The sequence below is a fragment of the Cellulomonas soli genome, from assembly GCF_052036975.1.
GTDB classification, from domain to species: domain Bacteria; phylum Actinomycetota; class Actinomycetes; order Actinomycetales; family Cellulomonadaceae; genus Cellulomonas; species Cellulomonas soli_A.
The window spans coordinates 55673-171015 of the sequence record NZ_JBQIAR010000007.1; the positions used below are offsets into that span (position 1 = coordinate 55673).

At 71.9% G+C, this 115343-nt stretch carries 101 protein-coding genes and 1 other RNA gene (1 of these 102 cut by a window edge); 44 read left to right on the top strand and 58 right to left on the bottom strand.

The features are described 5' to 3' along the window. Window positions 1-39: 39 nt before the first annotated feature. From ACTHAM_RS09185 to ACTHAM_RS09200, 4 genes are all read right to left on the bottom strand, one after another. The gene (locus tag ACTHAM_RS09185; RefSeq protein ID WP_440686609.1) at window positions 40-1362 is read right to left on the bottom strand and encodes an extracellular solute-binding protein; all 1323 of its coding nucleotides are present in this window, start codon (window positions 1360-1362) and stop codon (window positions 40-42) included. An 85-nt stretch (window positions 1363-1447) separates the two neighbouring features. Then, window positions 1448-2626, bottom strand: coding sequence for an ROK family protein (locus ACTHAM_RS09190; RefSeq protein ID WP_440686611.1), 1179 nt, complete (start codon window positions 2624-2626; stop codon window positions 1448-1450). An 87-nt stretch (window positions 2627-2713) separates the two neighbouring features. Then, window positions 2714-3688 carry a PfkB family carbohydrate kinase gene (locus ACTHAM_RS09195; RefSeq protein WP_440686613.1) on the bottom strand — a complete coding sequence of 325 codons (975 nt, stop codon included), beginning with the start codon at window positions 3686-3688 and terminating at the stop codon, window positions 2714-2716. Window positions 3689-3736: 48 nt separating this feature from the next. Continuing rightward, window positions 3737-4249: a hypothetical protein gene (locus tag ACTHAM_RS09200; protein WP_440686615.1), complete on the bottom strand. Its 513-nt coding sequence runs from the start codon at window positions 4247-4249 to the stop codon at window positions 3737-3739. Between the two features lie 245 nt (window positions 4250-4494). On the opposite strand from ACTHAM_RS09200, the gene ACTHAM_RS09205 reads away from it, so the two are divergent. Next, entirely contained in the window at window positions 4495-5787 is a 1293-nt protein-coding gene (locus ACTHAM_RS09205) for a pectate lyase (RefSeq protein WP_440686617.1), read from the top strand. 150 nt (window positions 5788-5937) lie between these two features. Beyond that, a complete protein-coding gene (gene pgi, locus ACTHAM_RS09210) occupies window positions 5938-7620 on the top strand; it encodes a glucose-6-phosphate isomerase (protein WP_440686619.1) in 1683 nt (560 codons plus the stop codon). Between the two features lie 69 nt (window positions 7621-7689). Here pgi and ACTHAM_RS09215 read toward each other — a convergent pair whose 3' ends face one another. The 3 genes from ACTHAM_RS09215 to ACTHAM_RS09225 all read right to left on the bottom strand — a co-directional run bounded on the left by ACTHAM_RS09215 (window position 7690) and on the right by ACTHAM_RS09225 (window position 12800). Continuing rightward, a complete protein-coding gene (locus tag ACTHAM_RS09215) occupies window positions 7690-8946 on the bottom strand; it encodes an amidohydrolase (protein WP_440686621.1) in 1257 nt (418 codons plus the stop codon). 69 nt (window positions 8947-9015) lie between these two features. Beyond that, a complete protein-coding gene (locus ACTHAM_RS09220; RefSeq protein ID WP_440686623.1) occupies window positions 9016-11715 on the bottom strand; it encodes a multicopper oxidase domain-containing protein in 2700 nt (899 codons plus the stop codon). Continuing rightward, entirely contained in the window at window positions 11712-12800 is a 1089-nt protein-coding gene (locus ACTHAM_RS09225; RefSeq protein ID WP_440686873.1) for a hypothetical protein, read from the bottom strand. The genes ACTHAM_RS09220 and ACTHAM_RS09225 overlap by 4 nt, the downstream gene beginning before the upstream one ends. Before the next feature lie 163 nt (window positions 12801-12963). Here ACTHAM_RS09225 and ACTHAM_RS09230 point away from each other — a divergent pair, with 163 nt between their 5' ends. The 9 genes from ACTHAM_RS09230 (at window position 12964) to ACTHAM_RS09270 (ending at window position 25122) form a co-directional block, all read left to right on the top strand. Next, a complete protein-coding gene (locus ACTHAM_RS09230) occupies window positions 12964-13764 on the top strand; it encodes a helix-turn-helix transcriptional regulator (protein WP_440686625.1) in 801 nt (266 codons plus the stop codon). Between the two features lie 123 nt (window positions 13765-13887). Then, on the top strand, window positions 13888-15195 hold the full coding sequence (locus ACTHAM_RS09235; protein WP_440686627.1) for an MFS transporter: 1308 nt from the start codon (window positions 13888-13890) through the stop codon (window positions 15193-15195). Window positions 15196-15251: 56 nt separating this feature from the next. Continuing rightward, window positions 15252-19004 carry a nitrate reductase subunit alpha gene (locus ACTHAM_RS09240; RefSeq protein WP_440686629.1) on the top strand — a complete coding sequence of 1251 codons (3753 nt, stop codon included), beginning with the start codon at window positions 15252-15254 and terminating at the stop codon, window positions 19002-19004. Beyond that, complete coding sequence (narH, locus tag ACTHAM_RS09245) at window positions 19004-20698, top strand: nitrate reductase subunit beta (RefSeq protein WP_440686631.1); 1695 nt, start codon at window positions 19004-19006, stop codon at window positions 20696-20698. The genes ACTHAM_RS09240 and narH overlap by 1 nt, the downstream gene beginning before the upstream one ends. Then, window positions 20698-21369, top strand: coding sequence for a nitrate reductase molybdenum cofactor assembly chaperone (gene narJ / locus ACTHAM_RS09250; RefSeq protein WP_440686633.1), 672 nt, complete (start codon window positions 20698-20700; stop codon window positions 21367-21369). Before narH ends, narJ begins: the two co-directional genes overlap by 1 nt. Next, window positions 21366-22121 (top strand): respiratory nitrate reductase subunit gamma, encoded by a 756-nt coding sequence (gene narI, locus ACTHAM_RS09255; RefSeq protein WP_440686635.1) that lies wholly within the window; start codon window positions 21366-21368, stop codon window positions 22119-22121. The genes narJ and narI overlap by 4 nt, the downstream gene beginning before the upstream one ends. Before the next feature lie 81 nt (window positions 22122-22202). Continuing rightward, complete coding sequence (locus tag ACTHAM_RS09260; RefSeq protein WP_440686637.1) at window positions 22203-22514, top strand: DUF2249 domain-containing protein; 312 nt, start codon at window positions 22203-22205, stop codon at window positions 22512-22514. Between the two features lie 113 nt (window positions 22515-22627). Beyond that, complete coding sequence (locus ACTHAM_RS09265; RefSeq protein ID WP_440686639.1) at window positions 22628-24139, top strand: MFS transporter; 1512 nt, start codon at window positions 22628-22630, stop codon at window positions 24137-24139. Window positions 24140-24141: 2 nt separating this feature from the next. After that, on the top strand, window positions 24142-25122 hold the full coding sequence (locus tag ACTHAM_RS09270) for an alpha/beta hydrolase (RefSeq protein WP_440686641.1): 981 nt from the start codon (window positions 24142-24144) through the stop codon (window positions 25120-25122). A 30-nt stretch (window positions 25123-25152) separates the two neighbouring features. On the opposite strand, the gene ACTHAM_RS09275 is transcribed toward ACTHAM_RS09270, so the two are convergent. The 5 genes from ACTHAM_RS09275 to ACTHAM_RS09295 form a co-directional block, all read right to left on the bottom strand. Then, on the bottom strand, window positions 25153-25500 hold the full coding sequence (locus tag ACTHAM_RS09275) for a hypothetical protein (RefSeq protein ID WP_440686643.1): 348 nt from the start codon (window positions 25498-25500) through the stop codon (window positions 25153-25155). A gap of 79 nt (window positions 25501-25579) precedes the next feature. Continuing rightward, a complete protein-coding gene (locus ACTHAM_RS09280; RefSeq protein WP_440686645.1) occupies window positions 25580-25879 on the bottom strand; it encodes a hypothetical protein in 300 nt (99 codons plus the stop codon). 136 nt (window positions 25880-26015) lie between these two features. Next, the gene (locus ACTHAM_RS09285; protein ID WP_440686647.1) at window positions 26016-26315 is read right to left on the bottom strand and encodes a hypothetical protein; all 300 of its coding nucleotides are present in this window, start codon (window positions 26313-26315) and stop codon (window positions 26016-26018) included. Between the two features lie 128 nt (window positions 26316-26443). Next, the gene (locus ACTHAM_RS09290) at window positions 26444-28903 is read right to left on the bottom strand and encodes a hypothetical protein (protein WP_440686649.1); all 2460 of its coding nucleotides are present in this window, start codon (window positions 28901-28903) and stop codon (window positions 26444-26446) included. Further along, window positions 28788-30221, bottom strand: coding sequence for a hypothetical protein (locus tag ACTHAM_RS09295; protein ID WP_440686650.1), 1434 nt, complete (start codon window positions 30219-30221; stop codon window positions 28788-28790). Before ACTHAM_RS09295 ends, ACTHAM_RS09290 begins: the two co-directional genes overlap by 116 nt. 260 nt (window positions 30222-30481) lie before the next feature. On the opposite strand from ACTHAM_RS09295, the gene ACTHAM_RS09300 reads away from it, so the two are divergent. From ACTHAM_RS09300 to mtnN, 4 genes are all read left to right on the top strand, one after another. Continuing rightward, on the top strand, window positions 30482-30853 hold the full coding sequence (locus ACTHAM_RS09300) for an RNA-binding S4 domain-containing protein (RefSeq protein WP_440686652.1): 372 nt from the start codon (window positions 30482-30484) through the stop codon (window positions 30851-30853). Then, window positions 30843-31670: a pentapeptide repeat-containing protein gene (locus tag ACTHAM_RS09305; protein WP_440686654.1), complete on the top strand. Its 828-nt coding sequence runs from the start codon at window positions 30843-30845 to the stop codon at window positions 31668-31670. Before ACTHAM_RS09300 ends, ACTHAM_RS09305 begins: the two co-directional genes overlap by 11 nt. Before the next feature lie 80 nt (window positions 31671-31750). After that, entirely contained in the window at window positions 31751-32227 is a 477-nt protein-coding gene (locus ACTHAM_RS09310; protein ID WP_440686656.1) for an S-ribosylhomocysteine lyase, read from the top strand. Continuing rightward, window positions 32224-32931, top strand: coding sequence for a 5'-methylthioadenosine/S-adenosylhomocysteine nucleosidase (mtnN, locus tag ACTHAM_RS09315; RefSeq protein WP_440686658.1), 708 nt, complete (start codon window positions 32224-32226; stop codon window positions 32929-32931). Before ACTHAM_RS09310 ends, mtnN begins: the two co-directional genes overlap by 4 nt. A 118-nt stretch (window positions 32932-33049) precedes the next feature. Here the strand turns inward: mtnN and ACTHAM_RS09320 are convergent, their stop codons facing one another. From ACTHAM_RS09320 to ACTHAM_RS09335, 4 genes are all read right to left on the bottom strand, one after another. Next, window positions 33050-33589 (bottom strand): HdeD family acid-resistance protein, encoded by a 540-nt coding sequence (locus tag ACTHAM_RS09320; protein ID WP_440686660.1) that lies wholly within the window; start codon window positions 33587-33589, stop codon window positions 33050-33052. A gap of 134 nt (window positions 33590-33723) precedes the next feature. Continuing rightward, on the bottom strand, window positions 33724-34491 hold the full coding sequence (locus ACTHAM_RS09325) for an esterase/lipase family protein (RefSeq protein WP_440686662.1): 768 nt from the start codon (window positions 34489-34491) through the stop codon (window positions 33724-33726). Next, a complete protein-coding gene (locus ACTHAM_RS09330) occupies window positions 34488-35309 on the bottom strand; it encodes an alpha/beta fold hydrolase (protein ID WP_440686664.1) in 822 nt (273 codons plus the stop codon). Before ACTHAM_RS09330 ends, ACTHAM_RS09325 begins: the two co-directional genes overlap by 4 nt. A gap of 76 nt (window positions 35310-35385) precedes the next feature. Next, a complete protein-coding gene (locus ACTHAM_RS09335) occupies window positions 35386-36390 on the bottom strand; it encodes a GGDEF domain-containing protein (RefSeq protein WP_440686666.1) in 1005 nt (334 codons plus the stop codon). 211 nt (window positions 36391-36601) lie between these two features. Between ACTHAM_RS09335 and ACTHAM_RS09340 the strand changes: the two genes are divergently transcribed. Then, window positions 36602-37018, top strand: coding sequence for a VOC family protein (locus ACTHAM_RS09340; RefSeq protein WP_440686668.1), 417 nt, complete (start codon window positions 36602-36604; stop codon window positions 37016-37018). A 1-nt stretch (window position 37019) separates the two neighbouring features. On the opposite strand, the gene ACTHAM_RS09345 is transcribed toward ACTHAM_RS09340, so the two are convergent. Continuing rightward, window positions 37020-38300, bottom strand: coding sequence for a methyl-accepting chemotaxis protein (locus tag ACTHAM_RS09345; RefSeq protein ID WP_440686670.1), 1281 nt, complete (start codon window positions 38298-38300; stop codon window positions 37020-37022). 171 nt (window positions 38301-38471) lie between these two features. Here ACTHAM_RS09345 and ACTHAM_RS09350 point away from each other — a divergent pair, with 171 nt between their 5' ends. After that, window positions 38472-39359, top strand: a complete 888-nt coding sequence (locus ACTHAM_RS09350) for an HAD-IIB family hydrolase (protein ID WP_440686672.1) — start codon at window positions 38472-38474, stop codon at window positions 39357-39359. A 6-nt stretch (window positions 39360-39365) separates the two neighbouring features. Here the strand turns inward: ACTHAM_RS09350 and gtfA are convergent, their stop codons facing one another. Further along, window positions 39366-40850 (bottom strand): sucrose phosphorylase, encoded by a 1485-nt coding sequence (gene gtfA, locus ACTHAM_RS09355; RefSeq protein ID WP_440686674.1) that lies wholly within the window; start codon window positions 40848-40850, stop codon window positions 39366-39368. A gap of 209 nt (window positions 40851-41059) precedes the next feature. On the opposite strand from gtfA, the gene ACTHAM_RS09360 reads away from it, so the two are divergent. Beyond that, window positions 41060-41629, top strand: a complete 570-nt coding sequence (locus ACTHAM_RS09360; protein ID WP_440686676.1) for a hypothetical protein — start codon at window positions 41060-41062, stop codon at window positions 41627-41629. A gap of 61 nt (window positions 41630-41690) precedes the next feature. Then, window positions 41691-42659 (top strand): 2-hydroxyacid dehydrogenase, encoded by a 969-nt coding sequence (locus ACTHAM_RS09365; RefSeq protein WP_440686678.1) that lies wholly within the window; start codon window positions 41691-41693, stop codon window positions 42657-42659. Between the two features lie 22 nt (window positions 42660-42681). On the opposite strand, the gene ACTHAM_RS09370 is transcribed toward ACTHAM_RS09365, so the two are convergent. Further along, entirely contained in the window at window positions 42682-43959 is a 1278-nt protein-coding gene (locus ACTHAM_RS09370; protein ID WP_440686680.1) for a wax ester/triacylglycerol synthase domain-containing protein, read from the bottom strand. Window positions 43960-43990: 31 nt separating this feature from the next. Between ACTHAM_RS09370 and ACTHAM_RS09375 the strand changes: the two genes are divergently transcribed. Then, the gene (locus ACTHAM_RS09375; RefSeq protein ID WP_440686682.1) at window positions 43991-44383 is read left to right on the top strand and encodes a hypothetical protein; all 393 of its coding nucleotides are present in this window, start codon (window positions 43991-43993) and stop codon (window positions 44381-44383) included. 510 nt (window positions 44384-44893) lie between these two features. Beyond that, window positions 44894-45754 carry a hypothetical protein gene (locus ACTHAM_RS09380; RefSeq protein ID WP_440686684.1) on the top strand — a complete coding sequence of 287 codons (861 nt, stop codon included), beginning with the start codon at window positions 44894-44896 and terminating at the stop codon, window positions 45752-45754. A 55-nt stretch (window positions 45755-45809) separates the two neighbouring features. Here the strand turns inward: ACTHAM_RS09380 and ACTHAM_RS09385 are convergent, their stop codons facing one another. Both ACTHAM_RS09385 and ACTHAM_RS09390 read right to left on the bottom strand, forming a co-directional pair. Continuing rightward, the gene (locus ACTHAM_RS09385) at window positions 45810-47243 is read right to left on the bottom strand and encodes an ATP-binding protein (RefSeq protein WP_440686686.1); all 1434 of its coding nucleotides are present in this window, start codon (window positions 47241-47243) and stop codon (window positions 45810-45812) included. Further along, a complete protein-coding gene (locus ACTHAM_RS09390) occupies window positions 47240-47893 on the bottom strand; it encodes a response regulator transcription factor (protein ID WP_440686688.1) in 654 nt (217 codons plus the stop codon). The genes ACTHAM_RS09385 and ACTHAM_RS09390 overlap by 4 nt, the downstream gene beginning before the upstream one ends. A gap of 96 nt (window positions 47894-47989) precedes the next feature. Here ACTHAM_RS09390 and ACTHAM_RS09395 point away from each other — a divergent pair, with 96 nt between their 5' ends. From ACTHAM_RS09395 to ACTHAM_RS09405, 3 genes are read left to right on the top strand one after another with little or no spacing between them, the layout of a single operon-like run. Further along, window positions 47990-49243 carry a LolA family protein gene (locus tag ACTHAM_RS09395; protein ID WP_440686690.1) on the top strand — a complete coding sequence of 418 codons (1254 nt, stop codon included), beginning with the start codon at window positions 47990-47992 and terminating at the stop codon, window positions 49241-49243. Then, window positions 49243-50187, top strand: a complete 945-nt coding sequence (locus ACTHAM_RS09400) for an ATP-binding cassette domain-containing protein (protein WP_440686692.1) — start codon at window positions 49243-49245, stop codon at window positions 50185-50187. Before ACTHAM_RS09395 ends, ACTHAM_RS09400 begins: the two co-directional genes overlap by 1 nt. 49 nt (window positions 50188-50236) lie before the next feature. Continuing rightward, on the top strand, window positions 50237-51070 hold the full coding sequence (locus tag ACTHAM_RS09405) for an ABC transporter permease (RefSeq protein ID WP_440686694.1): 834 nt from the start codon (window positions 50237-50239) through the stop codon (window positions 51068-51070). A gap of 36 nt (window positions 51071-51106) precedes the next feature. Here the strand turns inward: ACTHAM_RS09405 and ACTHAM_RS09410 are convergent, their stop codons facing one another. The 4 genes from ACTHAM_RS09410 to ACTHAM_RS09425 form a co-directional block, all read right to left on the bottom strand. Then, window positions 51107-52105, bottom strand: coding sequence for a methyl-accepting chemotaxis protein (locus ACTHAM_RS09410; protein ID WP_440686696.1), 999 nt, complete (start codon window positions 52103-52105; stop codon window positions 51107-51109). Window positions 52106-52192: 87 nt separating this feature from the next. Then, window positions 52193-52774: a hypothetical protein gene (locus ACTHAM_RS09415; protein WP_440686698.1), complete on the bottom strand. Its 582-nt coding sequence runs from the start codon at window positions 52772-52774 to the stop codon at window positions 52193-52195. Window positions 52775-52818: 44 nt separating this feature from the next. Next, the gene (gene rlmC / locus ACTHAM_RS09420) at window positions 52819-53964 is read right to left on the bottom strand and encodes a 23S rRNA (uracil(747)-C(5))-methyltransferase RlmC (RefSeq protein ID WP_440686700.1); all 1146 of its coding nucleotides are present in this window, start codon (window positions 53962-53964) and stop codon (window positions 52819-52821) included. A gap of 21 nt (window positions 53965-53985) precedes the next feature. After that, window positions 53986-54786 (bottom strand): TetR family transcriptional regulator, encoded by an 801-nt coding sequence (locus ACTHAM_RS09425; protein ID WP_440686702.1) that lies wholly within the window; start codon window positions 54784-54786, stop codon window positions 53986-53988. A gap of 111 nt (window positions 54787-54897) precedes the next feature. Here ACTHAM_RS09425 and ACTHAM_RS09430 point away from each other — a divergent pair, with 111 nt between their 5' ends. Next, window positions 54898-55920 carry an ABC transporter ATP-binding protein gene (locus ACTHAM_RS09430; RefSeq protein WP_440686704.1) on the top strand — a complete coding sequence of 341 codons (1023 nt, stop codon included), beginning with the start codon at window positions 54898-54900 and terminating at the stop codon, window positions 55918-55920. Beyond that, on the top strand, window positions 55917-56651 hold the full coding sequence (locus ACTHAM_RS09435; protein WP_440686706.1) for an ABC transporter permease: 735 nt from the start codon (window positions 55917-55919) through the stop codon (window positions 56649-56651). Before ACTHAM_RS09430 ends, ACTHAM_RS09435 begins: the two co-directional genes overlap by 4 nt. Before the next feature lie 60 nt (window positions 56652-56711). Here the strand turns inward: ACTHAM_RS09435 and ACTHAM_RS09440 are convergent, their stop codons facing one another. Continuing rightward, window positions 56712-57377 (bottom strand): HAD family hydrolase, encoded by a 666-nt coding sequence (locus ACTHAM_RS09440; RefSeq protein ID WP_440686708.1) that lies wholly within the window; start codon window positions 57375-57377, stop codon window positions 56712-56714. 208 nt (window positions 57378-57585) lie between these two features. Here ACTHAM_RS09440 and ACTHAM_RS09445 point away from each other — a divergent pair, with 208 nt between their 5' ends. Both ACTHAM_RS09445 and ACTHAM_RS09450 read left to right on the top strand, forming a co-directional pair. Next, window positions 57586-59301 (top strand): SulP family inorganic anion transporter, encoded by a 1716-nt coding sequence (locus tag ACTHAM_RS09445; RefSeq protein WP_440686710.1) that lies wholly within the window; start codon window positions 57586-57588, stop codon window positions 59299-59301. Between the two features lie 131 nt (window positions 59302-59432). Next, window positions 59433-60275 carry a class II glutamine amidotransferase gene (locus ACTHAM_RS09450; RefSeq protein WP_440686712.1) on the top strand — a complete coding sequence of 281 codons (843 nt, stop codon included), beginning with the start codon at window positions 59433-59435 and terminating at the stop codon, window positions 60273-60275. 4 nt (window positions 60276-60279) lie between these two features. Here ACTHAM_RS09450 and ACTHAM_RS09455 read toward each other — a convergent pair whose 3' ends face one another. Continuing rightward, entirely contained in the window at window positions 60280-60978 is a 699-nt protein-coding gene (locus ACTHAM_RS09455; RefSeq protein WP_440686714.1) for an alpha/beta fold hydrolase, read from the bottom strand. A gap of 113 nt (window positions 60979-61091) precedes the next feature. On the opposite strand from ACTHAM_RS09455, the gene ACTHAM_RS09460 reads away from it, so the two are divergent. Beyond that, window positions 61092-61640, top strand: coding sequence for a hypothetical protein (locus tag ACTHAM_RS09460; RefSeq protein ID WP_440686716.1), 549 nt, complete (start codon window positions 61092-61094; stop codon window positions 61638-61640). A 15-nt stretch (window positions 61641-61655) separates the two neighbouring features. Here the strand turns inward: ACTHAM_RS09460 and ACTHAM_RS09465 are convergent, their stop codons facing one another. Next, window positions 61656-62162 (bottom strand): MarR family winged helix-turn-helix transcriptional regulator, encoded by a 507-nt coding sequence (locus ACTHAM_RS09465; protein WP_440686718.1) that lies wholly within the window; start codon window positions 62160-62162, stop codon window positions 61656-61658. A 113-nt stretch (window positions 62163-62275) separates the two neighbouring features. Here ACTHAM_RS09465 and ACTHAM_RS09470 point away from each other — a divergent pair, with 113 nt between their 5' ends. From ACTHAM_RS09470 to poxB, 4 genes are all read left to right on the top strand, one after another. After that, window positions 62276-63178 (top strand): NADP-dependent oxidoreductase, encoded by a 903-nt coding sequence (locus ACTHAM_RS09470; RefSeq protein ID WP_440686720.1) that lies wholly within the window; start codon window positions 62276-62278, stop codon window positions 63176-63178. A gap of 91 nt (window positions 63179-63269) precedes the next feature. Continuing rightward, entirely contained in the window at window positions 63270-65084 is a 1815-nt protein-coding gene (locus ACTHAM_RS09475) for an NAD-binding protein (protein WP_440686722.1), read from the top strand. Window positions 65085-65131: 47 nt separating this feature from the next. Continuing rightward, a complete protein-coding gene (locus ACTHAM_RS09480) occupies window positions 65132-65725 on the top strand; it encodes a TetR/AcrR family transcriptional regulator C-terminal ligand-binding domain-containing protein (RefSeq protein WP_440686724.1) in 594 nt (197 codons plus the stop codon). A 58-nt stretch (window positions 65726-65783) separates the two neighbouring features. Next, a complete protein-coding gene (gene poxB, locus ACTHAM_RS09485) occupies window positions 65784-67505 on the top strand; it encodes a ubiquinone-dependent pyruvate dehydrogenase (protein WP_440686726.1) in 1722 nt (573 codons plus the stop codon). A 43-nt stretch (window positions 67506-67548) separates the two neighbouring features. On the opposite strand, the gene ACTHAM_RS09490 is transcribed toward poxB, so the two are convergent. Both ACTHAM_RS09490 and ACTHAM_RS09495 read right to left on the bottom strand, forming a co-directional pair. Then, entirely contained in the window at window positions 67549-68331 is a 783-nt protein-coding gene (locus tag ACTHAM_RS09490) for a VOC family protein (RefSeq protein WP_440686729.1), read from the bottom strand. Window positions 68332-68353: 22 nt separating this feature from the next. After that, a complete protein-coding gene (locus tag ACTHAM_RS09495) occupies window positions 68354-69865 on the bottom strand; it encodes a hypothetical protein (protein WP_440686730.1) in 1512 nt (503 codons plus the stop codon). Window positions 69866-70123: 258 nt separating this feature from the next. Here ACTHAM_RS09495 and ACTHAM_RS09500 point away from each other — a divergent pair, with 258 nt between their 5' ends. After that, entirely contained in the window at window positions 70124-71173 is a 1050-nt protein-coding gene (locus ACTHAM_RS09500) for a glycoside hydrolase family 43 protein (RefSeq protein WP_440686732.1), read from the top strand. 67 nt (window positions 71174-71240) lie between these two features. Here the strand turns inward: ACTHAM_RS09500 and ACTHAM_RS09505 are convergent, their stop codons facing one another. Then, complete coding sequence (locus ACTHAM_RS09505; protein ID WP_440686734.1) at window positions 71241-71618, bottom strand: YciI family protein; 378 nt, start codon at window positions 71616-71618, stop codon at window positions 71241-71243. Window positions 71619-71940: 322 nt separating this feature from the next. Between ACTHAM_RS09505 and ACTHAM_RS09510 the strand changes: the two genes are divergently transcribed. Beyond that, entirely contained in the window at window positions 71941-73053 is a 1113-nt protein-coding gene (locus ACTHAM_RS09510; RefSeq protein WP_440686736.1) for a diguanylate cyclase, read from the top strand. A gap of 82 nt (window positions 73054-73135) precedes the next feature. On the opposite strand, the gene ACTHAM_RS09515 is transcribed toward ACTHAM_RS09510, so the two are convergent. Then, complete coding sequence (locus ACTHAM_RS09515) at window positions 73136-73729, bottom strand: type IV toxin-antitoxin system AbiEi family antitoxin (protein WP_440686738.1); 594 nt, start codon at window positions 73727-73729, stop codon at window positions 73136-73138. Window positions 73730-74147: 418 nt separating this feature from the next. On the opposite strand from ACTHAM_RS09515, the gene ACTHAM_RS09520 reads away from it, so the two are divergent. Together ACTHAM_RS09520 and ACTHAM_RS09525 are read left to right on the top strand one after the other, a co-directional pair. Then, a complete protein-coding gene (locus ACTHAM_RS09520; RefSeq protein ID WP_440686740.1) occupies window positions 74148-74711 on the top strand; it encodes a dihydrofolate reductase family protein in 564 nt (187 codons plus the stop codon). A 308-nt stretch (window positions 74712-75019) separates the two neighbouring features. Beyond that, complete coding sequence (locus ACTHAM_RS09525) at window positions 75020-75856, top strand: hypothetical protein (protein ID WP_440686742.1); 837 nt, start codon at window positions 75020-75022, stop codon at window positions 75854-75856. Between the two features lie 133 nt (window positions 75857-75989). Here ACTHAM_RS09525 and ACTHAM_RS09530 read toward each other — a convergent pair whose 3' ends face one another. Continuing rightward, window positions 75990-77105 carry a DNA cytosine methyltransferase gene (locus tag ACTHAM_RS09530; protein WP_440686744.1) on the bottom strand — a complete coding sequence of 372 codons (1116 nt, stop codon included), beginning with the start codon at window positions 77103-77105 and terminating at the stop codon, window positions 75990-75992. A gap of 151 nt (window positions 77106-77256) precedes the next feature. Between ACTHAM_RS09530 and ACTHAM_RS09535 the strand changes: the two genes are divergently transcribed. Further along, complete coding sequence (locus ACTHAM_RS09535; RefSeq protein WP_440686875.1) at window positions 77257-77643, top strand: very short patch repair endonuclease; 387 nt, start codon at window positions 77257-77259, stop codon at window positions 77641-77643. Between the two features lie 10 nt (window positions 77644-77653). Here the strand turns inward: ACTHAM_RS09535 and ACTHAM_RS09540 are convergent, their stop codons facing one another. From ACTHAM_RS09540 to ACTHAM_RS09645, 22 genes are all read right to left on the bottom strand, one after another. Continuing rightward, the gene (locus tag ACTHAM_RS09540; RefSeq protein WP_440686746.1) at window positions 77654-78418 is read right to left on the bottom strand and encodes a DUF6339 family protein; all 765 of its coding nucleotides are present in this window, start codon (window positions 78416-78418) and stop codon (window positions 77654-77656) included. Further along, window positions 78415-79242 carry a hypothetical protein gene (locus ACTHAM_RS09545; RefSeq protein ID WP_440686748.1) on the bottom strand — a complete coding sequence of 276 codons (828 nt, stop codon included), beginning with the start codon at window positions 79240-79242 and terminating at the stop codon, window positions 78415-78417. The genes ACTHAM_RS09540 and ACTHAM_RS09545 overlap by 4 nt, the downstream gene beginning before the upstream one ends. Window positions 79243-79310: 68 nt before the next feature. Then, a complete protein-coding gene (locus tag ACTHAM_RS09550) occupies window positions 79311-80933 on the bottom strand; it encodes a hypothetical protein (protein ID WP_440686750.1) in 1623 nt (540 codons plus the stop codon). A gap of 251 nt (window positions 80934-81184) precedes the next feature. Next, window positions 81185-82198: a PD-(D/E)XK motif protein gene (locus ACTHAM_RS09555; RefSeq protein WP_440686752.1), complete on the bottom strand. Its 1014-nt coding sequence runs from the start codon at window positions 82196-82198 to the stop codon at window positions 81185-81187. After that, complete coding sequence (locus ACTHAM_RS09560; RefSeq protein ID WP_440686753.1) at window positions 82195-84825, bottom strand: Z1 domain-containing protein; 2631 nt, start codon at window positions 84823-84825, stop codon at window positions 82195-82197. The genes ACTHAM_RS09555 and ACTHAM_RS09560 overlap by 4 nt, the downstream gene beginning before the upstream one ends. 311 nt (window positions 84826-85136) lie before the next feature. Continuing rightward, window positions 85137-86876 (bottom strand): ATP-dependent nuclease, encoded by a 1740-nt coding sequence (locus tag ACTHAM_RS09565; protein WP_440686877.1) that lies wholly within the window; start codon window positions 86874-86876, stop codon window positions 85137-85139. Window positions 86877-87368: 492 nt separating this feature from the next. Beyond that, window positions 87369-87736, bottom strand: a transfer-messenger RNA (tmRNA) gene (ssrA, locus tag ACTHAM_RS09570). Window positions 87737-87821: 85 nt separating this feature from the next. After that, on the bottom strand, window positions 87822-89477 hold the full coding sequence (locus ACTHAM_RS09575; RefSeq protein WP_440686755.1) for a methyl-accepting chemotaxis protein: 1656 nt from the start codon (window positions 89475-89477) through the stop codon (window positions 87822-87824). Window positions 89478-89605: 128 nt separating this feature from the next. Then, window positions 89606-90661 carry an ATP-dependent DNA ligase gene (locus ACTHAM_RS09580; RefSeq protein WP_440686757.1) on the bottom strand — a complete coding sequence of 352 codons (1056 nt, stop codon included), beginning with the start codon at window positions 90659-90661 and terminating at the stop codon, window positions 89606-89608. Between the two features lie 80 nt (window positions 90662-90741). Further along, window positions 90742-92682 carry a DUF2207 domain-containing protein gene (locus tag ACTHAM_RS09585; RefSeq protein ID WP_440686759.1) on the bottom strand — a complete coding sequence of 647 codons (1941 nt, stop codon included), beginning with the start codon at window positions 92680-92682 and terminating at the stop codon, window positions 90742-90744. Beyond that, the gene (gene smpB / locus ACTHAM_RS09590; protein WP_440686761.1) at window positions 92679-93149 is read right to left on the bottom strand and encodes an SsrA-binding protein SmpB; all 471 of its coding nucleotides are present in this window, start codon (window positions 93147-93149) and stop codon (window positions 92679-92681) included. Before smpB ends, ACTHAM_RS09585 begins: the two co-directional genes overlap by 4 nt. A gap of 142 nt (window positions 93150-93291) precedes the next feature. After that, window positions 93292-94587 carry a peptidoglycan DD-metalloendopeptidase family protein gene (locus ACTHAM_RS09595; protein WP_440686763.1) on the bottom strand — a complete coding sequence of 432 codons (1296 nt, stop codon included), beginning with the start codon at window positions 94585-94587 and terminating at the stop codon, window positions 93292-93294. A gap of 1 nt (window position 94588) precedes the next feature. Continuing rightward, window positions 94589-95503, bottom strand: a complete 915-nt coding sequence (ftsX, locus tag ACTHAM_RS09600; RefSeq protein ID WP_440686765.1) for a permease-like cell division protein FtsX — start codon at window positions 95501-95503, stop codon at window positions 94589-94591. A gap of 12 nt (window positions 95504-95515) precedes the next feature. Further along, window positions 95516-96205 carry a cell division ATP-binding protein FtsE gene (gene ftsE / locus ACTHAM_RS09605; RefSeq protein ID WP_440686767.1) on the bottom strand — a complete coding sequence of 230 codons (690 nt, stop codon included), beginning with the start codon at window positions 96203-96205 and terminating at the stop codon, window positions 95516-95518. 188 nt (window positions 96206-96393) lie between these two features. After that, complete coding sequence (gene prfB, locus ACTHAM_RS09610) at window positions 96394-97512, bottom strand: peptide chain release factor 2 (RefSeq protein WP_440686769.1); 1119 nt, start codon at window positions 97510-97512, stop codon at window positions 96394-96396. Window positions 97513-97589: 77 nt separating this feature from the next. After that, entirely contained in the window at window positions 97590-98069 is a 480-nt protein-coding gene (locus tag ACTHAM_RS09615) for a pilus assembly protein TadG-related protein (protein ID WP_440686771.1), read from the bottom strand. After that, window positions 98066-98548 (bottom strand): pilus assembly protein, encoded by a 483-nt coding sequence (locus tag ACTHAM_RS09620; RefSeq protein WP_440686773.1) that lies wholly within the window; start codon window positions 98546-98548, stop codon window positions 98066-98068. The genes ACTHAM_RS09615 and ACTHAM_RS09620 overlap by 4 nt, the downstream gene beginning before the upstream one ends. After that, the gene (locus ACTHAM_RS09625; RefSeq protein ID WP_440686879.1) at window positions 98545-98919 is read right to left on the bottom strand and encodes a TadE family protein; all 375 of its coding nucleotides are present in this window, start codon (window positions 98917-98919) and stop codon (window positions 98545-98547) included. Before ACTHAM_RS09625 ends, ACTHAM_RS09620 begins: the two co-directional genes overlap by 4 nt. 17 nt (window positions 98920-98936) lie before the next feature. After that, window positions 98937-99158 (bottom strand): hypothetical protein, encoded by a 222-nt coding sequence (locus ACTHAM_RS09630; RefSeq protein WP_440686775.1) that lies wholly within the window; start codon window positions 99156-99158, stop codon window positions 98937-98939. Window positions 99159-99224: 66 nt separating this feature from the next. Continuing rightward, a complete protein-coding gene (locus tag ACTHAM_RS09635) occupies window positions 99225-100157 on the bottom strand; it encodes a type II secretion system F family protein (RefSeq protein WP_440686777.1) in 933 nt (310 codons plus the stop codon). Next, the gene (locus tag ACTHAM_RS09640; protein ID WP_440686779.1) at window positions 100154-101014 is read right to left on the bottom strand and encodes a type II secretion system F family protein; all 861 of its coding nucleotides are present in this window, start codon (window positions 101012-101014) and stop codon (window positions 100154-100156) included. Before ACTHAM_RS09640 ends, ACTHAM_RS09635 begins: the two co-directional genes overlap by 4 nt. 2 nt (window positions 101015-101016) lie before the next feature. After that, on the bottom strand, window positions 101017-102243 hold the full coding sequence (locus ACTHAM_RS09645) for a CpaF family protein (RefSeq protein WP_440686781.1): 1227 nt from the start codon (window positions 102241-102243) through the stop codon (window positions 101017-101019). A 406-nt stretch (window positions 102244-102649) separates the two neighbouring features. On the opposite strand from ACTHAM_RS09645, the gene ACTHAM_RS09650 reads away from it, so the two are divergent. Then, window positions 102650-104128 carry an aldose epimerase family protein gene (locus ACTHAM_RS09650; RefSeq protein ID WP_440686783.1) on the top strand — a complete coding sequence of 493 codons (1479 nt, stop codon included), beginning with the start codon at window positions 102650-102652 and terminating at the stop codon, window positions 104126-104128. Window positions 104129-104260: 132 nt separating this feature from the next. Here the strand turns inward: ACTHAM_RS09650 and ACTHAM_RS09655 are convergent, their stop codons facing one another. The 3 genes from ACTHAM_RS09655 to ACTHAM_RS09665 all read right to left on the bottom strand — a co-directional run bounded on the left by ACTHAM_RS09655 (window position 104261) and on the right by ACTHAM_RS09665 (window position 108018). Continuing rightward, entirely contained in the window at window positions 104261-105307 is a 1047-nt protein-coding gene (locus ACTHAM_RS09655; RefSeq protein WP_440686785.1) for a D-alanyl-D-alanine carboxypeptidase family protein, read from the bottom strand. 288 nt (window positions 105308-105595) lie between these two features. Then, window positions 105596-106639 (bottom strand): hemolysin family protein, encoded by a 1044-nt coding sequence (locus ACTHAM_RS09660; protein ID WP_440686787.1) that lies wholly within the window; start codon window positions 106637-106639, stop codon window positions 105596-105598. Continuing rightward, window positions 106636-108018 (bottom strand): hemolysin family protein, encoded by a 1383-nt coding sequence (locus tag ACTHAM_RS09665; RefSeq protein ID WP_440686789.1) that lies wholly within the window; start codon window positions 108016-108018, stop codon window positions 106636-106638. Before ACTHAM_RS09665 ends, ACTHAM_RS09660 begins: the two co-directional genes overlap by 4 nt. A gap of 213 nt (window positions 108019-108231) precedes the next feature. On the opposite strand from ACTHAM_RS09665, the gene ACTHAM_RS09670 reads away from it, so the two are divergent. The 5 genes from ACTHAM_RS09670 to ACTHAM_RS09690 form a co-directional block, all read left to right on the top strand. Continuing rightward, window positions 108232-108999, top strand: coding sequence for a response regulator transcription factor (locus ACTHAM_RS09670; RefSeq protein ID WP_440686791.1), 768 nt, complete (start codon window positions 108232-108234; stop codon window positions 108997-108999). Continuing rightward, window positions 108996-110060, top strand: a complete 1065-nt coding sequence (locus ACTHAM_RS09675; protein ID WP_440686793.1) for a HAMP domain-containing sensor histidine kinase — start codon at window positions 108996-108998, stop codon at window positions 110058-110060. The genes ACTHAM_RS09670 and ACTHAM_RS09675 overlap by 4 nt, the downstream gene beginning before the upstream one ends. Before the next feature lie 46 nt (window positions 110061-110106). After that, window positions 110107-111129: an ABC transporter ATP-binding protein gene (locus tag ACTHAM_RS09680; protein ID WP_440686795.1), complete on the top strand. Its 1023-nt coding sequence runs from the start codon at window positions 110107-110109 to the stop codon at window positions 111127-111129. After that, window positions 111129-111944: an ABC transporter permease gene (locus ACTHAM_RS09685; protein WP_440686797.1), complete on the top strand. Its 816-nt coding sequence runs from the start codon at window positions 111129-111131 to the stop codon at window positions 111942-111944. Before ACTHAM_RS09680 ends, ACTHAM_RS09685 begins: the two co-directional genes overlap by 1 nt. A gap of 226 nt (window positions 111945-112170) precedes the next feature. Next, window positions 112171-115343, top strand: the 5' portion of a protein-coding gene (locus ACTHAM_RS09690; protein WP_440686799.1) for a multifunctional oxoglutarate decarboxylase/oxoglutarate dehydrogenase thiamine pyrophosphate-binding subunit/dihydrolipoyllysine-residue succinyltransferase subunit. It continues 664 nt past the right edge of the window; only the first 3173 of its 3837 coding nucleotides appear in the window; the start codon lies at window positions 112171-112173; its stop codon lies beyond the right edge, outside the window.

Here is a 115343-nt window from a genome sequence, read left to right on the forward strand (position 1 = left end):
GCGGACGGTCCGGGCCTGCCGGCGGTCAGGGTGGGGTCGTCAGCCCTGGCCGTTGAGCATCGGCGTGAGCTTCTCGTCGTACTCCTTGGCGAGCGCGGTCACGTCACCGCCGTCGGCGATCTTCTGGAACAGCTCCTCGTAGACGTACGCACCCTCGACGGCGGCCCAGCCCGGTGCGGCCGGGGTGAGCTTGGAGGCCGCGGCCGTCTCGATCATCGTCTGGGCGAACTTGTCGTCGCCCAGCGAGGAGACGTACTGGGAGTTGGCCGGGCCGAGCCCGTTCTTGCCGAGCATCGTCTGGTACTCCTCGGAGTAGATGATGCGCAGCAGGTTCTCGGCGAGCTCGGGGTGCTGGCTCGTGGCCGAGACGGCCAGGTTCGAGCCACCCGCGAACACCGGGGCGATACCGCCGTCGACGCCCGGCAGGGCGAAGATGTCGAACTTGGTCGCGTCGGCCATGCCGTCGCGGACCTCTTCGCCCTCGTCGTTCGTGGTCAGGTCACCGATCGACCAACGGGCCCAGCCCGGAGCCATGATGGTCGCCGCGGCGGGCGCGGAGCCGTCCGTGCCGTCGTTGATGAAGTCCCAGTAGGCGACGTCACGCTCCGTCGAGGGCAGGTTCGAGGCCCCGATGTAGATGTCCTGCCACTGCTGCAGACCCTTGATGGTGTTCGGGTCGGACAGGGTCGAGGTCCACTCGCCGCCGTCCTCGGTGGCCAGCTCGCCACCGTTGGCGAACACCCAGGAGATGCCGTTGCGCCAGTCCTGGCCGCCCATGGCGAACCCGGACGTCGCGTCGGTGCGCAGGGCCTTGACCGACGTGGAGAACTCCTCGAGGGTCGTCGGCACCGCCAGACCGGCGGCCGACCACAGGTCCGCGCGGTAGAACATGTAGCGCGAGCCGAAGTAGTAGGGCAGCGCGTAGTTCTTGCCGTCGGCCTTGCCGACCTCGACGAAGGACTGCAGCAGGTCGTCGCCGCCCAGCTCCTCGTACAGCGGGGTCAGGTCGCGGAACGCCCCGATGGTGGTGAACGTCGGCGACTGGGTGTTGCCGATCTCGACGACGTCGGGGGTGTTCTCGGCGTCGGGCAGCGCGGTGGTCAGCTTGGTGACCAGGTCGCCCCAGGACTGCTCCTCGATCACGAGCGTCGAGCCCGGGTTCTCCTCGGCGAACGTGTCCACGAGGTAGTCCCGCAGCTCCTGCGGGGTGTCTGCGCCGGCCACCCACAGGGTGATCTCGGCGGCGCCGTCGTCGGTGCCGCCCGTGCTGCCGGCGGTGGCGTCGTCGGAGGTGTCGGACGAGCACGCGGTCAGCGCGAGCGTCGCCGCCACGCCGAGGGCGGCGAAACGTAGGATCTTCACGTTGGGGTTCCTCCCATGAGCGAGGTGACGTCGGCTGACGTCGCCGGGTGGTGCTACCGACCTGCAAGCGGTCGGCTCGGGGTCCTCACGAGACCCCGAGCTGACCGGCCAGGACGAGCACGGAGGCGCCCGCGAGCGCACCGTCCTCGTCGAGGGATGCCATCCGGACCTGCAGTCCCTGCCCGATCGCGGGCATCGTCCTGCGCCGGACGGTGTCGAGCGTCGCTTCCCGCAGCGGTCCGTCGAGCAGCTCGGGCGGACCCGAGAGCACGATCTCCGCGAGGTTCAGCGCACTGCTGACGGGTGCCAGGACCAGGCCCAGCATCCGTCCGACCGACGCCAGTGCGGCATCGGTGGCGTGGGGGTCGAGCCCGGCGACGCGGCGGCGCAGGGCCGGCACGCTGAGCACGGTCTCGAGGCAGCCGGTGCGTCCGCAGGCGCACGGCTGGGGGTCCTCGCCGAGGGTGGTCTCGTCGACGACGGTGACGTGCCCGATCTCGCCGGCGGCGTGGCGTCGGCCGCGCACGAGCACGCCGTCCACGACGATGCCGGCGCCGACGCCCTGCCCGACGGTGACGACCATGGTGCCGTCGCCGGTCGCGGCGCCGTAGGTGAACTCGGCCAGCGCGCGGGTGTTGGCGTCGTTGGCCACGTGCACGGGGACGCCGAGGGTGGCGGACAGGTCGGCGGCGAGGGGGATGTCGTACCAGCCACGGTTGGGGGCTTCGAGCACGTGGCCGTCGGCGTCGATGACGCCCGGTGAGGCGATGCCGATGCCGATGACGGGCCGGGTGGCGGCTGCCAGCATCTCGCGCAGCAGGTGCTCCAGGGTGGCCACGGCGTCGGCGCCGGTGCGGCCCTCGAGGTGGGCGCTCCCCCGGGCGACGACGTCGCCGACGAGGGTGCGCACGGCGGCGCGCAGGTTCTCGTCGTCGGTGAGGTCGGCGGCGACGATCTGGAAGTCGTCGGTGCGCATGCCGACGAGGGTGGCGGGCTTGCCGACCTTGCCCTCGTTGCGGATGCCGAGCTCTTCGACGAGGCCTTCGGCGAGCAGCACGGCGACGAGGTCGGAGACGGTGACGCGGGTGAGCCCGGTGCTGCGGGCGATGTCGGCGCGCGAGGACGGCCCGTAGTGGAACAGGTGCTGCAGGACGAGCGAGCGGTTGTGCGCGCGGGCGTGCTCGGGGAGCACCTTGGCCGTGGGGCGCAGGGCCCTGCCGATGCCTCGGCCGGCGGCCGGGAGCGGCTTCGTCGTCGCAGTCACATTTGTTAGTAGACCTTCCTTACTAACAACTGTCAACCGCGCAGAGTGAGCGTGATCACATCGTGACCTCGCGTTCACACCGCCGAATCACAGCGGCCCGCGCGCCTCCCGCACCCACCCGAGCGCACCCTCGTGGCGCACCGAGACCGTGGCCCGGCGCACCCCCTCGGCCAACGCCGCAGGCAGGTCCAGGCCGCGGGCCAGCCCCGCCCCCGTCGCCCCGTGCAGCACGTCGCCGGCTCCCAGGGTGTCCACGACGTCCTGCGGCGCGACCACCTCCGGCACGAGCGCACGCCATGACCCGGACACCGCGCCCTGCACGAGCATCCGGACCGGACCGGACCCGGACGACCGCGCGACGGTGCGCGGCCCCCGCGCGGCCACCGCGGCCAGCTGGGCGTCGTCGCGCGTCAGGGTCGCACCGCCCGCCGACGCCCACTCGGCCGGCAGCCGGAAGTCGGCCGAGAGCACCGCGTGGTCGACCCACGGCAGCAGGTCCTGCAGCCCGGCCTTCCAGCTGCCGCCGTCGAGCAGCACCGGCACACCCCGGCGGCGCGCCACCCGGGCCAGCACCTGCGCCGCACCCAGGTGGTGCCCGTCGACCAGCAGGGCCCCGGCGCCGTCGAGCGCCGCGCCGACGACCACCTCGGCCTCGGCGCGCAGGTCACGCACCGCCGTGCCGTTCGTCGAGACGACCGCGCGCTGGCCCGTGCCGGCCGTCACCAGCACGCTCGAGACCGCCGGTGCACCCGGCTCCCCGGCGAGCAGGTCCACGACCTGCACACCGGCCGCCGTCAGACCCGCACGCACCAGGTCGGCCGTCGGCCCGGACCCCAGCGCCGTCACGAGGCGCGCCCGCACGCCCAACGCGACAGCCGTGGCCGCCGCATTGGCCGCCGGACCACCGAACGCCACGTCGACGGACGAGGCCACGACCTTCTCGTCGGGCCCCGGCAGACGCTCGACGACCTGGCGCACGTCGAGTGTCACCAGCCCGCAGCACATCAGCAGCGGCGAGGCGGGCCCGGGCGGAACCGGCCAGGGGTTCGGGTCAGGCTGCACGCCCCCATCATGCCCGCAGCGGCGGACGTCGACGGGCGAGCGGGACGGTCAGTCGCGGCGCTCCACCAGGTACGTCGTGCCGTCCGGGCCGACCTCGCGCACCAGGGTCGTGCGCAGCTCCTCCTCGCGCGCCCGCTCGTCCGCCGTGGCCGCACGCGCCGGACGACGAGGGTCGCCGATCTGCGCCGGACCGACGTACGTGAGCAGCCACTCGGTGGCTCTCCGCCCCCAGCCGGGCCGACCCGCCGGCTGCGCCACCCGGCGACGTCCACCGATCAGCAGGGCCGTCGACGCCCCGAGCGCGGCCGAGCACAGCAGCACCGACGGCCACGCCCCCACCCGGTCGGCCAGCACGTGCGAGGCCACGAAGCACACCGCCCCGACGACCACCACGACAGCCAGCCGCCACCACGGGGTCGCCCGCACCTCGCGGGCCAGGCACCAGCCGACGCCGGCCAGCAGCACCACCGCACCGAGGGCGCGCACCCCGGTCACGCGGGCGAGCGCGAACCCGATCACCAACGTGAGGCAGGCCAGGAGCCAGGTAGGCGTGCGCGACATGACAGCAGCCTACGGAACCGACCCTGTGACCTCGCTGACCTGCATGACCATGCCGCGCACCATGAGAGTCCTGCCATGTCGGGCACATTCGATTGCGACAAATCGGACGGCTGGTTAGGTTCGTCGGCGCCTGCTCCCCTGCCGACCGGTCGGGGGTCCGGGCCCCTCCGGCGGCACCCGCCGCACTCCCCCCGCCCACCTGGACGGGGACCGGTCCGAGAGAGGATGTGAACGTGCACAGTCCGATGCACAGCCCCACCCGACGTGGGCTCCGCGCGGCCGTGGCCGCGACGCTCATCACCGCACTCACCGCACTCGGTGGCCTGGCCGCCGCCACCTCCGCGACGGCCGCGACGCCGTCCGTCGACTCCACCGCCACCTACCAGCTGACCAGCTGGCGCAGCAAGAAGGCGCTCGACACCGACTCGACGTCCGCGGGCACCGCGCTGATCCAGTCGACCGCCTCGTCGACCGACACCGGTCAGCAGTTCCAGCTCGTCGCCGTCACCGGCGGCTACTACCAGCTCGTGTCGAAGTCGTCCGGTCTGGCCGTCTCGATCGGCAGCGCGGCGACCGCGACCGCCACGCTGCAGAAGTCGTCGTCCACCGCGACCACCCAGCAGTTCTCGCTGGCCGCCGGCTCCTCCGGGCGCATCAAGCTCGTCAACCGGGGCACCGGCAAGGCGCTGACCGTGAAGGACGCCTCGAAGGCCGACGGCGCACTGATCACGCAGGCCACCGACACCAACGCCACCGAGCAGCAGTTCACGCTCACCAAGGTGACCGGCTCGACCACGACGCCCACCGCGGCGCCGACAGCCACCCCCACCACTGCCCCGACGACCGCGCCCGCAGGCACGTTCCCCGCCTGGCCCACCGCCACCGGCGAGAAGAAGGTCACCGCGACGATCAAGGTCACCGGCACGTTCGACGGCAAGCTCCTGCGCTACTACGGCATCAGCGACGGCTCGCAGGACGAGTCCCAGCCGCCCATGTTCCAGCTCGCCGACGGCGCCACCATCAAGAACGTGATCCTCGGCGAGGGCGCCGGCGACGGCATCCACTGCCTGGGCACCTGCACGATCGAGAACGTGTGGTGGGAGAACGTCGGCGAGGACGCCGCCACGCAGAAGGGCAAGATCACCGGGCAGGTCATGACGGTCAACGGCGGCGGTGCGCGCAGCGCCTCCGACAAGGTGTTCCAGCACAACGGTCCGGGCACCATGGTGATCAAGAACTTCCAGGCGTCCGACATCGGCAAGCTGGTGCGCTCCTGCGGCAACTGCTCCACGCAGTACGCCCGCACCATCAAGGTCGAGAACGTGCAGATCACCGCACCGGCCAAGTCGCTGGTCGGCATCAACCCGAACCTGGGCGACAAGGCGACCCTGACGGGCGTGACGATCATCGGCGACCCGTCGAAGAAGGTCGCCATCTGCCAGGAGTTCAAGGGCGTGACCTCGGGCGAGCCGACGCTCGTCCGCAGCGGCCCGAGCGCCGCCTGCGGGTACACGGCCTCGGCGGTCCTCTACAAGTAGCCGATCACCTGCGCGGGCGTGCCGCCTCGGGAACCGTCCCGGGGCGGCACGCCCGTGTCCGCACCGCCGCCGGACCGACGTCCCGTGCACCGTGACGCCCCGGGGCAATACGGTGGACGTTCCGCGACCCACGTCCCGAAAGAGACCCACGTGCCCACGCAGCCGATCGACCCGACCACGACCAGCGCCTGGCAGGCCCTGCAGGAGCACCACGCCGCGCTGACCCCGGACCTGCGCGGCTGGTTCGCCGCCGACGCCGAGCGCGCGCAGCGCCTGTCGCTCCCGCTGGCCGACCTGCACGTCGACCTGTCGAAGAACCTCGTGACCGACGAGACGCTCGCGCTGCTGGTCCAGCTCGGCGAGCAGGTCGGCCTCACCGACCGCCTGCAGGCCATGCTGCGTGGCGAGCACATCAACGTCACCGAGGACCGCGCCGTGCTGCACACCGCGCTGCGCCGCCCGGCCGGCGCCACCCCCGCCCTGGTCGTCGACGGCCAGGACGTGGACGGCGACGTGCAGGCCGAGCTGGCCAAGGTCGCCGCGTTCGCCGACAAGGTCCGCTCCGGCGAGTGGACCGGCGTGACCGGTCAGCGCGTCAAGACCGTCGTCAACATCGGCATCGGCGGCTCCGACCTGGGCCCCGTCATGGCGTACGAGGCGCTCAAGCCGTACGTGCTCGAGGGCCTCGAGGTGCGGTTCGTCTCGAACATCGACCCGACCGACCTGGCGCAGAAGGTCGAGGGCCTGGACCCCACGACCACGCTGTTCATCGTCGCGTCCAAGACGTTCGGCACCCTGGAGACCCTGACCAACGCCCGCCTGGCCCGCACGTGGCTGTGGGAGCAGCTGGCCGCGGCCGGTGCGATCGAGGACACCGACGAGGCCCGCACCGCCGCCGTCGCGCAGCACTTCGTGGCCGTGTCGACCGCGCTGGACAAGGTCGCCGCGTTCGGCATCGACCCCGCCAACGCGTTCGGCTTCTGGGACTGGGTCGGTGGGCGCTACTCGGTCGACTCGGCCATCGGCACCTCGCTGGCCATCGCCATCGGCCCCGACGGGTTCCGTGACTTCCTCGCCGGCTTCCACGCCGTCGACGAGCACGTGGCCACCACGCCGTTCGCGCAGAACGTGCCCGTGCTCATGGGCCTGCTGAACATCTGGTACGTGAACTTCCTCGGCGCGCACACCCACGCGGTGCTGCCCTACGCCCAGTCGCTGCACCGCTTCGCGGCGTACCTGCAGCAGCTGACCATGGAGTCGAACGGCAAGTCGGTCCGCTGGGACGGCACGCCGGTCACGACCGACACCGGCGAGGTCTTCTGGGGCGAGCCGGGCACCAACGGCCAGCACGCGTTCTACCAGCTGATCCACCAGGGCACACGCCTGATCCCGGCCGACTTCATCGCGGTGGCCACCCCGGCGCACCCGCTGAAGGACGGCGAGACCGACGTGCACGCCCTGTTCCTGGCGAACTTCTTCGCGCAGACCAAGGCGCTGGCGTTCGGCAAGACCGCCGACGAGGTCCGCGCCGAGGGCACCGCCGAGGAGATCGTGCCCGCGCGCGTGTTCTCCGGGAACCGCCCGACCACGTCGATCCTGGCGCCCTCGCTGACGCCGTCGGTGCTCGGCCAGCTCATCGCGCTGTACGAGCACATCACGTTCGTGCAGGGCGTCGTGTGGGGCATCGACTCGTTCGACCAGTGGGGTGTCGAGCTCGGCAAGAAGCTCGCCATGGAGATCGCCCCGGCGGTCGAGGGCGACGCCGCGGCGCTGGACGCGCAGGACCCGTCCACGCGGGCGCTCATCGCGAAGTACCTCGAGCTGCGCGGCTGACCGGCCGCACCGTTCGACACGCAGGGCCCCGGACGTCGCGTCCGGGGCCCTGCGTCGTCTCGGCGCGTGTCAGCCGGCGAAGCGCTCGGCCCGCTCGACCACGCGGCCGCGGCGCTCGGCGGCGTCCCACGTGTAGACGGTGCGCCCCTCGATGAGCACGTGCTCGACGCGCGCGTCGGTGGTCAGCGGGTCGTCCGACCAGATCACCACGTCGCCGTCGCGGCCCGGGGTCAGCGCACCGATGCGCTCGTCGAGCCCGAGGAACGAGGCCGGGTTGATGGTCAACGCCTCCAGGGCGGTCTGCCGGGGCAACCCGTCGCGGACGGCGAGCACGGCCTGCAGCACCAGCAGGTTGATCGGCACCACGGGGTGGTCGGTGGTGATCGCGACGCGCACCCCGGCGGCGGCCAGCGTCGCCAGGTTGACGATCGCGCGGTCGCGCAGCTCGACCTTGGACCGGCTGGTCAGCATGGGGCCGAAGATCACCGGGATCTGCTTCTCGGCCAGCACGTCGGCGATCTTGTGCGCCTCGGTGCCGTGGTTGACCACGAGCCGGTAGCCGAACTCCTCCGACAGGCGCACCGCCGTGGCGATGTCGTCGTGCCGGTGCGTGTGCTGGTCCCAGACCAGCTCGCCGTCGAGCACGCGGGCCAGCGTGTCGAGCGTGAGGTCGACGGCGAAGGGCTCGCCCTTCGCCTCGGCCGCCGCCCGCGCGGCCCGGTAGTGCTGCGCCTTCGTGAACGCCTCGCGGATCACGTACGCGACGCCGAGCCGGGTCGAGGGCGTCTGCTTGCGGTCGCCGTACACGCGCTTGGGGTTCTCACCGAGCGCCGACTTCACCGAGACGGCGTCACTGATGACCTGCTCGTCGATGGTGCGCCCACCCCACGACTTCAGGGCGACCGACTGCCCGCCGATCGGGTTGCCCGACCCGGGCTTGACCACCACGGACGTGACACCGCCGGCCAGCGCGTCCCGGAAGCCCTCGTCGTCGATGTTCACCGCGTCGACCGCGCGCACCCCGGCCGTGTTCGGGGAGGTCATCTCGTTCGTGTCGTCACCGGCCCAGCCCTGCGCCTCCTCGTCGATCCCGACGTGACCGTGCGCCTCGACGAACCCGGGCAGCACCCACCGGCCGGTCGCGTCGACCACCCGCGCGCCCTCGGGCACGACGACGTCGGCGCCGACCTGCGTGATGCGGCCGTCGACGACCAGGACGGTGCCGGCCTCGATCGGGTCACCGACGACGGGAACGACGCGGCCCCCGGTGATGGCGACGACGGCGGGACGGGCGGCGGACGGGGCGGAGGAGGAGCGAGCAGTCATGCGTCCACCGTACGTCCGCGCGCCGGGCCTCCTGGACGACCAGCCGACACGACCGTGCTGGTCAGCGGGCTAGGGGTCGGTGACGACGAGGCTGCCCGCCCCGCCCTTCTCGGCGTCGCCCATGATGTGCGAGACGACCGAGTAGGTGCCCGCCTCGGGGAAGGTCAGCTCGACGAAGCCGCCCTCGGCGGGCTGCAGCGCGAGCACCTGCGACCCACCGGTGCCCGTCGACCCACCGTCGCGCAGCACCCAGTCGCCCTCGCGGTAGACGGTGTCGAACTGGCCGCCGACGACGTGGAAGGCACTGGGACGGTTGGGCCCGGCGTCGAGGATCCAGATGCGCACCCGCTCCCCCGTGCGCGCCACGAGCGGCTCGTGCCGGTACTGCCACGCGTAGCCGTTGAACGTCACCAGGTCGGGCACCTGCGTGGCCAACCGGGTCAGGTCGACCTCGCCGCCCTGTGGGCCCAGGTAGTACTCGGACTGCACCAGCAGGTACTCGCGGTCGACGGTGGGCAGGCCGGGCGGGTCGATGACGACGGCCCCGGCCATGCCGTTGGCGATGTGCGCGCTCATCGGCATCGTCGAGCAGTGGTACATCCAGATGCCGCTGCGCGTGGCCGTGAACGTGTACGTCAGCCGCTCGCCGGGCGCGATGGTGCGCATGACGTCGTCGGGTGCCAGCGCCCCGGCGTGGAAGTCGACGGAGTGCCCGATGGAGCCGTCGTTGACGAGCGTGATGACGAACGTGTCGCCCACCGCACCGTGCAGCACGGGCCCGGGGGCCCGACCGCCGAACGTCCACAGCCGCTGCGTGATGCCGGGCGCGACCTCGCGTCCGACCTCCTGCACGGTGAGGGTGACGTGGTGCGTGGTCGGGCCGTCGCCGTCGGACTCGGCGGGAGCCAGCGTGGCGTCGTGCGACTGGAAGCCGTCCGCCGGTGCGGCGGACATGTCGATGTCGGCCGCGGCCGAGGTCGCACCGTCGGTCGCGGTCGCGCCGTCGGAGCCCGTCATGTCGCCGTGCATGCCCGCGTGGTCGGTCGCCGTGGCCTGGACGCCGTCGCCCGACGCGCCGCCCTCGGCCACCTCGCCCGTACCGGTGCCGAGCACGACCACCGTGAGCGTCATACCCATGAGCCGGTGTCCCGCCACGGAGCACCACCCGTCCTGGTCGGCGGCCACCACCCCCAGCTCGACGTCGGCGGACTCCCCCGGCGCCAGCCGCCCCGACGAGGCGCCCGAAGCCATGACCAGGTCGTGCACGGTGGTGTCGGTGTTGGTGACCACGAGGACCAGGCGGTTGCCGGCGGGCACCTCGATCCGGTCGGGCGTGAACCGCATGTCCCCCGCCTCGACGGCGACGGTGGTCGTCAGGCCGGTCTCCGTCGGGGCGTCGACGGACGAGCCCGTCCCGGCGGCGAGGGAGAGCCCGGCCGCGGCCGGGTCCACGGCGACGCCCCCGACCACGGTGAGCGCGAGGACGGCGACGGCGACGGCAGCAGCCCCCGCCCGCGAGGCAGCCATGCCGTGGGCATCGCCGGCATCGGGCGCAGGAACCGTGGCAGCGGCGCCCGACCCGGCACGGGCCGCCAGGACCGCACGCGCCGCGAGCACCAGGAACGCGGCGAGCGCGCCCAGCACCACCATCGAGGCGAGCACCCGCACGGCGCTGGGAACGGGCGCGACGAACAGCGCCAGGGCCCCGTTGACCAGCAGCACCCGCACGAGCGCACCACGGTCCAGCTCCGCGGCGGTGCGCCGCGACACGGCCGGTCCGCCCCCGAGCACCACGGGCATCAGGTACGACAACGAGCCGAGCAGCACCTGCGCGACGAACCCGATCGCGAACGGGGCGACGAGCACCCGCACGTCGTCCGCGGCGGCCGTCCACGACGGCGCCACCACGATCAGCACGCCGAAGGCGACCACGTCGCCGAGGAACCAGGCGGTGGCGGCCCCCACGCTCCATCCGGCGTACGTGCGCGGGGCGGCGGTGCGGGCCTGGCGGACCATCATCACCACGACGAGCAGCACCGCGGCGGCCACCGCCGCCAGCCCGACACCTACCAGCGGGCGCAGGCCGGTCACCGCGGCGGCGGCGACCACCCCGAGGCCGGCCAGGGCCAGCGGCAGCGCGCGCGTGCCGACGGTGGCGTCCTGCGGCTCGATCCGTGCGTGCAGGACGGTGGGCCACAGCACCAGCAGGGTGCCGAGCACGGTGAGCCCGACCCAGCCGAGCAGCGTGAACGTCAGGTGCGCCACGTACAGGCGGCCGTGCAGCTCGTCGCCGGCGGTGCCGCGCGCCATGAGCACGCCCGCGGTGACGCCGACGGGCAGCATGGCGCCGGCGGCGACGTAGTAGCGCACGAGCGCCCCGAACCGGGAGGGCAGCGCATCCCGGCCCTGGCGGACGATCACCATGACCTGCAGCAGCGCGGCGCAGGCCACGAGCACCCCACCGACGACGGTCAGCGGCCACCGCACACCCACCACACCGGCCACGACGAGCAGTGCCCCGCAGGTGTGGGCGCCGAGCCGGACCACCTGCCCGCGACGCCCGCCGGGTGCGGGTCGGCGCAGCAGCGTGTCGGCGAAGTGCTGGCTCCACACGAGGATCGCGGTGCTGGCGGCGCCGAGCAGCAGCAGGTGCACCATGAGCCACCCGGACACGGCGACCTGCCGGTGCACCAGGGTGGCCACCACGGCGGCCACGAGCCAGGCGGCAACGGGGAGGTGGGCACGCAGGTGCCACGACGCGCGGGTCATGCGCTCGCCTGCGTCCGCAGCGTGCCGTGCACCGCGAGTCCGAGGAACCCGAGTACGGCCAGGATGTTGCCGACGCCGCCGCCCTGCACGGCCGCCGTGCTGCCGTGCGCGTCACCGACCAGGACGCGCAGCACGAGGGTGGCGTGCAGGGCGGCCAGCGGCACCAGCATCGCCGGGCGGTACGGCAGGGGCCGCCGCAGCACCGCGGGCAGGATCACCGGGGCGTGGGCCATGACCATGGAGAGCACGAACCCGAGGAACACGGCGTGCAGCACCGCGTCGTACCCGCGGCCTGCGGGGACGCGCCCGACCGCGAGCCAGATCGACCCGGCCACCGCCAGCCAGCCGTAGCCGGTGAGCATGGCCAGGGCGCTGAACCGGGGCAGTCCGCTCGCGCGCACCATGCGCCGTGCCACGTCGTAGCGGACCAGGGCGACCACGAGGGCGAGCAGGCACGCGCCGAACGCGGGGTACCCGGCCCTGGGCCACAGCAGCGCGGCGGGAACGGCGCAGGCCAGGGCGAGCGAGGCGCCGACCACGACCGGTTCGGCATGCGGCGGCGGGAAGCCGACGCGCAGCAGCTCGAGGCGTTCGCCGGCGATGGTCAGCACGAGGAACCCGACGAGGAACGGCGCGAGGTCGGGCACGGCCACGCCGGCGAGCCACAGACCGCTCGCGCCGACGGCCAGCACCGCACCCAGTGCCTGCACGGCGACGGGAGCGGCCTGCTGGCGCCGCCAGATCGCCACGTACAGCCCGCCGTAGGCGAGCGTCCCGGCCAGCTGAGCCCCCTGCCCGACGGCGACGGGCAGGGGGGCCAGCAGCAGCAGACCGCCGGCGCCGAGCAGCGCGGGAGCGGCGAACGCGGGGCGGCGACCCAGCGCGACGGCACGTTCCAGGGCGATGAGGGTGCCGACGAAGCCGAGCACCATGAGCGGGCCGTGCACCTGGGGCAGCCGGTCGGTCTGCACGGGGGCTGGCAGACCGAGCAGCAGCAACGCGCCGTCCAGGCCGGCCACGAGGGCGAGTCCGGCAGGGACGAGCAGCACGAGCCGTCGGGAGCCGACGGGGGCGCGCTGAGTCATTTCCACGGGTTGAACCGTAGGTATCCGGGGTCTGGGTGACCCGGGACGTCGGTCCCTGGTCGCGACGAACGGCCACCCGCGGCCCGGGTGACTCCCGACCGCGCCCGTGCGTCAGGGACCCCGGTCCCACATACCCCGGGTTTTCCCCGTCGATACTCGACACATGTCGGCCCGTCGCACCCCCGCAGCGCGCACGCTCGCGTCGGGCAGCCGCGTGGACCTGCTCGACCTCCTCCAGCGCGGCGGCCCGCAGACCGTGGGTGAGCTCGCCACGCTCACCGGCCTGCACCAGAACACCACGCGCGAGCACCTGCAGCGACTGGTCAGCGACGGGTACGTGCTGCGTGAGCCCGAGATCCGCACCGTGCGCGGTCGCCCCCGCATGATCTACCGCGTCGCCCAGGCCGAGGACGTGCGCACCGACCCCGTCGCCGCCGTCCGGCTCGAGGAGTCGATCGCGCGTGCCGCGCTCACCCGTGTGCTGCTCGACGGCTACGGCAAGCAGCTGGACTCGCCCCGCCGGTCCGCCGAGGAGGCCGGGCGCTCGCTCGCACTGCGGCACGCCCGCCGCAAGCCCGGCCAGTGCCGACCGGGCTGCCCGGACGCCGAGCACGACACCGGCTCCCTGAGCCCCGACGAGCTCGTGCAGCGCCAGGTGGACGCGGTCGACGCGCACCTCGACCGCCTGGGCTTCGACCCCACGCTCGACCTCGAGCAGAACAGCATGGATTTTCACCTGTGGCGGTGCCCGTTCCTCGACCTGGCACGCGAGCGCTCCGAGGTCGTGTGCAGCGTCCACCTGGGACTGGTGCGCGGGGTGCTCGAGGCCACCGGCGGCCCCGTCGTGGCCACTGACCTGCAGCCCTTCGTCGGTCCGCACCACTGCGTGCTGCGCCTGCGGCGGGAGAACGCGGCCACCACCGAAGCCGCAGAGCTCCAGGACGCCGTCGGCGCCTCCGCCTGACCCGCCCGGCAGCCGTCGATTATTCACGGCATTCTGCGTGGCGGGACGGAGACGCCCGGGCCATGCTGCCGATGACGGCCCCACCGACGGGGTCGGCACCGCCGCCGTCCCCGGAGGGCCCCGATGACGTCTCCCACCCTGCTGCGCCCCGACCTGTCCAACTGGGACCCGGAGAACGAGGCGACCTGGGACAGCCGGATCGCCTGGCGCACGCTGTGGATCACCACGTACAACCTGATGCTGGCGTTCTGCGTCTGGTACCTGGTCAGCGCCATCGCGCCGCGGCTGAACCTCATCGGCTTCGACCTGACCAAGGGGCAGCTCTACTGGCTGGTCGCGCTGCCCGGTCTGGCCGGTGGGCTGTTCCGGATGATCTACATGTTCCTGCCGCCGATCACGGGTACCCGCACGCTGGTGGGCGGTTCCGCGACGCTGCTGCTGCTGCCGATGATCGGCTGGACGCTGGCCGTGCGGGACACCTCGACGCCGTACTCGGTGCTGCTGCTGCTCGCCGTCGCGTGCGGGGTCGGTGGCGGCGCGTTCTCCGGGTTCATGCCCTCCACCAGCTACTTCTTCCCCAAGCGGATGGCCGGCACGGCCCTGGGCCTGCAGGCCGGAATCGGCAACTTCGGCGTCAGCCTGATCCAGTTCCTGGTGCCGTGGGTCGTGGGCTTCGGCCTGCTGGGCGCCACGGCCCTCACGCCGCAGCAGACCACGGACGGCGAGAACATCTGGCTGCACAACGCGGGACTCGTGCTGATCCCCTGGGTGGTGCTGGGCATGGTCCTGGCCGCCGTGTACCTGCGCCGCGTGCCGGTGACCGCCAACTTCCGTGAGCAGCTGGACATCTTCCGGGAGAAGCACACCTGGTACATGACGGCCATCTACACGATGACCTTCGGTGCGTTCTCCGGGTTCGCCGCCCAGCTCGGCCTGATGATCCTCAACCTGTACGGCGGGTTCGAGGACGCACCCGACCCGCTGAAGTTCGCGTTCCTGGGCCCGCTGCTCGGCTCGTTGACCCGCGCGGCCTGGGGACCGCTGTGCGACCGGTTCGGCGGCGCGGTGTGGACCCTCGTCTCCGGCATCGGCATGACGGTCAGCACCGTGTTCACCGCGTTCTTCCTCACACCCGCCGCCGTGGGCGAGTTCACCTGGTTCCTGGTCGGCATGCTCGCCATCTTCACGTTCGCCGGCATCGGCAACGCCGGCACGTTCAAGCAGATGCCGATGATCTTCGACCGCCGGCGCGCCGGGGGCGTCATCGGGTTCACCGCGTCGGTCGCGGCGTTCGGCCCGTTCCTGGTCGGCATGGCCCTGTCGGTGTGGTCGCCGCTGGCGTTCTTCATCGGCTGCGCCGTGTACTTCGCCGGCTGCACCGCGCTGACCTGGGTGCAGTACGCCCGACCGGGCGCACCCAAGCCCAGCTGATCGCCCCCCGCCTGCCCCGTTCTCGTCCGTCCGATCGTGCAGACCCGGAGGTCCCCATGGCATCGACCGGCACGTCCCCCGCAGGGACCGACAACCGCGCGGTCGACGCGCTGCTGCGCCTGGGCTCGCACCTGCGCCGCGGCGAGGTGTCCGACGACCTGCGCTCGCTGTTCCTGCAGGGCGGACGCGAGGGCGATGCGTTCTACCGGGACCGCTGGTCGCACGACAAGGTCGTCCGCTCCACGCACGGCGTGAACTGCACGGGCTCGTGCTCGTGGAAGGTGTATGTCAAGGACGGCATCATCACGTGGGAGACGCAGCAGACCGACTACCCGTCGGTCGGCCCGGACTCCCCCGAGTACGAGCCGCGCGGGTGCCCCCGGGGCGCCGCGTTCAGCTGGTACACGTACTCCCCGACCCGGATCCGGTACCCGTACGTGCGCGGAGCCCTGCTGCGCGCGTACCGCGAGGCCAAGGCCCGCACCGGGGACCCCGTGACGGCCTGGGCGCAGCTGACCGCCGATCCCGAGGTGGCCCGCTCGTACAAGTCGGCGCGCGGCAAGGGCGGGCTGGTGCGCGCCTCCTGGGAGGAGGCCGCAGAGATCGTCGCGGCCGCGCACGTGCACACCATCAAGGCCTACGGGCCCGACCGCATCGCCGGGTTCTCCCCGATCCCGGCGATGTCGATGGTGTCGCACGGCGCGGGCGCACGGTTCGTGCAGATGCTCGGCGGCACGATGCTCTCGTTCTACGACTGGTACGCGGACCTGCCGGTCGCCTCGCCGCAGGTGTTCGGCGACCAGACGGACGTGCCGGAGTCGGCCGACTGGTGGAACGCCTCGTACCTGATGATGTGGGGCTCGAACGTGCCGGTGACCCGCACGCCAGACGCGCACTTCATGGCCGAGGCGCGCTACCGCGGGCAGAAGGTCATCACCGTCTCCCCCGACTACGCCGACAACACCAAGTTCGCCGACGAGTGGCTGGCCCCGCACCCCGGCACGGACGGCGCGCTGGCCATGGCCATGGGGCACGTGATCCTGCGCGAGTTCCTGGTGGAGCGGCGCACCGAGCGGTTCGCCGACTACATGACCCGGTACACCGACGCCCCGCACCTGGTGACGCTGCGCCGCCACGACGACGCGTGGGTGCCCGACAAGTTCCTCACCGCCGACGCGATCGACGGGCTCGGCGACGGGCGCGACCGCGCGTTCCAGACCGTCGTGCTCGACGGTGACGGCGTGCCGCACGTGCCCAACGGGACGCTCGGCCACCGGTTCGACCCGGCGAAGGCCGGCACGTGGAACCTCGACCTGGGCGATCTGGCACCCGTGCTGTCGATCGCGGACCTGACGACCGGTGCCGCGGCGGCCCGCGTCGAGGGCGTGGCCGTCGACCTGGCCCGGTTCGACGTGGCCCCGCAGGCCGGCGAGGAGCACACCGGCGGTGCGGGGGTGGTGCGCCGCGGCGTGCCCACCGTGCGTGTCGGGGACCGTGTCGTGACCACCGTGTTCGACCTGATGCTCGCCCAGTACGGGGTCGGCCGCGACGGGCTGCCCGGCACGTGGCCGACCGGCTACGACGACGCGTCCTCCCCCGGCACGCCCGCCTGGCAGGAGGAGATCACCTCGGTGCCCGCCGCCGCGGCCACGCGGATCGGGCGGGAGTTCGCGCAGAACGCCGAGGACTCCGGCGGGCGCTCGATGATCCTCATGGGCGCCGGCACGAACCACTGGTTCCACTCCGACACCATCTACCGCACGTTCCTCGCACTGGTCACCATGACCGGCTGCCAGGGCGTCAACGGCGGGGGCTGGGCGCACTACGTGGGCCAGGAGAAGTGCCGGCCGGTGACGGGCTGGGCGCAGTACGCCGGTGGGCTCGACTGGGCCCGTCCGCCGCGCCAGATGATCGGCACGGCGTTCTGGTACCTGGGCACCGACCAGTGGCGCTACGACGGCCTCGCCGCCGACCAGCTCGCCTCACCCCTGGCCAAGGGCCTGTTCGCCGGGCGCACCACCGCCGACTGCCTCGTGGAGTCCGCCAAGCGCGGCTGGATGCCGTCGTACCCGACGTTCGACCGCAACCCGCTGGACCTGGTCGACGAGGCCCGGGCGGCCGGGGTCGACCCCGCGGCGCACGTCGTCTCCGAGCTGGAGGCGGGCCGGCTGCACTACGCGTGCGAGGACCCGGACGACCCGGCGAACTTCCCGCGCGTGCTGACCGTGTGGCGGGCGAACATCCTGGGCTCGTCGGGCAAGGGCAACGAGTACTTCCTGCGGCACCTGCTGGGCACCGACTCGGCGGTGCGCGCCGAGGAGTCCGGACCGGACCGCCGGCCGGTGTCGATGACCTGGCGGGACGAGGCACCGCGCGGCAAGCTCGACCTGCTGGTCACCAGCGACTTCCGGATGACCTCGACCACGCTGTTCAGCGACGTCGTGCTGCCGGCGGCCACCTGGTACGAGAAGGACGACCTGTCGAGCACGGACATGCACCCGTTCGTGCACGCGTTCAGCCCGGCGATCGCCCCGCCGTGGCAGACCCGCACCGACTTCGACATCTTCGCCGCGCTGGCCCGGTCGGTGACCGACCTGGCCGTCGACCACCTCGGGGCGCGCAGCGACCTGGTCGCCGTGCCCCTGCTGCACGACACCCCCGACGAGCTGGCGACGCCGCACGGCACGGTCGTCGACGGCGCCGCCCAGGTGCCCGGTCTGACGATGCCCAAGCTGGTCGTGGTCGAGCGGGACTACACGACGTTCGCCGACCGGTTCGGCGCGCTCGGCCCGCTGACCGCGAGCGCCGGCATGCTCACCAAGGGTGTGCCGTTCATGCCGGACGTCGAGGTCGCCGAGCTGGCCCGGCTCAACGGTGTGGTCGCGGAGGGTTCGGCGGCCGGTCGGCCGCGGCTGACCACGGCCCGGCACGTGTGCGAGACGATCCTGGCGCTGTCGGGCACCACCAACGGCCGGCTGGCGGTGCAAGGGTTCGAGAAGGTCGAGGAGCGCACGGGCACCGAGCTGGCCTCGCTCGCGCGCGACCACCAGGGCAAGCGGATCACGTTCCCGGACGTGCAGGCGCGGCCCGTGCCGGTGATCACCAGCCCGGAGTGGTCGGGTTCGGAGCACGGTGGGAGGCGGTACTCGGCGTTCACGATCAACGTCGAGCACCTCAAGCCGTGGCACACGCTCACGGGCCGTCAGCACTTCTACCTGGACCACGACTGGATGGGTGAGCTCGGCGAGAACCTGCCGGTGTACCGCCCGCCGCTGGACATGCACCGGCTGTTCGGCGACGCCCGGGTGGGGTCGACCGACCCGACGGGGACGCCCGGGTCCGAGGGTCACGCCGAGGTCGCGGTGCGCTACCTCACGCCGCACTCGAAGTGGTCGATCCACTCCGAGTACCAGGACAACCTGTTCATGCTGTCGCTGTCGCGCGGCGGTCCGACCATCTGGATGTCCCCGCAGGACGCCAGGACGATCGGTGTGCGGGACAACGACTGGATCGAGGCGTACAACCGCAACGGCGTGGTCGTGGCCCGGGCGATCGTCTCGCACCGCATGCCCGCCGGGACGGTGTTCATGTACCACGCGAAGGACCGCACGGTGGACGTGCCCCGGTCGGAGACCTCGGGCCTGCGCGGCGGCATCCACAACTCGTTGACCCGCGTGCTGCTCAAGCCCAGCCACCTGGTCGGCGGGTACGCGCAGCTGTCGTACGCGTTCAACTACCTGGGCCCCACCGGCAACCAGCGCGACGAGGTCACCACGATCCGTCGTCGTGCGCAGGAGGTGACGTACTAGTGCGAGTCATGGCGCAGATGGCGATGGTGATGAACCTCGACAAGTGCATCGGCTGCCACACGTGCTCGGTCACGTGCAAGCAGGCGTGGACGAACCGCACCGGCGTGGAGTACGTCTGGTTCAACAACGTGGAGACGCGCCCCGGCGTGGGCTACCCGCGCACGTACGAGGACCAGGAGCGCTGGGGCGGCGGCTGGGTGCGCAACAAGCGCGGCCGGCTCAAGCTGCGCTCGGGCGGCCGGTTCACCAAGCTGACGCACATCTTCTCCAACCCGACGCTGCCGGAGATCAGCGACTACTACGAGCCGTGGACGTACGACTACGACGTGCTGCTGTCGGCCCCGCAGGGTGAGCACACGCCCGTGGCCCGGCCCAAGTCGCTGCTGACCGGCGACGACATGCAGATCAAGTGGTCCGCCAACTGGGACGACAACCTGGGCGGCTCGGGCGAGACGATGGCCGACGACCCGATCCTGGCGGGGATGAGCCAGAAGGTGCAGGCCGAGTTCGAGCAGGCCTTCATGTTCTACCTGCCGCGCATCTGCGAGCACTGCCTGAACCCGTCGTGCGTGGCCTCGTGCCCGTCGGGTGCCATGTACAAGCGCGCCGAGGACGGCATCGTGCTGGTCGACCAGGACGCGTGCCGGGGTTGGCGCATGTGCGTGTCGGGCTGCCCGTACAAGAAGGTCTACTTCAACCACAAGACCGGCAAGGCCGAGAAGTGCACCATGTGCTACCCGCGCCTGGAGGTCGGGCTGCCGACGGTGTGCTCCGAGACGTGCGTGGGTCGGCTGCGCTACCTGGGCCTGGTGCTGTACGACGCCGACAAGGTGCTCGAGGCTGCCAGCGTCGAGGACCCGACCGAGCTGTTGGATGCTCAGCGCTCGGTGCTGCTCGACCCGAACGACCCGGCCGTGGTCGACGCCGCGACCGCCTCGGGCATCCCGCGCGACTGGGTGACCGCGGCGCAGCGCTCACCGGTGTGGGCGCTGATCTCGACGTACCAGGTTGCCCTGCCGCTGCACCCGGAGTACCGGACGATGCCGATGGTCTGGTACGTGCCGCCGCTGTCCCCCGTGGTCGACGTGGTCACCGGGTCGGGCAACGACGGCGAGGATGCGCGGACGCTGTTCGCCGCGATCGACAAGTTGCGCATCCCGGTGGAGTACCTGGCCGGGCTGTTCACGGCCGGTGACACCGCGCCGGTCACGGGCGTGCTGCAGCGGCTGGCCGCGATGCGCGCGCACATGCGCAACGTGAACCTGGGTGTCGAGCAGGACCCGCGGATCGCCGCGGCTGTCGGCATGGACGGTGCGCAGATCGAGGCCATGTACCGGCTGCTGGCGATCGCCAAGTACGAGGACCGGTACGTGATCCCTGCCGCGCACGCCGAGACGGCCCGGCACCTGGAGGAGATCGCCAGCGGCTGCTCGTTGGACACCGACGGGGGGCCCGGCATGGGTGGCCCCGGACCGTTCGGCTCGTCCGGCGGCCACCCCGAACGGGCGACCGTGGAGACGTTCCACGCGCTGAAGAACCGGCAGACCGCCGACCGCCCGGCCGGTGCGGACACGCCCTCCCGGGTGAACCTGCTCAACTGGGACGGCAACGGGGCACCCCCGGGGCTGTTCCCGCCGCCGCCCGGGCAGCCGGGCTACGGCGCAGGTCCGGACGCACCGGACGGGGGGCACTGATGGCCCGCCGCGAGTCGTTGCCGTTCCTGCACCCCGTGCGCGTCGACACCGGGCAGCGCGCGGTCGCGCACATGGCCGCCGCGCTGCTGCTGGACTACCCCACGTCGGCGACGCACGAGCAGGGTGACCTGCTGCGCACGGCTACCGCCGCGCTGCCCCGACCGGTCGCCGAGGCGTTCGGCCGGTTCCTCGCCGAGCCGTGGTCGTTGGCCGAGCAGCAGGCGCACTACGTGCAAACGTTCGACCTGAAGCGCCGGTGCGCGCTGTACCTGACCTACTACTCCTCGGGTGACACCCGGCGGCGCGGCATGGCGCTGGTGACGTTCGTCGAGGCGTACCGGGCGTGCGGCTGGGAACCGCGCGAGGACGAGCTGCCCGACTACCTGCCCACGGCCCTGGAGCTGTCGGCCCGTGACCCGGGCCCGATCGCCGACGCGCTGCTGGGCACGCACCGGGACGGCATCGAGGTGCTGCGCTCGGCCCTGCACTCGGTGCCCAGCCCGTACGCGCACCTGCTCGACGCGGTGTGCCTGACCCTGCCGGCCGTGAACGACGCCACGGCGGAGCGGTTCAGCGCGCTCGTGCAGGCCGGACCGCCCTCGGAGATGGTCGGGCTGTCCGCGCCGCTGCTGCCCTTCCCGACCGTCCGGGACGCGGAGGTCCCCGCATGAGCACCCTCGACACGCTGCTCTGGGTCGTCCTGCCGTACATCGCGCTGGCCGTCTTCGTCGTCGGGCACCTGTGGCGCTACCGGTACGACCGGTTCGGCTGGACCACCCGCTCGTCGCAGGTCTACGAGTCCCGTCTGCTCCGGGCCGGCTCGCCCATGTTCCACCTCGGCATCCTCATGGTGATCGGCGGGCACGTCGTCGGCCTGCTGATCCCCCGGGGCTGGCTCGAGGCCATCGGCGTGAGCGAGCACGCGTACCACCTGGTCGCGACGTGGGCCGGCTCGATCGCCGCGGTGCTCACGCTGGCCGGGCTGGCGATCCTCGTCTACCGGCGGCGCACGGTCGGCCCGGTGTTCCTGGCCACGACCCGCACCGACAAGCTCATGTACGTGGTGCTGGGCGGCACGCTGCTGCTGGGCACCATCGCCACGGTGCTGTTCCAGGTGTTCGGCGGCGGCTACGACTACCGCGGCTCCATCTCCCCGTGGATCCGCGGCATCCTCACGTTCCGGCCCGACGCCTCGCTCATGGCCGGCGTGCCCGGGTTCTTCCAGGCGCACGTGGTGGCCGCGATGCTGCTGTTCGCCCTGTGGCCGTTCACCCGGCTCGTGCACGTGTTCTCGGCCCCGCTGGGCTACGTCGTGCGGCCGTACATCGTCTACCGCACGCGTGACGAACGCATCGGCTCGCGGGCCGTGCGGCCCGGCTGGGAGCGCGCCGAACGCCCCGGAACGACGAGCGGGCGGCACTGACCCACCACGACCATCGACCCCCGGGTCGCCCCGTGCTCGATGCGCGGGGGACCACCCACCACCCCCTCCAGGAGGAACGCTGTGCCCACCGAACCCGTCGAGATCCTGACCGCCGCCCCGCACGCCGAGCCCGCCGCCCACACGTGCGGCTGCGGCGGCCACGACGAGGCCGACCCGGTCCTCGATGTGCGCACCATCCCGCACGCGATCCGCCACGCCACCGTGTTCGGCGCGTACGGCGCCATCCCGGCGGGCGGCTCACTCGTGCTGGTCGCCCCGCACGCCCCGCTGCCGCTGATCGCCCAGCTCGAGGCCCGGGAGCCCGTCGTGGTGACCTGGCTCGAGGAGGGCCCGGAGGCCTGGACGGTCCGGCTGACCCGTCCCGCGCCCTGACGGTGACGCCCCGGCGGCCCCTCGGGGACCGGCCGGCGAACATCACATGACGTCTTGCCCCAGGGGCTCGTCGCACACCGCGGCGGGCCCCTGGGCGTTCCTAGCCTGACGGGGTGACCATCCCCACGGCCGCCGCCGAGTCTGCGCCCGCCGACGTCGCGCCGTCCGCGCCCCCGACCGTCGACGCCGCGGCAGCGCCGGGCACGACCACCCCCGGCGCGACCTCCGAGGCGCGTCGTCGCCCGGGGCAGATCGCCGCCTGGGCGGCCTGGGACTGGGGTTCGGCGGCGTTCAACGCGGTCATCACCACGTTCGTCTTCACCCGGTGGCTCACCTCCGACGCGTTCGTCGACCCCGCCCTGGTCTCGGCAGCGGGGATCGAGGGTGCCGACGGCGGTCCGTCGACCGACGCGGTCGCCGCGGTCCTGGCGACGCACTCCGCCTGGCTGGGTTGGGGCCTGACCGCCGCGGGGGCGCTCATCGCGCTGGTCGCTCCCGTCGTCGGTGCCCGCGCGGACGCCGCCGGTCGCCACCTGCGCCGGCTCGGTCGCCTGACGGCCGTGACCGTAGTGCTCTGCGCGGCGATGTTCCTGGTGCGCCCCGCACCGGACGCCCTGGCGGCGAACGTGCTGCTCGGCCTGACGCTGCTGGCGCTGGCCAACGTGGCGTTCGAGCTCGCCTCGGTGCACTACAACGCGCTGCTGCCCACGATCGCCTCGGGCCGCACGCTGGGGCGGGTCAGCGGGCTGGGCTGGGGTGCGGGCTACCTCGGTGGGATCGTCCTGCTGCTCGTGCTCTTCGTCGGGTTCATCAACCCCGACGTCGGCTGGTTCGGCGTCACCGGCGAGGACGGGCTCGACGTGCGCGTGTCCGTGCTGGTCGCCGCCGGGTGGTTCGCGCTGTTCGCCACGCCGGTGCTGCTGGCGCTGCCGGACTCCCCCGCCTCGACGACCCCGCGCCCGGGTGTGGTGGCCTCGTACCGGGCCCTGGCCCGTGATGTCACCGGGCTGTGGCGCGAGGCGCGCGGCACCCTGCTGTTCCTGCTGGCCAGCGCCGTGTACCGCGACGGGCTGGCCGGTGTGTTCACGTTCGGTGCCGTGATCGCCTCGGGCACGTTCGGGTTCGACGCCTCGCAGGTGGTGCTGTTCGCCATCGCCGCCAACGTGGTCGCCGGGGTGTCGACCGTGCTGGCCGGGTTCCTCGACGACCGTGTCGGGCCGAAGGCCGTCATCGTGGCGTCCCTGGTCGGCCTGCTGGGCACCGGGGTCGCGCTGTTCGTGCTGCACGACGCGGGTCAGGGCGCGTTCTGGGTGGGCGGGCTGGCCCTGTGCGCGTTCGTCGGCCCGGCGCAGTCCTCCAGCCGGTCGCTGCTGGCGCGCCTGGCCCCGGCGGGGCGCACCAGCGAGATGTTCGGGCTGTACGCCACGACGGGTCGCGCGGCGAGCTTCCTAGCGCCGTTGGCGTTCTCGGTGGCCGTGACCGTGTCGGGATCGCAGCACTGGGGCATCCTGGGAATCATGGTGGTGCTCCTGGCCGGGCTGGTCGCACTGCTGCCGCTGCGCCTGAGTGGACCCGACGCGCCGCCGGCCGCACCGTCGGACCCCACCCAGGACGCACAGCGATGACCATGCCCTCTGCACACACCACCGGTGGCTGGGAGACGGACCGCCTGGTGCCCGACTGGCAGGCCCGCACCCTGACCTTGCGCCCGAGGGACGGGCAGCAGCCCGTGGCCACGCTGGTGCGCCGCACACCGATGGGCCCCGCGACGGCCGTCGCCGCGCTGCACGTTCACGGGTACAACGACTACGTGTTCCAGGCGCACGTCGCCGACGCCCTCACCGCACGCGGTGTCACGTTCTACGGCCTCGACCTGCGCCGCTGCGGCCGCTCAACACGCCCCGGTGACGTGCCGCACTACACCGACGACCTGACCGAGTACCACGAAGATCTCGAGGCGGCGGTGCGCCTGCTGCGCGAGGAGCTCGGGCACGAACGCGTCGTCCTGGTCGGGCACTCCACCGGCGGCCTGTCCGCGAGCCTGTGGGCCGCGACCCCGACCGGCAGCGAGCTCGTCGACGCCCTGGTGCTGAACAGCCCGTGGCTCGACCTGGACGCCAGCTGGTTCGCCCGCGTCATCTCCACCCGCGCCCTGGACTTCTGGGCGCCACGCGACCCGTTGCGTGTGCTGGCCGACGGCCCCTCCGCCTACTCCCACCACCTGCACGTGCAGCACGGCGGACGGTGGGACTACGACCTGGCCCTCAAACCGCCGTCCGGCTTCCCCGTGCGGGCCGGCTGGTTGCGGGCGGTGCGACGCGGGCACGCCGACGTCGGGCGAGGACTCGACCTGCAGGTCCCGGTGCTGGTCTGCTCGGCCGGACGCTCCGGGCCCAACACCCCCGACAACCCCGATCTCGACGCGCAGGACACGATCCTGGACGTGCGGCGGATCGCCGCACGCGCCCCCGGACTCGGGCGCGACGTCACGTACGTGCCGGTGCCCGGCGGCATCCACGACCTGAGCCTGTCGGCGGCGCGTCCCCGCGAGACCTACCTGCGCACGATGCTGTCCTGGGTGGACGCGCAGGTCCCCGTACGGCGCTGAGTCGGTCCGCCGCCCCGCGCACCGTCATGACTAGGACGTCGGCGCAGGCGTCGGGTCGGGGGCCTCGAGCCCGGCGTCATCCCGCGCCTGGTCGAGCTCGACCTGGGTGATCGTCCAGCTGTCCCCGTCGCAGACGCGTGGACCCACCTGTGCCGCCACCACCCCGTCCGCTGTCGTCGCATGCAGCGTCCACTCCGTGCAGTCTCCCGGAATCCCCGGCAGGCCGAATGGGCCTGACTCCCCCGGATAGATCGTGTAGACCGGGGGCCCTGTCTCGACGCTGATGGCCAGCGCCTCGTCGGTGTCGTTGGCTATCGACATGCCCGCCTTCGGCGGGTCCCCGAGTCCGCAGCCGGCCAGGGCCAGCAGGCCGAGCACGGCAGCGGCAGCCGGATGCCTGATCTGCCGTGCGCGGGGCGCCGAAGGGACGGAACTCGGGGAAGTCACCAGGACCCGACTATGGCGAGGTCGGGGTCGCGGACGGCGTAGGGTCGGGCGCCTCGATCCCTGCATCCTCCCGGGCCTGGTCGAGTTCGGCCTGGGAGATCGTCCAACTGTCCCCGTCGCACACCGGAGGGCCGACCCGCGCCGCCACCACCCCGTCCGAGGTCGTGGCGTGCAACGTCCACTCGATGCACTCGCCTGCACCTCCACTCAGCCCGAAGCCCAGCGACTCACCCGAGTCGATCGTGTAGACCGGCGGGTTCGTCTCGACGCTGATGGCCAGAGTCTCGCCGGTGTCGTTGGTGATCGACATCCCCGCCCTCGGAGGGTCCCCGAGGCCGCAGCCGGCCAGTGCCAGCAGGCCGAGCACGGCAGCGGCAGCCGGATACCTGAGCTGCCGTGCGCGGGACGCCGAAGGGACGGAACTCGGGGAAGTCACCAGGACCCCGCTATGGCGAGGTCGGGGTCGCGAACGGCGTAGGGTCGGGCGCCTCGATCCCTGCATCTTCCCTGGCCTGGTCGAGCTCGGCCTGCGTGATCGTCCAGCTGTCCCCGTCGCACACCGGCGGGCCGACCTGCGCCGCCACCACCCCGTCCGCCGTCGTCGCGCGCAACTCCCACTCCGTGCAGTCGCCGGGAAGACCGTTCAAAGAGAAGCTGAGCGACTCCCCCGGGAAGATCGTGTAGATAGGGGGGCTAGTCCGGACACTGACGGCCAACTGCTCATTGGTGTCATTCGTGATCCCCATGCCGGCCTGCGGAGGGTCACCGAGCCCGCAGCCGGTAAGGGCCAGTAGACCGAGGAGCGCAACGCCTGCCGCGGGCGTTGCCCGACGGAATGCCAGAGCCTGTAGTCGTGCCATCGATGTACCGCCGATCATGAGGCGACCGGTCCGGGGTCCGGATCCGGGTCTGGTTCTGGTTCTGGACCTTCCGCGTCAACGCTGCTGACATAGGCGCCGTAGATGTAGAGGCCGTCGCTCACCGGTAGTTCGAAGGTGTTCACGCCGTCGTGCAGCGCACCCGCCGGGAGCAGATAGGTAGTCACCGCGATCGATCGCCACCGGGGCCCGTAGACCCAAAGGACTCGGCCATCGCTGGTCGACGCGGCACGGCCGACGGCAAGTTCCACGGGGGCGCCGTTGACCACGAGAGTGTCACTGGCACGGGCCGTCGAGTCCCAGGACACGATGTGAAGGCCCATGGCTCGGCGCCCCTCGGTGATCGAATTGCCCAGATCGATGCTCACCGTCGCGGTCGGGTCGACCGATGGCGACAGCGTCCGGCGCAGATCTGCCCCGAAGTTCACCCGATGATGCCGCAACGGGTATCCGTACTCGACCACCGTTTCCGTGGTGTTAGCGCGCGTGGCAATCGTGTAATTGAAGCCGACAGCACCCCGCCCGACACCCGCGCTGATGGACTGCGCGTCGTTGTTGGAGATGATCAGCGTCGCCCCGGGGCACGACGGGCTCAGGGTGGTGACCTGCTCGGCGTGCCCAGGCGTCACGGCCAGTTCGCGTCCCGCCCTCGGATAGCACAGGTTCGGGTAGTTCCCGAAGTACACGATCTGTGCGGTCAGGTCCTCCTGCTGCCCGCTGGTCGCGTCGATCGTGACGGAGAACGTGACCCCTTCGGGTGCGTACGTGGGCACGTCGAGGTCCAGGTAGTACGCCCCGCCAGCCTCGACCGATCCCGAGGCCCTGACCAACCGGTCCGGCTGCAGCGTGAGGGAAGCGTGGTCCGGGCGACGGTCGGTCTCCGCCAGACGGTCAGCCCATGCGCTCCGTTGCCGGTCCGTGTAGGTGAGGGTGCCGACGCTGTCGGTAGTGTCGATCGTGTAGTTGGCGCGATGGTAGGCCTGCACGACCGTGGACAGGTCGGTGCCGTACTCGTCCTGCACGACGTGGGCGATGGCGTCGATGGCCCGGGTCGACTCGTCCTCCTGCGCCTTCCAGGTCTCGGCGATGATCTGCGGCCCGTACAGCTGATCGAGATACTCGGCGAACAGGAACGACCCGTACTGCGGCTGCCGTCGGCTTGCGGCGCCGGGAAGGAACCTCGTCAGTGCTTCCGCAGGATGACCAAGGTGGTGCTCGAGCAGCCGCGAGTAGATGCCGGATGCACCCCTGAACCAGCTGGAAGTTGCGGGGCTGCCCTCCGCCCCCACTTCAGCCCGGTGGGCGCCCCACTCGGCCGTGGCCTCCAACCACCAGGCGGTCGTCGTGTTGCTCGCCGAGAGCGAGGCGTAGTCCGCACCGACCTGGACCAAGTTCGCGTACCGGTACTGGTACTGGTGGAACAACTCGTGACGCACCGTGTATACGGAGCTGCGCGTCTTGGTGTCCTTGCTCACGTAGACGAGCCCGACCTTGGGCACGGACAGGGCGGCGGGGATGTCGGCCACCAGCACGTCGACACGGCCGATCGGTTCGAAGCCCAGACTCCTGTAGGTGACGCCAGCCTGGAAGTAGGCAGCGGCGATCGCGTTGATCTCGTCCGGCACCCCGTCCGGACCACCGCCGCTCGCACCGTGGAGCAGGGTCATGTCAACGTCGTCGTCCGGGTCCACACCGTGGGTGGGGTCGCGGTCGCTCGTCGTGTAGTGGAACACCACCTTGGGGGTGACCAGGTGGCAGGGCAACTGCGCAGACGTGCTGGCGGTCAGCACCCGGGGCACGAGCCGCGTGCCCACGTCCTCACTGCACCAGCTGTAGGTCAGTGGTGCGGCGGGATCAGCCAGCACCCCCGTCAGACCGGTCGGCGCTACCGAAGTCAGCCCGCGCCAGACCGTGGCCGGATCGGTCGACGGCTCGGGCCCGGTGGTGGGCGCCGGCTCGGTGGTGGGCTCGGGCTCCGCCACCGGTTCCGGCTCGGGCGTCGGGGCAGGATCATCGCCCTGGTCAAGGCGCATGTCCTGAGCCTCGGCCCAGAACTGCTCGGTGAGCGCCTGGTCCTCCTCGGGTGTGAACGGGACACTCTCCTGTCCGCCCAGCACTGTCGTGAGGTAGTCGTTGAGCTCCTGCGCGACCGCTGGGTCCAGAGTGTCCATCATCGAGATGACGTCTAGCAGGACCACGTTCAGCTCCGGCGCGGCTACTCCCTCGGGCACCTGGTACCGCGCTGGCACTCGATCAGGCTCGAACCACCGATACAGCAGGTAGCGGGCGTAGTCCTCGCGGGAGAGAGCTCCGCTGTTCAGGTCGACCAACAGCCGGTCCTCAGCGGTCTCCAGCGCCCGGAACGACTCGCCTTCGAACCATGCGCTCGGTTCGACTCCAACACCCTCCGCCTGCGCCAGCACCGTGTACGCCTGGGTGCAGGTCTTCGCTGACACGCCACGACCCGTCCACGCAGATCGCATCACCATGCTCGTCAGCCACCAGAGCGAGCGTCCCGCTCTCCAACCGGTGACCGTCGTCGCCCACGACACCCAACCGCATGCTCAGGTCGCTCACGGGCGCCACCCAGGTACCCGCCTCCACGCACACCGACGCACCCACCGTCGGTTCTGGATCCGCGGCAACCTCCAGGCCGTCCTGCACGACCCCGCTGCCGTCCGTCATCGACGCCGACGTCGGTCGCGGCGCGCGCGGTACGTCCCTGACGAACTCCCAGGCCCGTGACCACTCGGACTGCCCGAACTGGTCGGCGACCCTGACCTGCCACCAATGCTCCCCGGGGCTCAGATCGTCGAACGGCACCGCCCAGGACGCCACCCCTTGCTCGTCCACCGTGCCGCGCCCCTCGGCTACCGCCGTCCCGGAGCCGACCGAGGTAACCCTGAAGTCCACGGCAACCGACATCCAAGTCCGGTCCACCTGCACGCTCAGTATCGGTTTCGATGCCTCCAGCACATCCCCCTCGGCCGGGGACGCCAACGCCGCATCGAGCGGGCTGTAAGCGACTTCGACACCGCTGTCCGCGCGGGCGCCGGGCTCGCGGTCGTCGAGGACAAGGCGGGACGTCGCCCAGTACAGGACGCCCGGCTGCAGGGGTTCGTCGACCTGCCAGTCCGTCTCCACGCACAGCTGGCCGTCCGCCGTGACCGGATTCGGGTAGAAGGGGGGACTACTCACCACGTGATCACCGGCGTCCGTCCAACCGCCGACCTCGACCACCATCCCGAGCCGGGCTATCTCACCCTCCACGCTCGCCGCATCCAGGCACGCTCGGGCGCGAACCACCGGCCGCTCCTCTCGCAGGACGAACACACTTCCGTCCTGGCCGACCAGAGGGTGCACCGTGACCGTCTGTGTGGAGGGCTGAGGCGAGAAGAGGGGCACCGTCGCAGTAAGGCATCCCAGCGCGGTGTCCTCACCTTCACCCACGTTCACCGCCGTGGCGCACACCGTGTGCTCGCCCACCGGCAGCGGCATCCGGACCTCCCACTGGTCCCAGTCAGACCCGACCCAGGCGTACTGAACTGTCCCACCGGAACTCACCTCAACCGCCCCTGCCGAATCGCCGAGGTTGATGTCCGTCGCCCAACCACTCACCCGCAGACCGCCCACCACGACGCCGTCGTCGTCGTAGATCTCCGGATCAGCAACCACCGAGGTGATCCTCCCGACCGGCGAGCCGTTCTCGGCCGCTGAGGCAGGCACAGGCACCAAGACTCCCAGCATGGCGAGGCCGACCGTGACAGCGCTCACCCGCTCGCGCCACCCGGCCCTGATCCGCCCAGACGTCAGCCCCGACAACCGACTACGTGCAGCCCCCACAGCGCCCCCTTGGTTCGTCTCCCAGGGCCGACAGTGACAGCCACCCGTGACCCACCGGGCACTCTTGACGACAGAGTCATCCGATCGGCTCAACCCCGGTCCGTCACCTGCGCCGGCCCGCTGCGGCGCGGGCTGGTTCACGCAGTCGGCGGCGGAGCGGCTGCAGGACCGCGACATGAGAAGGTCAAGGCATGGCCGAGGTGACGCATGCGCGCGTGGACGCGTGGTGCTGGGCGGTCCGGCTGTTCGCGACGCGGTCCGCCGCGGGTGCCGCCTGCCGGGCCGGGCACGTGCGGGTCAACGGGGAGCGCGCCAAGCCGGCCACCATGGTCGTGCCCGGTGACGAGGTGCACGTGCGCGGCGGCGAACGCGAGCGGATCGTCGTGGTGCAGCGCACCATCGTCAAGCGGGTGGGCGCACCGGTGGCCGTGACCTGCTACCTGGACCGTTCCCCTGCGCCGGTGCCCCGCGAGCAGGCGGTCGTCGCCGGGGTGCGTGACCGCGGCGCGGGTCGGCCGACCAAGCGCGAACGTCGGCAGATCGAGAAGCTCCGTGGCCACTGAACCCGTCCTCGACCCGCGCGTGCGGCTGCGGGCGGACTGCAGCCGGTGCGCGGCCCTGTGCTGCATCGCCCTGCCGTTCCACCGCTCGTCGGAGTTCGCGTTCGACAAGGCCGGCGGGCAGCCGTGCCGGAACCTGGCCGACGACTTCCGCTGCCGGGTGCATGCCGAGCTGCGACCGCTGGGCATGGCGGGGTGCACGACGTTCGACTGCCTGGGCGCCGGCCAGCACGTCACGCAGGTGGGTTTCGGTGGGCGCACGTGGCGTGAGGACCCCTCGATCGCCGCGACGATGTTCGGGGCGTTCGCGACGGTCCGCCGCCTGCACGAGCTGCTGTGGTACCTCGCGGACGCCGTGGACCGTGAGGCCACCGCCCCGCTGCACGGGGAGCTGCGCGAGGCGTCCGTCGATGTCGAACGGCTGGCCGCGCGCCCACCCGCCGACCTCGTCGAGGTCGACCAGGAGACCGCGGCGCGGGGCCGGGCGAGCGACGCCCTGCTGCGGCAGGCCAGCGTGCTGGTCCGGGCAGGGCACCCCACGGCACCCCGGCGGGCCGGCGCGGACCTGGTCGGGGCACGTCTGCGGGGTGCGGACCTGCGCGGCGCCGACCTGTCCGGTGCGTTGCTGCTCGGGGCGGACCTGCAGGGGGCGGACCTGCGTCTGGCCGACCTGCGGTACGCCGACCTGCGAGGGGCGGACCTGCGAGGCGCGGACCTGTCGGACTCGCTGTACGTGATCGGCCCGCAGCTGGCAGCGGCCCGGGGGGACGACCGGACGGCACTGCCGTCGACGATCGCGCGTCCCCCGCACTGGAGCTGACCGGCACCGACCGCAACCCACCCGGTCACGAACGACCGCGGCATCGTTCGTCTGCTCCCCCGGCGCACCGGCGGGGCACAATGGCCGGTGTGAATCAGCAGCGCATGAACGTGGAGTCGTTCAACCTCGACCACCGGACCGTCCTGGCCCCCTACGTCCGTCTCGCGGACACCAAGGTCCTGCCCGCGGGCGACGTCATCCAGAAGTACGACGTGCGTTTCACGCAGCCCAACAAGGCGCACCTCGAGATGCCCGTGGTGCACTCGCTCGAGCACCTGTTCGCGGAGCACTCGCGCAACCACTCCGACCGGGTGATCGACTTCTCGCCCATGGGCTGCCAGACGGGCTTCTACCTGATCCTGCAGGGCACGTGGGACTACGACGCGGTGCTCGACCTGGTGCAGTCCACGCTCGAGGACGTCACCACGGCCACCGAGGTGCCCGCCGCCAACGAGGTCCAGTGCGGCTGGGGCGCCAACCACACGCTGACCGGTGCCCAGGACGCCGCGCGCACGTTCCTCGCGGCGCGCGACGAGTGGAGCACGGTGACCGCGTGATCGCCGTCGACGCCGTCGTGGTGACGGCGATGGCCGACGAGGCCGCCCCGTTCCTGGAGCGTGCGGACTTCGTGGGGCTGGAGGCCCGCGTCGGGCAGGCCGTGCACCGGGTGGTGGCGTTCGAGGGCCGCGGGGTGCTGCTCGTGCAGTGCGGCATCGGCCTGGTCAACGCGGCGACCGCCGCGGCCGTGGCCATCAACGGCACGCACCCGCGCGCGGTGATCTCCGCGGGCAGCGCCGGCGGTCTGGGGGTGGACGTGCGCGTCGGCGAGGTCGTCGTCGGCACCGACTACGTGTACTCAGGGGCGGACGCACGCGCGTTCGGCTACTCCCTCGGCCAGGTGCCGGGCATGCCCGAGGTCTACGCGGCCGAGAAGGACCTGCTGGCTGCGGCACTGCGGGCCGAGGCGCCGGGGCTGCACGTGCGTGCGGGCACCATGCTCTCGGGCGACAAGTTCATCGACGCCTCGCTCGTCGACGAGGTGCGGACGGCGTTCCCGTCGGCGCTCTCGACGGACATGGAGTCGGCCGCCCTGGCGCACACGTGCCACCTGTACGGCGTGCCGTTCCTGTCGGTGCGGGGCATCTCCGACCTGTGCGGGCCGGTCGCCGGCACGGACTTCCTGACGCACGTCGACGACGCCGCGGACCGCTCGGCGGCCGTGGTGATCGCCGCGTTGCACGCGGCGGCTGCGGGCGTCTGACACCCGTCCGACCACCCGTTCCACCACCCGTTCGACGCCGGCCGGTCCGCGAGTCGCGTGCCGGCCGGCGTCGTCCTGGTCGGACCAGGTCGGACCAGGTCAGGCCACGTGGGGCTCGTCAGGCCGCGTCGGGCTTGGCGACCCGCAACCGGCCGAGCGTGATGAGCGTGAGCCCCTCGATGAGGATCTGCACCCCGAGGAGCACACCGAGCAGCACGAGGGTCGCGGCGGCCGGGTTGATCAGCACGTACACGCCCAGCGCGATCGAGATGATGCCGCTGATGGTGAGGATCACCTTGTGGGTGGGCGACTGGAACGCGGCGACGAGCCGGGCCAGGCCGCCGGCCAGGAACAACGCCCCGGCCAGCAGGGTGAGCGTGACGGCCCCGATCACGGGGTTGCGCAGCATGAACACGCCGAGCACGCTCAGCACCGCACCGCCGATCGCGGCCGACCAGGCGCCGCCGGAGCGGATCCGGAACAGCGAGCCGACGAGCAGCACGATCCCGCTGAACAGGCTGGTCCAGGCGAGGAGCAGGACGGAGACCTTCGTCGCGACGATCACGTCGCCCAGGACGACGAAGCCCGCGATCACGATCAGGATCCCCAGGATGACGTCCCATCCTGTCCGTCGACGTTCGAGCACGGGCAAGGTCATCGGTTCACGTCCGTCCCCTCGAACCGACGCGCGCCGGTCCGACACGTGCGACGCAGGGTGACGTCTGGCGCCCCCTGCCTGGTCAGCGCCACCGTAGCGGCGAAGCGCCCGCACCGCAGGGCGAGGGGGCCACGTCAGGCGGTGGCACCCGCACCCGGGCTGCTGCCCGCATCGGCGTGGGGCGTGAGGTCGGCCAGCGAGTCCAGCACCGCCCTGTGCACCCGCGGGTCGGCGAGCACCCGGAAGTGCCCGTCGACGGGCACCTCGATGTTGGTGGCGCCCGGCAGGTGGCTGCCCGAGGGTACGTGCGGGTCGAACTGGGCGTACACCGACACGACCCGGGGGTGCACGTGGGAGTGGCCGGCCAGCGCCAGCACGTGCGGGTCCCGGGGCGACAGCGCCCGCACCGACCGCGTCGGGAACCACCGCGCGTAGACCGAGCCGGCGAACGGCGTGTTGATCGCGACCAGCCCTGCGACGTGACCGTGGTGCGCCTCGGGCGAGGCCATGACGAGCTTGCCGATCAGACCACCCTTGGAGTGGGCCACGAGCAGCACGTGCGGCAGCCCGAGCGCCTCGATCTGGGCGGTCACCTGCCGTGCGGAGTGCGCCAGGCTGGCGTGGTTCCAGCCGAGGCCGGGGACAGGGTGCACGGGGTGTCCGGCCTCGTGCAGCACGAGGGCCAGCGGCTGCATGACCTCCCACGTCTCGTAGATGCCCGGCAGCAGCAGCACGGGTGCGAGGTGCCCGGTGGCCAGGTCGCCGGGACGCAGCCGACGCAGGACCGCCCGGGCCTGCGCAGCGCCGATCCAGGCGTAGTCGGCGGCCCAGGCCGCACCGCGCCGGGCCACGAGCACCGGGCGGACGGGGCGCAGCAGTCGGGGGGTCGGCCGCTCGTTCATGACCGTGCCGGCTCGGCCCGACTGATGTGGTCGAGGACCAGCGCGGCGACCTGGTCGCTGTGGTCGTAGATCACCGCGTGCGCGGCCCCGGGCACCTGGGCGGTGCGGGCCGACGGGGCGGCGCCGGCCAGGCGCTCGAGCCAGTCGGTGGGCGCGACCGTGTCGTGCTCGCCGCGGATCAGCAGCACCGGCGCGGTGACCTTCGCGATCCGCTCCTCGATCGGGTACGTGAGCATGCGGGGCAGCACGGCGGAGAACCAGTGGGGTCCGCACTGCGCGTACCCGGTCAGAGCGATGCGCCTCGTGCGGGACGACTCGCGCACCGAGCTCTGCGCCAGGCGCAGCGCCTGCCGGGCCGCCGAACGCTCCGCGACGTTGACCGGCGGTCCGATGAGCACGCCGTGCGTGGCCAGGTCAGGTTCGGAGGCCAGCACCTCGGTGACGATCTGCGCACCCATGGAGTGCCCGACGAGCACCGGCGCCGACAGGCCCTCGCGGCGCATCCACCAGGCGACCAGCGCGGCGAAGTCCGCGATCTCCGGCTGGTGGTCCGGCCGGGGCACGCCGGCGAAGCCCGGCAGGTCCAGCAGGTGCACCACGCCGACCTCGGCCAGGCGCACCGCGAGCCGTTCGAAGTACTGCGAGCTGACGCCCAGGCCGTGCACCAGCACGATGTCGTGCCGCCGCTCGCCGGTGACCGCCGCCGAACCGTCGAGCGTCATCCGCCACGCGCGCAGGTGCATGCCGCGGTGCGCGGCACGGTCGAGCCGGATGCTCAGGCCGGTCGGGGCGGCGGAGGCCTTGAGTGCGTGCGGCATGCGACCGGTCCTTCGTCGGGGCGAGGCGTGCACCGATGGTCGCAGAGGCCGGGCGCGCACGCTGCTCGGAGGCCCGTCAGTGCGGTGCGCCCGCGGTCCGGGGTCCGGGCACCTGGAGCCGACGCGCGGACTTGGCACGACGCAGGCGCGCCTCGGCGGCCAGCAGCAGCCGGTCGGGGTCGTCCGCGCCGGCCGCCGAGCACACGACCGCGGCGTGCACCGTGGGCCACGTCGGCACCCCGGCGCCGTCGGGAGCGGTGGCCACGGCCTCGACCAGGGCGTCGCGGAGCGCGGCCGCCAGCCGTGCCGCGTGCTCGTCACCGTCGGCGACGGGCAGGGTCGCCAGGGCTGCGAGCTGGTCGCCCCCGGTGCGGGCCACGTCCACCCCGGGCGGGGCCGCGTCGACCAGCCGTGAGCCCAGCGCGGTGAGCACCGCGTCGCCGGCGGCCGTGCCGAAGTCCTGGTTGACGTGCGCCATGTCCTGCACGTCGAGCAGCACCAGGACGATGCGAGCCGCGGTGCCCTGCGCGGCCGTGCACCGCCGCGCCAGCTCGTGCTGCAGCGTGGGCCTGCTGGCCAGCCCCGTGACGGGGTCGTGCAGGGACCGCACCGCCAGCTGGACCGACAGGGAGCGCACCAGGTCGGCCATGCTGGCCACCCGCCACTGGCGTCCGGCGACCAGCACGTCGTCGTAGCGCCGCTCGTCGGCGCGTTCCATGGCGCGGACCGCGACCTGCGACACCGACTCGGTGCGGTCGACGATCATCGGGCTCCAGTCGGTGAGCTCGCCGGTGACCTTGCGGGCCAGCACGGCCCGCCCGAACCCGAGGCGTCCGGCCATCGCCGCGGTGAAGCGGGGGCGGGTGATCAGGCCGACCCGGTCAGGGTCGGCGGCGTCACGGACTGCGACGGAGGCGACGTGCACCGATCGCAGCACGAGCTCGAGGCGGTTGACAGGCAGCTCGGCGTCGACGACGTCGACAGGGTGCGCCAGGTGGGCGACCGTGGTGGCGGCGGCCGCCTGCCGGCTGCCGGCGGCCTGCGAGAGGCGCTGCGTGAGGACCTGCAGATCATCGGGCACCCGACGAGTATCGGCAGCGACGCCGCAGGTCATCCGCCTGTGCGAGCACTGGTCGACGAGCGTTCGCGACACGTTCACCGGGTGTGCACCACGGACGGCGCACGCCCCGCGCGCGTGTGTCGGTGGGCGGTCGGATACTCGGCTGCGTCAGGACCTGCGGCACGCCCCACGGCCTCCCGCAGCACAACCCCCACGGCACCGAGGAGACATCATGGCGACCCTGCTCAACCCGTACCTGAACTTCCCCAGCGGAGCCAAGGACGCGCTCGAGTTCTACCGCAGCGTGTTCGGCGGCGAGCTGACCACGACGACCTTCGGCGAGGGCGGCATGGCCCAGGACCCCGCCGACCAGGACAAGCTGATGCACGGCCAGCTGGTCACCGACGCAGGCCTGGTGCTGATGGCGTCCGACGCCCCGTCGGGCATGGAGCTGTCCACCGGCTCGAGCCACTCGATCTCGCTCAGCGGCGAGGACGACGCGGAGCTGCGCGGGTACTGGGACGGTCTCAGCGACGGTGCGACGATCGGCGAACCGCTGACGACCGCCCCGTGGGGCGACACGTTCGGCATGCTGACCGACAAGTTCGGCGTGCCGTGGATGGTCAACATCACGGCCACGCAGGGCTGACTCAGGCGGCTCTGCTGCCCGGACCCTCGACGACTGCCGCCCACTCCACGAGTGCGTCGGTGAGGGCCGCGGCCGCCCCCGCGTACCCGTCGCCGGCCGCCATCGCCGCCCGTGCCGCCTCGGCACGGCCGGCGGTGGCCTCGGTGAGCACGCGGGCGGCCGACCGGTGGAACTCGGCGTGCAGTGCCGTGACCGTGCGACAGCGTGCGGCGTCGAGGGCGCGCGCCTCGGTGCCGTGCAGCCACTTGCCGAACGCGCACGCGTCGTCACGGCCCGCGGCAGCCAGGGTGGTGCCTTGCGGCATCCGCCCCGTGTCGATCGAGTCGCGCAGCCGTCGCTTCCACGCCGCGTGGGCCACGAGCGCCGCCCGCAGCGGGTGCACCTCGATCCCCGAGCTCAGGGCGGCGATCTCCTCGCGCTGCTCGCGCACGTTCGTGCTGACCCGCCCGAGCCACTGCATGGCCCGTTCGATGGCCTCGGCGGCGTCGTGCGCCGCCGAGGTCGACGCGCTGGCCGCCTCGTCGAGGTCCCGTGCGGCGTCGGCCGACTCGGTCGCCGACCGTGTGATCGACTCGATGGCCGCGGTCTGCTCCTCGACGGCCGCGGCGATGGTCTGCTGCAGCGCCTCGATCCGTCCGAGCACCTCGTCGATGCGGTCGACGGCGGCGCGCACCCCGTCGCTGTCGGCGGTCAGCTCGGCCAGCTGGTCGCCGATCCGTGTGGTTGCGTCACCGGACTGCGCCGCCAGGTTCTTGACCTCCTCGGCCACCACGGCGAAGCCCTTGCCTGCCTCGCCCGCGCGGGCGGCCTCGATGGTCGCGTTGAGCGCGAGCATGCGGGTGCGGTCGGAGATGCCGGTGACGATGCCGACGACACCTTCGATCTGGGTGGTGGAGGCCGTGAGGCGCTCGACCGAGTTGCGGACGTCGTGGGTCGCCTCGGCGGCCAGGGCGGTGACGCTCGTGGCGGTCGCGGCCGACTGGGCGACCTCGCGCATCGCGGCCGCCATCTGCTGCACGGCGGCGGCGACCTGCCCAGAGCCCGCCTCGACCTGGGCCGTGGCGGCGCTGGCCGTCGTGGCGGACCGCGCGGTCTCGACGGTGGAGGCGTTGACCCGCTCGCACGACTCGGCCAGGTCCTCCACGGCCAGGCCCAGGTCGTCCCCACGGTTCATCAGCCGGCGGACCGTGTCCACGGGGACCGCCACCGACCCGTTCTGCGCAGTCGGGACGGTGGTGCCGGCGGCCGCGGCGGTGCGGTCGTCGCGACGGCTGAGTCGCACGAGGAGCTCCTGATCTCTGTCGGGGGCCGTGACCGACCCTGTGGGCCCGACCATCGGCGCCGGACCGCAGCAAGTGAGCCGTTCACCTGCGAGTTCACCCGTGGCTGCCCGCAGCGCGGGACGCGGTCCGGGCGCACCGGTGGGTCCTGGGAGAATCGAGGGGTGACTCCCGTGCTCGAACCCCCCGTCCTGGACGCCGTGCCCGACGTGCGCCTGATCGCCGTCGACATGGACGGCTCGCTGCTCGACGAGCACGACCGCATCGACGCCTCGCTGTGGCCGCTGCTGGACGAGCTCGACCGTCGGGGCATCGCGTTCTGCCCCGCCAGCGGGCGGCAGTACGCGAACCTGCGCGGTCGGTTCGAGCGTGACGACCTGGTGTACATCGCGGAGAACGGCGCCTACGTGGTGCGCGACGGGCAGCGCGTCAGCTCGGACGGCATCGACCTGGGCACCATGCGTGCGCTCGTCGAGGCCGTCCGCCGGCACGCGGTGCTCGGTGGCGATGTCGGCGTGGTGGTGTGCGGGGCACGCTCGGCGTACGTGGAGCGCACCGACGAGGCGTTCCTCGACCAGGCCTGCACCTACTACGCGCGGTTGGAGACCGTCGAGGACCTGACTCTGGTGGACGACGAGATCCTCAAGGTGGCCGTCTACGACTTCGGTTCGGCGCAGGACGGTGTCGCGCACACCCTGCGACCGTTCGAGGGCGCGCACCGTGTGGTGATCTCCGGTGCCCACTGGGTCGACGTCATGAGCCTGACGGCCGACAAGGGCGCGGCGCTGCGCCAGGTACAGGCCGAGCTGGGCATCGGCCCGGAGCACACGATGGCGTTCGGGGACTACCTCAACGACCTGGGGCTGCTGGCCGCGGCCGACTGGTCGTTCGCGATGGACAACGCCCACCCGCAGGTGCGCGAGCGGGCGCGGTTCGTGGCACCGGCCAACACGGTCAACGGGGTGGTGCGCAGCATCGTCGCCGCGCTGGGGCTGCACGACGTGCTGGGTTCGGACGAGGAGCTGAGCCGCACCACGGCACCGGCGGCCGACACGCACTGAGCCCGGTCACCGCGGCGGGTCGGTCAGCAGGTCCTCGGTACGCCCGTGCGTGACGCCGTCGGTCCACTCCAGCACGCACCCGCCCGTCGGCAGGTCGACGCGCAGGCTCGCGGCACGGTCGTCGGCCGACCAGGCCAGGTGCAGCACGCGGTCGTCGTCGTGCGTGGTGAACGTGAACTGGCCGTCGAACACGTCCAGGGTGCTGCGCAGCCGCATGAGTGCGAGCAGCGATGCGACGACAGGTCTGCGCATCTCCGCGTCGAGCTCCTCACGCCCGTAGTGGTGCCGGTTGATGTCGCGACCCACGCCGGTGTCGTCGAGCAGCTCGAGGTCGTTGCGGCCCGCGAGCGCACCCACGTAGTAGACCTGCGGGATCCCCGGTGTGAAGAACTGCAGCGCCCGGGCGGCCAGGTAGCGGCGGTCGTCGCGCCCCAGCGCGTCGTAGTACGTGCAGTTGACCTGGTAGAGGTCGAGGTTGGAGGCCGCGGCACCCGTGGCCAGGCGTGAGGCGCCCGCGGAGCGGTCGTGGATGCCCTCGACGAGCGCGTCGATCTGCTCGGGGGTGAGCAGGCCGGGTCGGTCGGGGGCGGTCTGGTCGGCACCGACGTCGATGACGCCGATGCCGTCGTGCGTGTCGAGCACGGTGACGGCGTTGGCGGGGCGTTCGCGCATCCAGCGGGCCAGGGGTGCACCGTCGCCGGTGAACAGGGCGTGCAGCACCAGCGGTGGCAGCGCGAAGTCGTAGACGCGGTCGACGACCCGCCCGATCTCGATCTGCCGCTGGTAGTAGGAGTGCACCTCGACCAGCACGTCCAGGCCCAGGCCTCGCGCCTGCGCGGTGAGCTCGTCGATGAACGCGAACGTCTGCGGGGTCATGAAGCACGTGGTGCCGGCGGTCTTGATGGCGTAGCCGACGGCGTCGAGCCGGATCATCGAGACCCCTGCGTCGGCCAGCGTCGTCAGGATGCTGGTGAGGTAGGCGCGTCCGGCGTCGCTGCGCACGTCGATGTCCACCTGCGCCCGGGTGAACGTCGTCCAGACGAGTCGCTTCTCACCGCCCAGCGTCATCGGCGTCAGCGGCAGCCCCGGGCGAGGCCGGTACACGGCGGCCAGGTCGGCCTCGTGGGCACCGTCGGGGAACACCGAGTCGAGCGTGAGGAACAGGGGCGCGTGCTGCGACGCGCGACCGCGGCGCACGACGTCCTGGAACGCCGCGGAGTCCGCCGAGACATGGTTGACGATCACGTCGACGACCACGTCCCGTGTCTGCGCGAGCTCGCGGACGTCGTCCCAGCTACCGAGGCGCGGGTCGACGGCGGTGTGGTCGACCGGGTCGAACCCGGCGTCGGCGCCGTCGTAGGGCGTGAAGAACGGCAGCAGGTGCACGCCGCCGACGCTGTCGCCGAAGACCTCGTGCAGCACGCGGGCCGTGCCGGGGATCGTGCCGCCCAGGCGGTCGGCGTAGGCGATGAGCTGCACCTGGTTGCGCATGACCGGTCCTCCCCTGTGCCTCGCCGTCGAGGGCACGGCACCACCTTGGCATCGTGGCCGTGGCGGCGCAGGTCATCGGGAGGTCTCCCCCGGTGGCGCTACCGCGGTCGCTCTCACAGCGCGCGCATGGGCGGCGCTCGGCGGGGCTCCAGCGCACTCGGCGAGCGTTGTCAGCAACAGTCCGACCCGTCACGCACCTGGAGGCCCCCGTGACCACCACACCCAGCACCCCGCGCCCGGACGAGGAGCCCGCGGACGCGTCGTCGACCCAGCCCCTGGCGGGCACGACGTCGGCTGCCGCACCGGACCCTGCGCCGGCTGCGGCGACACCGCCTGCGACGCCCCCGACCGCGGCACCGACCGCGCCGGCTGCCCCTGTGGCCGCGACGGCGCCCGACCCGCTGCTCGCCATCGACCTCGACGGCACCGACGACGCCGGCGGCGCCCCCGAGCCGGTCGCACCGGTCAGGTCGGGCTCAGGCGTGCTCACCCGTCTGCGGACCGGTGTCGGCGCGCACCCGCTCGTCACCGGCCTCGTAGCCGTCCTGCTGGCGGCGGGCGCCGGGTTCGGCGGCGGCTACGCGGTCGGCCACGCCCGGGGCGACTCCCAGATCAGCTCGGGGTTCCCGGGCGGTGGCGAGCGTCCCGCGTTCGGCGAAGACGGCGCCGGCCGCCTCGGCGCACCGCCGGACGGCGGCCGCCCGGACGACGGCTCGGGCACCGACTCCGGCACGGATTCCGGGACGGACTCGGGCACCACCGACGGCGCCGACACCTGAGCTCCGGCCCGGCGGGCGGGGCGACACCTGCCGGACACGTGGGGTCGCTACGGTCGTGCGCGTGAGCGACCGTCCCCGCATCGTGTGTCCCAGTGGTGAGGGCGGTCTGGCCGCCCTGTTCGACGCCTCGCCGTTGCGCGAGCGACTCGAGGCGGTCGGTGACCTGCACGTGCACCTCGACCTGCCGACCGAGACGCAGGTGCGCGAGCGCCTCGCCGAGGCCGACGCGGGGCTGCTGACGGCGCACCTGTCGGTGGAGACCGTGCGGGCGATCGGCGGGCGTACGCGCCTGCTGGCGTTCACCGGCACGGGCGCCGCCTCGTACGTCGACCTGCCCGCCGCCCGCGAGCACGGCATCACCGTGACGAACGTGACCGGGTACGGCGACCGGGCCGTCGCCGAGCACGCCCTCGCGCTGCTGCTCGGCGCGGCCCGCTCCGTCGCCGTCGGAGACCGGGCGGTGCGCGAGGGCGACTGGACGGGAATGCTCGGCCCCGAGCTGGGCGGGATGCGCCTGGGCATCGTCGGGTTCGGTGGGATCGGCCGGGCGTTCGCCGCCATGGCGGCCGCCCTGGGCATGCACGTGCACGCCTGGGACCGCACGCCCACGCCGGAGCTCACCACGATCGCCGGCCCCGACGCCCGCTGGCTGGAGCTCGACGACCTGCTGGCCACGTGCGACGCCGTGAGCCTGCACCTGCCCCTCACCCCCGGCACGCGCGGCCTGCTGACCGCCGAGCGACTCGACCTGCTGCGCCCCGGCACGATCCTGGTGAACACCGCCCGCGGTGAGTTGATCGCACCCGGCGCCCTGGCCGCCCGCCTGGCCCGCGGCGACCTGCACGCCGCGCTCGACGTCTTCGACCCCGAACCGCTGCCCGCCGACGACCCGCTGCTGAGCGCACCCGGCACCACGTTCACCCCGCACCTGGGCTTCCGCACACCGCAGGCGTTGCGCCGCATGGCCGAGGGCGCGGTCGAGTGCGTGGAGCGCTTCTACGCCGGCGACCCGGTGCGCGTCGTCAACTGACGCGTGCCCGGCGCGCTCCCGTTCAGGTGAGCCCGGGCGCGCCCAACGCCACCGCATCCTTCAGCTCGTCGGCGAGCGCAGCGGTCAGCTCGTCGATCTCGGGCACGGCGTCCGGGTCGACGTCCACGGACACCGTGAGCGTGCCGGCGTACGACAGTGCGGCGAACGCCACCGGCACGTTCCCGGCGCCGACCACCACCGGGACGAGCCGCTCGACCGGCGCCCCCGCGAACGTGAGTGCGCTGGTCGGACCGATCATGTTGGTGAGGAAAATGTTCACGAACCGTTGGTTCTCGATCGCCCAGCGGTAGGTTCCCGTGGCCACGGCCAGACGGAACAGTGGCCGGACCAGCGTCGTCGACGTGCGTCGGGCGTGCCCCTTGCGCCGCCGGGTCTGCCGGGCGACAGCCGCCAACCGGTCCCCCGCAGACCCCCGCAACGGCACCCGCACGGGCATCACCCCGACGTGGTTGCCCAGCCCGTGCGCCGCATCCGGCGCTCTGGTGGCCACCGCGACGGACACGACCAGCGCGTCGAGGTCCTCGCCCCTCGCCCGCAGCAGACGCCCGGCCGCCCCGGCGACCACCACCAGCAGGACGTCGTTCACGGTCGCGCCGCGCGTCCGCCCCGCGGCCTTCACCGCCGCCAGCTCAGCCTCGGCGACGACCGTCACGCGTCGCGGCCCGGTCGGGACGTTCAACGACGTGCGCGGCGCACCGACCCGACGGCGGACCCGCACCGCCGCAGCATCGACCGGCCGGACCACCGGCCTGGGCGCGCCCGACCCCCGCGGGGCTCCGGGCGCCCCCACCACCCCGCTCGCCGGCGCCGGCCCGGACGCGTCGTCGACGAGCCGCGACAGCACCGCCAACCCGCCGAGCCCGTCGGCCAGCACGTGATGCAGCACGAGCACGACGGCCACACCACCGCCCGCGAGCCCGTCCACCACCTCCGCACGCCACAACGGCCCGGTCCGGTCCAGCGGCCGGGTCATCGCCTCGGTCGCCACCGCCAGCAGAGCCTCCTGGTCACCCGGCGCTGGGCACGTGAGTCGACTGACCCGACCAGCGACCGACCCGGCCCCGGCGTCGACCCACTGCGGGCGCCCTCGCCCGAACTGCTCGAGCCGCTGGCGGAACCGCGGCAACTCCCCGAGCCGCTCGACGAGCACCCGCTCGACGTCCATCGCGTCGACGTCGGGACCGCCCAGCACGAGCAGCGCGCCGACCTGCTTGGGCGCGGGACCGACATCCGTCAACCACTCGACCAGGTCCCCCGCACCGATCCGCTCACCTGTCACGCCCTGAGGATGCCAGCCTGGCTGCCGTGCGTTGCCACGCAGCTGGAGTGCCATCGAGGCGTGGGACGAGTTCTTCACCTCGACCGCCAGCTTCACCCAAGTCGCCGCGTGGGCCGCCGCCCACGAGCCGCAGCTGGCTATCCAGACCTCGGTGCGGCACCTGCTGCCGGCCAACTACGCGAACGGCGCCGCCGAGCAGGTGAACGCGCAACTGCGCCGGCTGTTCGAGCAGCAGTCGTTCGCGCTGCGGAACAAGCAGCCCACCAGCCCGCTGTTCGGGCTCGCACGTCTCCACATCGACAGCCGCGATGATGTAGGCACCGACCACCGCATCCTGCGCGAGGCAGCGGAGGCGGGCGCTGGACAGTCGGCAGCAGCGCAGCGCGGCAACCGGGACGGCCGCGGTGCGTCGTCGCTGCGGTGAGCCGAGGAGTCGGGAAGATCGCCAACGTGGCCGATGAGTGGATCCGAAGTCCGCCTGGGACGAACCGGCACACGCCAGCCTCGAAGCGCGGCAGCTCAGGGCTCGTCCCGGCAACCGGCGGCGAAACACCCGGCCTCGTCCACGCCGAGAGGGACACGCTCAATCGACTCCGGACACTCGCCAAGCAGTCGGGGACTCAGAGACCGCTCTCATCACACCGCAATCAGGTTGGGGGGCGTCTCCTGGCAAGCCATTCGTGAGAGCAGGGGATGCGACAAGGGGACGAACCACACCACTGCGGTTCCCCGCAACACAGTCCCACAACTGGGCGAACCACCTCACCCCCAGCGGCCAACGGATCGCCGAGCAGTCGCCGTGACCGCCCGCCTTCGGCGCTGCCCGACGTGACCGCTCGGCCTGCTCCATACTGGTCGTATGCCACGGTATTTTGTCACAGCGCTCATTCTGCGACCGGACCCGTTGTCGCAGTGCGACGCGCACGGATGGTCGATGGTGCCGCGGGCATGGGGCGCTGGGATTACCGACTGGGCCTACTTAGCGACAAGCATTCACCACGAGTTGCGGGTTGAGTACCAATTGGCGGACGTGCTTGCCCGCGGCTGCAATATGGAGTTCTCGGTCGAGGCCGACAGTATCGATGAAGCACGCCAGTTGTTCCGGTGCTTCTATGTGAGCCTGCTCCTGCACAACACCACTCCGTTCTTCGCTCCGTTCATCTCATCCCACAGCATCAATGACTTCTCAGCCATCTCTGCTCCGCCGGAGCCGCTCACGGACTCGCGCGCAGCGCGCAGCAGAGCGCTGCGCAATGGGGACGAGCACGTCCTCCTGGCCTGGAACGAGGCCCACCTGGGATCGCTGCATGCGCCAACCGAGGCGCCCTCCACGATCTCCCACCATGCGTTCGAGCAGGCGGCCGCGTACTCCAGGGATTGGGCTGCATTGGTCAACAACGGGGGCTCGGTGCTGGTGCTTCAGGAGACCCTGATCTCGGCACCACAGATCCCGAGCCACGGTCAGTCCATCATGCCAATCTGGTCGGGGCTGGAGTCGCTGTTCCCGCAAGTCAGCGCCGAGTTGTCGTTTCGACTGGCGCTCTATCTCGCCCAAATGATCCAGCCTGAGGGTGACCGACGTCCAGAGTTCGAGCGCATACGGGCGGCGTACGGCGTCCGCTCCCGAATTGCGCACGGCTCGCGCCGTCGGCCTGGCGCCCGAAGCGAGAGCGAGGAATGGACGGACGCCTGGAACCTCCTGACCTCAGTCGCGCGCGCAGCCGCTGTGCGCGGGGGTGTGCCGAGCGAGGACGCGTTGACGGGGGAACTACTTGGAGGCAACGCGAGCGGGTGAGGGCTGGTTAGCGCGCTGTCGGATTGCCGGCCTTCGTCTACCCGGAGCGGGCACGTCAACCGGGCGGCAGCGTGAGCACGGCGCGCAGGCCGTCGGTCGGCGAACCCGTCAGCCGGATGTCCCCGCCCTGCTCCCGCGCAAGTTCCCGGGCGATCGCCAGGCCCAGCCCAGCGCCGCCGGCACCGCGCTGACGGGAGTCGTCGAGCCGCACGAACCGCTCGAAGACGCGGTCGCGGTCTGGTTCGGCGATGCCCGGGCCGTCGTCGTCGACGACCACACGGCCCTCATCGAGCGTGACCTGCACCGCGCTGGCGGCGTGCCGGGCCGCGTTCTCGACGAGGTTACGGACGGCGCGGGCGAGGGCCCCGGCATCCGCCGTCGCGGCGCCGTCGCCGATGACCTGCACGGTCACGCCGGACGAGCCAGAGGCGCCCGGCACCCCGCCAGCGACCGTCGTCCACGGCGCGCCCGGCGCCGCGAGCACCTGCTCGACCACCTCACGAAGGTCGACCCGGGCCGTGCGCAATGGCCGGGAGCCGACGCGGGCGAGCAGCAGCAGGTCGTCGACGAGCACCTGCATGCGGGCGGTCTCCCCCGCAAGCTCCTCGACGAGTTCGCCGGGTGCGTAGGAATCGGGGTGGGAGCGGGCGACGTCGAGGGTGGCGCGCAGGGCGGCGATGGGTGAGCGCAGCTCGTGGGCGGCGTCGGCGACGAAGCTGCGTTGCCGGGCGGAGGCCTCTTCGAGGCGGTCGAGCATGCGGTTGAGGGTGCGGGCCAGAGCAGCCAGCTCGTCGTCGCCGCGGGGTACGGGCAGGGCGCCGGGGCCGCCGGTGACGGCGACCTGCTCGGCGGCGCGGCGCAGCTGGTCGACGGGGTGCAGGGCTCGGCCGAGGGCGAGCCAGACGGCCAGGGCGAGCAGGGCGGTCAGCACGGGGACGACGCCGATGAGCGAGACGCGCAGCGCCGACAGGAGTCCCTGCACCTCTTGCAGCGGCATGCTCGCCACCACGGTCGCGGGCGCACCGGCGACCTCGACGCCGACGACGGCCACGCGGGCGGAGCCGTCGTACCCGGAGGCGGTCGTCGTGGCGAGGGCGACCTGGTCGGTCGGGGCGTCGCCGGTGAGGCGGGTGACCTCGGCGAGTGGGATCAGGGGCAGGGTGCGGCTGGCGGTGGGTGAGGTGGCCAGCACGCGGCCGTCGGCGTCGAGCACCTGGACGATCTCGCCGGGTTCGGCGACGGGCAGGGCGTCGGGCATGCGGTCCTCGGCGGCGAGGGTGGCCACGGTGGTGGCCCGTGCGCGGACGATGTCGTCGAGGGCGGCGACGCGGCTGCGCGAGAGCACGGCCGTGAGGGCGACGGCCCCGGCGACGAGCGCCAGGCACAGCAGACCGGCGGTCACCAGGGTCAGGCGCAGGCGCAGCGAACGACCCCACCAGCCGCGCACGCCCACGCCCGCAGTCCCGCTCTCTCCCCCGCGGCTGGTCACGCGCCGACCCGGTACCCGGCGCCGCGCACGGTGCGCACCACGTCGCGGCCGAGCTTGCGGCGCAGGTAGCCGACGTAGACCTCGACGACGTTGACGTCCTCGCCGGGGCCGTCCCACACGTGGTCGCGCAGCTCGACCTTGCCGACTACCCGGTCGGCGTGCCGCATGAGGTACTCCAGCAGGGCGGTCTCGCGCGCGGTGAGCTCCACAGGCGCACCGGCCAGCGTGACCTCTCGCGTCGCAGGGTCCAGGGTCACGTCGCCGACCTGCAGCACGGCCGGCCGGGCCTGGGCGGGTCGACGCACCAGCGCGCGCAGACGGGCCACGAGCACGACGAACGAGAACGGTTTGGTCAGGTAGTCGTCGGCGCCGACGTCCAGTCCGTCGGCCACGTCGTGCTCGCCGTCCTTGGCGCTGAGCATCAGCACGGGCGTCCACACCCCGGCGGCCCGCAGGGCGGTGACCACGTCGTAGCCGCTGCGGCGCGGGAGCATCACGTCGAGCACGATCGCGTCGTAGTCGCGGTCCACCGCCAGGTCGAAGCCCGTCGCGCCGTCGTGGGCGACGTCGACCGCGAACCCCTCGGCGGTCAGGCCGCGGTGCAGGGCGCGCACCAGCGTGACCTCGTCGTCGACCACCAGCACGCGCACCCCCGCAGCATCCCACCGGGCGGCGCCCGTCACCGGGGACCGGCGGCGCGAGGTCTCTCAGCGTCCCCTCAGGGTCGCTGGGGCAGGGTGGTACCCATGAGCACACCGTCCGCTCCCTCGTCTCGTCCCCGCACGCTGTCGACCCGCGCCCGCTGGGCCGTCCCTGCCGTCGTCGCCGTGGGGGTGGCGGCCGCGTTCGCCGCACCGCCGCTGCTGGCCACCGCGGACGACGACCTGCAGCCCCCGGCCGACCCGGCCGAGCTAATCGCGACGGTGCTGGCGGCCGAGCCGACGCCGCTGTCCGGCACGGTCGTGTACACGGCGCGGCTGGGGCTGCCCGAGCTGCCGATCAGCGAGATGACCGGCGCCGACCCGATCAACCTGCTGTCGGGCTCCTCGACGCTGCGTCTGTGGACCGACGGTGCGGACCGCTCCCGGGTGTCGTTGCTGGGCACCGCGAGCGAGTACTCGGTGGTGCGTGACGGGCCGGAGGCGTGGACGTACTCCAGCGCGGACGACGAGTCGGTGCACTACTCGCTCGACGCCGCGGGGCTGGCCGCCTACCAGGCGGCGGAGCAGCAGATGACTGACGCGCTCGACCCGACCGTCACCGGCGACCTGCCCACACCGCAGGAGGCTGCGACGCAGATCCTCGAGCGCGCCTCGGAGCACTCCACCGTGACCCTCGGTGAGTCCGTGCGGATCGCCGGGCAGGCCGCCCACCAGCTCGTGATCACCCCCGACGACGCCGGGACGCTCGTGGCGAAGGTCGTCGTGGCGGTCGACGCCCGCACCTCGGTGCCCCTGCGCGTGCAGGCGTGGGGTGTCTCCGATGGCTCGGCGCCGTCGCTCGAACTGGGCTTCACCGACGTCTCGTACGCCGCGCCCGCCGACGCGGTGCTCACCTACTCCGCGCCGGCCGGCGCCACGACCCGTGAGGTCGTCGTCCCGCTGCCCGAGCACACCGACGCCCCCGCGGTCGGCACGACCACCGGCCTGCCCGAGGGTGTGGCCGTCGCCGGCGAGGGCTGGTCCACGATCGTCACGGCCTCCGACGTGGATGTCGCGGGCCTCCTCGCCGGCGACCCGACGTCCAACCCGGCCGGACGCACCCTGGAGAAGTCGTTCGGCTCGGACTCCGCCCAGGACCTCATCGGCGAGTTCATGCCCTCCGACGAGGACGGCGGTCACAGCATGGAGCTGGACACCACGGCCCTGTACGACCAGCTGACCACCGCGGTGCCCGAGGGACGGCTGCTGTCCTCGACGCTGCTGTCGATCCTGGTGACCGACGACGGTCGCGTGCTGGTCGGCTCGGTGCCGGCTGATGCGCTGCGTGCCGCGGCCTGATGGAGGCGATCGTCACCGCCGGGCTGACCAAACGGTTCGGTCGGCCCGGCACCGGCCAGACGGCCGTCGACGGCATCGACCTGCACGTGCCCGCGGGTGCCGTGTACGGGTTCCTCGGCCCGAACGGGTCGGGCAAGACGACGACCATCCGCATGCTCCTCGGGCTGGTGCGACCCACCAGCGGTGAGGCGTGGGTGCTCGGCGGGTCGATGCCGCACGCCGCCGCATCGGTACTGCCGCGCGTGGGTGCCCTGGTCGAAGGCCCAGCGTTCCACCCGTACCTGTCGGGCCGGGCGAACCTGGCCCGCCTGGACGCAGCCGATGCCACGGCGGACCCCCGCACGGCACGCCGACGCACCGACGACGCACTCGACCGAGTGGGTCTGGGTGCCGCCGCCCTCAAGCCGTACCGGCAGTACTCGCTGGGTATGAAGCAGCGGCTCGGGCTGGCCGCCGCGCTGCTGCGCCCGCGAGACCTGATGATCCTGGACGAGCCGACCAACGGCCTGGACCCGCAGGGCACCCGCGAGGTGCGGCACCTGGTGCGCGACCTGGCCGCGGCGGGAACCACCGTGCTGGTCTCCTCGCACCTGCTGGCCGAGATCGAGCAGGTGTGCACGCACGTCGGCATCATGAGCCGTGGGCACCTGCTGCTGCAGGGGCCGCGTGAGCTGCTCATGGAGCACGGCGCCGCGCGGGTGGTCGTCACCACCACGGGATCGCAGACCACCGACGCCGCCCAGGTGCTCACCGGCCTGGGCTGCGAGCAGGTCACCGCCGAGGGCCCGGTGGTCACCGGCACGCTCGGGCCGGTGCTGCCCGCCAAGGCGTCGGCCGCGCTCGTGCACGCCGGCATCGAGCTGGTGGGGTTCGAGGTGCGCACCCCGAGCCTGGAACAGGTGTTCGTCGAGCTGACCGGGGAGGGCTTCGATGTCGCCCGCTGACACTGCCATCGTCCCGGTACCCGCGGCGGACGCGGCTCCCCTGCCCCCCGTGCCCGTCGTGCGCGGCGCGGGGTGGCGGCTGCAGCGCTCCGAGCTGCGGCTCGTGCTGCTGCGCAAGCGCACGCTCGCGCTGCTGGCCGGGCTCTCCCTGGTGCCGCTGCTGCTGGGCCTGGTGCTGTTCTTCACGCAGGACTCCGCCCTCGGCGGACAGGGCCCTGGGTTCGTCGCCCGGGTCACCGGCAACGGGCTGTTCCTCGTGGTCGCCTCGCTGTTCCTGTGCCTGCCGTTCCTGCTGCCGCTGACCGTCGGCATCGTCGCGGGTGACGCGATCGCCGGCGAGGCCTCCGCCGGCACCTTGCGGTACCTGCTGGCCGTGCCGGTGGGCCGCACCAAGCTGCTGGTCGTCAAGGCCGTCACCGCGCTGGCGTTCGCCCTGGCTGCGGTGCTGTCGGTGACGCTCATGGCGCTGCTGACCGGCGCGCTGCTGTTCGGCTGGGACGACGTCACGCTGCTGTCCGGCACCACGGTGCCGCTCGCCGACGGCGTGCTGCGCATGCTCGGCGTCGCCGGGTACGTGGCGTTGTCGTTGACGGGGCTGGTAGCCGTCGGGCTGTTCTTCTCGACGCTGACCGAGGTGCCCGTCGGTGCCATGGCCGCCACGGTCGTCGTGGCGGTGGCCTCGTCCGTGCTCGACTCGTTGCCGCAGCTGGCGGCGATCCAGCCGTGGCTGCTGACCCACCACTGGTTCGACTTCGCCGAGTTCCTGCGCATCGACATCGGCTGGGACGTGCTCGGGCAAGGACTGGCGGTGCAGGCCGCGTGGGTCGCGGTGTTCGGTGCGCTGGCGTGGAGCAGGTTCACCACGGCCGACGTCTCGTCCTGACCGCGCGCCGCGGCGATCAGTGGTGGCGGGGCCGGGTCAGCTCTGGACGAGCACGCCCGACCACCCGAGTCCCGCGTACGTCTCGAACCCCGGCGTGGCCGCGAACCCGACCGTGCGCCCACCCTCGGCGTACGAACCCGACGGGCGCCCCTCGGTGCGCAGGTCGACCCGCTCGTCGAGCACCCCGCGGCGGTCCGAGGCGGCCAGCACCGTGCCGTCACGCCCCACGATGAGCACCCGCGTGCGTTCCCACTCCTCCGGCGAGAGCCGCACACCCTCGACGATGCCCTGCGCCTGCTTGTCCCAGTCGAAGAAGACCCCCAGGGCGCCCAGCACCCGACCGTGCGTCGCACCGCCCTCACGCACCGCCGTGGCGTACGTCGCGACCGTCGAGCCCAGCACCGGGTGGCGCTCGACGTCCATCGCCGCGTAGTCGTCGCCGTGCGCGGTGCCCATCGCCGCCTGGAACCAGGCCGCCCGCGACACGTCCGTGCCGACCACCCCGGCCCCCGGGGCGGCATGCGCCACCACGGTCCCCGACGCGTCGGCCAGCCACAGGTCCAGGTACACGGTGTAGCTGCGCAGGATGACCGCCAGCCGCTCCCCCGCCCGTGCCGCGCACGCCGGGTCACCCAGCGCGTCGACCAGCGCGGAGTCCGTCGCCCACCACCGCACGTCACAGCTGCGCTCGTACAGGTTGCGGTCCATCAGCTCGATGACGTTCAGCGCCAGGTCGGCCAGCCGCTGCCCCCGCACCCGGGCGACCAGCTCCGTGCCCAGCGCCGTCAGGCTCGCGATCCGCGGCTCGAGCTCGTCGGTCAGCGCAGTAGCCAGTCCCCGCGCCTGCTCGGCGACCTGCCCGACCTCACGCGCCACGACCGCGAACCCGCGCCCGTGCTCCCCGGCGTGCGTGGCCTCGATGAGCGCGTTCAGGGCCAGCATCTTGGTGCTGGTGGCCATGCGGTCGATGCCACCCAGCTTGGTGGCGGTGACCGCGCCGATCTCGGCGGCCAGCGAGACGACGCGTTCGGGCACGGGCGTACTCCTCGATGGAGTCGGGGTGGGGCCTTCGTCCCGGACCATCGGCGCAGATCACGCGGTGTTGAGAGAACGCCCGACAGCTCAGAAGACCTCGCGGTACCCGGGCACCAGCGCGGCCAGCACGCCGGGCAGCACCAGCCCGATCAGGAACGCCCACCCACCGGTGAGCCGCTGCGCTCGGGCGGGCGCCGGGGTCCGGCTCCACAGCGGTACCGGCTCGAGCAGCACGAAGACCAACCACAGGGGCGGCACCGACCCGAGCCAGAACCAGGCCCAGCGCGTGGCCAGTCGCGGCGCCCGCCCGAGCACGAGGACCAGGAACGCACCCAGGGCACCCAGCACCAGCACGGTGCGCTCGGTGGGGTGCACGGTCAGCCGGCCCACACGCCACGTGTCGTCGAGCGGTTCCGGCGACTGGCGGGCGAGAGCGGCGACGGCCTGCGTGCCGTCATCGTCGGTCGTCCACGTCACCGTCCCGGCGTCGAGCGCAGCAGACAGGTCGAGGTGGAGCGAGATCGCCTGAACGAGACCGAGCGCGAGAAGCGCGGCGACCACGACTCGCACCACCACGCCGACCACTCCCGAGGGGGCGACCGCGCTCGGGACGGCGACCTCCCCGCTCCACGGGCCGGACCATGCGGACGGCGGCTGGCTCGTACTCACCCCGCGACCGTAGCCGCGCACGATCCGCCGGATGGGTCAAACGGTCAGGCGCGTTCGAGCAGGGTGAGGACCTCGTAGTGGTCGGTCTGCGGGAACATGTCGAGCAGCTGGGCGCGTCGCGGGCGCAGCGACGGCATCGCGGACAGGTCGCGCGCCAGCGAGCCGGCGTGGCAGCTGGAGTACACGACGTGCCGCACGGACGAGGCCTCGAGCCAGCCGCTGAGCTCCGGGCCGATGCCTCGCCGCGGCGGGTTGACGATCACCAGGTCCGGGGCGTGCGTGGCGGCCAGGGCGAACGCGGTGGCGTCACCCGCCTCGAACCGCGCACGGGTCAGCCCCAGCTCGCGGGCGCTCGTCTGCGCACTGGCCACGGCCTCACGGCTGGTCTCGATGCCCACGACATCCCGCTCGACACCGGTTGCCCGGGCCCCGCCGGCGCGGGCGCAGTGCAGCGCGAACCCGCCCACACCGCAGTACAGGTCCCACACCGACCCCGGGTCCAGCTCGTCGACCCACGCCTGCGCCTGCCGGTACAGCGCCGCGGCCACGTCGGTGTTCGTCTGGAAGAAGCTCTGCGGTCGCAGGTGCAGGTCGATGCCGTTGACGGCCATGCGCAGCGTGGAGTCCTCGGTCAGCAGGATCTCCCGCTCGCCCTCGAGCACGGCCTTGTGCTCGGGCAGCAGGTTCACCGACGCCACGCGCAGGGTCGGCAGGGCCTCGCGCAGCCACGGCAGGTGCTTGCGCAGCCGTGCGATCGGTTCCTGCGAGCGGACCACGAACCGCACCATCAGCTCACCGTCGGGCGACTGGGTGACCAGCAGGTGCTTGAGCTCGCCGGCGCGGGTGGCGACGTCGTACGGGGTGAGGGCGGCACGCGTGACGAACGCGGCGAGCACCGGGAACACCGCCTGCAGCGTCGCCGGGTACAGGCCGCACTCGCGCAGGTCGACGCCGTGCAGCTCGGCGTCGAGGATGCCCAGCGTGGGCTGCTCGGTCGTGCCGCCGACGACCATCTTGGCCTTGGTGCGGAACCCCTGCTCAGGGCCGGTCATGGGCGGGAGCCAGTGCAGCCCGGGGGTGTCGATCAGCTCACGGCAGCGGTGCTCCTTGGCGTGCACCTGGTCGGCGTACGGCTGCTCCAGCAGGGTGCAGGAACGGCACCGTCCGGCGTCGTAGTAGTCGCACTGCACCGCTGGAGTCTACGGACCGGGTCAGTGGCCCAGCAGCCGGCGCAGGAGCCGTGCGCCGGTGTCGGCGGCGTCGTCGCGGTCGTGCGCGAGGGTGCCGAACATGACAGCGAGGTTGCTCACGGCGACCACCCCGAGCGCGGTGTCGCGGTCGTCCTGCGTGGGTGGGGTGTCCGTGGGTGCGGGGTCGGGCGACCCGGCGGCGCGGTGCTCGCGGCGGATCCTGTCATCCCGGACCTGCTCGGCCATGAAGTCCCAGGACGCGCTGAGCAGCGGCGCCAGGTCGGGCCGTGATTCGGGGTGTCGGATGCCGTAGGCGATGATCTCGAGGGCGACGAGCGTGACGGGTTCGCCGACGGTGGCCCGCATCGACTCCTCGAGCGTGACCGCCAGGTCGTCGGCCTGCAGGCCGCCGCAGGTCTCCTCGCCGAGGGTCGCCCGGGCGAACTCCAGGAACAGCCCGCTCTTGGAGCCGAAGTGCGCGTAGAGCGCGCCTTTGGTGTACCCGGCCTCGGCGGCGATGTCGCCGACGGAGGCGCCCTCGTACCCGCGGGCGGCGAACACGCGCCCGGCGGCGGCGAGCAGGTCGGCGCGGGTCTGGTCGACCTTGTCCCGTCGGCGCCCGGCACCGCTGCGGTCGACCGACTCGGAGGCCTCGGCCAGGCCCCGTGCGGCCTCGCGCAGCGATCCGGCGACGACGTCGTTGAGCTCGACGGACACGGCGGAGACCTGCTTGCCGAGCAGGCGCGTGAGGGTGGCGGTGGCGTCGGCGAGCGCGCGGGTGGCGGCGCCGATCGAGTCGTCGTCCTGGGCGTTGCGGGCCATGCGTCCGAGCATACCTGCGCTCGTACCGATGAGTATCTGAACGAGCAGTATCTACCAGTCGGCATCTGATACCTTCACGAATGTACCGAACGGTATCTACGAGGAGGACGCATGACTGCCGGGACAGTGCTCACCATCCGTGAGCTGCGCAAGCGCTACCGCGGGGCTTCGGGGGTGCAGGCCAACGACGGCATCGACCTCGACGTCGCCGCCGGCCAGGTCGTCGGCCTGCTGGGGCACAACGGCGCCGGCAAGTCGACCCTGGTCAACCAGGTCGTCGGCCTCGTGCGGCCCGACTCCGGCACCATCACGCTCGACGGCATCGACGCCGTGACCCAACCCCACCTGGCCCGTCGCCGCGCCTCCATCCAGGCCCAGTCGAACGTGCCGATCACCGGACTGACGCCCCGCACCGCCGTCCAGCTCGTGGGCCGCATCCGCGGCGGACACCGCGCCGACGTCGTGCGCCGCACCGCCGACCTGCTCGACGCGCTCGACCTAGGCCCCTGGGCCGACACCCCCGCCGAGAAGATCTCCGGCGGTGTCGCCCGACTCACCGCCTTCGCCATGACCGCCGTCGTGCCCGGCAAGCTCGTCGTGCTCGACGAACCCACCAACGACGTCGACCCCGTGCGCCGCCGCCTGCTGTGGGACCAGATCCGCGCCCTGGCCGACCACGGCGCCGGCGTGCTGCTGGTGACCCACAACGTGCGCGAGGCCGAACGCGTCGTCGACCACCTGGCGATCCTCGATCACGGCACCGTCATCGCTGCCGACACCCCCGCCGGCCTGACTGCACCGCTGCGCGGCGAGCTGACCGTCGAGCTCGACCTCATGCCCGGCTCCGCACCGCAGTGGCCCACCGGGGTCACCCCGGGGCGCCGCACCGGGCTGCGCGTCCAGGGCACCGTCGCCGCCACCGAGGCCGCCGACGTGGTGCGCTGGGCGCAGGCCCGCGTCGAGGAGGGTGCCGTCGAGCGGTACGCGCTCGCCCCCGCCTCGCTCGAGGACGTCTACGTGCAGCTCGTCGGCCCCGGTCACGATGCCGACGGGCAACCCACCGGGCCCGATGGGCCACCGCAGGACGGCGCAGACGCAGCGCAGCGCACCGTCGGGGCGGAGGTGGCCGCATGATCGCCGTCCGTCAGCTCGGCCTGTTCGCGCAGTGGCAGCTGCGCCGTCAAGGGCAGTACCTGCCCCTGCTGATCGTCGTACAGGTGCTGCTCGCCGTTACCACGATCCTCGGCTACGGCCTGCTCATCGGCGAGCCCGACCCGACCACCGCCCTCTACCTGGCCACCGGCGCCCCGACCGTCACGCTCATCACGGTCGGGCTGGTCATGACACCGCAGATGCTCGTCACCGCCAAGACCGAGGGCAGCCTCGACTGGCTGCGCACCCTGCCCGTGCCCCGCGGGGTCTTCCTGGCCGGCGACATGCTGGTCTGGACGCTGCTCGCGCTGCCCGGCACCGTGCTGGGCGTCGTCGCCGGGGCGCTGCGCTTCGACCTCACGCTCTCCGTCGCACCCTGGATCGTGCCGGCCGCACTGCTCGTCTCGCTGACCGCCGCCGCCGTGGGCTACGGGATGGCCAGCGTGCTGCCCTCGCAGGTGGCGATGCTCATGACGCAGGTGCTCATCTTCGTGGTGATGCTGTTCTCCCCCGTCAGCTACCCCGCCGCGCGCATGCCCGAGTGGCTGCAGGACGCCCACCAGTGGCTGCCGGTCGAACCCATGGCGCAGCTCATGCGCGCCGGGCTCGCACAGGACGCCTTCGACATCCCGGGGCGCTCGCTCGTCGTGCTCGGCACCTGGTGCGTGGTCAGCCTCGTCGCCGCCCTGGCTGCGCTGCGCCGTCGGGCCTGAACGACGTCGGTGGGCCGGGGACGACGATCACCGTCCTCGGCCCACCGACGTGCGACCCGCCTACTTCGCCAGGCGCTTGACCGTCGCCAGGAAGTCCTCCAGCTGGGTGGCCCAGTCGTCGACCACCAGCACCGGGCTGAACTTCGCCAGCTTCTTCGCCGACGTGCCCCCCGTGGTGACGGCCACGAACGCGAAGTTGCCGGCGTTGGCAGCCACACCGTCACCGCCGGTGTCACCGACCAGCACACCGTTCGGCACCGCACGCTGCGCCGCACGGGCCAGGGCGGCACGGTCGGGGTAGATCGAGCCGTAGAACGAGTGACCCCAGTCGAAGTCGTCCAGGTCGAACCCCGCACTGGCCAGCTTGACCCGCACCCGCGGCTTGGAGTTGCCCGTGATCAGCGCGTTCACCCAGCCGTGCTCGTGCACCGCGCGGACCGCCTCCTTGACGCCCGCCACCGCCTGGCAGGCGTTCTCCGGTGTGGAGTACCACTCCTGCGACAGCTCCAGGAACCGCTTCGTCAGCGGACCGGCCAGCGAGGCGTCGACCTGGTTCTCCCGGCGCATCTCGTCGAGGATCTGCCAGTCGACCTTGCCCTGCCGGTCGGGGACCACGACGTCGTCGAGCCCGCTGACGTCCTTCAGCGCCTGCCCGAACACGCTCTCGCCCCCCTGCGGGCTGGTGTCCAGCAGCAGCGTCCCGTCCAGGTCCCAGAGCACGATCATCGTCGAACCTCTCCTCGTCCCGGTGACGGATCTGCGTCCGTCACCACCCGGTCACCCCCCAAGGTTGCCCGTGCGGGGTCAGCAGCACCATCCGACCACCGATCGGACCTCCACGACCCGGGACCATGGCCACGGAACGGCCACAGATGTGCACCTGCGCAGGCGCCCCGACCGGCGCCCACCTGGGGCGTCGCCCTAGTCTGGGCAGATGGACCGAGGGCGGTTCGACCGGCTGCTGCCCGGTATCGCCACGGCCCGGGGGTATCGGCGGCAGTGGCTGCGACCCGACCTCGTCGCCGGCCTCTCCCTGATCGCCCTGGCGATCCCCGCCGGCATGGCCTACGCCCAGGCGGCCGGGCTGCCGCCCGTCACCGGGCTGTACGCCACCATCGTCCCGCTGCTCGTGTACGCACTCGTCGGCCCGTCCCGGGTGCTCGTGCTGGGGCCGGACTCCTCGCTCGCCCCGATGATCGCGGCCGCCGTGCTCCCCCTGGCGCTCGGCGACACCGACCGGGCCGTGGCCCTGGCCGGGGTGCTCGCGCTGCTGGTGGGCGCGGTGCTTCTGCTCGGCGGGGTGCTGCGGCTCGGGTTCGTCACCGACCTGCTGTCCACACCCATCCGCGTGGGGTACCTCAACGGGATCGCCCTGGTGGTCATCACCTCCCAGCTGCCGAAGCTGCTCGGGGTGAGCGTGGCCGGCGGGTCCGTGCCGGCCACGCTCGGGCAGACCGTGGCCGCGGTTGCCGACGGTGGCGCCGACGCGGTCGCGGCGGCCCTGGGTCTCGGGTCGCTGGCGGTGATCGTCCTGCTGCGGAGACTGCGACCGTCGGTGCCCGGCATCGCGGTGGCGGTCGTCGCGGCCACCGCCGTCACCGCGGTGCTGCTCGAGGTCGGGGCGGCCGGGCAGGTGCCGACGGTGGGGGCCCTCCCGCAGGGCCTGCCCGCCCCGGCCCTCGGCGGCGTGCGCGCCGAGGACGTGCTGTCCCTCGTGGGCCCCGCGGTCGGGATCGCCCTCATCGCGTTCGCCGACACCGGTGTGCTGTCGCGCACGCTGGCCGGCCGTCGCGGCGAGCGCGTCGACGGCAGCCAGGAGATGGGCGCGCTCGGGCTGGCCAATGCCGCGAGCGGGCTGCTGGGTGGGTTCCCCATCTCCAGCAGCGCCTCGCGCACGCCCGTGGCCGTGCAGGCCGGGGCACGCACCCAGCTGGTCGGGGTGGTCGCGGCGGTCGCGCTGGCCGCGTTCATGCTGCTCGCACCCGGGCTGACCGCGACGCTGCCGACCAGCGCACTGGCCGCCGTGGTCATCGTGGCCGCGTCCTCGTTCGTGGACGTGCGCACCGTGGTGCGCCTGGTCCGGATGAGCCGCACCGAGGCCGCCCTGCTGGTCGCCGCGTTCCTCGGGGTGGCGTTCGTCGGGGTGCTGCAGGGCGTCGTCGTGGCCGTGGCCCTGTCGTTGGCCGCGTTCGTGCGCAACGCGTGGGACCCGTACCGTGCCGAGCTCGGCAGCCTCGACGGCGTGCCCGGGTTCCACGACCTGAGCCGGCACCCCGAGGGTCACCGGATCCCCGGGCTGGTGATCGCCCGGTTCGACGCCCCGCTGTTCTTCGCCAACGGCGACGTGTTCGACACGTGGGTGCGCACGCTCGTCGCGCAGGCGCCCGCACCCGTGCACCAGGTGATCGTCGCCGCCGAACCGCTGACCGGCGTGGACACCACCGCCATCGACGAGCTCGTCGAGCTCGACGACCACCTGGCCCGGCACGGCGTCGACCTGGTGTTCGCCGAGATGAAGGGCCCGGTCAAGGACCGGCTGATCCGGTACGGCGTGGGGGCCCGGTTCGGGCCGGACCACTTCTTCCCCACGGTGCACAGCGCCGTGCGCGAGTACCAGCGGAGGTGGCACCTCGACGGTGACGCGGAGTGAGGGTCCGGCCGGCCACGCGCCCGCTCCGGCGAGGCGCGTCACCCGGCGCGACAGGACGCGCCGCGACTGGTGTGCTGGGGGTGCGGACCGCCCTGCGTCCCGCGGACCGGCCGCGCGGCAAGGAGGCCGACATGTGCCGATGGCTCGCCTACACCGGGTCACCCGTCCTGCTCGAGGACCTGCTGTACAAGCCGGCGAACTCGCTCGTCATGCAGTCCCTGCACAGCCGCCTGGGCGCCGAACCCACCAACGGTGACGGGTTCGGGGTCGGCTGGTACGACGACCACTCCCCCGAGCCCGGCGTGTTCCGCAGCATCGAACCGGCCTGGAACGACCGCAACCTGCACGAGTTGTCCGCGCACGCCCGCGCCCGGGTGGTGCTCGCGCACATCCGCGCGTCCAGCGGCTCCCCCGTGCAGCAGACCAACTGCCACCCGTTCCGGCACGGTGCGTGGCTGTGGATGCACAACGGCGTGCTGGCCGACTTCCCCGTGTACAAGCGCGACCTGGTGCTGGCGGTCGACCCCGCACTGTTCCCGCTGATCGAGGGCTCGACGGACTCCGAGGTGTTCTTCTACCTGGCCCTGACGTTCGGGCTGGAGCAGGACCCTCCCGCGGCGGTGGCGCGAGCCGTCGGGTTCATCGAGCAGGTCGCCCAGGAGCACGGCGTGAGCTTCCCCGTGCAGATGACGGTCTGCACCGCGGACGGCCACCGGCTGTGGGCGTTCCGCTACTCCAGCGAAGGACGGTCGCGGTCGCTGTTCCACAGCACCGACGTGACGGTGCTGCGTGAGCAGTACCCCGACAACCCGACGCTGCACGAGCTCAGCGACGACGCACGGCTGGTCGTCTCCGAGCCGCTGGGTGACCTGCGCGGTGCGTGGCGCGAGGTCCCTGAGAGCACCTGCCTGCTGGTCGACGCCGGCCACGAGACGCTCACCCCGTTCGCCCCAGTGGCGCCCGCCCCGGCCTGACGCGTCACACCAGGGCGTCGACGATCACCGCCCCGAGCTCGGCCGGCCTGGTCAGCTGCGGCCAGTGCCCCGTGGGCAGGCCGACCATCGTCACGTCCGTCACCCGGGCGAGCTCGGGCACGTGCCCACCGGCGACCATCTCGCGCAGCTCCGCGACGGAGAACTCGCACGCGATCACGGTGACGGGCACGTCGTACCGCCGGGGGTCGTGCAGCACCTGGCGGTCGCTGGCGACGCGTGCCGGTTCGGGCACGGCGATCGCACGGAACCGTGCACGCAGAGTGGCGTCGAGGTCGACCAGGTCGGCGTCCTCGAACACCGACCAGTCGGGCAGCGGTATCTCGTCACCCACCACCGGCAGCTCGTCGTTGATGAGACCGCCGTCGCCCAGCGGCCAGGAGTCGACGTAGACGACGCGCCCGACCCGCTCCGGACGGGCGTCGACGGCGGCGTGCGCGATCGCTCCCCCACCGCTGTGCCCGACGAGCACCACAGGCCCCTCGGCCGGGTCGATCGCGTCGATCTGCGCCACCACGGCCGCGACGTGGTCGGCCAGGCCGATGCCCGCGCGGTCCTCCTCGACCGAGCCGAGCCCAGGCAGCGTCAGCGCACGCACGCGATGCCCGGCGGCCTCCAACGCGGGGACGACGCCGTCCCACGAGGCGGCGTCCAGCCAGAAACCGGGGATCAGGATCAGGTGCATACCGGCGACGCTAGCCACGCCCTCCGACATCCGCCGGGCGGCTACCGTGAGCCTCCGACGACGATGAGGCGCTGCGACAGCCGGCGCACGGCGGGAACGGGCGGAGGCCCTGCGTGACGGTGACGGCGCACGCACTGGCGGTAGTGGCGACGGCCACGCCTGTCCCCGGGCCGGATCTGGCCGCGCGACCGGGCCTGTTCCACCCGGGTGCGCTGACCGTCACGCTGCTCGTGATCGGGATCGTGGGCGTCCTCCTGTTCGTGCCGGTCGTCATGACCGCCCACCGTAGGAGGGGCGCTGTCGCGCTCTGGGCGCCGACTCTCGTGTCTGCATCGGTCTTGCTCGGTGGCGCCATCGGCGGTGCGCTGCTCTACCACCGCGACGAGGAGCAGCACCTGGATGACTACGCGGACTGGGTCGCGGCCGTGGACGCCGCACAGCCCGTGCTGCGGGACGCGCTGGAGGCTGCGTACGGCATCACGATCGAGGATTGGGAGCGGATCCCGGTAGAGCCCGGGGCGTTCGACCACCTGACGATCACGCGCGCCGACGGCACGGTCGACGAGTGCTGGTTCACGCTCGAGGGCACCTACGACGTGCGGTGCGGTGAGATCCGCAGTGCGGGCACCGAGCTGCCGCTCGTGCCAGACGCCTCCCGCTGAGGTCGATCGGCGACGCTAGGCACGCACCGTGACGTCCGCCGGGTGGCTGGCGGCGCACTCGGGCCGTAGGTGGCCGACGATCCGCGACCCGATGCGCTCGAGCTGCCCGACCTCCTCGGGGGTGAGCTGGGCGAAGACGTGCTCGCGCACGGCGGCCACGTGCCCGGGGGCGGACTCGACGACCTTCTGCCAGCCGTCCTCGGTGAGGATCGCGAGCGTGTAGCGGCCGTCGCTGGGGTCGGGGGTGCGGCGCACCCAGCCGCGCTGCTCGAGACGCGCGACGATGCGGGACAAGTGGGAGAGCGTGACGTTGGCGGTGTCGGCGAGCTCGCTCATGCGTCGGGTGCGTTCGGGGCTCATCGACAGCCAGGACAGCGCCTGGTACTCGGCGTGGCTGAGGCCGGCGTCGCGCTGCAGCTGGGCGTCGAGGGCGGCGGGCAGCCAGATGACCGTGCCGGCCAGCGCGAGCCAGGCGCGCTGCTCGTCGGGGGTGAGCCAGCGGGGTGCGTCGACGTCTGTCATGTGCGTCACGATACGCCGCGTTGACTTGACGCGGAAAGTCATCCGGTTCAGGATCACTTTCCGTAGCAAGTCATCCGTGCCGCCTCGTGCGAGCACCCAGCGAGGAGGACCCCATGCGCGCAGCGCGCTTCCACCAGTTCGGCGAGCCGCAGGTGCTGACCGTCGAGGACGCCCCCGCGCCCCACGCCGGCCCCGGCGAGGTCCGCATCCGCGTCGCCGCCGCCAGCGTCAACCCCATCGACTGGAAGCTGCGCGCCGGGCACCTCGAGGCCGTCTACCCCGTCGACCTGCCCGCGATCCCCGGCCGCGACGCCGCCGGCACCGTCGACGAGATCGGCGAGGGCGTCACCGACGTGCAGGTCGGCGACGCAGTGTGGGGCCTGGGCGGCCTGGCGGCGACCAGCGCCGAGCTGGCCGTGCTGTCCGCCTACGCGCCCGTCCCCTCCACCTGGTCGCTCGAGCAGGCCGCCGCCGCAGGTCTGGCCACCGCCACGGCCGCGGGCGCGCTCGACGCGCTCGGCGACCTGCAGGGCCGCACGCTGCTCATCGAGGGTGCGGCCGGCGGCGTGGGCAGCGCCGGCGTCGAGCTCGCCGTGGCCCGCGGCGCCACCGTGATCGGCACCGCCAGCGAGCGCAACCACGAGTTCCTGCGCAGCCTGGGCGCCATCCCGACCACGTACGGCGAGGGCCTCAAGGACCGCGTCGCCGCCCTCGCACCGCAGGGCATCGACGCCGTGTTCGACACCGCCGGGTCCGGGTCGCTGGCCGACCTGATCGAGATCGTCGGCGACGCCGGCCAGGTCGTCACGGTCGCCGACTACACGGCCGCGTCGCTGGGTGCCCGGCTGGTCAGCGCCGAGAACGACTCCGCGCGCCTGCGTGCCGCCGCCGAGCTCGGCGAGCAGGGCGCCTACACGCCCCGCGTGGAGCGCACCTTCCCCCTGGCGGAGATCGCCGACGCGCACGTCTACGTGCAGGGCGGCCACACGCAGGGCAAGGTCGTCATCACGCTCTGACCGCACCAGCACCGACGACACCGCCGCGCCACGACACCCCGTGGCGCGGCGGTGTCGCGCACGGCCGGTCGCGGCGCGCCAAGATCGGGGCATGGAGCACCTGCCGGTGGGACCGGGCGGGCATGTGATCGTGCACGGCCTCGAAGGGCTCGGCCTGCGGGTCGTCGAGCACCTCGTGGCCCTCGGGCTGGACGTCGTCGCGGTGGACGACGGTGCCCGGCCGGGGGCCGTCCAGGCGGCGACCGCCCTGGGGGCCGTCGTCGTCCCGCACCACGACGGCGCGGCCGCGGCGCTGAGCGCAGCCGGCCTGCGGGACTCCCGGGCGGTGGTGTGCCTGTCGGCGACCGACCTGGGTGCGCTGGAGACCGCACTGCTCGCACGGCGGCTGCGCCCCGAGCTGACGGTCGTCGCCCAGATCCGCAACCCGGCGGTGGCGCGGGCCGTGCGGGCCGACGCCGACGTGCTCGTGCTGGACGTGGCGACCATCGCCGCACCCGCGATCGTCGAGGCGTGCCTGGGTGAGCAGGGCCACGGGCTGCGGGTGGCCGACGAGGTGGTCCAGGTACGGACGGTCGCCGCACCGCACGACGGCCAGCTGCGCGACCTGTTCGGCGAGGACCTGGTACCCCTGTCGGTCGAGCGCCTGGACGCCCCCGGTGAGCCGGCCGTCTGCCCGGGGCGCGACCTGCTGGTGGCCGCGGGCGACACGGTGGCCTTGCTGGGGCCGGCCGCGGCGTGGGCCGAGATCGCCCGGCAGCCTGCCGCCGAGCACACCCCGGGCAGGTCGACGCCCGTCGGGTCGGCCCCCGGCACCCCGTTGACCGAGCCCCACCGTCACCGCGGGCTACCGGGGGGACGCCTACGGCACTGGGGACAGGCCGTGGCCCGCGCCACCGACGTGCGCCTGCGCCGCGCCCTGGCCGCGCTGGTCGTGCTCGGCGCGCTGTCCGTGGTCGTGCTGCTGGTCGGCTACCAGGAGCCCGACGGCACCCGGATGACCCCGCTGGACGCGCTGTACTTCACCGCCGAGACCATCGGCACCATCGGTTACGGCGACTTCAGCTTCCGTGAGCAGCCCGACTGGTTGCGCGCCTACGCGGTGCTCCTCATGCTCGCCGGGGCCGTGCTGGCCGCCCTGACCTACGCGCTGCTGACGAACCTGCTGGTCTCGCAGCGACTGCAGGAGTCGTTCGGCCACGGCCAGGTGACGGGCTTGCGCGGGCACGTCGTCGTGGTGGGCCTGGGGTCGGTGGGGGTGCGGGTGGTCGAGTCGGTGCTGGCCGCCGGCGCACCCGTGGTGGTCGTCGAGGCCAACGAGGGCAACCGCTACCTGGCGCAGGCCAGGGCCCTGGGGGCCAAGGTCGTGCTGGGTGACGCGACGCTGGCCGGCACGCTCGAGCTGGTGAACCTGGACCGCGCCCGTGCGGTGGCCGTGCTGACCTCCGACGACCTGACCAACCTCGAGGTGGCGTTGGCGGTGCGCGACTGGTTGGGCGGGACGGACCGCGTGACCGTGGCGATGCGGCTGTTCGACCGGCGTCTGGCTGCCACCGTGCGGCAGGCGTTCGGGTTCACGCACGTGCGCTCGACCGACGAGCTGGCAGCACCGTGGTTCGTGGGTGCCGCGCTCGGCCTGGAGGTGCTGGGCACGTTCCTGGCGGGTGACGTGCCGTTGCTGCACGCCCGTGTGCAGGTCACGCCCGGCGGAGGTCTCGACGGCGCGCGCCTGGACGCCCTGACCGGGCGCAGCCGCGTGCTGTCGGTCCGCCACGCGGGTGAGCAGGCCGCGCACCGCGTGGTGCGTCGGTGGACGACGTTGGAGGCCGGCGACGAGGCGTTCGTGGTGGGACCGCACGAGGAGCTGCTGGCCCTGCTGCGTCAGGACGCGGTGACACACCGGGAGTGACGAGCGACACGGCGCCCGTCGGTCGGCGCCGTCATATAGTGAACAGCGTGTCCAGTAACGCGCGACCGGCCCGCCCGGGCCGGCCGCGATCCCAGGAGCGCCGCCTCGCGGTGCTGCACGCCGCCGCCGAGCTCGCGCTCGAAGCCGCCGCAGCGCCGACCATGGACGCGATCGCCACCCGCGCCGGCGTGTCCCGGACCACGCTCTACAAGTGGTGGCCCTCCCCCTCCGCGGTGCTGCTCGAGGGCCTCCTGGAGCACTTCCACGAGAGCATCGAGCTCGACGACGCCCTCCCCGTGCGCGAGGCGCTGACCGGTCAGGTCGACGCCCTCGTGCACCTGCTGCGCGACACCGCCGCCGGCACCCTGCTGCGCGGACTCATGGCCGCTTCGAGCAGCGACCGTGCGGTCGCGCAGTCCATGCTCGACACCTGGCTGCTGCCACGTCGCGAGCACGCCGTGCACCACCTGCGCCGCGGCATCGCCGACGGCAGCCTGCGGCCCGGCACCGACGTCGAGATCGTCACCGACGCGCTCTTCGCCCCCGTCTACCACCGGCTCGTGTGGGGGCACGCCCCGCTCGAGGACGACCTCGCAGCCCGGATCTGCGACCTCGTCTGGTCGGGCATCGCCATCACCTGACCGCCGCCCTCACCTCACTGACCCCCACACCTACCCCCGCACCAGAGAGAAGACCCCGATGGTCACCGTCGCCAAGAACATGGTCGACACCCTCGCCGCCAGCGGCGTGCAGCGCGTCTACGGCATCCCCGGCGACTCGCTCAACGGCTTCACCGACGCGCTGCGCGGCTCGGGCATCGACTGGGTGCACGTCCGGCACGAGGAGGCCGCCGCGTTCGCGGCCGGCGCCGAGGCCGCACTCACCGGCGAGATCGCCGTGTGCGTGGGCAGCTGCGGACCGGGCAACCTGCACCTGATCAACGGCCTCTACGACGCACAACGCTCACGCGTGCCCGTGCTGGCCATCGCCGCGCACATCCCCACCTCGGAGATCGGCAGCAGCTACTTCCAGGAGACCCACCCGCAGGACCTGTTCCGCGAGTGCTCGGTGTACGTGGAGTACGCCGTATCCGCCGACCAGATGCCCCGGATCCTGCGCACCGCCATGCAGGCCGCCGTCGAGCGCAAGGGTGTCGCGGTCGTCGTCATCCCCGGCGACGTCGCCCTCGCCGAGGCCGTGCACACCACGGTCAGCGCGGTGCGCGCCAGCACCCCGCACGTGGTGCCCGCGGACGACGAGCTGGCGCGGGCGGCCGCCCTGCTGGGTGCGGCGAAGAAGGTGACGATCCTGGCCGGTGCGGGTGCGGCCGACGCGCACGACGAGGTCGTCGCGCTGGCCGACCGGCTCGGCGCCCCCGTGGTGCACACGCTGCGCAGCAAGCAGTTCATCGAGCACGACAACCCGTTCGACGTCGGCATGACCGGCCTGCTGGGGTTCGCCTCCGGCTACCGCGCGCTGGAGGCGTGCGACACGCTGCTCATGCTCGGCACCGACTTCCCCTACCGCCCGTTCCTGCCCGAGGGCGCCACCGTGATCCAGGTCGACCTGCGCGGCGAGCACCTGGGTCGGCGGGTGCCGCTCGAGCTCGGGCTGGTCGGCGACGTCAAGGACACGATCGACGCACTGCTGCCCCGGCTCGCCCCGCGCACCGACCGCTCGCACCTCGACGACGCACTGGCCCACTACGCCAGGACGCGCACCAAGCTCGACGACCTGGCCACCCCGCGCAAGGGTGACCAGCCGCTGCACCCGCAGTACGTCGCCAGGCTCGTCGACGAGGTCGCCTCGGACGACGCGGTGTTCATCCCCGACGTCGGCTCCCCCGTGATCTGGGCGGCCCGCTACCTGCGCATGAACGGACGTCGCAAGCTCATCGGCTCGTTCATCCACGGGTCGATGGCCAACGCGCTGCCGCAGGCCGTGGGTGTCGCCTCGGCGTACCCGGGGCGTCAGGTGGTCGCACTGTCCGGTGACGGCGGCATCGAGATGCTGCTCGGCGAGCTGCTGACGCTCACCCAGAACAAGCTGCCGGTGAAGGTCGTCGTGTTCAACAACTCCTCGCTGAACTTCGTCGAGCTGGAGATGAAGGCCGCCGGGTTCGTCACGACGGCCACCGACCTGCACAACCCGAACCTGGCGGCGATCGCCGAGGCGGCCGGGCTCAAGGCGTTCCGCGTCGAGCGGTCCGAAGACCTGCCCGGCGCCCTGGCCGAGGCCTTCGCGTACGACGGGCCGGCGCTGCTCGATGTCGTCACCGAGCGGCAGGAGCTGACGATCCCGCCGTCGATCAAGCTCGACCAGGCCAAGGGATTCGCGCTCTACGCGCTGCGCACGCTGCTGTCGGGGCGGGGCGACGAGCTGCTCGACCTGACCCGGGCGAACCTGCGGCAGGTGTTCTGAGCGACCCGCCTGCGTCCTGAGGGACGGCCGCCGGGGCGGTCCGTCAGGACGCAGGCGCTGGCGCTGGCGCTGGCGCTGGCGCGACGGTGCCGGTGAACGGGTCGCGCGGTGTCAGGCAGTACGGCGAGTCTGCCGGGTCGCGCATCACGGTCCACCACTGCCCCGACCCGACCACCTGGGCGCCCAGTGCGGCGTGCTCGGCCGCCACGACGGCCTGCCGTTCGCCGCAGGCCAGGTCCAGGTGGGCCGTGACCGAGCGGCGCGGCCCGGGGTCGTCGAGCCGCTGCAGCAGGAACCGCAGCGGGATGCCGGCGGGGCGTTCGAGCGCGGCGAACTCCGGCCGGGAGCCGGCGTGCAGCGCCCACCCGGTCAGCGCCGACCAGAACGCACCCTCGACCTCGAACGCGTCCGGCGGCACGTCGAGGCACACCTGGTCCACGATCGACACGGCGCCGAGCGCCCCGGTCACGGGCGCCGGTCGGGTCCGCTCCCCGCGATCACGCACGAGGCAGAACACGAACCCGCCGGGCGAGACGAGCACCACGTGCTCGGCCCGCAGCGCGACCGTGGCACCGAGCCGCTCGGCGAGTGCGGTGTGCGCGTCGACGTCCTCCACGTGCAGGTCGACGTGCACCCGGGGCACGTCACCGATCCGCTGCACGCGCAGGTAGGCGTCGCCCTCGGCGGGCACCAGGGTCGCGAACTGCCCGCCGTCACCGCGCGGCTCCGACAGCGTGGTCGCGGTGACGGCGCGCCAGAACGCGACGCCTGCCGTGTGCTGCGCGGGCGGGAGGTCGAGGAACGCGGTGGTCCAGACGACAGCCATGGCGCGCATGCTACGGCGGGCGTCAGCCCTGGCCGTCGATCGCGGCAGGTCGCGCGGGCTGCCCAGGTGGGCGGGAGGACCGCCGCGCTGCTTGCCGCGCACCGCCGATCCCTGCCGCGAGCACCGCGACGGCGACGACCACCGCCAACACCGTGGGCGTCACGAGCTCGACGACCAGCGCCACACCCAGACCGGTCGCCACGGCCGTCCACCCCGCCGCCGGGTCGCACAGGATCGTCGCGGCGCAGATCGCCAGGACGGCCGAGACCAGGCACAGCGCGCCGACCACCACGTACGGGACCAGCGTGCCCCCGAGGATCAGGTCGACGCCGATCTCCTGACCGTGCACGACGCCCCAGGCGGAGTTCGCTGCGGCGGCCGCGAGCGCGAAGAGACCTCCGAGGACCGCGGCACCGCGGCCTGTCCGTTCGGCGGGCGTGCGGGGCGCCTGGGCGGCACCGGGCCTGCTGAGCACGATCACGGCGAGCATCGCGAGCAGCCCGAGAGGCACACCGGGCGGGAGGGGGTGGTCGATCGCGGTCGACTCACCCGGCAGGGGCACGGCGGCCGCACCGCCCGGCTGGTAGGTGAAGCCGAGGCGTGTCCACTCCCCCTGCTCGTCGCGCACCGCGAGCCCGTCGTCGTTGTCGGCCGCGTACACCCGGAACCCGTCGGCCGTGTGCTGGACGGCGACGGCCGAGGTCCACAGACTCGCCCCGTCCTGCTCGTACCGGCTCTCGAGCGCGGCGAGCTGCTCGCCGACGACCGCCCAGTCGACCTGCCAGGTGCGACCGCCGTCGTCGCTGCGTTCGACGCCCATCCCGACCTCGATCGGCCGGAAGCACGTGCGCAGCGCGCGGGGGACGCAGGCCGGGGTGCCCCAGTCGGCGCGCTCCGCGGGTGGGGTCCCGTCGAAGGGTGACCAGTGGGTCCCGTCGGCGGAGGAGTACCAGGCGTCGTCCTGGACGAGCACGACACCGTCGACGACGGTGACGTCGCGGGTGCCCTCGGGCAGGACCTGGCTGGTCGCGGCGGTGGCGAGCACGGCCACGGGCAGCACGACGAGCCAGCGCATCGTGCTCGGCACGCGGGGCCGCCGGCTGGGCCGTTCGCCGGTCATCGTGGCCCGGGCCACACCCCAGGCCACGGCCAGTGCCGGCACCATCAGCAGGTCTGTCGGGTCGGCCAGGACGAGACTGGGGCCAGCCACCGCGGTCAGCACCGCCGAGGCCGCATCGGCTGCGACCTGCGTGGACTTGACCAGCACGAACACGATCCCGGTGGAGGCCAGGCTCACGGTCGCCCATCCCTGGGAGGCCCGCCGTGGGTCGTCGTGCTGCCGTCGGGCCGCCGCCGCGAGGGCGGTCAGGGCCACGGCCAGCAGGGGTGGGACGACGACCAGCCAGGCGACGTCCGACGCCTTCCCGGTCCACCACGTGCCCACCCGGCCTTTGAGCAGGTGGTCGTTGACGAGCAGCAGCACCAGGGCCACGCAGGTGACCGGGTGGAGCAGCCAGGCGACGGCGCAGCGCACCGCCGAGCGTGGTTCACGCGTTCCATGTCCGTGCACAACCGCCCCCTGGTCGTCGACACGGTCGTATCGGCACCGCAGGTCCGGGACTTGACGACGACGGCCGGGCTGCCGCGGCGCCGGTGGGCGCGGGTGCGCGGGCGGCTCCTTGGCCCGCGCGTCTACAACGTTGTACTGTTGCGTTCGGTGGCACGCCGATGACGTCGTCGTCGGCGGACCGCGGTCCCACCACCCGTCACGATCCTTGCCGGAGGCTTGTCCATGCTGGTCAACCCACTCGTCCTGCAGCGCGCCGACCCGTGGGTGCTGCGCCACGAGGGCCGCTACCTGTTCACCGCCTCGCACCCGCGCTACGACCGCATCGTGCTGCGCGGGGCGGAGCACCTGGAGGACCTGCAGGACGCCCCCGAGCACACGATCTGGAACGCCCACGAGTCCGGTCCCCTGTCGCACCTGATCTGGGCACCCGAGCTGCACCGCGTGAACGGGCACTGGTACGTCTACTTCGCCGCCGCCCCGCACGAGCAGGGCACGGTCGACGCCCCCGGGGCCAACGAGACGTTCGCGCACCGCATCTTCGTGCTCGAGTGCGCCGACGAGGACCCGCTGACCGGCACCTGGGTCGAGCGCGGCCAGCTCGACACCGGCTGGGAGTCGTTCGCGCTCGACGCGACGAGCTTCGTGCTCGACGACGTGCAGTACCTGGTCTGGGCGCAGCAGGACCTGACGGTCCGCGGCCACTCCAACATCTACATCGCCCGCATGGACGACCCCACCACGCTCGGCACGGCCGCCGTGATGCTCTCCAAGCCGGAGTTCGACTGGGAGATCAAGGGCTTCTGGGTCAACGAGGGCCCGGCGGTGCTGGTCCGCGACGGCGTCGTGCACGTCACGTTCTCCGGTGCGGCCACCGGCATCGACTACGCGATGGGCCTGCTGACCGCGCCCGTCGGCGCCGACCTGCTGGACGCCGCCAGCTGGACCAAGCACCCCGACCCGGTGTTCGTCTCCGACCCGTCCGTCGACGTGTACGGCCCCGGCCACAACTCGTTCACCGAGACCGAGGACGGCCAGACCGTGCTCGTCTACCACGCCCGCTCGTACCGGGACACGATCGGCGACCCGCTGTGGGACCCGAACCGGCACGCGCGCGCCCAGGTGCTGCCGTTCGTCGACGGCAAGCCCGTGTGGGGCACGCCGGTGGCCGACGGACGCCCGACGCCGACGACCATCGACGTCCTCACGCCGGACGGCCGGGCGATCGAGCCCGACGCCTCGATCGCCGACGCTGCGCAGGGCGTCGGCGTCTGACCCCTCCGACACCTCCCCGACCGACACGGAGCGGCCGACCCTCACCGGGTCGGCCGCTCCGGGCGTCTCACCCCTCCATGCCGGGGCGCAGCTCGATGACGTCACCCGGGTGGGCGATCCGCTCGGCGATCTCCTCGGCCCGGGCGCGCGTGGCGCAGTCGATCAGGAAGAAGCCGGCCAGCTGCTCCTTCGTCTCGGCGTACGGCCCGTCGGTGGCGACCGGCCCGCCGGACGCCCAGCGGTAGACGGTCGACGCGGCCGGTGCGGCCAGGGCCAGGGCCGTGACCAGCTCGCCGGACTCCTCGAGCTCGGCCATGAGGGCGTCGAACGCGGCCCCGCGCTCGGCGTGCTCGGCCGGGCTCATCGCCCGCCCCTCGGCGGTGAGGTCGCCGGTGGGGTGCCCCCAGGGCTGGGGGTCGGCGTGGATGAGGATGACGTACTTCATGGTGCCCTCCGTGCTCTCGTCATGTCGGGCGCCCCGCGCGCCCTGCACCGGGGACGTCGGAGCCGGGCTGCGGTCCTCGACATCGGCCCCGCCAGGATGGCGGCACCCGCCACCCACGGCGAGCGGGCCGTGCCCGACGCCCCGCGGGGCGACCCCTCGGCCCCGTCGGGCTGCACGGTCTCGCCCGGGTGAACCTTGCTGGTCAGCGGGTCCACGGGCCTGCGCCGATGCCAGACTGGCTCGCCCCGACCGATTTGCCCGTCCCCGGCAGCGACCGGACGGGCCCGCACCACCGGTCATCGCACGGCGGAAGGCGAGGAGCATGGACAGTCGCCCGACGCTCGCCGCGCTCCGACGCGGCCAGGACCTGGCGTGGCTCGCCCGCCGGGTCGTGGCGTTCGGCATCGTGGTGGGCGCCCCCATCATCGCCGCCACGTGGTTCCGCGACGGGCCGCACGACGCCTGGGTGCGCTGGGGTTACCCGCCGCTGGGTGCCGTGCTCCTGGTGTTCGGGTGGATCCTCATCCGCCGGCCCGCGTGGGCCCTGCACGCCGCCATCACGATCCTCGTGACGCTCGAGGTGGGATGGGTGGTCATCGCGGTGGGTCGGATCGAGCAGGCGCCCGATGCGGTCACCGCCTGGACCTCGCTGATCCCCACCCCGCTGCTGGGTGTGGTCGTGTGCCTGATCGTGGGCTTCCTGTTCCAGAGCACCCGCACGGCCCTGCTGCACGGCGCCGCGTACACCGGCCTCATCACCGGGGCGATGGCGGTCGAGTTCTCGCGCCGCCCGGACGGCGGCGAGTTCGTGTGGCAGTCGGTGCGCTACGGCGTGTACCTGGGCGTGTTCCTGGTGCTGCTGCTGGTGCTCTCACGCGCCAAGGAGCACGTCACCTCGGCGGTGGCCGAAGCCGCCCGCGCCGATGCGACCGCGTCCCGCATGCGCGACATGGCCTACCTGGACGAGCTGACGGGCATCGCCAACCGCCGCCGCCTGCTGGAGGAGCTCGGCTACCAGGCGGGGCTGCTCGGCCCCACGCACCCCGTCGGTGTCCTGTACTTCGACCTGGACCACTTCAAGGTGGTCAACGACACGCGCGGTCACGACCTGGGCGACCAGGTGCTGCGGTCCGTCGCCGAGATCACCCGGCGTCACCTGCGGCCCGGCGACCTGCTGGCGCGGCTGGGCGGCGAGGAGTTCGTCGTGGTGGCCCCCGGCACCGACCACGTGCATGCCGTGCGCCTGGCCGAACGGCTGCGCCAAGCCCTGCCCGACGAGCTGGAGGCCGCCCTCGGGTTCCGCGTCACGGCCAGTTTCGGCGTCACCGACCTGCGCGCCGACGACTCTGCCGCCTCGGTGCTGCGCCGCGTCGACGGGTTCATGTACCGCGCGAAGGCCGAGGGCCGCGACAAGGTGAGCGCCGCGAGCGCCTGAACCCCACGAACCCTGGGGCGCGCTGCGAGACTACCGGGGCGCCCGTCAGCCGCCGAGGAACGCCCGCAGCTCGCCGCTTCGCTCAGCTCTCGACCTCGTTCCGGATGCGCCGCAGCACTGGCGCCGTGACAGTGCGACCGCGCTGGTGCTGGACAAGCCGCTCGACGCGATCCCAGTCGGCGGTGCGTCCGAGCGCCCGCATGGCGGCGTCTCGTTCGTCCTCGTTGACCGTGCGGTCGCGCGCAAGGTCGACCAGGGTCTGCTCCGGAGTGGTCACGAGCGTGACCCCCAGCTCGGTGGCGGCCTGCTGGGTGTCGATCGCGTCGATGTCGCGGTGCACGAACCGCACGACGGCATCGCAACGGTCCGTCAGCGTGACGTCTCGATGACGCCGCGGAGCCGCGACCGTGGCGTGGCCGCGCGCCCGTGGAACAACCCCGAGGATGCGGGCCGCCGTCATGCCCATGAGCACCGCTCGCCTGTCGCCGAAGATGGTGGTGGCCACGGCAGCCGCTGCTGCTTCGAGGGCCGGTCGCCAGCGGGCCCGGTCGTAGGCATCATCAGGCACGGCGACGTACGTGCCGTACGCGAGTCTGTGGACGTCGCCCTTGGCCGCCCTGCCACGGAGGACCGCCCGCGGGTTGACGTAGGCCTGCTCGAGATCGGCTGGCCTCACGGCACGCATCGGACGCACGGCGAGGCGCACCTCACCCGGCTGCTTGTCCGGCATCGTCGACCACATCCCCATCTACGTACGAAGTGTAGCCTCGGACACTACAGATCGCGCAGTATTTGACCCCGCCGTGGCTGTCGCCACCGGCTCGCACAGGGCGTGCTCGATCGCACGGCGAGCCTGCCCGGCCTATCGGATGCGACAGCCCACCTGCGACGAAGCTCGGCCAGCTCGACTGTGGTGCCCTCCCCGACGCCCGCACGCGCCCCGGCAAGGCTCGCCGTCAGCTCAGGGCTCAAGAGGATCTCAACAGTCTCGTCCAGAGCCGCCAGGTCGTCCGATGCGGTGGGCAGCGAGGCGAGGCCTTGCCGGTATGGGTGGGGCGTTGCACGCTGGAGCCCTCTTCCGGGCGGAGGGCACCATGGGCAAGTTGATCTACGCGGCCAACATCTCCCTCGACGGCTACCTCGAGGACGAGACCGGCGCGTTCGACTGGTCCGTGCCCAGCGAACAGGTGCACGCCTTCTGGAACGAGCACGAACGGCACATCGGCACCTCGCTCTACGGGCGACGCATGTACGAGACGATGCGCGTCTGGGAAGACGACGACTGGCTGGCGGACGAGCCACCGGTGGTCCGCGAGTACGCCGGCATCTGGCGTGACACCGACAAGATCGTCTACTCCACCTCACTCAACGCGGTGTCGACCGCGCGCACGAGGATCGAGCGCCAGTTCGACCTCGAGGCGGTTCGACGCCTCAAGGAGACGTCCGAGCGGGACCTGAGCATCGGGGGCGCAGGAATCGCGGCCGAGGCCTTCCGGCACGGCCTGGTCGACGAGTGCGTGCTGCTCCTGTGCCCGGTCAGCGTCGGCGGCGGCAAGCCGGCGCTGCCTCGAGGCATGCGGCTGGGCCTCGAACTGCTCGACGAGGACCGCTTCGACAACGGCGTGGTCTACGTCCGCCATGCCGTCTCCCACCGATAGGAACTGGCTGTTGCTCTCCGCGCCTCGGCGCAGAACGCGGCGACTCACACCGATCGCCCATCCTGTCGCACCCTCGCCTGCAGGACGACGATAGCCGCCCCCAAATGGGCCAACTCAGTCGATCAGCTTCGCCGATTGCGGCGAGGCTGTTCCCACGTGGCACAGGCCCCGTATCGCATATGAGTGTCAGAACCCCGGCAGCGCCAGCAAGTAACCGGTCCGCTGGCCGTTCGCGTGCGTCGGCACCGACCGGGTGATACCCCGCCACGCCAGCACCGACCCCTCGGCCACGCCGATAGGATCCGCGCATGGTCGCTACCCGAGATATCGCGCACTCTGGATCGACGTTCTCCGATCTGCTGGACGTAGCAGCGCAACTTCCGGCCGTCCGAATCAACCGGGCGGCGTACCTCCGGTCTGCGCTCAAACGACACTGCAGCGAGGAGCAGATCGAGCAAGCTATCGCAACAACCCCGGCGGCGGCAGGCATCCCGCTCACGACCATCACGGATGTTGCGAACACGTCCATCGCCTACGAGACGAGCAAGGTGACAGGCATCTCCACCGTTGCGGGAATACCCGGCGGACTCGCGATGCTCGGCACAGTGCCCGCCGACATGGCGCAATACGTCGGCCACATGCTCCGCATCGCTCAGAAGCTCGCCTATGTCTACAGCTGGCCCGACCTCTTTGCCGGAGACGGCGATGATCTCGACGAGGCCACGGAGGGAATCCTCACGCTCTTCGTCGGCGTCATGGTCGGGGTCCAGTTCGCTCAGAGCGGTGTCTCCAGGGTATCCGCCATGATCGCCGCGCAGGTCGTGAGGAAACTGCCCCAGCAAGCACTCACCAAGGGCGCGATCTACCCCATCGTCAAGAAGGTCACGGGGCTCCTCGGCGTGCAAATGACGAAGAAGCTTTTCGCAAGCGGAGTTGCCAAGGCCATCCCTGTCATCGGTGCGGTTCTCTCAGGCGGCCTCACCCTTGGTACATTCCTCCCGATGTCCAAGAAGCTGCAGAAGCACCTCGCCAGCCTGGAACTCACGAAGCCCGGGCACAGGGCCGGCGAAGACGAGCTGGTCGAAGTCGTCGCCCAGAACCCGGGGGCCTCTGAGGAGCCCTCTGAGGCGCGGGCCGAGCAATAGGCAGACGAGCCTGCGTCACGCTGGAGTCCAACGCCAACACCCGATCCTTGTTCCGATCAGACTTGCCGGGCTAACCAGCCACACGCACGGGTACGTTGAACGGACTCAACACCCCGGCGTCCATGGAAGCGATTCAGGCGTGCGCCGCCCTCAGCAACTGCCGGCCGATCGCCGCTGCCAAGGGAATTGGGACCGCGTTCCCGATCTGTCGAGCGATGGCAGTCTTGGACCCCATCCAGCGATAGTCTTGAGGAAATCCCTGCAGCAAGGCGGCTTCAAAGTGAGTGATTGCGCGGGGGCGCTCGGGGTGAAGGTATCGACCCTTCTCCGGCTTGAAGAACTCCGTCCGGATCGTCACTGCCGGCTTGTTCCAGTGCAGTCGACCCATGACGTCGCCCGAGCCTGACGTGTGCCCGATCCAGCATCGAGCCTTGAGGTCGTCGGGCAGGTCGAAGCGATTGCCCCCGGCAGGGATCGCATTGAACCTCGCGAGAGAGATCGGTCGATAGTCTCGCCCGACGTGCAGCTCGACCGAACTGAACGGCCCCGGCATCACGCCGCCGCCCGGCGTCGAGGTGGAACGCGCCGGAAGTTCGGTCGTGCGGGGTTCGTTCTCGACTCGTGCGAACGCCTCGGCCACCGTGCGATGCCTGCCGGCATGCGTGGGCTCAGGCCATCCTGGGAAGTCCAGATCAGCGCGGTGGCCGATGAGGAATGCCCTCTTGCGCGCCTGGAACGCGCCGTAGTCCGCGGCGTTGAGAACACGGGCCTCAAATCGGTAGTCCTCGAGCATCCCACCGGGCGCGCAGGCAGCCTCGAACTGGCGGTACTGGGGGGACTTCATGAATGCGGCGACGTTCTCGACGACGAAGTACTTCGGTCGCGCCTTGACGATCGTCTTCGCGTACTCCACCCAGAGCGCGTTGCGCTCATCCTCGACATCCTGCTTTCCAAGTGTCGAGAAGCCTTGGCACGGAGGCCCGCCGACGATCACGTCGACGCTCGGGACACCGTCGTCCCTGATCCAGTCCTGGATCGCCTTGACGTGCACCCGGGCCCCAGGGTGGTTTGCCCTGTAGGTCGCCGCAGCGGCGACGTCGAGCTCCACCGCCGCGACTGTTGCAAAACCACCGACCTCATGGAGACCGGTGGTTATGCCACCGGCACCCGCGAAGAGATCGAGGACAGTCAGCACCTTGGCAGGAGCCTCGGGCAGGACCAGGTTGGCACGATCCTGCATGGCGGTCATCCCGGAAGGATACGTTCGGACCACCGACACGACCGAATGACTCGCCGGCCGGTCTGCGTAGATCGGAGCACGCCACATGGACCACCCCGCCCCGGACCCGGCGCCGAGCCTCGGCCGACTCGCTCCGAGCTCACCGGCTGTGTCCGTACGGATGTCCCGCCAAGCGCGGCGCGACACTGCGCCCGAACTGGCACTCCGTCGCGAACTCCATCGTCGGGGCATGCGGTACAGGGTCGACCATCCGCTACCGGGTATGCCGCGGCGCCGCGCGGATGTCGTCTTCACGACCGCCCGACTGGCGGTGTTCGTGGACGGATGCTTCTGGCACGCGTGTCCTGAGCACGCGACACAGCCGTCGGTCAACGCTTCGTGGTGGAGGGACAAGCTGGCGAGGAACGTGGCGCGGGACCGCGACACCGACGCTCATCTCGCTGGCCTCGGGTGGCTGGTGCTGCGGTTCTGGGAACACTCCGACATGACGGCCGCCGCGCTCGTGGTCGAGACCGAATGGAGGGCGCGCCGCCAAGTCGCGCCGTGACGAACTGGGCTCACAGGAGCAGGTTCGCGATGGACAAGTCGCGCTCGCGGAGCACCAGGGTCTTCAGTTCGGCCTCGTCGAGCCAGTCGAGATCGAGGAAGGCCGTGAGGCGCAGGAGTCGTTTGAGCACGTCCCTCAGCACCTCGCGCCCTCCGGAGTGGCCGGACTCAGCGGCGACCTTCACCACCGTGCGGACCAGGGCTGGAGTGGCCGCGATCGAGCTGCGCCGCGCCATGACCTGGTCGAGATCGGCCTCTCCCAGCACATCGAGCAACCAGTACGGATCGCTCTCCCGCGCTTCGTCGTAGAGCACATGCGCGCGCCACCACAAGCGTGCGAGGGTGTGGCGCGTCAGGTCCGTCCCCTTGAAGCGATCCCCGACAAACGTACCGTCATCGTTGGGCGGAAAGCGCCAGGCGCAGACATCGGGCAGGAGCACGAGGGCGAGGTAGGCCCAGATCTGCCGCTGGGATGCCTCCCCCGGGCTGACGCCCATCCGCGCATGCAGGATCCGGCCGACCTGACGGTCGAACCGATGGCGCGCGTCAAGTCCCGGACGCGCCGGGAAGCCTTGCTCCCGGGCGACCCGCAGCACCTCATGGCGGATGACCGCGAGGTCGTCGCGGCGCGCGCGCATCCCCCCGGAAGCGGCGTAGACCACGCGCGCGGAGCCGGGGACGGCGGCCGGCTCGGCGCCGTGCACCACCTCATGCGAGAGCGCAGCGAACAGTGTCTCGGTCTCCCCAGGAAGAAGTCGGGGATACAGAGTGCTCACGACACCGACCCTGGGAACCGAAGTGTGCTCTGGGCAAGCGCCCGCACGCGCGACGGATCCCGACGCCACTCACCGCGCAGACGAGCCACTGCGTCATGCGCACTCTCACCTGGGTGGCTCAGGAAGGAGCGAATCAGGTTGGTCACGAGCTGCCCCGTCGAGATTTCAGCGTCCTCGGGCTGATCCGGTTCATACTCCTCGTCGTCCAGCGCCCTGCCGACCAGATCGCACACAACGTCCACCATGAGCGTGTCCCAGATCGCTGCGGACGAGGTACTGCCCGCTTCCAGCGCGCGGGTGACTGCGCCATTGTCGACGTTGAGGAGCACGAGAAGGCTGCCCATCGCAGGAGCTGTCCAGTCGGATCCGTCGAGACTCACGTACCAGGCAGCGGCGGCAGGCAGTCCCTGTTCGACGAACCTGACTGGCGCGATGGGCAGCAGCCCCCCGGCGCCCTCGAGCGCGAGTTGCAGCATGTCGCTCCAGAGGACGCTGCCCGCCCGCCTCGCAGTGAAGCCCTCGGAGTCCGACTCATCCACCCGGACGAGCGTCGTCTCGAGCACGAGATCACCAGCGAGCTCCGCACCCTTCACTGGCGCAGCCAGATGGACCTGGGCCCAACCGGTCGTGGCGTCGGGGACGAGACGCTCCATGGTCGCCGACCGGCGCACGAGCGTTCCGGTCGACCAGTAGCGGACGTGGAGTCCGAGCTGCACCTCGGGGTCCAGCCCTGAAGCCCGCGCCGCACCGAGTACGTCGACCCGGACGATCCTCTCGAACTCGTGCAACGACTCGTAGTCCGAACCCGGCAGCACGGTGGTCACGGGCGCTCCGTGGAGCGTCCACGACTCGGCAGACACCGAGTCGGCGGGCACGGGGTACGGCATCGCTCTCACAGCACCACCCACTCCACGCCGATCTCGATCGCTGCATCAGCCACAGGTTGCGCCAAGAGGTCGAGCTCTTCGGCGGCGACGTCCACTTCGAGGCCGGGAACCACGGCGCCGTCCTCTCGGCGCCACCCATACACCTTCGGCTGTTCGGCAGAGGCCGGGGCGGAGGTCTCGGCGCCCTCTCCTGTGACGACACCGACGACTCCGCGGAGGCGACCTGACACCGCAGTCCGGACACGCTGCGCCACGAGCCAGGTACCGTCGAGCAGCTCGAAGCGCGGGTTCCCGACAAGTAGTGGTCGCCGGGGTCGTCCGGGACGCGCACCTCCTCCGTCTCCCCCGCGACCGCCCCCCGGAGCGCCGCCCGCGCCTCGAGGATGATCGGGCGAGTTGCTCCCGCGCCCCGCGCCGCCGTCACCGTCGAGCGGGGCGCCATCGCCGACGCCGGCGAGGAGGAAGCCAAGCCGCTGGGATACCGCGCCGACTGAGGCGCTCTCGACAGCCGCGGGCGTGCCCCTCGGCCCCGCGAGCTCGATGCACCGCTCCGCGAGCCTGCGCCGCGCGACCCGCACAAACGTGGCCTCGTGACCGGCGAGCTGAGCGTCCACCCAAGAATCGTGAGTGGGCGGCTCGGCCCTCGCGAAGGTCGAGTCCAGCGAGTCGTCGACCTTGAAGACCCCCGCGTATCCGACCTCTGGGTGGGGCTTCGCCGGACCCTCGTGGTAGCCGACGACCAGGTCTGGGCGTCGCATCAGCGCTACATGATGTGGCGCGGTGTCGCGGTCGAGCCCGAGCTCCTCAGCAGCCCGACTTCTGACGCGCGCGCCGAGTGTCGATACGGCCGCGAAGGAGCCCAGCAGACGGCGCGGATTGCCGCACCGAATCTCCGCGTCCGGTGCGCGCAAGCTCATCTCGCGGTAAGCATTGGCGAAGTGGGCGAGCGTCGCGTCAGTCGACTCGTCCGGGACCTTGACCGGCTCGCCGTTCACTGCGACCGAGACGTGCATGCGCGGGGAGCGGTCCTCCAGAGTGAGTGGCCACAGGTTCCACGCCATAGCCTCGGCTAGGTACTGGCCTGCGTCGTGCACCGAGAGTTCGGGAGCCGCCGCTTCGTCGTCATGCGACGGGTCGCGAAGATCGGGGTCCAACACGACGACGGTGGTGCCGGTCGCCTCGTCGTCGAACGGCGGCAGGCCCAACCGCTCTGCGACCCTTGTCGCGTGGTCGTCAGTCAACGGCTCACAGTGATCCGCCCTGACGTCGCCCCACCAGTGGCGCCCCGTGAACGGGCGGCGATCGTGGTCGTTGTAGGACTCAAGGAGCGAGGACCCGATAAGGCGCGTCCTGAGGTGTCCCTCCACATCCCGGAACCGCGTATGGATGATGACCGTGCCGACGCGACTGGCCAGGAAGAACGCACCCTTTCCGTAACCGTATGTCCCGCCGCCGCCGTCCGTGTCCTGTCTCTCCCCGGAGTTCAGGACGAATGAGAGCCAGCCGCGGTTGCCTGGGTCCGCATAGTGATCCGACCGTGTCGGCCCCCCGAGACCCGACGTGCCGCGATCGACCACGGCGAGGTAGCGGATCGTGGGGTAACGGAGCACTTCGCCCAGCCCACGCATCGGACCAGACTCACGCGGCGCATCAGGCGTGAGCAGTTCGCGCCAGGCCGGGGCGTGAGCGGGTCCGACATCGCGTAGCTCCAGTGAGAAACGAATCCTGCGGGACGCCTTCGCGTCCCAGGAGTTCTGTGCTGCCTCACGAACCAGCACCGTCAAGACGGACAGCTCGGGGCGACCCAGTTGGTTGCGGAGCCCCTCCGCTGTGATCGCCCCCGCAGGCGAGAACGGCTGCGAGAACCAGGACGGCCGACTCATCGTCGCTCCAGGAATGCGCCGAGAAGTTCCGCCAGCGGGCGCTCGTCAGCAGGGACAACGTCGAGGTCGATCAGGTACTCGACCGCTCCGACACCCGCGGGCACAGCCTGCTCGATGAACCGGCTTGGCCGTATGGACGGGAAGCCATCGTCGACTCGGTACCACCGTCGCTCGACGATCTCGAACCGAGCGCCGACGACCTCCGGTTCGGTCATCGCCGGAAGTCCTACTCTATCCAGGCGGTCGAGAACCCCAGCGGCCCCGCCCTTGGCGAGGCAGCGCTCAATGAGCTCGACCAGGCTGACGCCTACGCCGACGTCGGCGGGACGGAGCCGGAACCAGACGAGGCCCAGCGTGCCGCCGACCGGGGACTCGAGCTGGTCGGTGCCGTGGATCCGGACTAGACGGCCCTCCTTCGTGAGGCTCGCTTTGACCTCGAGTGCGTGGATCGGAGACCTGAAGTCCTGAGCCTCGCCAAGAGGACCGGTCCACCAGGACACCGCACGAGAGTCGAGGTCGAGCAGCTCGTCGAGGATCAGAAGTTCAGCGACAAGGCCGCCGAATCGCTCGGTGGTCCACGCCGCGTGGCCCGCTCCGAGCAGCGCGCGCCAGTCGTCGAGCTGCTGGCTCACTGCTGCACCAGGGTCGTTAGGCCCCGCGAGGAGCGCCAGGCACACGTCCGCGGCGAGTCCTGTGAACACCCCAGTGAGGTCCGGTCGCGCGCACTCGAGGTCCGCGTAGCGAAGACTCGCCTCGTCCGAGGCCAGTGCTCGCGTCGTCAGACGGACCCCACTACTCACGTGGTCTGACACGTCAGGCGCCTCGATTGGCATCGGCACCAGGATGTGCCGGTGCGAATCGGCGTCGACGCCGACACGGACGTACGCCCGCCCGAGCGGAAGTGCAATGTCCACGGATGCGATAGTCGGCCCGGAAGGCACCGGCAACTGGGACCAGTAGTACTCGAGTGTGCGACGGAGTTCCGACTCGACGTGTACCGCGCGGGTCATGAACCGACCGCGGTCGAATCGAGATCCTCGTCCAGCACTGCGACATCGATCTCGTCGTCCGCCACAGCACCCGGGAAGACCTTCGACAGGTCCGCAGCGACGAAGTCGTACTCGACAGCGACGTCATCCCCCGCCGATGGCCGGGGGAACACCAGCGCAGCACCCCACACGACGGTCGCCGGCGCATCGAGCGCTACGCGGTACTTCGCCGATGGCGCCGAGACGGGGTCGATGGGATAGAGCATGAGAAGACCTGTCTCAGGCGCCTGCTGCTCTCGGAGACGGGCATAGGCAGAGCGCCCCGTGCCGTCCCAGTCCGGTGGCACGTGCAGGTCCACGGCCTCGTCACGCGAACCACTCAGCGTCTTGATGTCGGCGTGAGCTAGATCCTTGGTGTTGGCCAGCCGCGAGCGGCGCACCATCCCAATGGCGCGTCCGTCCGGCAGCTGGATCGCCTTCTCCGTCTCCGAAGCCGGTCGACCCATGACCGCGACGTTCCAGCGGCCCAACCCACCCGCGCGGGCGCGCGCCTGCATGTACTGGATGAGGAGCGCTGGATCCGCCTCAACCGACTTCTCGTGGAAGCTGTAGGAGTGAATGAAGGACATGACGACGCTCGAAGGCACGCCGTGCCAAAGAATCCTGCCCGGATCGCCGTCGGGCCCCGCGTGCGGTTCGGCGGAGACCGACCGGTCGCAGGCCTTGACCAGCGCCTCGACAGCGACGGCGTTGGCGGCGAACCAGGCGGAAGCCTTATCACGCGGGGCGACCGGGAAGTACCTGGACTCGATCAGCTGGCCTCCGTAGGCCGCCGCAGCCCTGACCGCGTCGGCCATCTTGCTGGGCGCGGTGATCTTCATCTTCGGGTGGGAGCGGATGCGGACAGCCATCTCGAGTGGTGACTTGTGCTCGACAAGGTAGCGATCGATCTCCTTTCGCATCTCTGCCTCGACAGTCGCGAGATGCATGAACCACTCGCGGACCTCAGTCGGCATCCAGATGCGTGGAAGGTCGGAGTACCCCGGCCGATATCCGAACCATCGTCCCATCTGCAATAGCGTGTCGTAGACGTCGGCCGATCGGACGAAGAAACTCACGACCAATCCCTCGAGCGTCAAACCGCGGGACAGAGTGTTGCCGCCCACGGCGATGACGGTCTGCGGACCGCCGTCGTAGTTCAGACGATCTTGGCTGCGGTAGTGGTCCAGGATCACCTTGGTATCGGTTACCACCGAAGCAAGGACCAGCTCCACCTCGTCGAACCCGATCGGCATCTCACCGAGTTCTACGGCAGGGACCCTCTGCGTCTCCGCCTCCCACAGATGGAGAAACTCTGACCGGAGTTCCGGCGAGCACGAACCGAGTGCCTCAAGAACCGTGGCCCTGAGCCTCCGCAGAGGGGCCGCGAAGGAGTCGTGTACGAGCGTGTCGGAGTGCGCGTGCACAAGCATCGAGGAGTGCCGAACCTCCCCGTCACGAACACGGCGGGCAGCGGTCGCGAGCCAGAACCACATGATCGCCCGGCGCAGAGATGCTGTGATCTCGGGTCGGAAGTCCGGCACCTCCGAACGGCTCCTTGGCCGCAGAGATGCCAGTTCCGTCACTGGGATGTCTCGCACCATGTCCATACCACCCGGGACGTCGGCCGGGTCCTCACCGTCCATGGCGTCCCGACCGAACAGCGTCTCCGGTCCTTGGTAGGCCGCACTCCGCTCGAGGCTCAGGATGAAGTCCCTCGGGTAGAAGTCCTTGGTGTCGCTCGGATCGATCAGCAGATTCGCGAACGGCGTCGCCGTGTAGCCGACATAGCAGGCCTTCGGCAGACTCTCCATGATCCCGGAGATCAGAGGATTGATCGTCTTGGTAGCAACCGTGGCCTGGTCGGCCTCGTCATCGATGATCAGCGTCGGAACATTCGCGAGATGCTCGGAGGCAGTGCGGAGCCAGGCGCGCAATTTGCGCAGCACCACCGCGTTCTTCTTCACAACCAGCAGTAGCGCCTGCTCGTTCCCAGCGAGAAGCGACGCGGCGTATGCGGGTGGCATGAAATCACGCTCCGCACTGGTCAACTGGTGCCACATCGTGGGGTTAGAAGCAACAATGTCGTCCGCGAGACGCGCCTGTGTCTGAGTTCTCAGAGCGTTGTGGATCCCCGACATCACGATGAACATGCGATAACCGCGGTCTGCCGCCTTGCAGATCACCGAGGTGAAGTTGGAGGTCTTCCCTGACTGGACATGCCCGACGACGAGGCCTTTCGAGGAAAACGCGGGCGTCGCAGGGTGGTCAAGCATCGCGACGACCTTGCTCGAAGCAGCGTCGATCTTTGCGGTTGCCTCCGGCCCGACGGTCCTGCCAAGGCGCTTCTCTAGGTAAGGCCAGTTGACATCGCTGGGCCTAGGACCCGTGTACCAGGGAACTCGGCCTTCGCGCGAAATCCCCAGCGGTTCGCGCAACTGAACAATCTCCCGCGCCTCGACATCGTGTCTAGCGAGCAGGACCTCAAGAAGATCCTCGGGGAGACCGATTGCCCTCAAGTTCTGGATCGCCTCGTGCGGCTGAAACCGCTGCGTGAACGTCTGGAACGACTGCCAGGCAGTCTCGCCTGCGGCCCGCTCATCAACCACAATCCCCCCTGTCCGGTGCACTCGCCGCGCCGGCCACGCCCATCTCGCGCAGGACTGGACTCCGCACCGTGCCGGCATGGTCAGCCTAGCTGCCTGACTGTCTCCAGTAGTGGCGATTTGGGCAACCGTCGCTCACCCGTTGCGCCAGTCGAGTGATGTGCGCAAGCGCCCAGGGGGCGTTGCACGGTCGAGCAACGGACAGAACAGGCCTGCGCCGTTTCCCGCGTCCGCGAACGAGAGAATCAATCCGCTCCTCAGGAAATCCGGCTCCCGTGCTGCGCAACGGCCGTCGACGCCACCTGCGGCGCGCGTCATGATCCAACGATCTCGCGTACGAGTCCGACAACTTCCTTCAGGAGAGGGGATTCGTCGGAGACCTTGGCAAGCGCTCGCGTCTGTGTGGCGAGAATCGCGGCGGAGTTGGGGATCTCGGCCGCAGTGAGCCTTAACTCTTCGGCGCATCGCTCCCTCCACACCGCCTTTGCGTCCTCACTCGAGGCGGGCGCTTCCTCGCCCAGCATTTCCAGAAGCAGTGCCTCGGGAACACCTCCTGGAAGAAATCGCAGGCGCTCGAAGCACCAGGCGTACAACGAGCGGTTTCGCGCGTACCACTTGGCCGTTCCGGGCTTCTCATCGCTGTCTCGATGGCGAGATTTGGATATGCCGAAGACCTTGAGTTGCGCGTCCAAGTCTGCGTCCGCGATTTCGCCAGGCGGCAACATCTCCGAACCCGGTGACTTGTCGCCATCCAGTACAACGAACGTCGACTGGCCTGCCGCACTGAGTGCGGGCACAGCATAATTCGATATCGACTCCGCCCCGCCGGGCACCACTCGCACGTCAAGACTCTCCGTCGCGTCCGATCCGATACAGCGCGCCGCTCGGACGAGAATCTCACGCGCCAACTCGTCTTCCACGACCGCGTGCGCCGGATCGACTGTCGCTCCCAGCCTGTTGAACGCCTCCCGGGGCGTCGCACACTGTGCCACCAGTTCGACCGTGCCCGCGGCGCCGATGTCCAGGACCTTGACGGAGCCCAACGGCAGACCGGCTACGAGGGAAGGGGAGTGTGTCGAGAAGACCACCTGCAGCCCCTTGCGAAGTGCAACCTCGGCGACCACACCCATGAGTTTCTCCTGCGCCCGCGGGTGAAGAGATGTCTCCGGCTCATCGAGAAGCACCAGAGCCCCGTTCGGCGCTGCCGAGAGCGCTCGGACGAGAACGATCGCGGCGAACTCGCCACTCCCGGCGAACGCCTCTGAGTAGGCCCGACCACTCTGAGTGATCAGCGCCGTATCACCCTCAATGTCGAAGAAGTCGTGGCGGAGCAGCCTGATCGACTCATACTTGCGTTCAAGTATCGTCGATACCTGCCGAAGCTCGACTGGCGTCAACTCCCTGGCCGGAGTCAGAATGCGATTCCACCCATAGTACTCCTGACGATCAGCCCCCGACGCTATCGCGTCGGAGAGGTGTTGCGACCTTCGACGAACAAGCGCCTTCTTCCGTTCGATCGCATTGTCACGCTTCGCGTGATTCAGCATGAAGTGAATATCGAAGGCGGGGATCGAGTGCCGAAAGTCCAGATACACGACAGGCATCGGGATCGGCCTCCACCGCGTCTCGTTGCGCACATCAGCATCGCGCGGATCTATCTCGGTCGACATCGAGGCCATGCCGTCGGAAGTGCGAGGGGCGCGCGTCTCGAAGTAGTCCTTCCGCCGACCCGCGCGGGCGACTCTCGTTTTGATGACCTCCGCAGCAGCTCCGCTCGGAGCCCTGTACCGGTAGATGTAGCGAGCGGGTTCACTCTCCACCCTGTCGATCCCAGTCTCGAACCAGTGCTCGCCGAGGTCCATACCCCTGGGACAGCCCTGCAGCGCTCGAAGCACGGTCGTCTTGTTGGTGCCGTTGGGGCCGACGAGAGCCGTGATTGGGTGACTGAACTCGATCGCCAGCCCTGGCGCAAGGTTCTTCAGGTTTGGGAAACGAATCCCATCGATGAAGTGGGTGTATCCACCGTTCGACAGTCGCCTCTGGAGTTCCTCCATGCTCACGTACCGATCATGGCACCTCTCGCCTTCGCCGATCGATGGCGCGGCGACGACGCTCCGAGGGCCCTCGCAACTCGTCGACAGTCCGGCTCGCAGCCGCCATCGCCGTTCGCACGGACGCGCGGGCGGCGGCGAGCGCGCGAGGATCCGGACCGCGCGGAATCGCACGGGGTCCGGCGCGGCGCCGTACGAGTGGGCGACTGGCGCCCGCGCTATCTCTGCACGGTGCGGAGCACCTCTTTGCCGTCCCGTGACTGGCTGGTGCGCGGTCGCGTCCAGGGCGCATGTCCTAACCATGCCCGTCCGCCATGACGCGCGGCGTCCGCGATCCGGGCGGGCCCTCGGCTCCCGCGGGCTCGACGAGCGGGGCCACCACGGCGCCACGGCGCCGACGTTCGCGGGTCGAGCCCACACGCCAGAAGGTGGCCACCCGTCGGAGCGGATGACCACCTTCTGGTCGAGACACCCCGCGCACGCGCAGGGTCACAGGGGTGGAGGTGGCGGGAATCGAACCCGCGTCCGATGACGTGGAACCAGGGCTTCTCCGTGTGCAGTCTGCAGCTGAGTTTCTCGGCCCCCGCCATCACGCAGACAAGTGGCGGACGGGCCCAGTCAGCTAAAAGTCCCTGTGGCCCCACTGACGAAGGTCACAAGCAGTGGCTCTCTAGATGACGCCAGTTACTGAGTCGAGAGCGTACTCAGGCTGACGGACTTCGAGGCTCGCTCAGGCGGCGAGGGCGAAGTCGGTGCGCTTGGAATCGGCACCTATAAGTTTGCGCGGATCGTTAACGAGATAACCGTGCGTTCTCGACACGCTTCTCCTGGCTCGACGATCACCGTCGAAACCGATCACCCCCTGTGCAGTTGTCAAGCCACCTGCGCCTCGGTTGCCCGGTGCGTCGGCGGTCTCAGACTACCTGCCCAACACCGGCGCGGTCTCCCTCATTCCCGCCCAGCACCGGTGTGTGCGAGGTCGGCGTCCTTCACCTGGTAGCGGAACTGGCTGACCAGGCCGCGCAGCTCCTCGGCGAGGTCCACCAGGCCTGCGACGGCCTCGCGGGACTGCGCGGCGCCGTCACGGGTGGCGGTGGCGGACGCGGCGACGGTCTCGATGCCGTCGGCGATCTGCGCGGTGCCGGTGGCGGCCTCGCCGATGCCGTGGGTCATGGTGGAGGCGGTGGCGGTCTGCTCCTCGACGGAGGTGGCGATGGTCGACTGGAACTCGTGGATGGAGTCGATGACTCCCCCGATGCTGGCGATGGCGCCCACGGCGATGCCGGTGTCGCGTTGGATGAGCTCGACGCGGTGGCTGACATCCTCGGTGGCGGCGGCTGTCGCGCGGGCCAGCTCCTTGACCTCGGCGGCGACGACGCCGAACCCCTTGCCGGCCTCCCCCGCCCGGGCGGCTTCGATGGTGGCGTTGAGGGCCAGCAGGTTGGTCTGCTCGGCGATCTTGGCGATGGTGCGGGCCACCTCGCCGATGGCGCGGCTGGAGTCGCCGAGCTGGGCGACGGTGTCGTTCGCGTCGGCGGCGGCGGTGACGGCCTCGGAGGCCACGCGGGCGGCTTCGGCGGCGTTGCGGGCGATCTCGGCGATGGAGGCTTCCATCTCCTCGGTGCCGGCCGCGACGCCCTGCGTGCTGCGGGACACCTGCTCGGCGGCCTGCGCGAGTGCGTCGGACTGGGCCTGGGCGTCGACGGCCTGCTGGGCGATGTGCTCGGCGGTCTGCGCCAGGTGCGCCGCTCCCCCGGCCAGCGCCTGCGCGGAGCCGTCGATGGTGGCGACCATGCTGCGCAGCCGCTGCACGGCGGTGTCGATGGCCCCGCCGATGCGTCCGACCTCGTCGGTGGACGTCAGGCCGGCCTCGACGGTCAGGTCGCCGTCGGCGAGCCCGTCGCACACGGCACGGATGCGGCGCAGGGGTCCGATGACGGATCGAGCGGCGGCGATGCCCAGGCCCGCACCGGCCACCAGACCGACCACCAGCAGCGCGACGACGAGCATCCGGCTGGTCGCGGCGTCCTGCGTGGCACCGGTGATCGCCTCGGTGGCGGCGGACTTCTCCAGGTCCACCAGGGTGGCCAACGCCGTGTTCATCTGCACGGTGGGCCCGGTGACCTTGCCGTCGCGCAGGCTGCGCCACACCTCCAGGTCGCCGCGTTCGGCGGCAGGCATGAGGTCCCCGTCGCGGATGCCGCGGTACTCGGTGAGCCCGGCCGCGAAGTCCTGGGCGGCGGCCAGCTGCTCGCCGGCGACACCGTTCTCGTACTCGGCGACGGCCGTGTCGATCTGCGCGTCCAGGTCACCGATCAGCGTGGCGTACCGGCGGAAGTCGTCGGCATCGGAGGCCAACGCGTGACTGGTCACCGCGGAACGCATCTCGACGGTCAGACGGCGGATCGTGGCAGCGCTCTCAACGCCGATGAGGTGCTCGGAGTAGATGTCTTCGGTGGCAGCGTTGGCCGACTGGAGAGCCAGGAGCCCGGCGGCACCGATGGCCACCGACGCCAAGGAGCTGACGACCACCGCTCCGAGGATCCGACCGCGGACACCGACGCGGGGCCGGTTCGGGCGTGCAAAGGCAGGGACCAGCTTCATCGCGGCAACTCCTCTTGCAGGGCGGTGCCTTCCTTGGCTTCCGCTCGTCCTGGATCATCGACCGACCACCACCACGACTTGAGGGGTCGCGGGCTGCCCTTTCGGGTGAGCCGTTACCGCGTGGTCAGTCAGTGACCTGCGAGGACGTCCGTCAGCTCGTACCCCACGGGCTCCTCCAGCTGCGCGTACGTGCACGAGGCCGGGTCACGGTCCGGACGCCACCGGCGCAGCTGCGTGGTGTGCCGGAACCGGTCACCCTCCAGGTGGTCGTAGGCCACCTCGGCCACCAGCTGCGGGTGCAACGGCACGAACGAGAGGTCCTTGCCGCGCGCCCACCGCGACTGCTCCGCCTCGCGCGGGGTGCGACCCAGCGCCTGCTCACCCCACGGGTGGTCGTCGAGCGTCGTCACCATCGGCGCCAGCTCGGTCACCATCGCCCGGCGCACCGCCATCGGGAACGAGGCCGCCACGCCCACCGCCGCCAGCACCCCGTCATCGGTGAACAGCCCCAGCAGCAGCGACCCCACCGCATCCGGGCCCGAGGCGTGCGGGCGGTACCCGGCGACCACGCAGTCCGCGGTGCGCTCATGCTTGATCTTCGCCATCACCCGCTTGCCCGGCTGGTAGGTCGAGGCCGGGTCCTTGGCCACCACACCGTCCAGCCCCGCACCCTCGAACTGCTCGAACCAGCGTTGCGCCTCCGCCAGGTCACCCGTCTGCGGGGTCACGTGCACCGGCCCGCCGGGCAGCACCATGCCCTTGAGCAACGCGCGCCGCTCCGCGAACGGCAACCCCGTGACGTCCTGCCCGCCGGCCGCGAGCACGTCGAACAGCACCAGCAGCGCCGGCGTCTGCTGCGCCAGCAACCGCACCCGGGACTCCGCAGGGTGCACACGGGCCAGCAGCGCCTCGAAGTCCAGCCCGCCCGTGGTCGCCGAGGGCACCACGATCTCGCCGTCGACCACGCACCGCTGCGGCAGGTGGGCCCGCACCGCCTCCACCACCTCCGGGAAGTACCGCTGCATCGGCTTGGTGTTCCGCGAACCGACCTCCACCTCGTCGCCGTCGCGGAACACGACCGCCCGGAACCCGTCCCACTTCGGCTCGTACAACCGGTCGGCGGGGATCGTGGGGACCGCACGGGCCAGCATCGGGTCGACCGGAGGCATCACGGGCAGGTCCATCGCGCCAGTCTGACCGGCCCCCGACGACCCGGCCAGCGCACGCAGGCGCTCGACCAGCCGAGGTGTTCAGCCGGCAGCCGTCACCAGCCGCCGCCACCCCCGCCGCCGACACCCCCGCCGGAGAACCCGCCCGAGAAGCCCGACCCGCCCGACGAACCCGGTGTGGGGGCCGTCAGCGATGTCGTCGCCGTCGTCGTGAAGCGGTCCATCGAGCCGGCGAACGACGTCATCCACAACGGACCCGGGCCCACGTGCGTCCCCGCGTACCAGGTGGGCTGCGGCAGTACCGCCCCACGAGCCGCCAGCTCGGAGAAGATCCGCGCCCACCGGTCCGTCAACCCGAACGCGATCGCGAACGGCAGGTACCGGCTGAAGATGTCGACACCCTCCTCGAACCGGATCTGCTCCGCCTCCGCCGTGGCCAGGTACCGCCGGAACCCCATCGACTGGGCCAGCACGGCCGTGCCCGCCGGGGTGCGCGCCGGGGCCGCCTTCGCGCACACCAGCACAACGACGCCGACCAGAGCCAGCGCCACCGCCGGAAGGACCGCCCCGGGCACCTGCACCGGCACACCGGCGATGACGAAAGTCAGCAGTGCGCCCGGCACCAGGAAGGCCAACGCGCCCGCCAGCCGCCACCGGGTGCGCACCTTGCGCGGATCGGCCGTGAACCAGCCCTTGGCCGTCACATGCTCGTACAGCAGGCCCTGCACCGTGGCCATCGACGAGGCGAACGTGGTGCGCAGGTCCGACAACGTCACGCTCGAGCGCCCCTCGAACACCTCACCCAGCAACCGCGCCTCGAACGGCAGCAGCTCGGGCCCCACCGGACGCAGCTGCACCAGCGTCCAGTCCTTCACCTTCTTGTTCGGGTTCGAACGCGGCACCTCCTCGATGCGCAGGTACCCGCGCACCGCCAGGTCCACCAGCGTCGCCGTCACGTCCACCGGGTCGGCCACCTCGTCGACCAGCGTGCCCACCTCACCTGCGCGCACGTCCGCAGGGGGCGTGAACTGCACGCTCACCGGCTCCCGCGTGTCCCGGTAGCCGGTCGACGCCTGCTGCCCCGGCGCCGGGTGCAGCCCCGGCGTCAGGCCCAGGTACGCCAGGTCACGGCCATGCCGCCGCACCCGCCGCACCACCAGGAACGTGCCCACCGCCAGCACCACCAGCGCGAACCCGCCCAGCGCCGACACCGGCCGCCACGGCATCAGCGGGTCGAACGCAGGCCCCAGGATCGGCTCCGCGTCGAACGTGCCCCCCGGCCAGCCCGTCACCACCGTGAAGGAGTCCCCCGGCGAGACCGTCGCCTGCCAGAAGGCGCCCGCCCCGTCGACCACGTCCGCGTAGTCGCACGGCGTTGTCGACCCCGTCGGCCCCACGAAGCACGCCGCACCCTCGGCGTCCACCGGGCCCACGACCTGCACCGCCACCTCGGACAGCGGGATGTCCCAGTGCCCGATGACATCCCAGTACAGCTCGTCGCCCGAGTGCTTCTCGTTCGCCGGGTTCACCCAGCCGTCCACCGTGTACGACACCCGGTACGACTGCACGCCCTGCACGTCGTCGACGTCCTCGTCGCCCACCCGGATCGTCATGACCCGGTTGTCGTCCGAGACGTCCACGTCGTCCGGCGCACCCGAGGTGCTCGACGCCGTCACGTCAGTCACCTTGTACAGGCGGTCCTGCCCCGTGTCCGTGCCCTGCCGGATCGGCAACGTCAGGTACGGACCGTGACCCGGGTCGTCGCCGAAGTCGAAGTCGAAGTCCAGCGCCACGTGCGCCACACCGTGCGCGTCCAGGTCGACGGTCACGTCGTACCGGGTGATCTCACGGCCGCTGGTCACATCCGGCACCACAGCACCCGGCACCACGGCCGGTCGGGCCGCGGGCGGTGCAGCCGCAGCCGCCGTCGACGCACCCACCAGCACCGCACCGCACACCAGCGCGACAGCACCCGCACCGACCCGGGCACCCAGCACCCGCCGGGCGCGCACGCCCGCCACCGTCACGCGGCTCACCGGTCGCGCCGCTCGCGGATCGCCCGCTGCGCCTCCAGGTTGTCCTGCCGTTCCCGCAGCGCCTGCCGCTTGTCCCAGTCCTTCTTGCCCCGGGCCAACGCGATCTCGACCTTCGCGCGACCGTCAAGGAAGTACAGCTGCAAGGGCACGATCGTCTGGCCCTTCTCGCGCGTCTTGGACTCCAGACGCTCGATCTCCTCCCGGTGCAGCAAAAGCTTGCGCTTGCGGCGCGGCGCGTGGTTGGTCCACGTGCCCTGCGCGTACTCCGCGATGTGCGCACCCATCAGCCACGCCTCACCGCCCTCGACCTCGCACCACGAGTCGATCAGCGACGCACGCCCCGCGCGCAACGCCTTGACCTCCGTGCCGCTGAGCACCAGACCGGCCTCGAACACGTCCTCGATCGTGTAGTCGTGACGGGCCTTGCGGTTCGACGCCACGAGCTTGCGCCCCGCCTCCTTGGCCACGGCTCACGTCCTCCTTCGTCGCGCACCACCCGGCCAGGTGCCGGCGGTGCAGGTGCCTTGGCACCGACCATCGAGCCTACCGGGCACCCGATGACCCACCGAGGGCATTACGCGCACGGCACCACGCCCCGCACCGGCCTGGCTACAACCCGAGCAGCGGCCGCGGGTTCTGCGTCGCGCCGTTCACGTACACCTCGAAGTGCAGGTGGCACGCCGCGGACGTCCCCGTGTTGCCCGAGTAGCCCAGCAGCTGCCCCTCGGACACCGCCTGCCCCGCACCCACCACGAAGCTCGTCATGTGGTTGTAGCTGGTCATCAACGAGTTCCCCTTGTAGAACCCGTGGTCGACCATCACCTGGTTGCCGAACCCGTACCGGTACTTGGCCCACACCACCGTGCCCTCACGCGCCGCGTAGATCGGCGTCCCGCAGTACGTGCGCAGGTCGATCCCGGCGTGCAACCGCACGTACCCCAAGGTCGGGTGCAGGCGCATGCCGTACTCGGAGGTCACGTAGATCGGGTTGATGCTCGTCGGGTTGCCGAACAGCGCCCCGCTGACCGACCCCGTCGGCGCCTGCGGGATCGACGCGTCACGCGCCCGCTGCTCCGCGGCGATCGCACTGATCTCGTTCTGGATCGCGGACCGCTCCGCGTCGATCTTCGCCAGCTGCGCCTCGATGTCGGCCCGCTGGGCCTCCAACGACACCTTCTTGGCGGTCTGCTGCTCGTACAGGTCGTCGATCGCCGCCTTCGCGTCGGCCGCCTCCACCCGAGCCGCATCCGCCTCGGCGACCTTCGCGTCCGCCTCGACCTTCAGCTCGGCGATGCGGTCCTTCACGGCCGCCAGCCGCGCCTGCGCGTTGCGGTTGCCCGACTCGATCGCACTGAGCTCGTCCAGCACCTGCGACTGCGTGCGCAACGCCGTGGACAGCAACCCGTAGCGCTGCACGAAGTCCTCGGTGCTCTGCGCACCCAGCACCACGTCCAGACCCGACGCGTCCGTCCCCGACTTGTACGCCTCGCGCGCCATCTGACCGATCGCGGCCCGGATCTGCGCCGCGCGCTCGTCGTCCTGCGCGATCGAGGCGACGACCTGCGACTCCTCGTCCTGCGCAGCCGCCAGACGGTCCGCGATCAGCGCCTGCTCACGCTGCGCCTTCGCCAAGGCCTCCGCCGCCGCATCCACCCGCGCCTGCGCGGCCGGCAGCTGCGCCTCGATGGCCACCAGCTCGGCCGCGACCTGCTGCGCGACACCGTCGAGCTCCTCCAGCTGGGCCTCGGCTGCCTCCCGCGCGGCCTCGGCCGCATCGGCCCGGGCCTGCGCCGCTTCACGCTTGTCGTCCAGGTCGTCCGCCCACGCCGGGGCGGACAACGCCGCCGACCCGGCGACCAGCAGGACCAGGGCCGCCGACAGCAGGCGCTTGCGCTTGGGCGTCATCTCAGACCTTCGTGTAACGGCTCAGGGTCACCAGCGACGACACGGCTGCCAGGCCTATCGCCACCGCCAGCAGGATCGGCGCGATCGCCCACACGTCGGCGGAGTCCACGTACGGCACCCACGTCAACGAGCTGCCCAACCACTCCTTGACCACGTACTCCACGCCCAGCCACAGGCCACCGACGGCCATCGCCGCACCGATCGTCGCCGCGATCGCGCCCTCCAGCATGAACGGCAGCTGGATGAACAACGTGGAGGCCCCGACCAGGCGCATGATGCCCGTCTCGCGCCGACGGCTCAGCGCCGACAACCGGATCGTCGTCGTGATCAGCAGCACCGCCGCCAGCAGCATCACCGCCGCCAGACCACCGGCCAGCAGCGTCGCGCGGTTGAGCACCAGGAACAGCTGGTCGAACAGCCGCCGCTGGTCCTGCACCTCCTCCACGCCCTGCTTGCCGGCCACCACGTCGGCCACCACCTGGTACTTCTCCGGGTCGGCCAGCTTGATCCGGAACGAGGAGTTCATGTCGTCCGCGGTGGTCGCCGCCGCCCAGAACTGGTCGCCGAACTGCTCCTGGAACGCCGTGAACGCCTCCTCCTTCGACTCGAAGAAGATGTCCTGCACGAACGGGGCGATCTCCGGGGCGTCCAACGCCGCGCGGATGTCGGCCTTCTGCTCCTCGGTCACCTCACCGCCCGCGCACGTCGGCTCGGACGAGTCCCGCGGGCACAGGAAGACCGACACCTCGACCTTGTCGTACCAGTCGTCCTTCATCTTGCCGATCTGCGACTGCAGCAACGCAGCCGACCCGACGAACGTCAACGACACGAAGGTCACCAAGATGACCGAGATGGTCATCGACAAGTTCCGGCGCAGGCCGATGCCGATCTCCGACAGGATGAACTGCAGTCTCACGTCCCGGCCCCCTCAGCGGTCCGAGCCGTACACGCCACGCGACTGGTCGCGCACGAGCTCACCGGTCGACAGCTCGATGACCCGCTTGCGCATCTGGTCGACGATCTCGTCGTCGTGCGTGGCCATCACCACCGTGGTGCCGGTGCGGTTGATCCGGTCGAGCAGGCGCATGATCCCCAGAGAGGTCGTCGGGTCGAGGTTGCCGGTCGGCTCGTCGCACAGCAGGATCGGCGGCCGGTTCACGAACGCCCGCGCGATCGCCACCCGCTGCTGCTCACCACCGGACAGCTCGTGCGGGCGGCGCTTCTCCTTGCCGGCCAGGCCCACCATCTCCAGCACGTCGGGCACGGTCGTCAGGATGTGGTGGCGCGGCTTGCCGATCACCTGCAACGCGAACGCCACGTTCTCGAACACCGTCTTGTTCGGCAGCAGGCGGAAGTCCTGGAACACCGCCCCGATCTGCCGGCGCAGCTGCGGCACCTTCCACCCCGACAACGAGCCCAGCTCCTTGCCCGCCACGAACACCTTGCCCGCCGTGGCCCGCTCCTCACGCAGCACCAGCCGCAGGAACGTCGACTTGCCCGACCCGGACGCACCGACCAGGAAGACGAACTCCCCCCGCTCGATGTCCAGGGACACACGGTCCAGAGCAGGCCGGGCGCCGCGCGCGTAGACCTTGGTGACGTTCTCGAGTCGGATCACTGCACTCTGGGCCAGGTCTCGGGGATCAGGGGCGGGTGCTGCTGCTGGCCTCGACGAGACTAGGCACCCGTTCGGAGCAGTCGGGCCAGGACACGCCGGTCCCCGGCGAGTGCACAGGAACACGTGCCCGGCACCGACCCGCATATCGGGTCACAGCGGGCGGCGCGACCATCCAGCCGCCGCTCCGGTCAGGCGTCCACGCCCTGCTGCCCACGGCGCCAGCGGATACCGGCCTCGAGGAACCCGTCGATGTCACCGTCGAAGACCGCCGAGGTGTTGCCCACCTCGTACTCCGTACGCAGGTCCTTGACCATCTGGTACGGGTGCAGCACGTACGAGCGCATCTGGTCACCCCAGCTGGCCTTGATGTCGCCGGCCATGGCCTTCTTCGCGGCGTTCTCCTCGGCCTGACGCACCAGCAGCAGGCGCGACTGCAGCACGCGCAGCGCCGCCGCACGGTTCTGGATCTGCGACTTCTCGTTCTGCATCGACACGACGATGCCCGTGGGGATGTGCGTCATGCGCACCGCCGAGTCGGTCGTGTTGACCGACTGGCCGCCCGGGCCCGACGAGCGGAACACGTCGACCTTGATCTCCGACTCGGGGATCTCGATGGAGTCCGTCTGCTCGATCAGCGGGATGACCTCGACCGCCGCGAACGACGTCTGCCGGCGGCCCTGGTTGTCGAACGGCGAGATGCGGACCAGCCGGTGCGTGCCGGCCTCGACGGACAGGTGCCCGAACGCGTAAGGCACCTTCACCTCGAACGTGGCCGACTTCAGACCGGCCTCCTCCGCGTACGAGGTGTCCAGCACCGACGTCGGGTAGCCGTGCCGCTCCGCCCAGCGCAGGTACATGCGCAGCAGCATCTCGGCGAAGTCGGCCGCGTCCACGCCACCGGCCCCCGCACGGATGGTGACGACCGCCTCACGCTGGTCGTACTCGCCGGCCAGCAGCGTCCGCACCTCGAGCTCGCCGAGGTCCTTGCGGATCGAGACCAGCTCGGCCTCCGCCTCGGCGAGGGTGTCGGCGTCGCCGCCGTCCTCGGTGGCCATCTCGACGAGGGTCTCCAGGTCGTCGATGCGACCGCGCAGCTTGCTCACGCGGTCCAGCTCCGACTGCGCCGCCGACAGGGCACTGGTGACCTTCTGCGCGGACTCGGGGTCGTCCCACAGGTCCGGCGCGGAGGCCTGCTCGGACAGCTGGGCGATCTTGGCCCGCAGGGCGGTCGGGTCACTCACCGCCTGGATGGAGTCCAGGGTGGTGCGCAGGTCGCGGAGCTCGGCAGGGAAGTCGGTGGTGGCCACGACCGTCCAGGTTACCGGTCCCGCGAGCCCACGCAGGCCCACGCAGGTCCGCGCAGGTCCGCGCCTGCCCGCGAAGGTCAGGAGGCGCGGGCGGAGGACTGCGCCTGCACCGCGATGCCGTCCGACCACGGCGCCATCACCCAGCCCAGCAGCGGCGGGCGCACCACGGCCGCCAACCGCACCGTCACGGTGCGCCCGTCCGGCGTGCCCGCCTCCAGCACGGCGAACTGCGACCAGCGCGCCGTCTCGTCGGCCTCGGCAGCCAGGTAGTCGGCCACCGCCGCCCGCACGTCGGCGTCACGCAACGCGAGACCCTCACCACCCGGTCCCCCGGTGTCCGAGGCGACCGGGGACGCCGCGTCGACCAGGTACTGCTCGGGGCCCAGCGCGTCCGCCGCGTCGAGCGCCGCCAGGTCCGCGAGCGCCACCAGCCGCTTGCGCTCCAGGTGCACCGCGGTGGCCGACACGACGACCGTGACAAGCATCAGGGCCACCGCCATGAAGCCGATGGTCAGCAGGGTGATCTGCCCGTCGTCACCGCGGGCGCGGCCCCTCACGGCGCCGCCCGGTAGGTGTCGACGGCGGCGGTGCGCTCGGCACTGACCGGGACCTCGAGGGGCACCACAGAACGCACGAACGCAGGGACGAACGGCAACGGCACGAGCACGTCCACCCGTGCGGCGACCTCGCTGCCGGGTCGTAGGCACGGTGCCGAGGAGCAGGTGAGCGTCAGCGCCCCGTCCGGGTCGTCGTCGAACCCCTGGTCCTCGAGTGCCAGCCCCACCGAGGCGACCGCCCGCGCCGCGCCCTGCGACGGGGTGTCCGCCACGACGTACGCCCGTGCGGCCGTGCGGGCCGCGCCTTCCGCCGCGAACGTCGCCGCCTGCACCCGGCCCAGCACGAGCACCAGGTACACCAACGGCACGAGCAGCACCACCGACAACGCCAGGAACTCCAGCACCGCCGACCCCGCGTCGCCCGCCGCCTCCGGCCACGACCGGCGAATCCGCTCGAGCAGACGCCGGACGGCCCTCACGGCTCCTCCACCAGCGCGTGCCCGAGCACGTCGAGGCGTCCGCCGGGCCCGATGAGCCCCACGACGGGCAACGGCGCGGACACGGCCACCTCGATGACGTCCAGACCGTCGCGCGTCGTGCGCACGGCGGTGACGTCCTGCGCGTAGGTGTCGCTCAGCGACTGCGTGATGAGCTGCCGGGTCCGTTCGACACCCTCGGCGGGGCTGCGACCGCCGACCGCGGCGTACCGGGCACCCTCCGCGGCGCAGTCGACCAGCGTGTTGCGCACGTGCTGCGCGAGCATCACCTGCAGCACCGCGACGAACAGCACGGTCAGCAGGCCACCGACGAGCGCGAAGTCGACGATCGCCGACCCCGCATCACCCGTCAGGTGCCGGACGGACTGCTTTACGGGCCCTGCACCGACTCGATCGCGTCGGTGAACACGCCCTCCAGGGCAGGCCCGGCGACCAGCCACAGCGCGGTGACCAGCCCGGCGGTCATGAGGGTGACCAGCACCCAGCCGGGCACGTCGCCCCGCTCGGGGTCCGGGCCGGCCGTCCGACGGCGCAGGCGTTCGCCCGTCAGGCGCAGCCGTGCCGGGGTCACCTGCAGCAGGCGCGAGATCATGGGGGTCCTCCTCGGGGCAGTGGCGACGGGTGTCGCCAGGGTCGGGTGCGGGACGCCGGGGTGCGCTCACAGGCCCACCCGCAGCACCACGGCGCTGGGGAACACGGCGAACAGCACGGTCACCGGCAGGATCAGGAAGACGACGGGCACCATCATCTGGACCTCCTTGCGCCCGCCGGCCTCCATGAGGGCTCGACGGCCCTCCTCGCGGACGTCCTGGGCCTGGGCTCGCAGCACGTCCGCCAGCGGTGTGCCGCGGTCGATCGCGACCGAGACGGCCTCCGCGAAGCGGGACAGGGCCGCCAGACCCGTGCGGTCGGCCAGACGGTCCAGCGCCACGGTCAACGGGGCCCCGGCGCGGGTGTCGGCCAACGTGCGACCCAGCTCCGCGCTGAGCTCGCCGTGCGTGCTGCGTACGACCCGTTCGAGGGCACCCGCCGCACCCTCCCCCGCACCGACGGCGAGGGCCAGCAGCTCGGCGACCGTCGGCATCTCGGCGAGCATGCGGGCCTCGCGGGCCTGCACCTGCCGGGTCAGCAGCCAGTCACGGGCCAGGGCGGCACTGACCCCCACCAGCAGCACCAGGACGGCCAGCGCGACCGGTGAGGACCCGCGCGTGGCGGCGAGCAGCAACGCCAGGCCGAGGCCGCCCGCCAGGCCGAGGGCACCCCACACGACCTGCCCGGCGCGGAACTGCTCGACCGACTCCTCGCGACCGGCGCGGGCCAGCCGGGCCCGCAGCTCACCGGTCGGGGAACCGACGCGGGTCACCAGCCGCACCCCGTCGGCCATGACGGGGGCGATGATCCGCTGGAGCGTGGGGAACGGTGTCCGGGCCGAGGGTGAGTGCAGCAACGACGAGGTCGTGCGGCGGGGGCGCAGGTACGGAGCGAGTCGTTGGTCCAACGTGATGCGACGCGAGTGCAGGCTCCACACCACCAGGAGCACTCCCCCGCCGGCCAGCAGCCCCACCAGTGCCCCGAGCGCCGCCGGGCTCACCGCAGCACCCGCGGGTCCTCGGGCAGCCGGGCCACCCGCAGCATCGCGACGTACGCCGCCACGGTGCACGCACCCCCGGCGGCGAGGACCACGAACCCCGCCACCGAGTCGTAGGCGCTCGCCGCCTCGGTCCGGGTCGACAGCAGCGCCAGCACGATCCACGGGGCTGCGACGGCCAGCCGCGCCGCGTACACCGTCCAGCTCTGGCGCGCCTCCAGCTCGCCCCGCGTGCGCAGGTCCTCGCGCAGGAACGTCGACAACGTGCGCAGCAGACGACCCAGGTCCGTGCCGCCCACGTCACGCGTGACCCGCAAGGCCTCCACGATGCGGTCGGCCACCGGGTCCGCGAGCCGGGCCTTGAGCCCGTCGAGGCAGTCGCCGAACCGGCCGGTCGCGCGGTAGTCCTCCGCGAACGCCAGGAACGGCTCCCGCAGCTCCAGCGGACCACGCTCACCGATCTGGGCCACCGCCTCCGGCAAGGACAGCCCCGCCCGGATGCCCGAGCCGAGATGGTCGACCACCTCGGGCCACAACGTGCGCAGCCGCGCGCGCCGCCGACGAGCCCTGCTGCGCACGAGCGAGGGGGCCGCACCCGCCCCGAACGCCGCGAAGCACACCGCGATCGCGAGGGTCCGGGTCAGCGCCAGGGCCAGCACCAGGACGACCAGCGAGACGCCCACGCTGGTCAGCACCAGCCCGCCCGGCGTCGCCCCGGACATCCCTGCCTGCACCAAGGTGTCCTGCGTGCGCTCGTGCCAGGCCGAGACGCGCGCGCCGCCCCGGACAGGCTCCGCCCAGAAGGACCACCAGACGCAGGCCACCCCGGCGCCCAGCAGCAGACCGACCAGCACCCCCACGGTCACACCCTCCGCTGCAGCAGCGCGGGCAGGTCGACACCGATCCGGGCGAAGCGCTCCACGTGCGGCGGATACCCGTCGGCGCGCACCAACCGGCCCTCACGGGTCGCGTACACCTCGGCGGCCTCGACCACGCCCTGCTCCACCCGGCCGGGCACCGCCAGCACCTCGCGCAGCCGCCGGTGGCCCGACACGTCGACGTCGAGGTGCACGACGAGGTCGACGGCCGAGGCCACGGTCGGCACCACGAACCGGTCGGACACGTTCTCGCCCGCCAGCAGCGGCAGCGTGCACAGCTTCGTCAGGGCCTCGCGCGCCGAGTTCGCGTGCAGCGTGCACATGGCCGGCACGCCGGCGTTGAGGGCGATCAGCAGGTCGAGCGCCTCGGCCTCACGCACCTCACCCACGAGCAGACGGCTGGGGCGCATGCGCAGCGCCTCCTTGACCAACCGGCGCAACGGGATCTCCCCCGTGCCCTCCAGGTTGGGCTGCCGGCACTGCATGGCCACCCAGTCACGGTGCTCGAGCCGCAGCTCGAAGACCTCCTCGCACGAGATGACACGCTCGCGCGCGGGGATCGCCCCGCCCAGCGCGTTCAGCATCGTCGTCTTGCCCGCCTGGGTGGCCCCCGAGACGAGGATGTTCAGGCCCGCCCGGACCGCGGAGTTCAGGAACGCCGCCACTGCCGGGGGCATCGACCCCAGCGCGACCAGGTCGTCCAGGGCCTTGGCCCGCACGACGTACTTGCGGATGTTCACCGACCAGTGGCGCCGCGTCACGTCGGGGATCACGGCGTGCAACCGCTCCCCGCCCGGCAGGCTGGCATCCACGAACGGGCTCGACAGGTCCAGCCGCCGGCCCGACACCTTGAGCATCCGCTCGACCAGGTCGCGCACCTGCCCGTCGGTGAGGATGGTCGTGGTCAGCTCGGGCTCACCGCGGCGGGCCACGAAGACCTGCGTCGGGGAGTTGATCCAGATCTCCTCGACCTCGGGGTCGTCGAGGTAGGGCTGCAGGGGTCCGAGCCCGGCGACGGCGTCGACGACGGCCTTGTGCACGGCCATGACGTCCACCAACGGCGGCACGGCCCCGACCACGGACCGCTCGTCGTAGTCGGCGATCGCGTCGGTGACGAGTGCGGCCACCCCGGGGCGGTCACGCACCGGGTCCACACCCCGACGGCGGATCAGCTCGCGCACCTCGTGCTCGAGGATCGCCACCCCGTCCATGTCCGCCCCCGCTCATCCCCGGACGTGGCCTGCCTGGCGGCAGGTGCCACCGGTGGGCACCCCACGCGTCATGTCCGATTTCTCCCGCTTTGCGCTCGCACTCTAGAGCACCCCACTCGGGCCCGTGCGCGCGCCGTCCACAGCCGTAGCCCGACCGGGTGAACACCGGGCGAGCGACCACGGACCCGCAGGCCTGCCGTGAAACTGCAGGCAGGGCAACGCCATCGGCTCCGTGGCCGGCGCGCGCACCGGCGGGCACTCCTGCGACGACACACAGGTGACCGACGTCGCGCACCGGTGGTGACGTGCCCCCGACGCCGTTCCCCGCGGTTGCCGACGGGCCGGGCCGACGTACCGTGAAACCCCGGGGGCGACGGCACCCGGGCATCCCAGCATGGAGCGGTCCATGACCTCGCACAGCACCTCGCGCGACGTCACCGGTGAGCACCTGCACCTGGTGCACGAGCTCGACGCACCACCGGCGGAGGTCTTCCGGCACCTGGTGGAACCGGCACTCCTGGCCCGGTGGTTCGGCCCCCACTCGGTCCGCGTCCCCGAGGAGTCGGTGGTCTGCGAACCGTTCCCGGGCGGCGAGTGGAACCTGGTGATGGTGGACATCGCCACGTCCACGCCCTACCCGGTGATGGCGCGCGTCTCCGAGATCGTGCCGCCACGGCTGCTGGTGTGCCGCGAGATCGACATCGAGGCCGACGACGCCACCTTCAACGGCCTGCGTCTGCGGATCGAGCTGCACGAGCACGACGGGGACCACACGCTGCTCGAGCTGCGGCAGGGCCCGTTCCCCGCCGACACCACGATGGCCGCGGACAGCGCCGAGGGCTGGGTGCAGTCGTTCGAGAAGCTCGACGCGGTCTGCGGGGCGCCGGCGACGCCGGCACCACAGGAGGCAGCCGGTCCTAGGTCGGGCGGCCCAGGACCGAGGCCACCGGGCCAGTACCGTGTGAACGTGAACACCCCCCTCCCCACCGGCACCCAGCACGTCCTCGTGCACGGCACGCAGCGTGCCGTCATCGCCGAGGTCGGCGCCAGCATCCGCACGTACTCCGTCGACGGCCGCGACGTGGTCCTCCCGTTCGACGAGACCACCCTCGCCCCCGCGTTCTCCGGTGCCGTCCTGGCACCGTGGCCGAACCGCCTGCGCGACGGGCTGTACCGCTACGAGGACACCACCTACGAGGTGCCGCTGACCGAGCACGACCGCCAGACGGCCCTGCACGGCCTGGTCGCGTACGCGCGGTTCACCCCGCCGGCCGACATCGCACCGACCTCGACGTCGGTGACGCTCGAGCACGAGCTGGTCCCCACGCCGGGCTACCCGTGGGCGCTGCTCGTGTGCGCCACGTACACGCTCGACGACGCCGGGCTGCGCGTGCACGTCGCCACGACGAACCTGTCGTCGGCGAACGCCCCCTACGGGATCGGGTTCCACCCGTGGCTGTCCCCGGGTGCAGCATCGGTGGACGAGTGCACGCTGCGCGTCGACGCGGTGCGTCACGTCACGGTCGACGAGCGGCTGCTGCCCACGGGCACCGAGCCCGTGGCGGGCCCGTTCGACCTGCGCGAGGCGACGGCGCTGCGCGGCATCGCCCTCGACGACGCCTGGGTCGACGTCACCCGCGACGAGGACGGTCTGTCCTGGATCGTGCTGGCCTCGCCCGACGGGCACGCTGCCGCCCTGTGGTCGGACGCGACGATGGACACCTGGCAGGTGTGCACGGGCGACGGCATCCCGCGCATCGAGCGCCGGGGCGTGGCCGCCGAGCCGATGTCGTGCGTGGCCGACGCGTTCCGCACGGGTGAGCGACTGGTCCACCTGGCCCCGTCCGCCACGCACGAGGTGACGTGGGGCCTAGCGCTCCTCTGACCGCCCCGGGGCACTGCACGAGCCCTCGCTGGACCGCGAGAGCCCGCGCCCTCCGGGGCGCGGGCTTTCCTGTCGTCGAACCGGTGACACCAGAGGGTCGGGCGGCGGGTGTGTCGCGCTCAGACCCGAGGATCAGCCGTAGTACTCGCCGTCCTCCTGGACGCCCTTGAGGTACTCCCAGTGCCAGCGCTCGTACGGGCCGCTGCCGCCGGGCTGCGCCCAGTCCGGGTTCTCCCAGCCGTAGATGGCGGCATTCTCGTTGAGCCAGGTCCACCGGGCGCCGCTCGTCTCGCTCCCGCAGAAGTCGATGGCCAGGCCCCAGCCGTGGTTGCTCAGTCCGGGAGGCGCCGCGAGGCTGCCCTTCTGCGCCTTGACGGCCCGCTGCTCGGCGAGCGTGCGGTACCCCGACGAGAGGCACATGTCGGCGCCGAAGCGGGCCACGTACGCCTCGTTCATCTCGGCGAGGGAGACCGCGGCATCGGCGCGCATCTTCGTCCGGCCGTCCCACAGCGTGCACAGGTCCTCGACAGCCAGCTGACCGTTCGCTCCGGCCGCCTTGACACTGCCGTCGCAGCCGGGCAGCGCCTCACGCAGCTCGGCACGGCTGACGGTCGTGTCGGTGCGCTCGCCGCCGTCGGCGGAGATCAGCGAGGCGGGCGGCTGGGCGGACAGCCCGCTGGCGGTCAGAGCAGCCAGCGTCGTCGGCAGCGTGGCGTCCGCGAGCGCCTCGTTGCCGTAGGCCTCGCCGGCCAGCAGGTCGGAGTGGGTGACAGGGACGATGACCGTCACACCGACCAGGGCGCCGAGCACACCGACCCGGGCGAGCCCCTTGCGGCGCTTCTCGCGACCGTGGGCGGCGGCGCTGCGGCCGGCGCGTACGGCACGGACCGGCTCGGGGCGGACGTCCTCGGGGTGGACCTCGGCGGGGGCCTGCGCGGTCGGGGGAACCTCGGGTGCGCTGACCGTCCGGGCGGGCTGAGGCGTGGCGACCGCGACGGGTTCGAATACGGCCGTGGCGGGGGCGGGGGCCAGCGCGTAGGCGGGAACCCGGCCGGCCCGAGGCGTCGACTCGGCGACGGGCGCGGGTGCCACGGCGGGTGCGGCGCCTGCGCGCTCGGCCTCGCGACGACTGCGTCGGGTGGGGAGGGAGGTCTGCGCGCCGGCCTGCTGCACTGGCACACACCTCCGATCCTGACCCGGTGGCGGGGTGTCCGCCGTCCGTCCGGCATGCGACCCGTCGGCGTCCGCCATGTGACGAGCGAACGACGAGCCGACCTGAACTGTCACGAAACCATAACGGGTGGCGGACGCGCTTCCAAGCCCCTGAACGGGCGTCCAACGTGCGTTTCGGACATACCTGGCGGACGTCAGGACGACACACCGCGCGACACGCCGAAACATCGTGTGACCTGCACCACTACTCACCCGTTCGGGGTGGCCGTCACCGCAGGTCGCGCAGCCGCCACCTCACCGCAGCTGGTCGCGCTGCATCGCGTCGCGCACCTCACCCACGAGCTCCTCGAGGATGTCCTCCAGGAACACCACGCCGACCGTCGCCCCGCGGTCGTCGACCCGCGCCAGGTGGGCGCCCGAGCGCTGCATCGCCGCCAACGCGTCCTCGACCTCGTCGCCGGGCGCGACGACCGCCAGCGACCGCACCCGCCACACCGGCACCGGCTGCTCGCGTGAGTCGTCGTCCGCGTACAGGACGTCCTTCAGGTGCAGGTAGCCGCTGAGCGCGCCCGCCTCGTCGCGCACCGGGAACCGGCTGAAGCCCGTGCGCGCCACCAACCGCTCCAGCTGCGCCGGGGTCACACCGGCCGGCACCGGCACCAGGTCGTCGGTGGCCACCATCACGTCGGCCGCCGTGCGGTCCGAGAACTCGATCGCACCCGTCAGGAGACCCTGCCGGTCCTCGAGCAACCCCTCGGCCTGCGAGCGCTCGACGATCGAGTGCACCTCCTCGGCCGTGAAGGCGGAGGACACCTCGTCCTTGGGCTCCACACCGGCCGCCCGCAACGCGTGGTTGGCGACCCAGTTCAAACCGGTGATCACCGGTCGCAGCACCCGCGCGACCCACACCAGCGGCGGTCCGAACAGCAGGACCGCGCGGTCCGGACCCGACACGGCCAGGTTCTTCGGCACCATCTCGCCGAGCACCACGTGCAGGTACACCACGATCGCCAGCGCCAGGACGAACGAGATCGGATGGGTCAGGTCCTCGCTCACCCCGAGCGCGTGCAGCGGGTCGGCGATGAGGTGCGCGATCGCCGGTTCGGCCACCACGCCCAGGCTCGTGGAGCACACCGTCACGCCCAGCTGCGCCGCCGCGAGCATGAGCGACACGTGCTCCATCGCCCACAGCACGGTGCGCGCCCGCCGGTCGCCCGCGGCCGCCAGCGGCTCGATCGCCGAACGGCGCGCCGAGATGATCGCGAACTCCGCGCCCACGAAGAACGCGTTGGCGGCCAGCAGCAGCACCGCCAGCAGCAGGGCGGCCGTCGAGCTCATGAGGCACCCCCGGCGCGCCGGCCCTCGTCACCGGCGGCGTCCGCGGGCTCACCGCCGGGCCAGTCGCCGTCGTCGTCGGCCGGCTCCTGCGCGCGCACCCGCAGCCGCTCGACCCGGCGACCGGCCATCTGCTCCACGTGCAGCAGCACGCCGTCCACCAGCACCTCGTCACCCGTCGAGGGCACACGGCCCAGCTGAGCCATCACCAGCCCGCCCAAGGTCTCGTACGGACCGTCGTCGGGCACGCGCAGGCCGGTCACCTCCGTCAGCTCGTCCGGGCGCAACGTCCCCGGCAGCAGCCACGAGCCGTCAGCCCGTCGCGCGGTCCGGGTGCGCCGCCGATCGTGCTCGTCGGCGACATCGCCCACGAGCTCCTCGACGACGTCCTCCAACGTGACCACGCCGGACGTGCCGCCGTACTCGTCCACCACGACCGCCATCTGCAGACCCTGCGCGCGCAGCTCCACCAGGAGCGGCCCCAGGCGCACCGTCTCGGGCACGCGGGGCGCGTCGACCATGAGCGCCGCCGCAGGCACCTCCGCGCGGCGTCCGTACGGCACCGCGATCGCCCGGCGCAGGTGCACCAGACCCACGATGTCGTCGCTGGACTGCCCGATCACCGGGAAGCGCGAGTGCCCGCTGCTGCGGGCCAGCGCCATCACGTCGGCGGCCGAGTCGTCCCGGCGCACCACGACGAGCCGCATCCGGTCGGTCATCACGTCGACCGCGGTCAGCTCCGCGAACTCGATGGAGTTGGTGAGCAAGGTCGCGGTCGAGGCCTCCAACGTGCCGACCTCGGCGGAGCGTCGCACCAGCGCGGCCAGCTCCTGCGGTGAACGTCCGCCCGACAGCTCCTCACGGGGTTCGACGCCCACCCGGCGCAGCAAGGCGTTCGCGGAGCCGTTCAGCAGGCCGATGACCGGGCGCAACGCACGGGTGAACGCCCGTTGCGGGGGTGCCACGACCCGCGCCGTGCCCAACGGGCGGCTCAGGGCGAAGTTCTTCGGCACGAGCTCGCCGAAGATCATCGAGAAGCCGTTGACCAGGACCACGGTCAGCAGACCCGCGACCGCACCGCCGACCGCGCGCCCCAGCGCGGAGTCCTCCAGGGGCACGCGCAGCAGGCGCGAGACCGCCGGCTGGGTGGTGTACCCGAGGAGCACCGTGGTCACGGTGATGCCGACCTGCGCGCCCGAGAGCTCGGTCGACAGGCCCCGCAGGGCCTTGAGCACGGACTGACCGCGCTTGTCGTGCGGGTCGGTGTCCTTCTCGACCAGTGCAGGGTCGAGGGTGACGAGGGAGAACTCGCTCGCGACGAAGACGGCCGTGCCCAGGGTGAGCACGATGCCGAGCACGACGAGCAACCATTCGGTCAGCACGTCGGCACCCCCGTCGGGGCAGCGATGATCAGGACAGTGGAGGAGCCGGCAAGGTCGCTGGCGGACGCGTCGGTCCGGGCAGGACGCCGGCAGCTACTTGAGCCGCTCATGATCGGGCCATCCTAAGGGAACCCTGCCCGGCAAGCGGGGCGGGCCCGGCGTGAGGCGCCGCACGTCCAGCGCACGGTCAGGAGCGTGTGCCACCCTGGCCCCATGGCGCTCACCAGCGGGCCGACGCCGGCCACCTCGACGACCGTGCTGGTCGTCGAGGACGAACCGGCCATCGCCCAGGCACTCGTGCACAGGCTGTCCTCCGAGGGGTGGAAGGTCCACGCCGTCGGCGACGGACTCGCGGCGGTCGAGGCGGCCGCGCAGCTGCAGCCCGACGTGGTCGTGCTCGACGTCATGCTCCCGGGCATCGACGGCCTCGAGGTGTGCCGGCGCATCCAGGCCGACCGGCCCGTGCCCGTCCTCATGCTCACCGCACGCGACGACGAGACGGACATGCTCGTCGGGCTCGGCGTCGGCGCCGACGACTACATGACCAAGCCGTTCTCCATGCGCGAGCTGGTCGCCCGCACCAAGGCCCTGCTGCGCCGCACGGAGCGGGCGGCCCGGGCCGCCGAGCTCGCCGCCGCCGAGGTGCCCGACCCCCCGCTCACCCTGGGCGACGTCTCGATCGACCGCGCCCAGCGGCGTGTGGTGCGCGGCGAGGACGAGGTGCACCTGACGCCGACCGAGTTCGACCTGCTCGTGGCCCTGGCCAGCGCGCCCCGCACGGTGCTCACGCGTGAACGTCTGCTCGCCGAGGTCTGGGACTGGGTGGACGCCAGCGGGACCCGCACCGTCGACTCGCACGTCAAGGCGCTGCGCCGCAAGCTCGGCCCCGACCTGATCCGCACCGTGCACGGCGTGGGCTACGCGTTCGAGCCGACGGACGGCGAGGACGGCACGGGCGAGGCGGCCGGGCCGGTCGGGTGAGCACGCCCCGGCACGTGCGGCCCGAGCGCCGCCCCCGGTTGGACGTGCGCCCGCTCGACCGGCTGCGCTCGATCAAGATCAAGCTGGGCGTGCTGGTCGCCGTCACGGTGACGCTGGCCGCCTTCGTCACCTGGATCGGGCTCCACAACCACCTGGGACCACGGTGGACGCTGCCCATCGCGATCGTCGTCTCGCTGATCGGCACCCAGTTCCTCGCCCGCGGGATGACCTCCCCGCTGCGCGAGATGACCTTCGCCGCGCAGGCCATGGCCTCGGGCGACTACAGCCAGCGGGTGCGGTCGACGAGCCGGGACGAGGTCGGGCAGCTGGCCACGGCGTTCAACATGATGGCCGAGGACCTGGAGCACGCCGACGTGCTGCGCCGGGAGCTCGTCGCGAACGTGTCGCACGAGCTGCGCACCCCGGTCACGGCCCTGCAGGCGCAGCTGGAGAACATCGTCGACGGCGTCAGCGAGGCCGACCCCGCCACGATGCAGGCCGCCCTGGCGCAGACCGAACGACTGGGCCGCCTGGTCACCTATCTGCTGGACCTGTCCCGGCTCGAGGCGGGCGACGTGGCCCTGCAGATCGTCGACGTGCCGTTGCAGGACTTCCTCGAGGAGGCCGCCGAGGCAGCCCGGCTCGTGGGTGCCGCCAAGGGGCTCGACTTCCCCGTCAGCGTCACGCCACCGGACCTGACGGTGCCGGCGGACGCCGAACGCCTGCACCAGGTCGTGGCGAACCTGCTGCACAACGCCGTCCGGCACTCGCCCCCGGGCGACGAGGTCCGGCTGGAGGCGTCGCGGCACGGTCGGACCGTGCGCATCGACGTGGTCGACCACGGCCCCGGCATCGCCCCCGACCAGCGCCGCCGGGTGTTCGAGCGGTTCGTGCGCGGCAACTCCCCCGCCCTGACCGGGCAGGGCTCCACGGGTGGCACCGGGCTGGGCCTGGCGATCGTGCGGTGGGCCGTCGACCTGCACGGCGGCACGATCGAGGTCGCCGACGCCCCCGTCGGCTGCACCATGCGCGTCACGCTCCCCGCACGCCGAGCCCTCTGACGCGCTCCGACCTGCGCGAACACGTCCGCGACCCTACGCTCGGGGCATGCCCCGGCCACCGGCCCCGCCGACCCCACCCAGCCCGGACCGCGCCTCCGGCGGCACCCTCGTCATCGACCACCTGAGCAAGCAGTTCGGGACCGTCCGCGCGGTCGACGACCTGTCGTTCACGGTGGAACCGGGCCGGGTGACCGGGTTCCTGGGACCGAACGGCGCGGGCAAGACCACGACGCTGCGCATGCTGCTGGGCCTGGTGCAGCCGACCGCGGGCAGCGCCACGATCGGCGGGCGCACCTACGCGCAGATCCCCCGTCCGGCCCGCACGGTCGGGGCAGCGCTCGAGGCGGCCAGCTTCCATCCCGGCCGCACCGCGCTGGACCACCTGCGCGTCTACGCACCGCAGGTCGGGGTCCCTGACGCGCGCGCCCGCGAGGTCCTGCAGGTGGTCGGGCTGGACGCCGTGGCCAACCGCCGCGTCGGCGGGTTCTCGCTCGGGATGCGCCAACGTCTCGCACTGGCCACGACGCTGCTGGGCGACCCCTCGGTGCTGCTGCTGGACGAGCCCGCCAACGGGCTGGACCCCGAGGGCATCCGATGGCTGCGCGAGCTGCTGCGCGCGCTCGCCGCGCAGGGACGTACCGTCCTCGTCTCGAGCCACGTGCTCTCCGAGGTCGAGCAGACCGTCGACGACGTGGTCATCATCGCCCGTGGCCGCCTGGTGCACGCCTCGTCGTTGACCGACCTGGCCCGCCTGGCACGGCCGGTGGTGCGCGTGGTGTCCCCCGACACCGCCGGGCTCGACGGCCTGGTGGCCCGCGCCGGCTGGCGGCGGGTGCCGGCGCGGGCCACCACGGGCGCACCGCTGCCGCCGGGCACCGTGGAGCTCACCGACGTGCGGGCCGCGCAGGTGGGCGCCGCGGCGTTCGGGGCCGGACTCGAGCTGCACGCCCTGAGCGAGGTGGACGTCGGGCTCGAGGGGCTGTTCCTGGAGCTGGTGGGTGAGCACGACACGGTGCGCGGTGCGGGCCCGGACGCGGTCGTCGGACGCCACCGCGGAGAGGTCGCCTGATGGGCGCCGCCGTACGGACCGAGTACCGCAAGGTCGTCACCACCCGGCTGTGGTGGATCCTGCTGGGGGCGATGGCCGTGTACATGGCGTTCCTCGCCGGCGTCATGGCCTGGGCCCTGGTGGCCGGGAACGCCACCACCACCGGGCCGGACGGGACCGAGCAGGACCTCGTGCTGACCAGCGAGGCGATCGTGCGGACCGTGTACACCATCGCCGTGTCGTTCGGCTACGTGTTCCCCCTGGTCGTCGGGGCGTTGTCGGTCTCGTCGGAGTACCGGCACCAGACGATCACACCGACGTTCCTGGCCGAGCCACGGCGCACGGTCGTGCTGCTGGCCAAGGTGGTGGTGGGTGCGGTGCTCGGCGTGCTGTTCGGTCTGGTCGGCACCGGTGCGGCGGTCGCCGCCGGGGCGGGGGTGCTCGGTGCGCTGGGCGAGCCGACCATGCTCGACCTGGCCTCGACGTGGCGCACCCTGGCGTTGTCCGTGCTGGCACTGGCCGTGTGGTCGCTGCTCGGGGTGGCGTTCGGACTGGTGCTGACCAATCAGGTCGCGGTGGTCGTGGTGCTGCTGGCCTTCACCCAGTTCGTCGAGCCGGTGCTGCGGTTCGTGCTCGCGGTCACCTCGTGGGGAGGGTCGGTGGCCGCGTACCTGCCCGGCGCGGCGGGCGAGGCCATCTCCGGCGGGTCGTTCTACTCCGAGACGGGCCTGAGCGAGCTGCTGCCGTGGTGGCAGGGTCTGCTCGTCCTGCTCGGGTACGCGCTGGTGCTGGCGCTGATCGGCCGGTGGACGACCTTCCGCCGCGACGTCACGTGAGGTTTCCCACGCTCCTGGGCAGCGGACGACCGCCGCTTGACGCGCCACCTGGCCGGCCGTTGCCCGGGGTTGACCTGCCTGCCCACGAGGGGTGAAGAGGGTGTGCGAACACGTCGTCCGCACGGCTACGGAACGGGTTTCCACGGTCCTCAGGCCGTAGTGTTGTCATCAACAGAAACCGGCGACGACGCGGTCACGGACCGCAGCGGAAGTGGGCGATCCCAGCGTGACCCAGAAGGCGGAGCCTGACTCGACCCGTGCCGACTTCGGCGCCAACGAGTGGCTGGTGGACGAGCTCTACGAGCAGTACCTCCAGGACAAGAACGCCGTGGACCCGGCGTGGTGGGACTTCTTCGAGGGCTACCGACCGGAGGACGGTCGCGGTGACGGCCGGGTCGCCGAACCAGCCGCCGGACAGTCCGGCACCGACGCAGGCGCCACCGGGGCAGCGCCTGCCGCACCTGCCTCCGCCGCCCCCGCGTCGCCCTCGCCCGCAGCCGCCCCCGCGTCGTCCGACACCGCGTCGTCCGACACCGTGTCGGCCGACAACGCGTCGGCCGTCCCGCCTGCAGCCGCCGCGGGCGACGTCGAACCTGTCGCCCTCACCGCTCCCGTGGCCACCGCCCAGCCGGCGACCGCGCCCTACGCCGCCGCCGCCATCGCCGAGGTCGTGCGCGACGTGGCCGAGCCGGTCGACGACGTGCAGAAGCTGCGCGGCCCCGCCGCCCGCGTGGTGACCAACATGGAGGCCTCCCTCGAGGTCCCCACCGCGACCTCGGTGCGCGCCGTCCCGGCCAAGCTGATGGTCGACAACCGGATCGTCGTCAACAACCACCTGGCGCGCAGCCGCGGCGGCAAGATCTCGTTCACGCACCTCATCGGGTTCGCGCTCGTCGAGGCGCTCGGCGACATGCCCGCGATGAACGCCTCGTACACGCACGTCGACGGCAAGCCCGGCGTGCTGCAGCCCGCGCACGTCAACCTCGGACTGGCGATCGACCTGGCCAAGCCCGACGGCACCCGGCAGCTGCTGGTCCCCTCGATCAAGAAGGCCGAGACCCTCGACTTCGCGCAGTTCTGGGCCGCCTACGAGGACGTCGTACGGCGCGCACGCGGCGGCAAGCTCGGGGTGGACGACTTCGCCGGCACCACCATCTCGCTCACCAACCCCGGGACCATCGGCACGGTGCACTCCGTGCCGCGCCTCATGCAGGGCCAGGGCGCCATCATCGGGGTCGGCGCCATGGACTACCCGGCCGAGTTCGCCGGCACCTCCGAGGACCAGCTCAACCGCATGGGCATCTCCAAGGTGCTCACGGTGACCTCCACGTACGACCACCGGATCATCCAGGGCGCGCAGTCCGGCGACTTCCTGCGGATCCTGGCGCTGAAGCTGCTCGGCGAGGACGGGTTCTACGACCGCGTGTTCGCCGCGCTGCGCGTGCCCTACGAGCCGGTGCGCTGGGTGCGCGACGCCTCGACCGACCCGGACGCCGAGGCCATCAAGCCCGCCCGGATCGGCGAGCTCATCCACGCCTACCGCTCGCGCGGACACCTGATGGCCGACACCGACCCGCTGGCCTACCGGCAGCGCAAGCACCCCGACCTCGACGTGCAGAACCACGGCCTGACCTTGTGGGACCTGGACCGCACGTTCCCCACCGGCGGGTTCACCGGCAAGAGCCGGGCGACGCTGCGCGACGTGCTGGGCCTGCTGCGCGACTCCTACTGCCGCACCGTCGGCGTGGAGTACATGCACCTGCAGGACCCGCGGCAGCGCCGCTGGCTGCAGGAGCGGCTGGAGTCCGGGTACGCACGCACCCCGCGTGAGGACCAGCTGCGGATCCTGCGTCGCCTGAATGCGGCCGAGGCGTTCGAGACGTTCCTGCAGACCAAGTACGTCGGGCAGAAGAGGTTCTCGCTGGAGGGCGGCGAGTCGGTCATCGCGCTGCTCGACGCGATCCTGTCCAAGGCCGCCGACAACGGCCTCGACGAGGTCGGCATCGGCATGGCGCACCGTGGCCGGCTGAACATCCTGGCGAACATCGCCGGCAAGTCCTACGCGCAGATCTTCAGCGAGTTCGAGGGCAACCAGGACCCCAAGTCCGTCCAGGGCTCGGGCGACGTGAAGTACCACCTGGGCACCGAGGGCACGTTCACCGCGGCCTCGGGCGCCACCACCGCGGTGTACCTGGCGGCCAACCCCTCGCACCTGGAGGCCGTCGACCCGGTGCTCGAGGGCATCGTGCGGGCCAAGCAGGACCGCATCGACCTGGGCGGCGACGGGTTCTCGGTGCTGCCGATCCTCGTGCACGGCGACGCGGCGTTCGCGGGCCAGGGCGTGGTGTTCGAGACGCTCAACCTCGCGCAGCTGCGCGGGTACCGCACGGGCGGCACGATCCACGTCATCATCAACAACCAGGTCGGCTTCACCACCGGCCCGTCCTCGTCGCGGTCCTCGCAGTACGCCACGGACGTGGCCAAGGGCCTGCAGATCCCGATCTTCCACGTCAACGGCGACGACCCGGAGGCGTGCGTGCGGGTCGCCGAGCTGGCGTTCGAGTACCGCGAGCAGTTCGACCGCGACGTCATCATCGACATGGTCTGCTACCGCCGCCGCGGTCACAACGAGGGCGACGACCCCTCGATGACGCAGCCGCTGATGTACAACCTCATCGAGGCCAAGCGTTCGGTGCGCAAGCTGTACACCGAGACCCTCGTGGCCCGCGGCGACATCACGCTCGACGAGGCCGAGCAGGCGCTGCAGGACTACCAGGCCCAGCTGGAGCGCGTGTTCACCGAGACCCGTGAGGACGGCTGGACGCCGCCCCCGGTCGAGCGCGAGACCGTCGCCGGCCTGGAGCGCCCCGAGTCGCAGCACGAGGACGCGGGCGTCATGGTCGGCTGGAAGACCGCCGTGGACGCGAGCCTGCTGGAGCGGATCGGGCGCGCGCACGTGCGGCCGCCCGAGGGCTTCACGGTGCACCCCAAGCTGGCGCAGCTGCTGACCAAGCGTGAGCTGATGTCCCGCGAGGGTGGGATCGACTGGGGCTACGGCGAGCTCCTGGCGTTCGGGTCGCTGCTCGTCGAGGGCACGCCGGTGCGCCTGGCGGGGCAGGACTCGCGGCGCGGCACGTTCGTGCAGCGGCACGCCGTCATGCACGACCGTGAGACGGGTGCCGAGTGGACGCCCCTGCTGTACCTGTCGGCCGACCAGGCCAAGTTCTGGGTGTACGACTCCTCGCTCAGCGAGTACGCGTGCCTGGGCTTCGAGTACGGCTACTCGGTCGAGCGGCCTGACGCGCTGGTGCTGTGGGAGGCGCAGTTCGGCGACTTCGTCAACGGCGCGCAGACCATCATCGACGAGTTCGTCTCGTCGGCCGGGCAGAAGTGGGGCCA

What these genes read in the sequence shown, in the direction of transcription:
- ACTHAM_RS09440 (WP_440686708.1), bottom strand. Translation starts at nt 57,377, where the DNA reads ATGATCGTGCTCTGGGACCTGGACGGGACGCTGCTGCTGGACACCAGC.
- ACTHAM_RS09300 (WP_440686652.1), top strand. Translation starts at nt 30,482, where the DNA reads ATGGCCGAGGTGACGCATGCGCGCGTGGACGCGTGGTGCTGGGCGGTC.
- ACTHAM_RS09685 (WP_440686797.1), top strand. Translation starts at nt 111,129, where the DNA reads ATGGGCGCCGCCGTACGGACCGAGTACCGCAAGGTCGTCACCACCCGG.
- ACTHAM_RS09320 (WP_440686660.1), bottom strand. Translation starts at nt 33,589, where the DNA reads ATGACCTTGCCCGTGCTCGAACGTCGACGGACAGGATGGGACGTCATC.
- ACTHAM_RS09220 (WP_440686623.1), bottom strand. Translation starts at nt 11,715, where the DNA reads ATGACCCGCGCGTCGTGGCACCTGCGTGCCCACCTCCCCGTTGCCGCC.
- ACTHAM_RS09530 (WP_440686744.1), bottom strand. Translation starts at nt 77,105, where the DNA reads ATGACCGCCATGCAGGATCGTGCCAACCTGGTCCTGCCCGAGGCTCCT.
- ACTHAM_RS09670 (WP_440686791.1), top strand. Translation starts at nt 108,232, where the DNA reads ATGGCGCTCACCAGCGGGCCGACGCCGGCCACCTCGACGACCGTGCTG.
- ACTHAM_RS09280 (WP_440686645.1), bottom strand. Translation starts at nt 25,879, where the DNA reads ATGTCGATCACCAACGACACCGGCGAGACTCTGGCCATCAGCGTCGAG.
- ACTHAM_RS09575 (WP_440686755.1), bottom strand. Translation starts at nt 89,477, where the DNA reads ATGAAGCTGGTCCCTGCCTTTGCACGCCCGAACCGGCCCCGCGTCGGT.
- ACTHAM_RS09510 (WP_440686736.1), top strand. Translation starts at nt 71,941, where the DNA reads ATGGACAGTCGCCCGACGCTCGCCGCGCTCCGACGCGGCCAGGACCTG.
- ACTHAM_RS09435 (WP_440686706.1), top strand. Translation starts at nt 55,917, where the DNA reads ATGATCGCCGTCCGTCAGCTCGGCCTGTTCGCGCAGTGGCAGCTGCGC.
- gtfA (WP_440686674.1), bottom strand. Translation starts at nt 40,850, where the DNA reads ATGCGCAACCAGGTGCAGCTCATCGCCTACGCCGACCGCCTGGGCGGC.
- ACTHAM_RS09235 (WP_440686627.1), top strand. Translation starts at nt 13,888, where the DNA reads ATGACGTCTCCCACCCTGCTGCGCCCCGACCTGTCCAACTGGGACCCG.
- ACTHAM_RS09630 (WP_440686775.1), bottom strand. Translation starts at nt 99,158, where the DNA reads ATGATCTCGCGCCTGCTGCAGGTGACCCCGGCACGGCTGCGCCTGACG.
- narJ (WP_440686633.1), top strand. Translation starts at nt 20,698, where the DNA reads ATGGCCCGCCGCGAGTCGTTGCCGTTCCTGCACCCCGTGCGCGTCGAC.
- ACTHAM_RS09200 (WP_440686615.1), bottom strand. Translation starts at nt 4,249, where the DNA reads ATGTCGCGCACGCCTACCTGGCTCCTGGCCTGCCTCACGTTGGTGATC.
- ACTHAM_RS09595 (WP_440686763.1), bottom strand. Translation starts at nt 94,587, where the DNA reads ATGACGCCCAAGCGCAAGCGCCTGCTGTCGGCGGCCCTGGTCCTGCTG.
- ACTHAM_RS09395 (WP_440686690.1), top strand. Translation starts at nt 47,990, where the DNA reads ATGAGCACACCGTCCGCTCCCTCGTCTCGTCCCCGCACGCTGTCGACC.
- ACTHAM_RS09645 (WP_440686781.1), bottom strand. Translation starts at nt 102,243, where the DNA reads ATGGACGGGGTGGCGATCCTCGAGCACGAGGTGCGCGAGCTGATCCGC.
- ACTHAM_RS09505 (WP_440686734.1), bottom strand. Translation starts at nt 71,618, where the DNA reads ATGAAGTACGTCATCCTCATCCACGCCGACCCCCAGCCCTGGGGGCAC.
- ACTHAM_RS09520 (WP_440686740.1), top strand. Translation starts at nt 74,148, where the DNA reads ATGGGCAAGTTGATCTACGCGGCCAACATCTCCCTCGACGGCTACCTC.
- ACTHAM_RS09450 (WP_440686712.1), top strand. Translation starts at nt 59,433, where the DNA reads ATGTGCCGATGGCTCGCCTACACCGGGTCACCCGTCCTGCTCGAGGAC.
- ACTHAM_RS09240 (WP_440686629.1), top strand. Translation starts at nt 15,252, where the DNA reads ATGGCATCGACCGGCACGTCCCCCGCAGGGACCGACAACCGCGCGGTC.
- ACTHAM_RS09565 (WP_440686877.1), bottom strand. Translation starts at nt 86,876, where the DNA reads ATGGAGGAACTCCAGAGGCGACTGTCGAACGGTGGATACACCCACTTC.
- ACTHAM_RS09475 (WP_440686722.1), top strand. Translation starts at nt 63,270, where the DNA reads ATGGAGCACCTGCCGGTGGGACCGGGCGGGCATGTGATCGTGCACGGC.
- ACTHAM_RS09470 (WP_440686720.1), top strand. Translation starts at nt 62,276, where the DNA reads ATGCGCGCAGCGCGCTTCCACCAGTTCGGCGAGCCGCAGGTGCTGACC.
- ACTHAM_RS09680 (WP_440686795.1), top strand. Translation starts at nt 110,107, where the DNA reads ATGCCCCGGCCACCGGCCCCGCCGACCCCACCCAGCCCGGACCGCGCC.
- ACTHAM_RS09425 (WP_440686702.1), bottom strand. Translation starts at nt 54,786, where the DNA reads ATGGCCCGCAACGCCCAGGACGACGACTCGATCGGCGCCGCCACCCGC.
- ACTHAM_RS09535 (WP_440686875.1), top strand. Translation starts at nt 77,257, where the DNA reads ATGTCCCGCCAAGCGCGGCGCGACACTGCGCCCGAACTGGCACTCCGT.
- ACTHAM_RS09525 (WP_440686742.1), top strand. Translation starts at nt 75,020, where the DNA reads ATGGTCGCTACCCGAGATATCGCGCACTCTGGATCGACGTTCTCCGAT.
- ACTHAM_RS09285 (WP_440686647.1), bottom strand. Translation starts at nt 26,315, where the DNA reads ATGGGGATCACGAATGACACCAATGAGCAGTTGGCCGTCAGTGTCCGG.
- ACTHAM_RS09230 (WP_440686625.1), top strand. Translation starts at nt 12,964, where the DNA reads ATGTCGGCCCGTCGCACCCCCGCAGCGCGCACGCTCGCGTCGGGCAGC.
- ACTHAM_RS09445 (WP_440686710.1), top strand. Translation starts at nt 57,586, where the DNA reads ATGGACCGAGGGCGGTTCGACCGGCTGCTGCCCGGTATCGCCACGGCC.
- ACTHAM_RS09380 (WP_440686684.1), top strand. Translation starts at nt 44,894, where the DNA reads ATGGTGCCGCGGGCATGGGGCGCTGGGATTACCGACTGGGCCTACTTA.
- ACTHAM_RS09580 (WP_440686757.1), bottom strand. Translation starts at nt 90,661, where the DNA reads ATGGACCTGCCCGTGATGCCTCCGGTCGACCCGATGCTGGCCCGTGCG.
- ACTHAM_RS09325 (WP_440686662.1), bottom strand. Translation starts at nt 34,491, where the DNA reads ATGAACGAGCGGCCGACCCCCCGACTGCTGCGCCCCGTCCGCCCGGTG.
- ACTHAM_RS09270 (WP_440686641.1), top strand. Translation starts at nt 24,142, where the DNA reads ATGCCCTCTGCACACACCACCGGTGGCTGGGAGACGGACCGCCTGGTG.
- ACTHAM_RS09660 (WP_440686787.1), bottom strand. Translation starts at nt 106,639, where the DNA reads ATGAGCTCGACGGCCGCCCTGCTGCTGGCGGTGCTGCTGCTGGCCGCC.
- ACTHAM_RS09455 (WP_440686714.1), bottom strand. Translation starts at nt 60,978, where the DNA reads ATGCACCTGATCCTGATCCCCGGTTTCTGGCTGGACGCCGCCTCGTGG.
- ACTHAM_RS09330 (WP_440686664.1), bottom strand. Translation starts at nt 35,309, where the DNA reads ATGCCGCACGCACTCAAGGCCTCCGCCGCCCCGACCGGCCTGAGCATC.
- poxB (WP_440686726.1), top strand. Translation starts at nt 65,784, where the DNA reads ATGGTCACCGTCGCCAAGAACATGGTCGACACCCTCGCCGCCAGCGGC.
- ACTHAM_RS09340 (WP_440686668.1), top strand. Translation starts at nt 36,602, where the DNA reads ATGGCGACCCTGCTCAACCCGTACCTGAACTTCCCCAGCGGAGCCAAG.
- ACTHAM_RS09465 (WP_440686718.1), bottom strand. Translation starts at nt 62,162, where the DNA reads ATGACAGACGTCGACGCACCCCGCTGGCTCACCCCCGACGAGCAGCGC.
- ACTHAM_RS09500 (WP_440686732.1), top strand. Translation starts at nt 70,124, where the DNA reads ATGCTGGTCAACCCACTCGTCCTGCAGCGCGCCGACCCGTGGGTGCTG.
- ACTHAM_RS09205 (WP_440686617.1), top strand. Translation starts at nt 4,495, where the DNA reads ATGCACAGCCCCACCCGACGTGGGCTCCGCGCGGCCGTGGCCGCGACG.
- ACTHAM_RS09215 (WP_440686621.1), bottom strand. Translation starts at nt 8,946, where the DNA reads ATGACTGCTCGCTCCTCCTCCGCCCCGTCCGCCGCCCGTCCCGCCGTC.
- ACTHAM_RS09550 (WP_440686750.1), bottom strand. Translation starts at nt 80,933, where the DNA reads ATGCGTGGGCTGGGCGAAGTGCTCCGTTACCCCACGATCCGCTACCTC.
- ACTHAM_RS09555 (WP_440686752.1), bottom strand. Translation starts at nt 82,198, where the DNA reads ATGACCCGCGCGGTACACGTCGAGTCGGAACTCCGTCGCACACTCGAG.
- ACTHAM_RS09430 (WP_440686704.1), top strand. Translation starts at nt 54,898, where the DNA reads ATGACTGCCGGGACAGTGCTCACCATCCGTGAGCTGCGCAAGCGCTAC.
- ACTHAM_RS09310 (WP_440686656.1), top strand. Translation starts at nt 31,751, where the DNA reads ATGGCCGGTGTGAATCAGCAGCGCATGAACGTGGAGTCGTTCAACCTC.
- ACTHAM_RS09225 (WP_440686873.1), bottom strand. Translation starts at nt 12,800, where the DNA reads ATGACTCAGCGCGCCCCCGTCGGCTCCCGACGGCTCGTGCTGCTCGTC.
- narI (WP_440686635.1), top strand. Translation starts at nt 21,366, where the DNA reads ATGAGCACCCTCGACACGCTGCTCTGGGTCGTCCTGCCGTACATCGCG.
- ACTHAM_RS09650 (WP_440686783.1), top strand. Translation starts at nt 102,650, where the DNA reads ATGACCTCGCACAGCACCTCGCGCGACGTCACCGGTGAGCACCTGCAC.
- ACTHAM_RS09400 (WP_440686692.1), top strand. Translation starts at nt 49,243, where the DNA reads ATGGAGGCGATCGTCACCGCCGGGCTGACCAAACGGTTCGGTCGGCCC.
- ACTHAM_RS09490 (WP_440686729.1), bottom strand. Translation starts at nt 68,331, where the DNA reads ATGGCTGTCGTCTGGACCACCGCGTTCCTCGACCTCCCGCCCGCGCAG.